The 115,343-nt window shown below is 35.9% G+C and carries 97 protein-coding genes, 1 tRNA gene and 13 pseudogenes (1 of these 111 running past the window's edge); 56 read left to right on the forward strand and 55 right to left on the reverse strand.

Features of this window, described 5'->3' with window-relative positions:
- Positions 1–119: 119 nt before the first annotated feature.
- From PR683_RS17875 to PR683_RS17885, 3 genes and pseudogenes are all read right to left on the reverse strand, one after another.
- A complete protein-coding gene (locus tag PR683_RS17875) occupies positions 120–296 on the reverse strand; it encodes a hypothetical protein (RefSeq protein ID WP_272526671.1) in 177 nt (58 codons plus the stop codon).
- A 289-nt stretch (positions 297–585) separates the two neighbouring features.
- Positions 586–859: pseudogene (locus tag PR683_RS17880) on the reverse strand (arylsulfatase regulator).
- A pseudogene (locus PR683_RS17885) lies at positions 856–1,140 on the reverse strand (helix-turn-helix domain-containing protein); the annotation flags it as partial. The pseudogenes PR683_RS17885 and PR683_RS17880, both read right to left, overlap by 4 nt.
- A 611-nt stretch (positions 1,141–1,751) precedes the next feature.
- Here PR683_RS17885 and cspE point away from each other — a divergent pair.
- The 3 genes from cspE (at position 1,752) to PR683_RS17900 (ending at position 2,483) form a co-directional block, all read left to right on the forward strand.
- Positions 1,752–1,964 (forward strand): transcription antiterminator/RNA stability regulator CspE, encoded by a 213-nt coding sequence (cspE, locus tag PR683_RS17890; protein ID WP_110592971.1) that lies wholly within the window; start codon positions 1,752–1,754, stop codon positions 1,962–1,964.
- 12 nt (positions 1,965–1,976) lie between these two features.
- Entirely contained in the window at positions 1,977–2,093 is a 117-nt protein-coding gene (ymcF, locus tag PR683_RS17895; protein ID WP_232799088.1) for a cold shock small protein YmcF, read from the forward strand.
- A 312-nt stretch (positions 2,094–2,405) separates the two neighbouring features.
- Positions 2,406–2,483: transfer RNA gene (locus tag PR683_RS17900), tRNA-OTHER, on the forward strand.
- Between the two features lie 349 nt (positions 2,484–2,832).
- On the opposite strand, the gene PR683_RS17905 is transcribed toward PR683_RS17900, so the two are convergent.
- Positions 2,833–3,012, reverse strand: a complete 180-nt coding sequence (locus tag PR683_RS17905; RefSeq protein ID WP_228367785.1) for a hypothetical protein — start codon at positions 3,010–3,012, stop codon at positions 2,833–2,835.
- Positions 3,013–3,531: 519 nt separating this feature from the next.
- Complete coding sequence (lpxL, locus tag PR683_RS17910) at positions 3,532–4,458, reverse strand: LpxL/LpxP family Kdo(2)-lipid IV(A) lauroyl/palmitoleoyl acyltransferase (protein ID WP_228367786.1); 927 nt, start codon at positions 4,456–4,458, stop codon at positions 3,532–3,534.
- Positions 4,459–4,652: 194 nt separating this feature from the next.
- Here lpxL and PR683_RS17915 point away from each other — a divergent pair.
- Positions 4,653–5,228 (forward strand): annotated as a pseudogene (locus PR683_RS17915) (IS6 family transposase); the annotation flags it as partial.
- Here PR683_RS17915 and PR683_RS17920 read toward each other — a convergent pair.
- From PR683_RS17920 to PR683_RS17945, 6 genes and pseudogenes are all read right to left on the reverse strand, one after another.
- Positions 5,224–5,342: pseudogene (locus PR683_RS17920) on the reverse strand (IS6 family transposase); the annotation flags it as partial. The pseudogenes PR683_RS17915 and PR683_RS17920 overlap by 5 nt on opposite strands.
- A gap of 122 nt (positions 5,343–5,464) precedes the next feature.
- Positions 5,465–5,776 (reverse strand): hypothetical protein, encoded by a 312-nt coding sequence (locus PR683_RS17925; RefSeq protein WP_228367787.1) that lies wholly within the window; start codon positions 5,774–5,776, stop codon positions 5,465–5,467.
- A gap of 522 nt (positions 5,777–6,298) precedes the next feature.
- The gene (locus PR683_RS17930) at positions 6,299–7,624 is read right to left on the reverse strand and encodes an exo-beta-N-acetylmuramidase NamZ family protein (protein WP_419181788.1); all 1,326 of its coding nucleotides are present in this window, start codon (positions 7,622–7,624) and stop codon (positions 6,299–6,301) included.
- 51 nt (positions 7,625–7,675) lie between these two features.
- Entirely contained in the window at positions 7,676–8,764 is a 1,089-nt protein-coding gene (locus tag PR683_RS17935; protein WP_228367789.1) for a hypothetical protein, read from the reverse strand.
- Between the two features lie 31 nt (positions 8,765–8,795).
- Positions 8,796–10,664 carry a glycoside hydrolase family 3 protein gene (locus PR683_RS17940; protein WP_228367790.1) on the reverse strand — a complete coding sequence of 623 codons (1,869 nt, stop codon included), beginning with the start codon at positions 10,662–10,664 and terminating at the stop codon, positions 8,796–8,798.
- 457 nt (positions 10,665–11,121) lie between these two features.
- Positions 11,122–12,283 (reverse strand): annotated as a pseudogene (locus tag PR683_RS17945) (DDE-type integrase/transposase/recombinase).
- A gap of 1,565 nt (positions 12,284–13,848) precedes the next feature.
- On the opposite strand from PR683_RS17945, the gene PR683_RS17950 reads away from it, so the two are divergent.
- Positions 13,849–14,226: a helix-turn-helix domain-containing protein gene (locus PR683_RS17950; RefSeq protein ID WP_228367791.1), complete on the forward strand. Its 378-nt coding sequence runs from the start codon at positions 13,849–13,851 to the stop codon at positions 14,224–14,226.
- 414 nt (positions 14,227–14,640) lie between these two features.
- Here PR683_RS17950 and PR683_RS17955 read toward each other — a convergent pair whose 3' ends face one another.
- Positions 14,641–14,943, reverse strand: coding sequence for a helix-turn-helix domain-containing protein (locus tag PR683_RS17955; protein ID WP_110592978.1), 303 nt, complete (start codon positions 14,941–14,943; stop codon positions 14,641–14,643).
- A 1,484-nt stretch (positions 14,944–16,427) separates the two neighbouring features.
- Between PR683_RS17955 and PR683_RS17960 the strand changes: the two genes are divergently transcribed.
- From PR683_RS17960 to PR683_RS18015, 12 genes are all read left to right on the forward strand, one after another.
- Entirely contained in the window at positions 16,428–16,769 is a 342-nt protein-coding gene (locus tag PR683_RS17960) for a helix-turn-helix domain-containing protein (RefSeq protein ID WP_228367792.1), read from the forward strand.
- A gap of 72 nt (positions 16,770–16,841) precedes the next feature.
- Positions 16,842–17,372 carry a fimbrial protein gene (locus PR683_RS17965; protein ID WP_228367793.1) on the forward strand — a complete coding sequence of 177 codons (531 nt, stop codon included), beginning with the start codon at positions 16,842–16,844 and terminating at the stop codon, positions 17,370–17,372.
- Between the two features lie 76 nt (positions 17,373–17,448).
- A complete protein-coding gene (locus PR683_RS17970) occupies positions 17,449–17,985 on the forward strand; it encodes a fimbrial protein (RefSeq protein WP_110592981.1) in 537 nt (178 codons plus the stop codon).
- A 100-nt stretch (positions 17,986–18,085) separates the two neighbouring features.
- The gene (locus tag PR683_RS17975; RefSeq protein ID WP_272518412.1) at positions 18,086–20,755 is read left to right on the forward strand and encodes an outer membrane usher protein; all 2,670 of its coding nucleotides are present in this window, start codon (positions 18,086–18,088) and stop codon (positions 20,753–20,755) included.
- Positions 20,756–20,807: 52 nt separating this feature from the next.
- Positions 20,808–21,584 (forward strand): fimbria/pilus periplasmic chaperone, encoded by a 777-nt coding sequence (locus tag PR683_RS17980; RefSeq protein ID WP_198634036.1) that lies wholly within the window; start codon positions 20,808–20,810, stop codon positions 21,582–21,584.
- Positions 21,585–21,631: 47 nt separating this feature from the next.
- Positions 21,632–22,240 carry a fimbrial protein gene (locus PR683_RS17985; RefSeq protein WP_228367794.1) on the forward strand — a complete coding sequence of 203 codons (609 nt, stop codon included), beginning with the start codon at positions 21,632–21,634 and terminating at the stop codon, positions 22,238–22,240.
- Between the two features lie 9 nt (positions 22,241–22,249).
- Complete coding sequence (locus PR683_RS17990) at positions 22,250–22,786, forward strand: fimbrial protein (RefSeq protein ID WP_228367795.1); 537 nt, start codon at positions 22,250–22,252, stop codon at positions 22,784–22,786.
- A gap of 15 nt (positions 22,787–22,801) precedes the next feature.
- Positions 22,802–23,299 carry a fimbrial protein gene (locus PR683_RS17995; protein ID WP_166685613.1) on the forward strand — a complete coding sequence of 166 codons (498 nt, stop codon included), beginning with the start codon at positions 22,802–22,804 and terminating at the stop codon, positions 23,297–23,299.
- A gap of 10 nt (positions 23,300–23,309) precedes the next feature.
- Positions 23,310–23,807, forward strand: a complete 498-nt coding sequence (locus PR683_RS18000; RefSeq protein ID WP_228367796.1) for a fimbrial protein — start codon at positions 23,310–23,312, stop codon at positions 23,805–23,807.
- On the forward strand, positions 23,804–24,328 hold the full coding sequence (locus PR683_RS18005; RefSeq protein WP_198642029.1) for a fimbrial protein: 525 nt from the start codon (positions 23,804–23,806) through the stop codon (positions 24,326–24,328). Before PR683_RS18000 ends, PR683_RS18005 begins: the two co-directional genes overlap by 4 nt.
- A gap of 23 nt (positions 24,329–24,351) precedes the next feature.
- A complete protein-coding gene (locus PR683_RS18010) occupies positions 24,352–24,894 on the forward strand; it encodes a fimbrial protein (protein ID WP_228367797.1) in 543 nt (180 codons plus the stop codon).
- Between the two features lie 439 nt (positions 24,895–25,333).
- Positions 25,334–26,167 carry a hypothetical protein gene (locus tag PR683_RS18015; RefSeq protein WP_228367798.1) on the forward strand — a complete coding sequence of 278 codons (834 nt, stop codon included), beginning with the start codon at positions 25,334–25,336 and terminating at the stop codon, positions 26,165–26,167.
- 837 nt (positions 26,168–27,004) lie between these two features.
- Here PR683_RS18015 and PR683_RS18020 read toward each other — a convergent pair.
- The 3 genes from PR683_RS18020 to PR683_RS18025 form a co-directional block, all read right to left on the reverse strand.
- Positions 27,005–27,304 carry a hypothetical protein gene (locus PR683_RS18020; RefSeq protein ID WP_228367799.1) on the reverse strand — a complete coding sequence of 100 codons (300 nt, stop codon included), beginning with the start codon at positions 27,302–27,304 and terminating at the stop codon, positions 27,005–27,007.
- A gap of 45 nt (positions 27,305–27,349) precedes the next feature.
- Positions 27,350–27,544, reverse strand: coding sequence for a fimbria/pilus periplasmic chaperone (locus PR683_RS20440; protein ID WP_369127920.1), 195 nt, complete (start codon positions 27,542–27,544; stop codon positions 27,350–27,352).
- A gap of 125 nt (positions 27,545–27,669) precedes the next feature.
- Positions 27,670–28,239, reverse strand: a complete 570-nt coding sequence (locus PR683_RS18025) for a fimbrial protein (protein WP_228367822.1) — start codon at positions 28,237–28,239, stop codon at positions 27,670–27,672.
- Between the two features lie 884 nt (positions 28,240–29,123).
- Between PR683_RS18025 and PR683_RS18030 the strand changes: the two genes are divergently transcribed.
- Entirely contained in the window at positions 29,124–29,411 is a 288-nt protein-coding gene (locus PR683_RS18030; RefSeq protein ID WP_198642025.1) for a helix-turn-helix domain-containing protein, read from the forward strand.
- Between the two features lie 347 nt (positions 29,412–29,758).
- On the opposite strand, the gene PR683_RS18035 is transcribed toward PR683_RS18030, so the two are convergent.
- Complete coding sequence (locus tag PR683_RS18035; protein WP_228367800.1) at positions 29,759–32,968, reverse strand: hybrid sensor histidine kinase/response regulator; 3,210 nt, start codon at positions 32,966–32,968, stop codon at positions 29,759–29,761.
- A gap of 463 nt (positions 32,969–33,431) precedes the next feature.
- Between PR683_RS18035 and PR683_RS18040 the strand changes: the two genes are divergently transcribed.
- Positions 33,432–34,418 carry a YbgA family protein gene (locus tag PR683_RS18040; RefSeq protein WP_228367801.1) on the forward strand — a complete coding sequence of 329 codons (987 nt, stop codon included), beginning with the start codon at positions 33,432–33,434 and terminating at the stop codon, positions 34,416–34,418.
- A 430-nt stretch (positions 34,419–34,848) separates the two neighbouring features.
- Here the strand turns inward: PR683_RS18040 and PR683_RS18045 are convergent, their stop codons facing one another.
- The 6 genes from PR683_RS18045 to PR683_RS18070 form a co-directional block, all read right to left on the reverse strand.
- A complete protein-coding gene (locus tag PR683_RS18045; RefSeq protein ID WP_228367802.1) occupies positions 34,849–35,238 on the reverse strand; it encodes a DUF1090 domain-containing protein in 390 nt (129 codons plus the stop codon).
- A 587-nt stretch (positions 35,239–35,825) separates the two neighbouring features.
- Positions 35,826–36,539 (reverse strand): fimbrial biogenesis chaperone, encoded by a 714-nt coding sequence (locus PR683_RS18050; RefSeq protein ID WP_228367803.1) that lies wholly within the window; start codon positions 36,537–36,539, stop codon positions 35,826–35,828.
- Complete coding sequence (locus PR683_RS18055; protein WP_228367804.1) at positions 36,536–37,852, reverse strand: fimbrial protein; 1,317 nt, start codon at positions 37,850–37,852, stop codon at positions 36,536–36,538. The genes PR683_RS18050 and PR683_RS18055 overlap by 4 nt, the downstream gene beginning before the upstream one ends.
- A gap of 12 nt (positions 37,853–37,864) precedes the next feature.
- Entirely contained in the window at positions 37,865–40,360 is a 2,496-nt protein-coding gene (locus tag PR683_RS18060; protein ID WP_228367805.1) for a fimbria/pilus outer membrane usher protein, read from the reverse strand.
- 11 nt (positions 40,361–40,371) lie between these two features.
- Positions 40,372–41,010, reverse strand: coding sequence for a fimbrial biogenesis chaperone (locus tag PR683_RS18065; RefSeq protein WP_267081384.1), 639 nt, complete (start codon positions 41,008–41,010; stop codon positions 40,372–40,374).
- Between the two features lie 140 nt (positions 41,011–41,150).
- Positions 41,151–41,687: a fimbrial protein gene (locus PR683_RS18070; RefSeq protein ID WP_228367806.1), complete on the reverse strand. Its 537-nt coding sequence runs from the start codon at positions 41,685–41,687 to the stop codon at positions 41,151–41,153.
- Between the two features lie 878 nt (positions 41,688–42,565).
- Here PR683_RS18070 and PR683_RS18075 point away from each other — a divergent pair.
- Positions 42,566–42,862, forward strand: coding sequence for a helix-turn-helix domain-containing protein (locus PR683_RS18075; protein WP_228367807.1), 297 nt, complete (start codon positions 42,566–42,568; stop codon positions 42,860–42,862).
- A gap of 505 nt (positions 42,863–43,367) precedes the next feature.
- Here the strand turns inward: PR683_RS18075 and PR683_RS18080 are convergent.
- A pseudogene (locus PR683_RS18080) lies at positions 43,368–43,523 on the reverse strand (RNA-guided endonuclease InsQ/TnpB family protein); the annotation flags it as partial.
- 50 nt (positions 43,524–43,573) lie between these two features.
- On the opposite strand from PR683_RS18080, the pseudogene PR683_RS18085 reads away from it, so the two are divergent.
- Positions 43,574–43,693, forward strand: a pseudogene (locus tag PR683_RS18085) (transposase); the annotation flags it as partial.
- A gap of 173 nt (positions 43,694–43,866) precedes the next feature.
- Here the strand turns inward: PR683_RS18085 and PR683_RS18090 are convergent.
- Both PR683_RS18090 and PR683_RS18095 read right to left on the reverse strand, forming a co-directional pair.
- Positions 43,867–44,352, reverse strand: a complete 486-nt coding sequence (locus PR683_RS18090) for a hypothetical protein (RefSeq protein ID WP_228367809.1) — start codon at positions 44,350–44,352, stop codon at positions 43,867–43,869.
- A 27-nt stretch (positions 44,353–44,379) separates the two neighbouring features.
- Positions 44,380–45,152, reverse strand: a pseudogene (locus PR683_RS18095) (IS4 family transposase); the annotation flags it as partial.
- Between the two features lie 376 nt (positions 45,153–45,528).
- Here PR683_RS18095 and fdnG point away from each other — a divergent pair.
- The 5 genes from fdnG to PR683_RS18120 all read left to right on the forward strand — a co-directional run bounded on the left by fdnG (position 45,529) and on the right by PR683_RS18120 (position 53,724).
- Positions 45,529–48,576 (forward strand): formate dehydrogenase-N subunit alpha, encoded by a 3,048-nt coding sequence (gene fdnG / locus PR683_RS18100; RefSeq protein ID WP_228367810.1) that lies wholly within the window; start codon positions 45,529–45,531, stop codon positions 48,574–48,576.
- Between the two features lie 9 nt (positions 48,577–48,585).
- Positions 48,586–49,524 (forward strand): formate dehydrogenase subunit beta, encoded by a 939-nt coding sequence (fdxH, locus tag PR683_RS18105; protein WP_228367811.1) that lies wholly within the window; start codon positions 48,586–48,588, stop codon positions 49,522–49,524.
- Positions 49,521–50,162: a formate dehydrogenase cytochrome b556 subunit gene (gene fdoI, locus PR683_RS18110; RefSeq protein ID WP_228367824.1), complete on the forward strand. Its 642-nt coding sequence runs from the start codon at positions 49,521–49,523 to the stop codon at positions 50,160–50,162. Before fdxH ends, fdoI begins: the two co-directional genes overlap by 4 nt.
- Before the next feature lie 512 nt (positions 50,163–50,674).
- Positions 50,675–51,844, forward strand: a complete 1,170-nt coding sequence (locus PR683_RS18115; protein ID WP_228367812.1) for a 5-methyltetrahydropteroyltriglutamate--homocysteine S-methyltransferase — start codon at positions 50,675–50,677, stop codon at positions 51,842–51,844.
- Positions 51,845–52,077: 233 nt separating this feature from the next.
- Complete coding sequence (locus tag PR683_RS18120; RefSeq protein WP_228367813.1) at positions 52,078–53,724, forward strand: alkaline phosphatase; 1,647 nt, start codon at positions 52,078–52,080, stop codon at positions 53,722–53,724.
- Positions 53,725–54,119: 395 nt separating this feature from the next.
- Here PR683_RS18120 and PR683_RS18125 read toward each other — a convergent pair whose 3' ends face one another.
- The 8 genes from PR683_RS18125 to PR683_RS18160 form a co-directional block, all read right to left on the reverse strand.
- Complete coding sequence (locus PR683_RS18125; RefSeq protein WP_198642021.1) at positions 54,120–54,656, reverse strand: fimbrial protein; 537 nt, start codon at positions 54,654–54,656, stop codon at positions 54,120–54,122.
- 13 nt (positions 54,657–54,669) lie between these two features.
- Positions 54,670–55,218: a fimbrial protein gene (locus PR683_RS18130; RefSeq protein ID WP_228367814.1), complete on the reverse strand. Its 549-nt coding sequence runs from the start codon at positions 55,216–55,218 to the stop codon at positions 54,670–54,672.
- A gap of 10 nt (positions 55,219–55,228) precedes the next feature.
- Positions 55,229–55,762 (reverse strand): spore coat protein U domain-containing protein, encoded by a 534-nt coding sequence (locus tag PR683_RS18135; RefSeq protein ID WP_228367815.1) that lies wholly within the window; start codon positions 55,760–55,762, stop codon positions 55,229–55,231.
- A 12-nt stretch (positions 55,763–55,774) separates the two neighbouring features.
- Positions 55,775–56,785, reverse strand: a complete 1,011-nt coding sequence (locus tag PR683_RS18140) for a spore coat protein U domain-containing protein (RefSeq protein WP_198642018.1) — start codon at positions 56,783–56,785, stop codon at positions 55,775–55,777.
- 10 nt (positions 56,786–56,795) lie between these two features.
- A complete protein-coding gene (locus PR683_RS18145) occupies positions 56,796–57,464 on the reverse strand; it encodes a fimbrial chaperone (RefSeq protein ID WP_228367817.1) in 669 nt (222 codons plus the stop codon).
- Positions 57,457–59,832, reverse strand: a complete 2,376-nt coding sequence (gene pefC / locus PR683_RS18150) for a PefC/AfrB family outer membrane usher protein (protein ID WP_228367818.1) — start codon at positions 59,830–59,832, stop codon at positions 57,457–57,459. Before pefC ends, PR683_RS18145 begins: the two co-directional genes overlap by 8 nt.
- 197 nt (positions 59,833–60,029) lie before the next feature.
- A complete protein-coding gene (locus PR683_RS18155) occupies positions 60,030–60,548 on the reverse strand; it encodes a fimbrial protein (protein ID WP_198642016.1) in 519 nt (172 codons plus the stop codon).
- Between the two features lie 72 nt (positions 60,549–60,620).
- A complete protein-coding gene (locus PR683_RS18160) occupies positions 60,621–60,881 on the reverse strand; it encodes a helix-turn-helix domain-containing protein (RefSeq protein ID WP_198642015.1) in 261 nt (86 codons plus the stop codon).
- Between the two features lie 1,296 nt (positions 60,882–62,177).
- Between PR683_RS18160 and PR683_RS18165 the strand changes: the two genes are divergently transcribed.
- The 7 genes and pseudogenes from PR683_RS18165 to PR683_RS18200 all read left to right on the forward strand — a co-directional run.
- A complete protein-coding gene (locus PR683_RS18165) occupies positions 62,178–62,324 on the forward strand; it encodes a hypothetical protein (protein ID WP_181420530.1) in 147 nt (48 codons plus the stop codon).
- On the forward strand, positions 62,314–62,907 hold the full coding sequence (locus tag PR683_RS18170; RefSeq protein WP_198642014.1) for a Fic/DOC family protein: 594 nt from the start codon (positions 62,314–62,316) through the stop codon (positions 62,905–62,907). The genes PR683_RS18165 and PR683_RS18170 overlap by 11 nt, the downstream gene beginning before the upstream one ends.
- Positions 62,908–63,471: 564 nt before the next feature.
- Positions 63,472–64,197 (forward strand): tyrosine-type recombinase/integrase, encoded by a 726-nt coding sequence (locus tag PR683_RS18175; protein WP_110592995.1) that lies wholly within the window; start codon positions 63,472–63,474, stop codon positions 64,195–64,197.
- A 432-nt stretch (positions 64,198–64,629) separates the two neighbouring features.
- Complete coding sequence (locus PR683_RS18180) at positions 64,630–65,847, forward strand: AAA family ATPase (protein ID WP_110592996.1); 1,218 nt, start codon at positions 64,630–64,632, stop codon at positions 65,845–65,847.
- Entirely contained in the window at positions 65,837–66,820 is a 984-nt protein-coding gene (locus PR683_RS18185) for a ParB family protein (RefSeq protein ID WP_123382871.1), read from the forward strand. The genes PR683_RS18180 and PR683_RS18185 overlap by 11 nt, the downstream gene beginning before the upstream one ends.
- 241 nt (positions 66,821–67,061) lie before the next feature.
- Positions 67,062–68,000 carry a RepA family replication protein gene (locus PR683_RS18190; RefSeq protein WP_272520441.1) on the forward strand — a complete coding sequence of 313 codons (939 nt, stop codon included), beginning with the start codon at positions 67,062–67,064 and terminating at the stop codon, positions 67,998–68,000.
- Between the two features lie 1,661 nt (positions 68,001–69,661).
- Positions 69,662–69,994 (forward strand): annotated as a pseudogene (locus PR683_RS18200) (zinc ribbon domain-containing protein); the annotation flags it as partial.
- 55 nt (positions 69,995–70,049) lie between these two features.
- Here PR683_RS18200 and PR683_RS18205 read toward each other — a convergent pair.
- The 5 genes from PR683_RS18205 to PR683_RS18225 all read right to left on the reverse strand — a co-directional run bounded on the left by PR683_RS18205 (position 70,050) and on the right by PR683_RS18225 (position 77,449).
- Entirely contained in the window at positions 70,050–71,075 is a 1,026-nt protein-coding gene (locus PR683_RS18205; RefSeq protein WP_272526670.1) for a FomA family porin-like outer membrane protein, read from the reverse strand.
- A 128-nt stretch (positions 71,076–71,203) separates the two neighbouring features.
- Positions 71,204–72,709 (reverse strand): basic amino acid/polyamine antiporter, encoded by a 1,506-nt coding sequence (locus PR683_RS18210; protein WP_272526669.1) that lies wholly within the window; start codon positions 72,707–72,709, stop codon positions 71,204–71,206.
- 70 nt (positions 72,710–72,779) lie between these two features.
- Positions 72,780–75,146: an Orn/Lys/Arg decarboxylase N-terminal domain-containing protein gene (locus tag PR683_RS18215; RefSeq protein WP_272526668.1), complete on the reverse strand. Its 2,367-nt coding sequence runs from the start codon at positions 75,144–75,146 to the stop codon at positions 72,780–72,782.
- 71 nt (positions 75,147–75,217) lie between these two features.
- Complete coding sequence (locus PR683_RS18220) at positions 75,218–76,678, reverse strand: basic amino acid/polyamine antiporter (RefSeq protein WP_272526667.1); 1,461 nt, start codon at positions 76,676–76,678, stop codon at positions 75,218–75,220.
- Between the two features lie 636 nt (positions 76,679–77,314).
- A complete protein-coding gene (locus PR683_RS18225; RefSeq protein ID WP_272526905.1) occupies positions 77,315–77,449 on the reverse strand; it encodes a hypothetical protein in 135 nt (44 codons plus the stop codon).
- Between the two features lie 1,030 nt (positions 77,450–78,479).
- Here PR683_RS18225 and PR683_RS18230 point away from each other — a divergent pair.
- The 10 genes and pseudogenes from PR683_RS18230 to PR683_RS18275 form a co-directional block, all read left to right on the forward strand.
- Positions 78,480–79,004, forward strand: a complete 525-nt coding sequence (locus PR683_RS18230) for a fimbrial protein (protein ID WP_272526666.1) — start codon at positions 78,480–78,482, stop codon at positions 79,002–79,004.
- 65 nt (positions 79,005–79,069) lie between these two features.
- A complete protein-coding gene (locus PR683_RS18235; protein WP_272526665.1) occupies positions 79,070–79,801 on the forward strand; it encodes a fimbrial biogenesis chaperone in 732 nt (243 codons plus the stop codon).
- Positions 79,802–79,833: 32 nt separating this feature from the next.
- Positions 79,834–80,427, forward strand: a complete 594-nt coding sequence (locus tag PR683_RS18240) for a fimbrial protein (protein WP_228367715.1) — start codon at positions 79,834–79,836, stop codon at positions 80,425–80,427.
- Positions 80,428–80,445: 18 nt separating this feature from the next.
- The gene (locus PR683_RS18245; protein WP_228367716.1) at positions 80,446–81,039 is read left to right on the forward strand and encodes a fimbrial protein; all 594 of its coding nucleotides are present in this window, start codon (positions 80,446–80,448) and stop codon (positions 81,037–81,039) included.
- Between the two features lie 14 nt (positions 81,040–81,053).
- Positions 81,054–81,800: a fimbrial biogenesis chaperone gene (locus PR683_RS18250; RefSeq protein ID WP_272526664.1), complete on the forward strand. Its 747-nt coding sequence runs from the start codon at positions 81,054–81,056 to the stop codon at positions 81,798–81,800.
- On the forward strand, positions 81,793–82,542 hold the full coding sequence (locus tag PR683_RS18255; protein WP_272526663.1) for a fimbrial biogenesis chaperone: 750 nt from the start codon (positions 81,793–81,795) through the stop codon (positions 82,540–82,542). Before PR683_RS18250 ends, PR683_RS18255 begins: the two co-directional genes overlap by 8 nt.
- Positions 82,543–82,598: 56 nt before the next feature.
- Complete coding sequence (locus PR683_RS18260; protein ID WP_272526662.1) at positions 82,599–85,193, forward strand: fimbria/pilus outer membrane usher protein; 2,595 nt, start codon at positions 82,599–82,601, stop codon at positions 85,191–85,193.
- A 47-nt stretch (positions 85,194–85,240) separates the two neighbouring features.
- Positions 85,241–86,311, forward strand: a complete 1,071-nt coding sequence (locus PR683_RS18265; RefSeq protein WP_272526661.1) for a hypothetical protein — start codon at positions 85,241–85,243, stop codon at positions 86,309–86,311.
- Positions 86,312–86,864: 553 nt separating this feature from the next.
- Positions 86,865–87,446, forward strand: a complete 582-nt coding sequence (locus PR683_RS18270) for a histidine phosphatase family protein (RefSeq protein WP_228367721.1) — start codon at positions 86,865–86,867, stop codon at positions 87,444–87,446.
- A gap of 27 nt (positions 87,447–87,473) precedes the next feature.
- A pseudogene (locus PR683_RS18275) lies at positions 87,474–87,644 on the forward strand (IS6 family transposase); the annotation flags it as partial.
- A 199-nt stretch (positions 87,645–87,843) separates the two neighbouring features.
- Here PR683_RS18275 and PR683_RS18280 read toward each other — a convergent pair.
- The 7 genes and pseudogenes from PR683_RS18280 to PR683_RS20445 form a co-directional block, all read right to left on the reverse strand.
- Positions 87,844–88,521 (reverse strand): fimbrial protein, encoded by a 678-nt coding sequence (locus PR683_RS18280; protein WP_272518386.1) that lies wholly within the window; start codon positions 88,519–88,521, stop codon positions 87,844–87,846.
- A gap of 65 nt (positions 88,522–88,586) precedes the next feature.
- Positions 88,587–90,140, reverse strand: a complete 1,554-nt coding sequence (locus PR683_RS18285; protein WP_306804327.1) for a fimbrial protein — start codon at positions 90,138–90,140, stop codon at positions 88,587–88,589.
- A gap of 66 nt (positions 90,141–90,206) precedes the next feature.
- Entirely contained in the window at positions 90,207–92,702 is a 2,496-nt protein-coding gene (locus tag PR683_RS18290) for a TcfC E-set like domain-containing protein (RefSeq protein ID WP_272526660.1), read from the reverse strand.
- Positions 92,703–92,721: 19 nt separating this feature from the next.
- Entirely contained in the window at positions 92,722–93,405 is a 684-nt protein-coding gene (locus PR683_RS18295; RefSeq protein ID WP_198634005.1) for a hypothetical protein, read from the reverse strand.
- Between the two features lie 87 nt (positions 93,406–93,492).
- Positions 93,493–94,107, reverse strand: a complete 615-nt coding sequence (ecpA, locus tag PR683_RS18300; RefSeq protein WP_228367726.1) for a common pilus major fimbrillin subunit EcpA — start codon at positions 94,105–94,107, stop codon at positions 93,493–93,495.
- A gap of 123 nt (positions 94,108–94,230) precedes the next feature.
- Entirely contained in the window at positions 94,231–94,485 is a 255-nt protein-coding gene (locus PR683_RS18305; protein WP_222960784.1) for a helix-turn-helix domain-containing protein, read from the reverse strand.
- Positions 94,486–95,257: 772 nt separating this feature from the next.
- Positions 95,258–95,975: pseudogene (locus tag PR683_RS20445) on the reverse strand (hypothetical protein).
- 318 nt (positions 95,976–96,293) lie between these two features.
- Here PR683_RS20445 and PR683_RS18310 point away from each other — a divergent pair.
- Positions 96,294–96,608: a helix-turn-helix domain-containing protein gene (locus PR683_RS18310; RefSeq protein WP_228367727.1), complete on the forward strand. Its 315-nt coding sequence runs from the start codon at positions 96,294–96,296 to the stop codon at positions 96,606–96,608.
- Between the two features lie 586 nt (positions 96,609–97,194).
- Complete coding sequence (locus PR683_RS18315; RefSeq protein WP_228367728.1) at positions 97,195–97,620, forward strand: hypothetical protein; 426 nt, start codon at positions 97,195–97,197, stop codon at positions 97,618–97,620.
- 348 nt (positions 97,621–97,968) lie between these two features.
- On the opposite strand, the gene PR683_RS18320 is transcribed toward PR683_RS18315, so the two are convergent.
- The 5 genes and pseudogenes from PR683_RS18320 to PR683_RS18340 form a co-directional block, all read right to left on the reverse strand.
- Entirely contained in the window at positions 97,969–98,121 is a 153-nt protein-coding gene (locus tag PR683_RS18320) for a hypothetical protein (protein WP_228367729.1), read from the reverse strand.
- A 78-nt stretch (positions 98,122–98,199) separates the two neighbouring features.
- The gene (locus tag PR683_RS18325; protein ID WP_442958727.1) at positions 98,200–98,475 is read right to left on the reverse strand and encodes a helix-turn-helix domain-containing protein; all 276 of its coding nucleotides are present in this window, start codon (positions 98,473–98,475) and stop codon (positions 98,200–98,202) included.
- Positions 98,476–98,543: 68 nt separating this feature from the next.
- Positions 98,544–99,269: pseudogene (locus PR683_RS18330) on the reverse strand (IS6 family transposase).
- A gap of 503 nt (positions 99,270–99,772) precedes the next feature.
- On the reverse strand, positions 99,773–100,795 hold the full coding sequence (locus PR683_RS18335; RefSeq protein ID WP_272526659.1) for a ParB family protein: 1,023 nt from the start codon (positions 100,793–100,795) through the stop codon (positions 99,773–99,775).
- Between the two features lie 5 nt (positions 100,796–100,800).
- A complete protein-coding gene (locus PR683_RS18340; protein ID WP_228367731.1) occupies positions 100,801–102,045 on the reverse strand; it encodes a ParA family protein in 1,245 nt (414 codons plus the stop codon).
- A gap of 738 nt (positions 102,046–102,783) precedes the next feature.
- Here PR683_RS18340 and PR683_RS18345 point away from each other — a divergent pair.
- Complete coding sequence (locus PR683_RS18345; protein ID WP_272526658.1) at positions 102,784–102,939, forward strand: DUF4113 domain-containing protein; 156 nt, start codon at positions 102,784–102,786, stop codon at positions 102,937–102,939.
- 136 nt (positions 102,940–103,075) lie between these two features.
- On the opposite strand, the gene arsC is transcribed toward PR683_RS18345, so the two are convergent.
- From arsC to PR683_RS18360, 3 genes are read right to left on the reverse strand one after another with little or no spacing between them, the layout of a single operon-like run.
- Positions 103,076–103,501 (reverse strand): glutaredoxin-dependent arsenate reductase, encoded by a 426-nt coding sequence (gene arsC / locus PR683_RS18350; RefSeq protein ID WP_228367732.1) that lies wholly within the window; start codon positions 103,499–103,501, stop codon positions 103,076–103,078.
- Positions 103,502–103,513: 12 nt separating this feature from the next.
- The gene (locus PR683_RS18355) at positions 103,514–104,803 is read right to left on the reverse strand and encodes an arsenic transporter (RefSeq protein WP_272526657.1); all 1,290 of its coding nucleotides are present in this window, start codon (positions 104,801–104,803) and stop codon (positions 103,514–103,516) included.
- A 44-nt stretch (positions 104,804–104,847) separates the two neighbouring features.
- A complete protein-coding gene (locus PR683_RS18360) occupies positions 104,848–105,168 on the reverse strand; it encodes a transcriptional regulator (protein WP_004911727.1) in 321 nt (106 codons plus the stop codon).
- 85 nt (positions 105,169–105,253) lie between these two features.
- Between PR683_RS18360 and arsH the strand changes: the two are divergent.
- The 3 genes and pseudogenes from arsH to PR683_RS18375 all read left to right on the forward strand — a co-directional run bounded on the left by arsH (position 105,254) and on the right by PR683_RS18375 (position 107,560).
- Positions 105,254–105,947: pseudogene (arsH, locus tag PR683_RS18365) on the forward strand (arsenical resistance protein ArsH).
- Between the two features lie 1,105 nt (positions 105,948–107,052).
- Positions 107,053–107,277, forward strand: a complete 225-nt coding sequence (gene relB, locus PR683_RS18370; protein WP_196719254.1) for a type II toxin-antitoxin system RelB family antitoxin — start codon at positions 107,053–107,055, stop codon at positions 107,275–107,277.
- Positions 107,278–107,284: 7 nt separating this feature from the next.
- Positions 107,285–107,560, forward strand: coding sequence for a type II toxin-antitoxin system RelE family toxin (locus PR683_RS18375; RefSeq protein ID WP_196719255.1), 276 nt, complete (start codon positions 107,285–107,287; stop codon positions 107,558–107,560).
- Positions 107,561–108,606: 1,046 nt separating this feature from the next.
- On the opposite strand, the gene PR683_RS18380 is transcribed toward PR683_RS18375, so the two are convergent.
- Entirely contained in the window at positions 108,607–109,260 is a 654-nt protein-coding gene (locus PR683_RS18380; protein WP_272526656.1) for a nitroreductase family protein, read from the reverse strand.
- Between the two features lie 450 nt (positions 109,261–109,710).
- Complete coding sequence (locus PR683_RS18385) at positions 109,711–109,833, reverse strand: hypothetical protein (protein ID WP_267081383.1); 123 nt, start codon at positions 109,831–109,833, stop codon at positions 109,711–109,713.
- A gap of 590 nt (positions 109,834–110,423) precedes the next feature.
- On the opposite strand from PR683_RS18385, the gene PR683_RS18390 reads away from it, so the two are divergent.
- The 7 genes from PR683_RS18390 to PR683_RS18420 form a co-directional block, all read left to right on the forward strand.
- The gene (locus tag PR683_RS18390) at positions 110,424–110,714 is read left to right on the forward strand and encodes a hypothetical protein (protein WP_272526655.1); all 291 of its coding nucleotides are present in this window, start codon (positions 110,424–110,426) and stop codon (positions 110,712–110,714) included.
- 62 nt (positions 110,715–110,776) lie between these two features.
- Complete coding sequence (locus PR683_RS18395; RefSeq protein WP_272526654.1) at positions 110,777–112,777, forward strand: ParB/RepB/Spo0J family partition protein; 2,001 nt, start codon at positions 110,777–110,779, stop codon at positions 112,775–112,777.
- A gap of 43 nt (positions 112,778–112,820) precedes the next feature.
- A complete protein-coding gene (locus tag PR683_RS18400; protein ID WP_272526653.1) occupies positions 112,821–113,543 on the forward strand; it encodes a plasmid SOS inhibition protein A in 723 nt (240 codons plus the stop codon).
- A 13-nt stretch (positions 113,544–113,556) separates the two neighbouring features.
- The gene (locus tag PR683_RS18405) at positions 113,557–113,823 is read left to right on the forward strand and encodes a hypothetical protein (RefSeq protein ID WP_094962792.1); all 267 of its coding nucleotides are present in this window, start codon (positions 113,557–113,559) and stop codon (positions 113,821–113,823) included.
- 73 nt (positions 113,824–113,896) lie between these two features.
- Positions 113,897–114,052 carry a hypothetical protein gene (locus PR683_RS18410; protein ID WP_272526652.1) on the forward strand — a complete coding sequence of 52 codons (156 nt, stop codon included), beginning with the start codon at positions 113,897–113,899 and terminating at the stop codon, positions 114,050–114,052.
- A gap of 743 nt (positions 114,053–114,795) precedes the next feature.
- Positions 114,796–115,047 (forward strand): hypothetical protein, encoded by a 252-nt coding sequence (locus PR683_RS18415; RefSeq protein ID WP_272526651.1) that lies wholly within the window; start codon positions 114,796–114,798, stop codon positions 115,045–115,047.
- 96 nt (positions 115,048–115,143) lie between these two features.
- Positions 115,144–115,343 carry the 5' portion of a hypothetical protein gene (locus PR683_RS18420; protein WP_228367741.1) on the forward strand. The gene runs 139 nt beyond the window's last position, so only the first 200 of its 339 coding nucleotides appear in the window; the start codon lies at positions 115,144–115,146; its stop codon lies off the right edge, out of view.

A 115,343-nucleotide genomic window follows, 5' to 3' on the forward strand; every position in this document is an offset into this window, starting at 1 on the left:
TCATCAGCGTCAACTGGATATGGCGCGTAACTTGCTTAAAAATGGGGTTAGCCTTGACCTAATTGTTGAAAGTACCGGTTTAAGCCGTGAAGAACTCATCTCCCTACAGTAGTCTAGCCCTATTTCGTTTTCATTTTTGTGCTTAACGCAAACGTCGCTAGCTCAATGAGTTTAGCGATGTTTTGCACTTTTTCATAACGTTTATAGCTTCGCACGCTTACCCCCAGTTCCTCAGCCGCGCGTTCCTGACCACAATTCATTCCTCGTCGCCATAGTTTCAATTCAAACCCAGTCATGAGTATTATTTTTCATGTTAAAAGTGTCATTATGTCACTTTTAACTGGTTTATATTGAGTTGTAAAGTGAGGGGTTTAGATCGCCATTTCGACCTTATTCATTTAGGGAAGATGGCATATAATCATCCAAATAATCATTTTATGGCGGTGTAAGGAAACTCAAATGAAAGACATTAACTTAATCTCACTCACGCAAGCAGCAAATACATTAAGTGAAGCCTATTTTACGCGTTATTATAAATATTAGGGGTTCTACGCCGGAACCGCCGAAATTTCCGAAATCTGTTTTTCAATGATCTTTAGGGACTTCAATAACACCATCAGCAAATCCTCTGTGCGAGTCGCTCCATCCATTTTGCAAAGCGATAATATCCTGGATATTGTTGGCATAGGTAATCCATCTGGACTTTTGATGTGCTATCCATTACCTGTTTAAATGCTTCCATATAGTTATAACATCCCTGTAAGAGTTCAGCATCTGCGCTTTCTGTTAGCGGAAATTGGCAGGTATAATCATGAACTATCTTAGCTAGCTGTCGTTGCTTTATGGTCAAGTCGATCATTTTTTTCCTCGTGAAAGAGTACGGTAAACTGTTGGTCGAGAGACCGAAAATAACTCAGCCAAATCACTAATCGAATATTGCCCAGTTTCATGTATCCGAAACAGCTCTTTTTGTTGTTTATCAGACAACTTCGGTTATTTCCCTCTAAGTTTTCATTTTGCTTGGGTAATCGCCATCCCTTCTCGGGTTCGTAGACGTATTAAATCACCTTCAAATTCGGCAAAGGTCGCTAGCACATTGAAGAACATTTTTCCCATCGGGTCTGCTGGATCGTAAATGCTATTAGGGGGCACGCCCATTTCATCGAAAAGTCCAATGTTTGCTCGTAACCCTGTAATACCAAGGTGTTAAGAGGATAATTGTTTTATAGATAAGTCATTTATTTCGCTGATTTCATCTATTTTGATATCTTTGAAATCGTATGTTTTGAGCAACCTATCAGGTTTTCTATCTGGCTATAACTTTTTCTCTCCCTCAGCAGGCCTTTAATTTTTTGGTGTAATATTTTGTTGATCGGACGACCTTTATATTTTCCTACTTGTTTGGCTTTTTGCGCCCCCTTGCACTTGACGACGACGTCTATCTACATAATCCTTCCTAGCGACAGGTGCCAGCATGTCTAACATAAACATAAGACTTACTGTTACGTTTAAGAGCCCGATTTTAAATAAAACGGGAATAAGGTTTGCTATCCTATAAATTGTGTGGCTTAATGAACCTATTGGTTTGGAAGTACAGGCCTATTTATGTTAGTCAGTTTAAAGTTGTTCTCCATTTAGCGTTATCTAAGATACCTCTTCATTGCGAATTCCTTCTAATTAATTCCCATAAGTAAAAATAAAAATCAAACCTCATCTATGCCTTATGGCAATCAAAAATTAAAGGAAATTCTATGTCTAATACAATGACTGGTTTAGTAAAATGGTTTAACGAATCGAAAGGTTTTGGTTTCATTTCCCCACAAGATGGAAGCAAAGATGTATTTGTTCACTTCTCTGCAATCCAAAGTGATGATTTCAAAACATTATATGATGGGCAAAAAGTTAGCTTCTCATTAGAGAATGGCGCAAAAGGTCCAGCAGCAGCCAATGTGGTGGCGCTTTAAGGCAATATTAATATGAGATGTCCTTGTTGTAAGGGATCTCAGTATAGACGCTATCACTTTGATGTCTCAAAAAGTAATCCATATGGCGCTAAATGTATTTTCTGTAAATCTAATATGACGTCAGCTTAAATAACATATAGCTCATGAAACCTCGTAAATACGGGTTTTTTTATTTTATATATCATTATAATCCGCTTGTGAGTGAGTTATGTGTTATAATAGGTGAGTCATCATACCTCATTGCTATAAAAAGCAAATCTTGCCGTTGCGAGTTTTTATTTTAAAAATAGATGTGGTATCCAAAGGATTTATTTCCTAAGGGATTACCTATGAACTTACCTACCTTTTATCAACGAATCTTATCACTTACGCAAAATGCATTAACTATTTTAGGGTTGCTTTTAGCGACACTCGCATTGGTCTACTGGATGTAAATGTATTCCGGCATTAACTCAATTGGAAGAGTATTTAGTCTTAGCAAAACTAAGAGTCGAGGTTCGATGCCTCGATGGCGGTCCATAAGTTATAAATCTTTTGTGAAATGTCAATGTGGAGATGTATGAACTATTATATTCAGACGACGATGGAACCCGAAGGTAATTACAAAATACACAAAATTGGGTGCAAACAAATGCCGATAACTTCAAATCGTTTCTGTCTAGGTAACCTACTTAATGCTATACGGGCAATAGAAGTCGCTAAAGCTTCAGGGTATAGCCTCATTAAGGTATGCTCATGTTGCATCAGTGGAAGTGCAAAGTAATAAGTTGAAAATAAAAATATACTGCCTAGTACAGCTAGTTTTTTGTTTTCTATAACGACAAGATATAATTCACTTTGAGAGAGAAAGCTCAACTGCATTTATTTATTAGCAACAGTGCCCTTTGAGGGTATCTGGAGGAATTCTTTTTTCACGATATTTTTCGGCGATTTTTCTGAGTCCGTCATAAGTCCCAACTATTCCCTCGCAAATAATAAGTTGTTGCGCTTTTATCGCCTCATCTGAAGTAACCCCTAAATTATCGAGAGCGTGATTGAGCGACTGCATAAGAAAATCACCTGTTAATTTTATATTTTCCATACGATTAATTGAAATCAGATATTCTTATATAAAGTAAAAGCCCTAACATTAAATAAAAACTGTCAGGGCTTTTACGGTACTGCATATTTTACATTTAACATTAATGACTACTAACGTAATATTACTTTGATACTGCATTAAAAACGTACTTGCTTGTTACAATATGGTTTTTCTGAGTGACTTATTTCCTACAAACTTCGTTAAAATTAAATTTCTCTATAAAAACTAAACAGGTACATTTCTCCCTACGCGATATAGACTCTTGTTCCGTAGCTTTACTTCAGTTACTAACCATTGCAGTTGTAACCCACTAGAAAATCGTAGCCTGACATCATCGCGTTAATTAGCTATTCCGTAATTATTGTACTAACAGCTTACATTTTGCTGTTGCGATAAATTTATCAAAAAAAATTTGAAGTCAATACTGTTTTTGCTTACATATCTGACAAAATAAACAGCATTAACAATATATCATCCACTTTAATATTAACCGAGATATAAGGACCTTTCTTCTGCAGGTCTAGTTTTAAATCGTCGGTGTGCCCATAGGTACTGTTCTGGTGCTCTCATTATTTCTTTTTCTAGCACATGATTAATTGTCGTTGCATCTTGCTGTGCATCACCTGTAGGATAATTTTCTATTATTTTCCCCAGTACCAAATCATAGAGAATGCCATGACTATTGCGAATTAATGTGGCTGTAAGCGTTGGAGAATGAGATAACTGGGCTAATGTTGAGGGTCCTTTAGATGTTGACGTATTTTTAACAGAAAAAAATGGGGCAAAAACGGTACCTTTTCGACCAAAATCTTGATCTGGAGCAAACCAGATAGCTTGTCCTTTTTTTAATTCTTGTACCATAAATCTTAAATTTTTACGGTTAATCATTCCTTTCCCTGATCTACAACGTCCTTTTGTTTGAATGTATTCCATAGCCTTATTATTATGTGGCCTATACATCGCATTAACTGGAGAGCAAAGCCCCATTACCCTCCCTCCTAATTCTAATGACATAAAGTGAACGCCGATGATAATGACCCCTTTATTTTTGGCATAGGCTTCTTGATAGTTAGATATCCCTTTGACTTGAAAAAGTTTTTTGATTTTTTTATCACTCCAAAACCACGCTATTCCTGTTTCAAATAATGCGACACCAAGCGCTCTTAAGTTTTGTATAACTAGAGCGTCAATTTCTTTGGCATTTTTATTTGGAAAACATAATTCTAAGTTTCTCTTTATTATTGAAACTCTTCTTTTAATAAAATACTTGGAATTTTCACCCAGAAATCCACCAAGTTTAATTTGCCATTTGTAAGGAAGTTGAACCAATAAATATAAAGTTATAATCCCTAGCCATGTAGTGGCATATTTGGGATGGAGTAACTTTAAAGAAAAAGGGTTTTTAGCATACATCAGATTTCTCAACATACAGTGATAATAATATAAGTTCTGACGATAGATAATACTGATATTGTCGGCAGATATCACGGGGCTTATTGCAAAAATTACCTAAGTGAGAAACACTCACGGCGATTGCTCATCGCCTTAGGATAAACTTATGCCAGCAAATGAGTTATTTTGCTTACACGATTATCCTTTGATGCTGACGTAGGTACGGTTCCACACCGTTAAGCTATACGAACGTCGGTGATATCCTAGTTGAAAGTGGGATTTCGGTTCACCGTTTAACGATTTATCGTTGGTTTATTGAATATGCCCCCATTCTCCGTCAAAAACTCAAAAAAATATTAATTCATTCGGGCTATTTTCTCTTGGCTGCTCGATGAAACCTACGCCAAAGTGAACGGAAAATGATTTTACCTTTACCGTGTGATAGATAAATACGGAGATACACTGGGTGTTTACTTTTTACTCAAACGTAACCGTTATGCTGCCTATGAATTTCTAAAACGCGTATTAAAACCTTATTGCTCCGAGCAGCAACCAAAAGCCTTAAACACCGATAAGCATAGTGCTTATGGTCACTCCATAACTCGTTGAATCAAAGAAGGGAAACTTCTGGCTGACGTGCAACAACGGCAAATCAAAACCCTTAACAATCGGACTGAATCCAACCACACGCCAATAGAAAAACTCATTTTTGCTACGGCGGTTTTAAATCAGCTAAACGTGCTTGGCGTAAAATTCAAGGGTTTGATACTTTGCGTAAACTGAATAAAGGTCCGTCGGGTTACACCAATACCACGTAATCGCTTTTCTATTTCTGGCGTATAACGTTGAACCCAGCGATAGATTGTCGTGTGATTAACTCCACGCTCAGCTAGCATTTTCGATAGCGGATATTGCGGATCAAAGCAAGAGGTTATCGAAATCAAAAACGATTCAAAACAGCGGTAATGTTTTACTATGGTAATTTAGATATGGAGTTTTAAGCAGCCGTAAGACGACTGCTTTTATATCAAAGAGGGCATATAACTTGAACTTCATGCTGGAAAACGTATGGATCAGATAATAAACAGAATTTATCATCTTCAAGGTACGTCACTGCAATATGATAATCATCACCAGCAAAAGCTTTAATTGATTCAATGTCAGCCCAATAAGTTGCTAAGAAGAAATGCTCCCAGTTTCCTTGACGTTCCCGTTTTACAAACGCCCCAAGATTTCCTTTAATACTTTGAGAATGTTTAACGCCGGTTATCTGGAGGTGATCAGCAAAACCATCTGCATACTCTGAAGGTACGCAACCATGCCATGTCCTTACAATCATTTTTAGTCGCCCCTAATAAGTTGGATACTCACAATAACATAATGGATTAATTAGAGAAAGGTAGGGAGTTGAAGCCCTCCATAATAAGGGCAGAGCCTTATGCATACAGTATTGGGTGTAGGTACTAGAAGTTCAAAATAATTTCTTTGTGCACGAAAATGTTCGGTTTTGTGCTGATGTAATAAGTGATGTACGAAACCAAGCTTAATTAAATTCGTATATACGTTATTATTCGATATCTATTTCGGATGGATAATGTGGTTATGTCACCAGTTTTTGCTTATTGCTGAGTTTTGACTCTGGAACAAAACACAGCAAACCAAAGAAGATAAATCGAAGTGGCCGGTTTTAAAGTTGGGCTCTATCGAATTATTGAAGAGCATATTTGAGGAGCGGTTGCAGCAAGTGATCGACCGGTTTTTCACGTCAACTGGATAAAGCCATAATATACATTGCGGTCTAATTTACTATTTTCAGCAAGCCTATTCAAAACCGCCTACCCAAATTCCTAATCATCGACTATTAATATAGTTTGTATTTATCACGTAATTTTAAATAAGCTTGATTTTCTTCACACCAGCTCTGTTCAATCCATATAATAGTCTGCTCCTGAGTAAGCTTTTTTTCGATTGCTTCATTCAGCATTGTTAAAAGCTTTTGGTTACCAACTAATTTAGCTAACCAGAGAGGGCGAATAACAAAATACTCATCCTGATGGGTTAAGTACTGAGCTTCTTTGTCAGCGTCAATGGCAAGAGGATAACCTTTTTCTTTAAATTTAAACCACCATTTAACAAAATAACTGACAGTAGGTTTAATATTCTCCTTATCGAGATGAACCAATGACTCTCCATAAACCTGTTTACCAGCTTGTGGCCATCCATACTGTTTTTGGTTTATATCAACAGTATATCGTGCAGTTTCGTAAAATTTTTCTGATGAAAAGCCCAATAGTTCAAATGGATGATCAGAGCCACGTCCCATATTAACACTCGTAGCTTCAAATAATGCTAATGAAGGATAGAGCTTTATCGATAAATCTGTTCTCAAATTTGGAGATGGAATCCTAGGTAGATGATATGGCATATCGTGACGATAATTATCCATCGGGATCACATGAAGTTTATCCGCAGGAAATTGATATTGGGCTTGGCCATGGGCTTTCCAATTAGTATCTTCACCACCCGTTAACCACCCCTCATTCACTATCATTAATGCAAACTCACCCGAGGTTAAGCCATGAACCATAGGAATGGGATGCATACCAATACCTGAAATGAATTGTTCTTCAAGTAGGGGGCCATAAACGATATCTCCCAGTGGGTTTGGTCTATCAAACACCATAAATTCTTTATGATGTTTTTGGAGGCTTTCGAGTAGATGATGCATAGAAATCGTATAGGTGAAAAAACGAACACCCACATCCTGTAGATCATAAACAACTATATCAACATCTTGTAACTGTTCTTCTGTTGGGTGTGCTCGTGAACGCCCCTTATCATCTCGCCCATACAGGGAAACGATAGGTAACCCACTTTGGCTATCAATATGGTCACTATCACCAAAACCAGCATCTTCGTTTCCTCGAATGCCGTGTTCAACAGAAAATAATTTAGTTACTTTAAAAGTGTATTTTTCTTGTTCCGATAACAACTTATCTATGGTATGCCTTTCATCTTTGTTAACAGAACTCTGATTGACCATTAAAGCGACTTTTTTACCTTTCAGGAGTGGGCCATAAATGGCCTCTCTATCTACTCCAAGTACAATATCTTTACTTAGCTCATTATTTGCTAACGCAAATACACTATATGCACTTGTCAGGAAAAAAGTTAAAAAATAAAAAATTTTTTTCATAATAAAACTCGCTATATCCAATAATCAACGGTTCGTGACATACTAAAAAGTATGGCGTAATTCGATTGCCCAGAACCAAAAATTATTATTTTCTTTAGTTCCTTTTGTCCATGTAACCTCGGGGCGATAGTACGTATCCCAGAATATGGATGTTCCATTTGTGATAGGATAGAGCAATTGAAAGCCATAGCGGCTTCTGTCTTTTTCTTTAAAAAGAAATTCCTGATTATTAGAATCACGGAAACTTTGTTTTCCTTTTGTTAGTGCATAACGAGTATAAGGCATAATCATGAGTCCATTATCAAATCGATAACGATATACTGCCCATAGAAAATGCTCATTATTATGTAATGTATTAATTAGATTTTCATCAATATAGAGGTAATTCACCCACAAAGAATTTTTCTTATTAAAGGTATACGTACCGCCAATAAAATGCTCATCAATTGAGCTCCAATTGCGCTTATAAACACCGTATTCACCTTTTGCACGTGCATAGTCGAGTTTTCGGTCAATAAAGCGAAATGATAAGCTTCCATTAAAACTAATATTATCTGAATATTTGTAATTGAATTGAGGCCTCACCCATATTTCATGGCGTTCTTCACCTTTTCGAATATCCCCTTTATATTGAGGCGCGGCTAATGCTGGATTACTGATGGATGCGTAATGCCAATTATCATTACGATAACCAAGACGTAATTTAAAGTTTCCAGGCTTATCATGAAACGTAAATGGAAAAGTTCGAGTAGCACCAACTTGCCAGCGAGTCCTATCATACTCAGAATTATTATCTAAATACGTTTTTAAAACCTGAATATCATACATCCAAAGTGAGTTATTTTGATAAATAAAAGCGCCAAAATAAGGAGATGTCGCTACACTCCCTTTAAGAAACTTCCAATTATCATCACTATCAATTTCTTGCTCAGTGCCAAGGTAAGATTCTACGTTCCATATTTTCTCTTTATTTTTTTTCTCTAAATCACTTTTCTTTTTTTCTAATTCATTAATTCTTTGGTTCAATTTTATAATTTGTTGGTCATAATCTATTTCAAACTCATCGGCTATTGACTGTGAGGAAGTAAAGATCATCATTAGTCCAATATATAAATAGCTTTTTTTAAACATAACGCATCTCCATTCAAATTAAGGACTAATCTTAATAAGATAAACCATGGCCATAAGGGTAAAGAATATCAGTGTCCTCAGGTGATTTTATATTGACAGGTAACTTACCTTTTGGAGTATTGATAACACCTTGCGTTGGTGTTGAAAGTAAGGAATTTAAACCACCACGAATATTAGTCTCTAAACTATTTCTCACATTATTTGTGACATCGAAGCCAGTGATACCATAAATGGCAATATTTGCATTTACGTTTTCTAGATACGCAATATCATAAGGATTTCGCGTTGAAATAACGACAAGTGGAACATTATTTTTATTAGCAATATTAATTATTTTTTGTGCATTTTTAGGTTGTAATGCAAGGTTATACGTCGCTAGGAGAACGAAATCCTGCCCCTTAATTATCTTTTCTATTTCATTTTCACTAAGGTCATCCGCCATCATTTTCACGACATGATCTTGGGTGGTAATTTTGATATCAGACTGGTTAGCAATATTCGCAAGATGTTTTTTAATTAATTCATTTCTTGGTTTTTCATCTGAAAAAATAATGAGGTTGTTATCACCCTTAAGTGAGTACGGTAAAACCCCTTCGTTCTTAATTAAAGTAATCGCATTTTCAGTCACCATATCTTCAATATTTTTATTGAAAGGCGAGGCTACTATTTTTTTAGCCTGCGCTATATCTTTCTCATCTGCACTAATTTTATTTTTTAATTTCGTCAAAACGACACGTTTTGCTGATTCATTAATACGCTTTTCCAGCTCTTTATTTGTTTGTGCTTCTTTCTTTAAATAGTCATAAAGTCCATCAAGTTTTGTTATATGTTCAGGGTTAGAAAGCTCTAATGGCATTAAGATAATATCATTACCCGCTAAGATGGCTTGTTTGACAGCCCAATTGCCATCAAAATTTTTAGAAATTGCCCCCATATCCATGGCATCCGTCATAATTAGCCCATTAAAGCTCAATTCATCACGTAAAATATCCGTTAAGATCGCTTTAGATAAAGTGGCTGGAGTTCCAATTTCCTCTCCATTCAATGCCGTTATTGTATTATTGTCTAAGGAAGGAACAATAATATGCGCGGTCATTACTGCATCACTGTGGTTGATTGTATTTTTAAATGGGACTAACTCAACACTTCGCCAAGTTGCTGCATCAATAGGAATGATAGGGAGTGAAAAATGGGTATCTGATGAGACATTACCATGACCTGGAAAGTGTTTTATCGCCGTAAGAACAGGATATTTGTGTATCCCCATTATATAACTATTAGCGAGTTCAGTTACCAATTGAGGGTTGTCTGAATATGAGCGCACGCCAATTACAGGATTATTTTGATTATTATTAACATCAACAACAGGACCAAAATTAAAATTAAAACCTAAATGAGATAATTCATATCCGTGGATCATCCCTGTTAGTTCAGCTAAGCCTTGAGAACGCGTCGCCCCTAATGCCATATTTCCCGGCATCTCTGTACCTTCGCGCAAACGAGTAACATATCCACCTTCTTGGTCAGTACTAATAAATAGTGGAAGATTACTTCTGGATTTTTGTAGCGCATTAATCAAATTAACTGTTTGAGGCGTATCAATTAAATTTTCTCTAAATAGGATGATTGAGCCTAAATGATATCTCTTAATGATATTTTCAATTTGTTCATTTGATTGAATAAATGGTTTTTTATTTCCCTTATTATCAACGCCCCAATATCGAAAATCTGGCATCAATAGCTGTCCAATTTGTTCTTCTAGGGTCATTGAATCCACAATAGTATTTGTGGAAACCTCAGGGTCACTCCAATATGTCTTTAATTTTTCATCAGAAATAATTTCAGCATAGGATAGGGATGTAGAAATTACCAACGATAACGAAACCAATACTTTTTTCATTTAATGTACCTATTTATTATTTATTTTTACTTATAAAATAAGTTTTTTGATTAATATATCTGTGACATCACTCTCAATTAGAACTATTCCACTTTGCAATAAGAAGGGAATAATTAAATCAAAAAATAATATTTCACAATGAGATAACTTACAAATAGATGAGCTCACTCAGGAATATAAAAAAACAGAAAGGAATAAATCAATTGTAAGTATATGTTACAAGATAATATAAAATATAATTCTCTAACCAGATCCATCGGGGGATTCGAACAAAAAAGTACGGTTCTACTTTTGGTGATTTATTTAAATCATAAATTTTTTCATGTCTGTGCAATCTAAGAATACTTTAATACCTGTAGCCAACGATATAATGTTGGTATTTTAGCGACATATGGAATATCTTATTTCTGAGTTGGTAGATAGCTATTAAAAAGGGCTGTAAACGGTTTATTTGACCCTATATTTCCAGAAACTTTTTATCACTTATTTCATTATGAATTCGACACTGCATGTACTTTAGCTGAGAACGATGACTCAGAGAACTGTGAGAATACCATTCATTCTAATGCTTGAAGGCTGCTGTAAGATTCTTTACTGTAGTTAATCTATTAGGCTTTGGCATTAAACTTATGTAATCTCTCTTCATGATTTTTATAAAGCTTTCTGTAATACCGTTACTTTGGAGACTATCTACCGCTGTATGCCTAGCGGATAAACCAACTCGTTTAGGGAACCACCGCGCTTCATGGGCTCGATATGTTGAAATATTATCTACAACCACTCTACTGGCTTTGTCGGTAACCCGTTACCGAAGCGATGCTCCACTGCGCCTATCATGATATCTTACAAGGTTTCACTGTCAAAGCCTCTCGTACTAGCTGCCCAATGCACTGTTTTTCGAACACAACAGTCTAAAGCGAACGTGACGCACTGTTTTATACCATTATCACATTGGAATTCAAAATTATCTGAACACCAACGTTGGTTGCTTTCATTCACCGCCACTTTTGTTGTATGAACTTGTTTCTAGACAGAGATTGCGGGTTTACGTTCCAACAATAATGCTGACTACTTCATGATACTGTAAACATGTTTGTCATTAATTAGAGCGATATTTTCATTCTCACATCGCCGACGTCACATCGGTCTGACCCGGCGATAGCCATACGTAAGCAGCTTACCAATAACATTATGTATACGAGCAAGCGCATCGCTACCATCTTGAGGTCGTGTCTTTCCAATCACTTTTTCGTTTTACTAAAACGTATAACTGCACTCGTGACACACATAAGGTTCGGTCACTAGGCTTCTTTTCCATCCTCGATTAATAAGGGGACGGGCACTATCAAATTTTTTTCTCGGCCATACCTGGTTGCTTCTTTAAGAAGTTAATTCTCCATTGTTTTTTTGCTGAGCAACTGTTGTAGTTCTTTAATTTGCTTTATAGCTGAGTCTAGCTAAGAGGCACTAACAGCCTGCTCACTTGCTGTCACCGCGGTCAGACTTCGTTCTTGATACTGTTTATGTCAAAGGAAAAGCTGACTTGCCATCACACCATGTTGTCGATCAACCATGGAAACACTCATACCTGACTTAAAACTTTGCTGAGTAATGGCCATTTTTTCTTGTGGGGAACGTCATTTTCTGCATTTAGGACCTAATATCTCGAATATGTTATCTTCAAGAACTAGTCTAAAAGCTAGTATTAAGATTATCACTAATTTAAGTGATACGAACTCCCTGGAGACCTAAGGGATCAGTCAAACGTATTTATTTTAAGATCAATAATTTTCTCCCATTAACTAGTGTGTATGTAGAACACTTGTTGCCAATCAAGTTATGAGATAGAGCTTTTTTACTCAAAACTGGCTACACAACATAAATATGCTATTTATTAGGCGTTCTTTATCTAGCGATTGAACATAGTAAAAATACTTAATTTGATGATAAATTTCGACTTTATCCGTATTAATGACTCAAGTAATTTGCCGTTCTTAGCTATGATCTAGTGTATTTGAAATATAAAAATCCCAATTTGATTTCTCAGTATTGGTTTCGATATGACTTTCTTTAAAGTGCATTTAATTCAGAATGTTACCGACTAATTATGAATAATACAGCCTAGCAAACATCGATGGTTATAACTAATTAATATTAGTGTATGAAAAATAGAGTCTATATGGGGTATTTTTTTCTCTCATATTAATGTGCCAGCTTTAACTCACTAAAAGGGAGCTATCGTTAGTTAAAGAGACATGAGTTAGCTAAGTATCAAATGAGATAAATGGCTGAATTAATACAGTTACAATTTACTCTATGTGTGAGTATTTGTGGCGCTTTATAGAACAATACAATTTTTAGTTATCGAATGTAACATATTATCTAAATAGAATTGGATAATAAAAAAGGTGATAGAACAAGTAAAGAGAAAACACATAAACTAAAATATGAGTTCATATGTATCCAGTATGAAGTATTTTATTGATTTTAATTAATTATTTTATGTCATTCTTCGATATTTTTATGTGTAATCTTTAGGTGTAACGATAAAACGTCCATTAAATGGCATATCAAGTTTTATGATTATTTAGCCTCTAAATATACGGGAAGTATAGCGGGTTATTTTTTTAATGATATTACATTTTCTGAATGTGAATATTTATTATATATAGCTGGTTATAAATAGTACTAAAAATCTTGACTCAATAGAAGCTTTGTTAATTTTCTTTAGTTAAAATCCAGTAAAATCAATATGTAATGATTTATTCTATGCTTTGCTTGAAATGTGTAATTGAGCTATGAGCATTAGAAATTGATGTATTTGAATAAGTTTTATTATGTCTAATTATGAAAAAATATTACATACAGATGTTTATTCTTTATTTTTTCTTTATTTTGATTGTTTTTGGGTTAATATTCTTTGTTATTTGTTTGTTTTATATTGTTTTTTAGTTAATGAGTTACTTTAGTTACTGTCTTATTTGGTTTTTTTGAAGTTAAGAATGGTACTGTTAATATATTAATGTTGTATGAGTGGTTTTTTTTGAAGTTTGATTTTGATTTTGATGGATACTATAGTTGTTTATCTTGATTTGTGTCTTCTATGTATATTATGTATAAAAAGTCACTAATAAGTACATCTGTTTATATGAGTCTTTAATTCAACTTCTTTATGAGTTAAATCATGGATAGTGCCGAAGAAAAAAAATTTGTTAATATTAGTTATCCTATATCAGAATTTGCCTATGAAATTGGAAGAGAGATCTATAGATTACGTAAGGCAAAAGGGATTACAGGAAAAGAGCTTGCCAAAATGCTAAAGGTGTCTCAGCAGCAAATTTCTCGTTATGAAAGAGGTGTTTGCTATATGAACTTTGACACTTTTTTGTTATCTCTCTTTTATTTAGATGAAAATTTTGATGGTTTTTTCTTCAAAGTATGGGGGAATCTTAGTAAGAAAAACACAACGAAATATAGAAAATATGGGGCTGTTTTTAACTCATTAAAAATTATTAACGAGTTTAGCGAGCATTTTTCTGAATCTTTTTGTAAGAGTAAATGAAATTATCTTTTTATAAAGATTATGAATAGATTTTTTAATAGTTTTTAAATAATGTTGAATTGAAATTTTTGATACATAAGGTTAAATTTAATTACTTTAGTACGTTAACTTTATATCTTCACGCTTACTCATATTTTTTATTTGTTCGTAATTTATTTTTGAATGTCTATTTTGGTAAGTAAACAATTATTTTTATTCTTTATCTTTAATTATTTTGTAAATTAATTAAAGATAAGAATGTAGCCAATTTAATAATTTTCTAGTTCTTTAGAGTAAATTTATTTTAAAATGATAATAATTATTGCTAGGAGGTGCGGGGATATCTTTATACATGAGACTATATCATGGAGCTGTCATTTATCAGTTAATGATAACAGCTCCATGATCATAAACTAAAATTTATCTAGTTATTTTTCAGTGAGATAATTCTACTTGAAAGAAATCATTAACATAGCATTCATTTCTCTCACTTTGATTTTTCATCCTCTTAATTTCTGAATTTAATTCAGAAAAGAAATGATTAATATCTACTTGTAATACCTCTAAGTAATTAATTATAGTATCTAAATCAATTTTATTTACACCTTTTTCATATCTAAATAGTTGCTGATCACTTTTATTTAATTTAATAGCCATGTCGTGAATTTTATATCCATGTGATACTCTTAGTTCTTTAAGTTTACTTGCAGCTAAATCTGATATTAATAACTTTTTCATTATTTATCTCCTTTGTTTTTTTCGTCTTTATAATACTAGTTTACTGATGATTATAAAGTGAAATTTATTTATTGTTTAAGAATTATTTAAATTGTACATTAATGATTTAATTGTAAATGCTAATCATTAATAAATGGAATTTGTATTTTAATCTTTTGTTTCAACTAGTTTTTTTATTAATGCTCCTTCTTGGATATATTAACAACTAAATATAATTATTTATTTGGGTTGATAATAATTCACTTGCATTCAGAGTGAATAGTATAGAGATCTAGAAAAATTCAATTGTTATGATGTTAATTGGTGGTTAAAGAATAGCTAATTTAATTTTATATGATATTTATAGGTGACTATTAATATTGAAATTCTTATGATGAGTTAAGTTTTAAAATGATATTTTATATGTTGATTTTTAATAAAAAAAAGACATAACTAAGTAATTGCGGACATCATGCCAATCACCTTTAAATAAGTTGTTAAGTATAATAATTGTTAATAATATTATTATAAACGTTACTAAAAATTTGCTTGATTTTTTTATCATTAAATATTCATAAGTTATTTGATTTGTTTTTCTATAAATATATCACATTGAGAATGAATGTAAAATTCAATTAAACATACTAACCTAGTAAATTATCACTTTAGTTATTAGTGTATTGAGCTTTGATACGTTCCTTTATAGTAAAGATTGAAGGGAGGGGGAGCGCAATTTTTAAGTTAAATATTAATATGATGAGGTTACATTTAACGTATATTATTTTTTTAGTTGTGACAGATTAAATAATTACAAAAAAATTCATACATATCACTCATTATATACCCACTATCATTAAAGCATAGATAATACATATTATTATGTGTATATACCCATGAACTATAGTGATAATTTAAGTTTTTATTCTGTGATGGTTGGGGATTAATAGTATGATGTGTGGTCATTTTATGATGTAAAAATTGGTGAGTGTAAGATAAAAAGCAACTCACATATAAAATATGTTAGATAATATTTCATTTTACTCGCTTGAAGAGTTGTTAGTAATGGCTTGATAATTAATAATTATTTTTTTTATTTTTCAGATTTTTGCTTTTTTGTCAACACTTAAAAGGCGTAAATCATGATTGTTTTTCATTTATTTATTACATATTAATATAAAGTATTAATAAATATTAATTTCAGGTTAAAATTTTGTTTTTTGTTTGCTTGCTGAATTATAACACTATGGTCATGTTATCAAATTGTGATTGTTTAAAATTTAAACAAATGGGTTTTATTTTTTAATTGCATGATATTTAAGTGAATTTTTTGATTATTAAAAACTGTAACATTTAAATATTTAAGTAAATGTGCGAGGAGTGGGAGTTTGCTTTTAAAAGTTCACTCTTTATAATTGTACCCGTTCAGCTAAGTCCGTTTCGGATATTATATTTAATTACTAATTTTAAATTGGTAATTATTTTCATTTATTGGAAAGATTACTAATATGAATTTTGAAGAGAGTAGAATTAATAGCCAGTGCGACAATCAGGATAATCAAGTTTCAACTTACTGTGGAGTTGTTATTAAACAGATAAGAAGAGAGTGTGGAATGACTGGCGCTGAACTGGCAAAGAAACTAAATGTTTCACAGCAACAGATGTCTCGATATGAACGAGGTATTAATAAAATCTCAGTAGATATGTTATTTAATTTATCAATAGCATTAAATGTTCCATTTGAGAAAGTAATTAAATATGTTTTACTTGAGATGGAAAAATCAAATTCTGATGACGCATTAATGTTGAAAAAATTGATAGCGGCTTCTGATACTGTCTACTTTTATTAATTATAGTAGAAGAAATATTTTGTAGTAATAGAAATAAATCAAGTTGTTTATTTATAATTCATTGAGGAATATATGAAAAAATTATTTTTATTAGCATTAGTTTCTAGTGCTATGAGCACTTCTGTACTTGCTGCAGATATGGGGCACGGAAAAGTGAATTTTAAAGGCTCTATTATTGATGCACCATGCTCTATTTCACCAGATTCAATTGATCAAACTGTTGAGTTGGGGCAAATATCAAATATGGCGTTAGTGGATGGTGGTAAATCTAGTCCACGTAGTTTTGATATTGCTTTAGAAAATTGTGATGTAACAGCATTAACAAAAGGCGTTCAATTAACATTTAGTGGTGCAGCAGCTTCATTTGATAATACGAATAAAACGTTAGGTATCGTTGGTACTGGTTCAGGTGCTGGCGTACAAATTACGAATGGTAGAGGCAATATTATTACTTTAGGTACACCAACACCATTCCAAAATATTCAAGATGGCAATAATACTCTGCGTTTTTCTGCGTATTTAATGGGTAATGGCGGTGATATTAAAACGATTACCGCAGGTGAATTTAGCTCCGTAGCTGACTTTACACTGTCATACGAATAATTGTTGTTTAGTAGCCAGCAAAAAAGGACATTTTGCTGGTTTATTTTAAAGGGAAGCCTGCGTAGAAGAGGAAGCAATGAAATATTTAACGCTCAGTAAACTGCTTTCATTGAGTCTCAGTATCTGTGCCCTCATCGATATTTCCCCTGCCACTGCGTTAGGCTCAGTAAAGATGAATGGCAGTATCATTGAAACGGCCTGCGCTATTGATGTAGGGAGTCGTGACCAGACTATTAATATGGGCAGCCTCTCTCTCAGTGATATCCGTCGAGATGGACAAGGACCTACACATCCGTTTGTTATTAAGTTAGTTAATTGCGTTCTTGAACGTCAAAACCCAAATAAACCTAATTGGCAATACTTTAGAGTCACCTTTGATGGTGCACATCAACGCGGATTATTTAGTGTGAATGGACAAGCCAAAGGTGTCGGATTGCAAATTCAGCGCAATGACGACGGAGCAATTATTGTTCCAGGACAGGCTCTGTCTCCTCAAACATTAACACAGGGCTCCCATGATTTAGCTTATGAATTAAAGTTGGTGGCTAATCATGCTCCATTAGTTTCAGGACAGTATTACAGCCAATTACGCTTTAAATTGGATTATGAATAATCCATTAATTGATTTTAGATGCCGAAATCCACACTTGGTTTTGCATCAAAATTAAAAGCTAAATGATTTTATTAATAAAAAAAGAAATAAGAAGGTCGAGATGATGGCCCTAGGTTATATTCATATGCCGTTGTTACGGATAAGCCGTCCTCGGTTGACAGCAATGCTTGTTGCTGTGTCCTTAAGTTGTAACAGCTATGCTGAGCAGATTGAATTTAATACGGATATTTTGGATGTTAATGACCGCGCAAATATTGATTTAGCCCAGTTTTCACGTCCAGGCTTTTTAATGCCGGGTGAATATCGTTTTTCTATTTTTATAAATAAACATCAATTACCGGAACAAACCGTATTTTATTACGTCCCCGACGGCCAGCCAGATGAGAGCGTTGCCTGTTTAAGCCCTGTGTTAGTTGAGCAACTGGCGCTTAAACCTGATTTATTGCCAACATTAAAATGGTGGCATGATGGTCAGTGTTTATCACTCGATAGCTTACCGGGTACGGAAGTTAAAGGGGATTTAGCCGCTTCTGCTTTGTATATCAGTTTACCCCAAGCCTATTTGGAGTATACAGCCGAAAACTGGGATCCGCCTGCTCGCTGGGAGGATGGATTACCTGGCGCCCTTTTTGATTATAACCTCAATGCTCAGGTTGGTCAGCAAACTCGGGGCGGACAACGAACAAATGCTAATGTTAGCGGCAATGGTGTTGCGGGTGTGAATTTAGGTGTGTGGCGTATGCGTGCGGATTGGCAACTACGTTTAGACAAGCAGCAAGGTCAAGGTACTTCCCGTTCATTAGATTGGACGCGGTATTATGTCTATCGTGCAATTAAATCTCTCGGAGCAAAACTCACCTTAGGTGAAGATTATTTAGCTTCCGATATTTTTGACAGCTTTCGATTTACGGGGCTGAGTTTGATCACTGACATCAATATGTTACCGCCAAATCTACGGGGATATGCTCCCGAAATAACGGGGGTAGCCAAAAGTAATGCTACTGTTATCGTGAGTCAGCAAGGCCGTATTATTTATCAAACGCAAGTTGCTGCAGGTCCTTTTCGTATTCAAGACTTAAATGATGCGCTATCCGGTGAGATTAATGTTGAAGTTAAAGAACAAGATGGAACTATTCAAACGTTTACAGTGAATACAGCCAGTGTTCCTTACCTCACTCGCCCTGGGCAATTGCGTTATAAGCTTGCCGCTGGACGCCCAACTGATTGGCGCCACCAAGTGAATGGTGAAACATTTGCGAGCGGCGAGTTTTCGTGGGGAGTCAATAACGGCTGGTCATTGTATGGTGGCGGTGTTGCTGCAGAGAATTACGCTTCTGCAGCGGTCGGTATCGGTCGAGATTTAATGATGTTTGGCGCTCTGTCTTTTGATATCACCCATGCGCGTTCACGGTTAAAAGGGTTAAGTGAAGTCGGTGATAAAACGTATCACGGTAATTCATATCGTTTGAGCTATTCAAAACGATTTGATGCCTACAATAGCCAAGTGACATTTGCGGGATATCGCTTTGCTGAACAAGGTTTTATGAGTATGTCTGAGTACTTAAATGCACAGTCTACGGGTGTCCGCCAGTATAGCAGTAAGGAAATGTATACGGTTTCCTATAACCAACAATTTCCGGAGTTGGGGCTCAGTGCTTATATAAATTATTACCATCAAACCTACTGGGATCAGCCTGATAATGACCGTTATAGTCTGTCTTTAGCGCGCTATTTTGATATCGGTAAATGGAAAAATTTAAGTGTTAACTTGACGGCTTATCGAAATCGGTATCGGCAGACTAATGATGATGGCGCCTACCTTTCCCTTTCATTGCCTTGGGGGGAGAGTGGTTCGCTTAGCATGAACAGCAGTTGGGATGAGCGTGATAATTCTCAACGAGTTAGTTATTACGACCGATTTGATGAACGGACTAATTACCAATTAAGTACCGGATGGTCTCGTTCTGGTGGGTTAGTGAGTGGTTATTACACGCATCAAGCTGATTTGGCTCAAATCAATGCAAATGCCACTTATCAGCAAGATAGATATCGTTCTGCTGGCTTATCACTTCAAGGTGGTTTTACGGCGATTAAGCAAGGTGTGGTGATGCATCGTGGTAATCAGCTTGGGGGGACTCGAATTTTTGTTGATACGGATGGTGTTCCTGATATTCCATTACGAGGTTATGGCTCAACCATACGAACAAACTATTTTGGTCAGGCTGTATTAACAGACGTGAACAGTTATTACCGTAATCAAGTCAGTGTCGATTTAAATACATTACCTGAAGATGCTCAGGTATCACAATCCATTAAGCAAGGTACTTTAACAGAAGGTGCTATTGGCTACCGCCAGTTCGATGTTGTGGCTGGGCACAGTGCAATGGCCTTATTGCGTTTATCTGATAATAGTGTTCCCCCATTTGGGGCACAAGTTTTCAATGTGAAAGGCCAACAAGTGGGAATGGTAGGGGATGATGGGAGTACGTATTTAACGGGGCTCAACCCTAACGATAAGTTACAAGTTCGTTGGGATGATAAAGCACAATGTGAAATCACCTTACCTAAAATATTGCCGAAGAGCGACACATTGTTAACGAATTGGTTATTACCGTGCCATGCGACTGACATCTTACCTCTTGAGCAGACTGAGACGGTTGTTGAATCGGATGCGGTAAGTTTACCGTCATTCTCTACGCCTCATTCATTAACTTCTGGGGCATCGGATAAGCCAAATTTGGTCAGCTCAAAGAGCTGGTTAAGAAAATAAAAATGACATGATTGAAGAGGTTTATCTCTTCTTCATACTAAGGTAAAAGAATATGTTACAGAGCAATAAAATCAATAAAAGAAATCATCATCCTATTGCCACTTTTTTGGTTGGAGCGATGTTGATATCTACGACACTGTCTTCCGCACAAGCAGCAGTCGCTTTAGATCGCACTCGTGCAATTATGACGGGTGAAGATAAATCCATTAGCTTAAATATCAGTAATGAAAATAAGCAATTACCTTATTTAGCACAAGGTTGGATTGAAAATGCCCAAGGTGAAAAAATCACGGAGCCCTTTACGGTATTACCTCCCGTTCAGCGTGTTGAGCCTGGCGCTAAAAGCCAAGTAAAAATTCAAGCACTGCCGAGTGTAGCGTCACTGCCGCAAGACAGGGAGTCCGTTTATTATTTCAATTTACGTGAAATCCCACCTAAGAGTGATAAACCCAACACACTTCAGTTGGCGTTACAAACGCGAATTAAGTTGTTTTATCGCCCAAAAGCGATTATTCCAACTCGCCAACAGATGGAAAATCCATGGCAAGAAAAAATCACACTTACTCGTCAAGGTGATCAATACAGTGTAGAGAATCCAACGCCATATTTTGTAACGCTTGTTGATGCCGCTTCAGTGAAAGACGGAAAAACGGTCTCGGGATTTGAACCGTTGATGGTTGCACCTAAAAGCAGTTTGCTGATGGGGGGGAGTGCAAAAGCCTTAGGAAGTCAGCCTGTGCTTACTTATATCAATGACTACGGTGGGCGACCAACGTTGACGTTTACTTGTCAAGATAATCGCTGTCATGTGGTATCAGATAAACAGTAACTTCAAACAAGATGACGTTAAAGCAGATTTCAACGCAGGAGAGCATCATGAAAGAAGCCAATAAGATACCTCATTATATGATGGCGTACGGTTTAGGATTGTGCTTATTCAGTAGCACAGCCCTCAGTACTGAACTTGACAAAGTGGATAACTGGGATGTCGATGGGGCTAATGGCACATTGTATGTACATGGGGCTTTAACGGAAAGTGCTTGCCGATTAGCGATGTCCTCCGCATATCAAACGATTGAACTCGGGACATTAGGCACGGCGCAATTACAGAAAGTCGGTCAAACAGGTACCCCTGTCGCGGTACAACTGCGTTTAGAAGATTGTTTAAGTGGTGAAAGTCGTAATCGTAATAAACTCGGCAACTTATTGTGGAGTCCTGATATGCCTGCGATGAAAATTCGTTTTTTGGCTGCGGCAGACAATCAAAACCCACAATTAGCGGCCGTTACGGGGGCGAAAGGAATTGCATTACAATTGAGTAATGCTTCTTATCATCCTCTTGCAATAGGGCAATACAGTACTCCTGAGCTTGTTTCTCCGGGACAGAATCAATTGACTTATTATGTTACCCCGATCCGCACTACAGCAGGTTTAAGTTCGGGAGCTTATCAGGCAATTATTCGCTTTCAGGTAAGTTATGATTAGGAGTCAACGATGTTATTGATACAGCAAGTGACCGTAGGAATTAAAGGCCTTATTGTGTTCAGCATTCTTTTTTTTAGCACGCTATTGTTTGGAAGTTTATTCTATGTCGTACATGCCGATACCGCAAATCTGAATTTAACGTTGACCATTACGATGCCCCCACAGTGCACGTTTAGTAGTGGTAGTTCAATACAAATTGTGCGTTTTGAAGAGGTACAACAAGGATTAATTGATGGGGTGAGTTATAAGCGAACCCCCATTGATACGGGATTATCTTGCAGTGCATTAGAAAAAAATGCGTTGAATATGGCGTTGTCATGGGATCCAGTAACCTTCAATGGTGTTTCTGCTATCAGCACAAACCGAACAAATTTGGGTATTGCCATTTATCGGGATTCGACTCGCTTAAGTAACGGAGCGTCAATTAACTTTACTTACGGTAATCCGCCGAACTTGTATGCGGTACCGATAAAACCTAGCGGTATGATGCTCAGTGATGCGGGATCTTTCACTGGCACAATGACCGTGACGTTAAATTATCAATAAACGCGGGACTATTTCATGAATAATACTCTCTTTGTTAGGTATTTTATCGGCCTACTTTGTTTATTGAGTCCGGTATTATCACGAGCATTGGATGTCTATTTTACAGGAACGCTGGTTGTCACGCCGCCAGAATGTACCGTGAATAGTGGTACGGTGGCAGATGTCAATTTTGGCGATATCCATGAAACACTAATTGACAATAGCAGTTATAAACGCACACGTATTGATTACACCTTAAATTGTACGAATGTCTATAGCAATGCATTAAAAATGACGGTCAGTTGGAGCCCGATTACGCTCAATGGACAAAATGTCATTCGTACTGGTCGGACGAATCTGGGGATAGCGGTTTATCAGGATTCGACTCGATTAAGTAATGGTGATGTTGTGAATTTTACTTATGGTAGCAATCAGCCTGCACTTTATGCGGTGCCAGTAAAACCTTCGGGAACGGTATTAACTGATGGTGGAAATTTTAATGGGACATTAACTTTTGTGGTTGATTACCGTTAAGGAGAACAAGATGAAATTTATTCACCGACAACAAGTGGCACTCTGCTTTTTTTGTGTAATAAGCTCTCCATTTGCATTGGGGTTAGGGGCAAATCTTTATGGTAATTTAATCGTGACGCCACCTGAATGTATTCTAAATAACAATAATCAAGTGGCGATTCATTTTGGTGATATTTTATTAACGCGCATTGACGGTAATAACTACTTACAAACATTGCCATTGAGTCTATCGTGTACAGGATTAGCAAAAAATAATCTGACATTGACCTTAGAAGGCGACCCTACATTGTTTAATAGCAATGGAGCATTAAAAACAAGCAATGATAAATTAGGCGTTATTTTTTATGTGAACAATATCCGGCAAGCAATTAATCAGCCGGTGAATATTAATTATACCTCTTTGCCTTCTTTAAAAGCCGCGCCGATTAAAAATATGACGGCAGGCTTTAATGATACAGATGGTGGTAGTTTTACTGCGTTGGCAACATTAAAGGTGAACTATCAATGAAAAAATTACTGATAAGCACAAGTCAACGTTATTGCTATTTATGCAGTTTAGGGGGGGTCTTCATGATGATGTCCTCAGCGGTGGAAGCCAATTGGGTTTTTGATGGTACGCTAGTACTGCCTCCCGCCTGTGAATTAGGACAAACAAATCCTATACGCGTTTCTTTTGGAAAAGTGGGGGTGCGTAAAGTGGATGGGAATCTATTTAAACAAGACATTCCGTATCAATTGAATTGTCAAGGTGACTTAAATCAACCGTGGAATGTGACATTGACGTTCAGTGGAACACTGGCGGGTACGGGATTTGATAATGCGACATTACGGACCAGCAGCCCGATGAATAACGGAAAATTAGGCATTCAAATTCAAAAGGACGGGATACCGTTAGAGCTGAACAAAGCGTTTGCCATTGATAGTTCAAATCCACCCAGATTATCTGCGGTTCCAGTTAAGCGTGCTGGAATGGAACTGGTTGGTGATAATTTTTCTGCGACCGGGACATTGACCATCGATTTTCAATGACACGATAAAAGGAAATGAAAAAAATGCAAATACCATTACATCAATTATGGCCTTTAGTCTTGTCACTGAGTTTAGTGGCTGTGCCGCTTTGTGCGCAGTCGGAAACTGTACAGTTTGATGGAACGTTGGTTGAGGACGCCTGCGAAGTATATCCTGGCGATGAAAATATCGAATTGGATTTTGGCACGATTGTAGATAAATATTTGTATTTGAATACACGAACACACAGTCAGCCATTTACAATTCGGTTAATTAATTGTGATTTAGTGTTAGGGAAAGAAGTTCAAGTAACCTTCATGGGGACTGAAAGCTTGGCATTACCGGGATTATTAGCGCTTAATGGTGGGAGTCAAGCGAGAGGAATTGCCATAGGATTAGAAGCTGAAAATGGGACACCAATTTTATTGAATAAAGCAAAAAACTATATTCAGCAATTACATATGGGGAATGGTAATAATCTTAATCTGAAAGCGTATGTACAGGGTGAACCTACTCCCTTATTGACTAAAACGATAGGACGAGGATCCTTCGAGGCAACGACAACATTTATATTGGAGTATGAATAAAATAGAAATTACTCTCATTTATAAACTGTCGAATTTATGAAGTTTAATGTATTTGAATTATATTGTTTAAAGAATGCTAATTAGCGATTAACTTCTTGTATGAAAGCTTTAAATTCTTTTTATTTATAATCTAATTGATATGGTAACATTATTTTTAACGATGCTTTATCTTTGATTTCTTAACCCTTTGGATAATTACTTTTATATAAATAATTAAGTTTCTATATCTTGGTTGTTAAATGTCTAAAGATATATATCTTAGAGCTATCTAAATATAAAGTGAAAAAGTACTGTTAAGTTATTATTTATTTTAATTTAAAATCTGTGAGGTTTTATTATGACTTTAAAGAAAATAAAAAATCAATATGTTTTTAAAGCTATTGGTGCTTTTTTATTTTTAACTTCCTTTTCTTCATTCTCTTGGATAGAGTTTAGACCATTGTATACTTCTAATTATAAAACTCTGGTTGCTAGCGGGAGCATTTCTGTTAGTGATATACAATGGAATACGTGGAACCCAGTTCATGATACTGCCAGTTGGGGAGGAAGAACGATGACTGCATTAGCAACTACTTTGGGGTCTATACAATCTAATTTCTATATGGGAACCTCGACAACTCAATGGTGTCCGACTGGTACTCATTTCACATGCTTAGATTCTTTCAATTCAACCTGCAGTGAGAGTGAGATTAATACAGCCAGAAATCAGGCCGCGGAATGGGTGAATTCTATATTATCGCAAAATCCTAGGCTAACCTGGTCTTCATTATATGGCATGGGCACGGAACCATCTGTTCCTGCGGGGTTATCTCAAGTATTTCAGACTCACTTCCAATGCCGTGACAGAACGGCTCCACAAAAGTGGATCACTATCTCGTCACATATACCATATGCTGTTATTCCCAATCCTCCAGATGATGAATCTGTTTGTTCGTTGTTATCTGATATCAATGTTAAATTTACGTCTACAGAACTAAACGTAAATGGTTTGTCTTCAACGCAAGCACTTTCTATCAACTGTACCAGTGGCAGTGCTCAAAACTATCAATTGAAATTAACAGGTAATGACGTAACAAATGGACGATTAAATTTTAATAATGGTGTTTCAGGACAAGTTTTTTTTAACGGAACACAAGTACAAGCTAACGGCACAGGAATTCAATTAAACAACTTGACTAGTAGTACTATCTCTGTAGGTGTAACGCTATATGGAACAGCATCAGTTTCAGGTATTTCAAATGCAGTAGGCATATTGGTATTGGATGCACTATAAAAATAGTTTAATATAAATAAGCATTACTATAAAATTAGGTCAAACTAAAAATAGATAGAATAAGTTGATTTTTTTAAAAAATGCCGTCATCTTGTGATGTTTATTTTTAGCTTGACCTATTTTTATTAATTAGATAGTAATTATCAGGATGTGAAATATCAAGCGCTATAATTTAATTAGTAGCTTATAATAAATTAATTTATTATTTTAGGTGTTAAGATGGAAGGGTTTGTTTTATGTGTTTCATTGGCTGGTTTTGTATAAGAAATATAACTTTAGAGGTTCCTTAATAGAATTTCAAGCTTGTGAATAAGGTATTTTAAATGAAATGATTACCTATTAAGTATCTTATTTATAGATGGGTAATGTTTATATTTGTGTGTTGTGAATATGAACCCTGTTATAGAATGTAAAAGCACTATTAAAAATCATGATGTTGATAAATTCACTTACATGGCTATATTGCTGAAAATCACCTAATAAACAATATTAAGATACTATTAAAAATTCTTTGACAGATAGTTGAGTGGAATTCCGGATTAACTAATATTTCTAGTGTCTCTATTTTCTTAACATAGTTACATTATTTCTATAATAATTTAACACTATGGTAATCGATATTTTAATTTATTACATTGTTTATACCGATTCCGAACTGATTAATTCAAGAATAATTTTATTTATACCTTGAGATTTAATTTTGAATTAACTTTATTACTTAAGTATTAAGTGAAAATTTATATACATTTATTTTTTATAGATAATAAATGCATAAGATTTCCTTATAAAATTATTCTGTTATGCTTGATTTTTTTATTATCCCGCCACTATCATTAATCAATAATTAACGACATTAAGATTATTTTTTGATATGTTATCACCGAGAGTATAATTCCTAGTCTGATTAGGTTTTAACATCATATCCATTTCCTGCTTAACAGAATTAATACAATCTTTATTTTCTTTTGATGAAAAACATATTTCAGCGAATGAAATATGAAAATTAGATAAATTTTTTACTTGTAGTATAGACTGTCCATCTTCTTGTATAATTTTATATGTGAGATGTTTTTCAATATCAGATGGAAAGGACCCTAGATGGGAAGGTCTAATAAATATTTTATGTTGGGTATTCATTGCTAAATCAACCTTTGGAATATGGCTATTCGCAATATTTATATCTTAAGGGGGGATTTCATAAAGGTTTAGCCAGTAAACTAATTCTGATTTGATATTTTGCTCATTTAGATTAAATAATTTTAATACTTGGGTTTGTTTAGACTCCAATCTAAACGTAGATGGGGTGATGATGACTGGCACAACACTAAGAGGACTACTATTACCGTTCCCATGTTTGTACAACAATAGGATATTCATTTGTATTTACGATAAGTAGGGTTTGTGGCTCTTGGTTAGAATCAAAAATAATACGGCTCTTATTCGCGAATATACCTGCATACGAATAAATATTAAATAAAACAAAAAAACAACAATTAGATATCTTATTGTACTTTCACCATCACATAAGCAGTAGCATATACCTTACCTGGAGTAACTGTTTCACCAGGTATTTTACTTAGTACAGCGGTATATTGCTGTTGATAATAACGGTAACCTGCGACTGATGCTCCGATGGGTTGTGCAACATCTAGAACGAGATACCAACCACTATTTGTTCCACTTGCCCATGGGGTAGATGATGAATAATCGGGCTGACCTAAGAATACAAGTTTACTTTTCGTTGCTGTATTAGATAAATTAATACCAACCCTTTTAGCTAAACAAGGGGCTGTTTCATAATTATCAGAAACTAGCATATTAACACCACCATTCGAATTTATTAGCCCAAGTGTACTTGCGGCTTTATATGCACCGAGAGAGACTTGTGTTCCTATGGCGGTTTGACCTCCGGATATCCCCGATTGCGCGGAGTCACTACACTCGATTTGAACAGAAAATAAAGCTTCACGTGTTTGCCCATCATTGAGCGCCTGAGTTGTGACTGTCGGAAATAGAATATAAGGTGTTGCATTTCTTGCAACACAAGTCGCATTATTGCTTAATATGGTGATTTGCCGTTCGCTTCTCTCGCTGCAAGTCGGGTGCTGCCATTTTCATCGCCTGTGTTGTTAACCGTTCGTTGTGCCCCACCGCTTGGCCTAAAAAATAGCCTCACCTCGTCATACAGCAAGGGTTAAGTGAACGACACCAAAATTATTGCCGCTCCGCTTTCCTATAATTTTGTCTCGGCCCTTGCTTTCTTCTTTGTCTCAGTTTTGTGCGGCCTTTACAGTGGAGGAACTCAACGAAAGAATTGGAAAAGACGAAATCATGATCATCGCTATTGAGGTGACTATATCGCAAGTCCGTTTGGATTTTTTATACTCTAAATTACGGGGTAAATGTATTGCATTTCAAAATGCAATTTTTAATTGAGTGGATAGGGGCGCGCTAGCGTATAAGGATGGCTACCTTTTAATAAACTTGAGTATTGCGTATGTGAGTGATTTTCATTTATTTGTTGATTAAAATGTTAATTAATTGTGTTTATATGGTTATGTGTGATTTTTTATGTCAAAAAATAGATTAACTTTACATGAAATAAACATAACCGATTGAATTTAATTGGTTTTTTTATTGGTTGGAATATGACTGTTATTTGTGTTAAATGATATTAAAATTTATGAATATGTGTAAATATAAAATAAAATATATATTTTTTCAAGAATAATTGGTGAATTATTCTTAATGCAAGTTACTTTCAAGGTGTTTATTACTAAAAAAGAATTCTATCATATTGTTTTTTATTAATTAATTTAGTGAACATTAAGTTTCAGCCTAAAGTATTCATATTAAGACTACCATTTGATTTTTATTTCAAAATTACTACATTAAGGCGTAAATACATTCAATCACTCTAATTTTACGGTTGGTAATATTTCTTAATGGAGTCACTATGATAACTTTAAATGATAACGTTAACATTATTATGAAAAATAATTTCTCTAAAGCGGTTGCATCAGAAATTGCATTTTTAAGGAAAAAAAATGGTTTTACAGGTAAGGAGTTAGCACAATGTGTCGGAGTCTCGCAGCAGCAGATATCTCGTTATGAATCAGGAGTGAGCAATATAAATGTGGATACTCTAGCCATAATTTTAAGCACTTTGGATTGTTCTCTTGAGAAATTTTTTAGGAAAGTAGATATTCGTATGAAAAAAGAAATGCATCCATTATTAAGTTAATACATTGATTTATAGTTGAATTCTTTTTAATAAAAGAATTTAAGGACTTACGGTATTTATTACTGTAACACTTAATAGAACGACGTTATAAGAGAGCAAAGGCACGGTAAAATCATATTATCCGTGCCTCTTGTTCAACTAATTCTATAGTGTGATGAAAAGTCACTAATTCATATAGGTAGAATATGGAGTCTGCAATCAAGTAACTCATAGTTAAACTTGAATTTGATTACTATTTGCAAATGAACAATTAACGGTAGATATTATGTTTAGTGGCTCATCTGCGAGCTCCAGATAGTAATTTGCTTGATTCTCATACTAGCTAATCACTTTTGTCTTTTGTATTACTAATCATTTGGCTGGCTTAATAAGGTTAGCCATCGTTCTAAAATGTCACATATATTTTTCCATTCATCTAAGTATATTTCATCATTTTGCTGCTCCGCCTGTTTTATTTCTAATTTTTGTAATTGAGCTGAAATATCTTTTCTGTTTACAATGGATAAAGCACCTCTTAAGCGATGTGCTATTTGTTTAATATCATTAGTATTTTTCTGCTCAATGGCGTTTCTAAGTAATGTAAGATCATTCTGTAAATACTTTATTGTTTTTTTCCTATCTTTTGTCTCAAGAGGATTAATTAGGTTGATGGGTAAATGTTCGTCCGTGATCAATTTAGAAATAAAGTACTGCTCTAATAATTGAGATAATCTTTTTAATTCAAGAGGTTTAACAAGCCAATCATTCATGCCAGAGCTAAGACACCGTTCTTCTTCATCTTTTAATCCATTTGCCGTAACTCCTATTATTGGGCATATGGCACCTTCATCTCGTAAAGTTTGAGTCAATTTATAGCCGTCCATATAGGGCATATTTACATCAGTAAGGATAAGATTAATTTCACCATTATGACTATCCCATATTGCTAAAGCCTCTTCTCCATCATTAGCTAATAAAATATTACAACCAAATAATTTTAATTGCTCTCTTAAAACAGCTTGATTTATTGGGTTATCTTCTGCAATTAAAACTGTACAGTCATATTGCTGGATGTGTACATCTGTACTTGTCTGAGATAAATCGTCATTGTTATGTATGCTTGAAAGTTGTTTTGATAGGATATTAATATTGATATTTAAATCATGAACAATAATCTGCTCTTTATGAAGATCCATAGATTTTTTTATATTATCCATACCGATATATAATCTAGTTGGATTTATATTATTTTCTTGCGGTTCGATTTCACCAGTCCAGGTATTTGCTTTCCAGTGAGTGAGCCAAGATGCGATATTCTTAGTTATTTCCTGATGAGGTGTTTGCAACCAAACAAGCATGCCACTTAAGTTTGGCCACTCTTTTTGATTTGGTGAGGCAGGAAAAGGAATTTTAATTGTAAACTGACTACCTTTGTTAATTTCGCTTTCAACATTGATAGTTCCGCCCATTAATGTGACTAAGTGTTTGCAAATAAATAAACCAAGACCAGTTCCACCATATGTATGCTGTTCGTTATGTGCTTGGAAAAATGGGACAAATAATTTTTCTTTTTGGTGTAATGATAACCCTATACCTGTATCAACGACAGAGATGTGTATCTGATTATTTTTTGATGATACGTAGACTTTAATAGAGCCAACATCCGTAAACTTAATTGCATTGCTCAATAAATTGCCTAAGATTTGTTGAAGTCGGTATGCATCACCTAATCTTTCGGGGGCTATATTGCAATCTATACAACTGAAAAGTAGCAGGCCTTTTTTACTAGCTAAATGGGTATAGGTTTCAATAAGTGAATGGATTATATCTAGCATATCAAAAGGCTGATTATGTAAATTCAATTGATTTGCTTCAATTTTATTCACATCCAGTATGTCACTAATTAAGCGCATAAGTAGCTGCGATACCGTTGATATACGATTTAAATATTGTTCTTGTTGTTCTGATAGTTCCGTTGTAGAAAGTAGTTCGAGTGTGCCAATTAAACCATACAGTGGCGTTCTTATTTCATGGCTCATTGTTGATAGAAAGTTTGATTTTGCTCGACTAGCATCTTCAGCAGCTATTCTAGCCTTATCAAGCTGTTGCTCAATCTCTATTTGTTTAGTGATATCTGTAAATGCACATAAAATGACCTCTTGTTGCCTGTAATATGTATATGTATAAGCGATATATAGTGTAAATTCACCAGAGGTAAAAGATGAAATATTACCGTAACTATTTTCTATCGATAGGGATGATATAAATCGTCGATATTCACGAGAATAAAAAGGATTATCATTTTTGGGTAATCTTAGCCACATTTCAGCTAATGGGTTTGCAAAAATAATTTTTTGATCAGCTTTTGAGATAACACAGATCCCAATCGGTGTCGTATCAATAAGTGTTCTATTAAATGATTCACTTTCAAGTAGCTGATTTTGAAAAGTAATGGCGGGTTCAAGTACGACGCGGTTATACCATAGGTGGTATAACCATCCACAAAGAAGACTAAAAAATATAGCGCCGATTAGGCTAAGCGGCAACCATAAGTTATCATCAAAAAAAGAATTATATTTAACTTGATAATATCCTATCCATTCACCAGTTTTATTGTGTAACTTCAGAAACAAACCATCTTTAGTATAATTTAAGCCATCAGTAAGACCTTCAGGAAGTACGGAAGAGCCCAGTAGCTGTCCATATTGATGATGTATCAACCAAAAATTATGATCTAGTGTAGGATTGAGAATTCTCTCTAGAACACTTATCCTCTTTGGATTAAAAAGTGTCACCGCGTAGATATCTTTTGGTGATAGTTGTGCTCCTTGCCATAAATTAAAATCAAATCCAGCTGGAATAATACCCACTAAATCATTTCCTAGTTCAGGACTGTGTATCCAAATAACTTTATGCTCACGGGTATGTTTAGCTAGTTGATCTTGTTCATTTGAATAGTGAATGAGTTTTTTTCTAACATCAGGGATTGAGTAACGTACTGTTTCTGTTACAGTTTTAAAAAGCTCAGGATCGATGGTTTCATTACCAGTAAGTGTATTTACAGCGGGTACACTGATACTAATATTGTCATGTTCATTAACAAAGAAAACAGCCGCTGCTGGGAAATAAGATGCTCCCCAAAATGTAGAGTAATAATCAGCTAAATATGCGCCTAATGAAAATAATATACTGGGAAGCTGTGTACACTCTAAGTTATTATCGCAAGCTAGAGTGAATGGCATACCAACGAGTGATTCTTTTCCTTCTAGTAAACTTAAAGGCCATTCTTCGGGTGTTTTTTGGTATTTTAAAGAATAACTTCTACTTTCTATTATTTCAGAGAGGTGGTTGTTTTCTTTAGCTAACTCGAGTAAAAATGTTTCTTGTTCTCTCAAATACCCAATATACGATGAGAAATCGACTTCAAGACGTCGTTTTTCTTGTTCAATAATTCTTTCGGTGCTCCAAAACAAGGCTGCAAGTAGCACTAGAAGAAGGGGAAGGGCAACAAAAATCAAGCTATTAAGTTGATTTGATGTACGTGTAATGCGAGAAAACGGAGATGGATATTTTTTCATAAAAATTCATAATCGCTATACCATGGCAATTAATAAGATAGGATTATTTTTATGGGCTGTCGATTTTTTTCTTAACAATTTGCCATATTGATAAATTGGGTACCTCTAAGTTATATTTTTGATATAATTTTACTCTAGTATAGAGCACTTAATTTTCAGGAGTGCGATTTTTTAGATTCTTAATAATAAAAACATCGAAATTGGAATGAATTACTGATTTTGTATTATATTTAGAAGTCTTGGAGATACTTTATGTCTATTATTTTCTATCACATACTTCTTATTTGAAAATGATTACATAAACTAAAATACTAAATCAGTTCAGTTGGTTAGTTCTTTATTGATTTTAATATTAGCCTATATGCTTATAAAAATAATTACATAGTAAAAGAATACGGGTTTTTTTACTATAAAAAAGTAACCCAATGATTTATATGGTATATGTGTAACCTGAGGTGTTGATATGTCGTTATCATTTGCTAGTAATGAAGAATATAATTCTAATAATAAAATAACTGTTGGTATTAGCTTATGCTTGTTAGGCCAGAAGGTTAGATTCGATGGTGGGCACAAGCGATTATCCTTCGCTGTTGATGAATTATCTGATTATTTTGAGTATCAATCTGTTTGTCCAGAAATGGAAATAGGACTGCCAACACCTAGGCCAGCATTAAGGTTAGTTAAAGAAGATGAGATTAAGTTAAAGTTTAGTGATGGTCGTGAAGGTGATTTAACCGAGAAAATGTTACATTTTTCTACTGAATATTTAGAAAGATTACGTAATTTAAGTGGTTATATTGTATGCAAAAATTCACCTAGCTGTGGCCTAGAGAGAGTCCGAGTATATGATCCTGTTGGAAATGGTAATAAAAAGGCAGGAACCGGAATTTTTACAAGCCAATTGTTAAAAAATATGCCTTGGTTGCCTATTGAAGAGGACGGTCGATTAAGTGATCCTCTCATTAGAGAAAATTTTATTGCTAGGGTTTTTGCATTAAATGAACTTAATCAGTTAAAAGTAAAAAATTTTACCCGTCAATCATTAATAGATTTTCATACTAGATATAAGTTAGTTTTATTAGCTCATTCACAGTCATTATTCCGAGAGTTAGGACGTTTTGTGGCCACAAATAGAGACTGGACTTCATTAGACATGCTTTTTAGTGAGTATCGTAATAGATTTATGGCTATATTACAGCAACAAGCAACGAGGCGTAATCATACAAATGTCTTAATGCACATACAAGGCTACTTTAAAAATAGCTTGAACTCTAAACAGCGTAAAGCATTGAGTCAGCTAATTTTAGATTATAGACATGGATTTCAGCCGTTATTAGCGCCATTAACGCTGTTAAATCACTATTTATCGGAATATCCAGATAACTATCTTAAAAAGCAAAAATATTTTTATCCATATCCACAATCATTAAGACTTCGTTATGGATTATAAATTAAATAAACGTTAAATAGCTTTAAACAATGACGCTATGCGTAATTTAATGCGTCAAAAAATAGCTGATTAAAGTGAGAAAAGGATTTCGCTTGCAATCTAATACTAATCATATAAATAGATATAAGTTGCTATTTTGATTTAGGAAGAATGTTATCACGGAGTACACGTCAGGATAACCTAATTATATAATCTGGTTACAGTGGTTTACGCTAAATATTGGAAGGTTTCAATTTAAGTTAGCTCAGATAACTTAATTATTGATTGAGTATTTTAGCTATTCACCATTAGATATGTGGTATTAGCGCTGCATGAATACGAAGTGAAATTAACTAGATTAATCTACGAAGGTAAGTGTTAAAAATTGACGGAGATCTGCCATCTATCATGCGGTTTATGCCCTCATTACATTGAGGGCAATTAAAAAATATTATTTATTTAACATGCTCTTAGCTTCATTAAGTTCATCTTGAGCATCTTCAAGTTTTCGTTGTTTTTTCTGGATTTTATCCGCACGACCATCAATTTGAGCCTCAGCTAGCTCTTGGCGGCTCTTTTCAACTTTTAGTTCTTTTTTTCTCACATCCGATTTCCGTTCAGCAAGTAAGCCTTCATTAGTACAATTAGCATTAAGTTCAGAAAGCGCTTTTTCTAGACCAGATAAGCGATGGTTATTACCTTGTGTTCGAGCATAATCTATTTCTTGTTCAATATCTTGGCGTTTGGCTTCACAGCCCGTTGCAACCTCAGAGGTAGCTAGTGCTGGAAAAACAGGAGCAAGTACCAGAAGGCCAGCTAACATTGTTTGAATATATCTCATCAAATCTTCCTCGTTTATTTTATCATCCCTAGTAAATTGAAATTAATACTACAGAAAAATTCTTAACAATTTCTTAAATCAATGGTTAAAATTAATATACAGGGGATATTAATCTTAACAATAACTTTTGTTAGGCCAAATTAGTATGTATTAATATCATGAAAAACAATGGGATGGGATATTTATATTATCAATATATACCTGATTTTGTCGTATCAGAGAGGGGATGAGCAGTAACGTATTCTTAAACAAGACCGAAAGTTATGAGGGGGTCTTATGTCACGGAGATAGTTAACGTTACATAAGATGGGGTTATCAAAAAGAGATACGCTAAAAAGAGATTGAAGTGGGTTCACTATATGTCATTGCATCGTATATGGTACATAAGATAAGTATGTATATTTGAATTAGATTGACACTTTTTTGTTTTTGCATCTGAAATTATAGAATACCTATAAATAGTGATAAGTTTTAGTTTTGTGGCTGCATACTGAATAATAAAAAGTATTAAACATGCGACGCAACTAATTTAGTTGTTTTGAAAATAAAAGCATTACTAACAAAAAAGTAATGCTTTAAAGAATACATTAATGTAAGTCAGCTGTTTTTTCCACAACACTACCGCCGTCATTAATGTATTGATAAATAAGGATGTTATAAGATGGTGTCGTGGTTTCTTCTAATTGATACTCTTTGGAGCTACTGGGTTTTAACATCATATCCATTTCGGGTATAGCGCAGTTTTTATCATTTTTATTAGATAGACACAATTGTGTAAATGAAACGTGAAAGTTAGATGTATTTGTTACACGAAGTAAAGATTGATTATTTTTATCTATAACTGTAAATGTAAGATATTGTTCTATTTGGGCTGGAAATGAACCTAGCTGAGAGGGGCGAATGAATATTTTGTGCTGAGTGTTCATAGTCAGATCGACTCTAGGGATATTACTACTAGCCATTTTTGTATCTTTTGGTGGAATTTCATAAAGGTTTAGCCAATACACTAATTCTGAATTCCCTTTTAGTTCGTTAATATTAAATATTTTCAATGCTTGTACTTGTTTTGGCTCTAATCTAAATGTAGATGGAGTAACAACTACAGGTACAACACTTAAAGGATTGCCATTACCATTATCGACCCATGTTTGTACAACAATAGGGTAATTATTTGTGTTTGCGATGAGTAGTGTTTGAACATTATTTGTTGAATCGAAAATGATACGACTCTGATTTGCTAATACTCCTGCATATGAATTGGATGTAATTAGAAGAAAAATACTTAAATAAATAGATTTCATTGTACTTTCACCATGACATAGGCAGTTGCATATACTTTCCCTGGCGTAACTGTCACCCCAGGAATTTTACCTAAAGCAGCAGTATATTGTTGCTGATAATAACTATAGCCAGCGATAGAAGCCCCCATAGGTTGAGCTCCTTGTAAAACAGGGTACCAACCACTGTTTGTACCACTCGCCCAAGGAGTCGAAGAGGAGTAATCCGGTTGTCCTAAGAAGACAAGCTTTGTCTGCGTGGTCGTATTGTATAAAGTAATTCCAACACCTTTAGCCAAATTTGAATCTGTTCCATAATTGTCAGAGACTAGCATATTTACACCGCCATTCGTGTTTATTAGCCCAAGTGTCCCTGCAGCTTTATATGCCCCGGGGGAAACTTGTATACCTATAGCAGTTTGTCCCCCAGATAATCCCGATTGAACAGAATCACTACATTCAATTTGAACTGAAAAAGAAGCTTCTCGTGTCTGACCATCATTAAGTGCTTGAACTGTAATAGTTGGGAAAAGAACATAAGGAGTGGCATTTCTCGCAACGCAAGTCGCATTGTTACTTAATACGGTATATTGCATTCGATAGCCAAATCCGTTATCTACACCCCAAAAAGCAAATTTATAAGCACTGTCATCCCCAATATTGTCATGAGTTAAATTAGGTCCGACTAGTTGAATATAAGCATTAGGTTGATTACAGCTATAAACAGTTCCTGATGAACTAGCCTCAAATAAGCCTCCCCCGCAATAGTTACTTGCAGCGCCAGACGAGGGGGTTAACGAACTTACCCGAATTAATTCAGCTTGTAACGGAGGAACATCGGAAAGTTTTATCTGTATCTTTCCATTTGATGTTTCTGTATATGTTTGAACGGGAACTTTTTGCCAATAACGGCTTAATACAGTCCCCGACATTGTTTGTCTCAATCCGACGTAAGCAAATTTAGTCGCATAAACATCTTGTAATCCATCATTCTGACCTATTTGAAAAAAACCGCCAACTCGGTCATCACCATTTGTTGCCACTAAAAAATAAATGCTAGAAAGATCAGATTTGTCACACTCCCATAAAACGGTAGATGCGGTTGCTCCTCCGTATTTATATGCAGTTGAAGGAACTACAATGCTAGATAATATCGACCCAACAGGTTGAAAATAAGTATCGGTCATATTAACACGACCAAATGATAACAATGCAGCACGATCATCTTCAGTTTGAGATGCTCCTGTTGAGGTACAACGAGCATGAGCTGAATATGGAAATGCAAGTATGCATAATAGACTTAAAAAAAGTGGCATTATCACTTTGTTTATAAACATATTAACTCCACCTTACTGGCAACTTACTGTTATTTGAGTAATGACATTTGATATATTATAAAAGGGAGTAGCATCATAGTTGAAAGTACAGCTATCAGAAGGTGTAGTTCCCCAAGATAAATGTATTTTATCTTTTAGCTTTTCAGCTCGAAGGTATATTTGGTTGTTCTGGCCAATCATTCCAACAACAACATCATTACTGTTTTTTACTTCAGTGCCTAATGGGATCGTTATATGGTTAGGCATATTGATTTTGATTAATAAGGGATACCCAAATCTGGTTGAAAAGGAAACTTTAACAGCTGAACCTGCATATGGTGCAACTCTTTTTTCATTTTCTAGCAGCTCAATTGTATTATTTGTATCTTTAGGATCAATCAAGATACTATTATATTGATAAGGCGTTAATGTCGGAACTAACGCAAATCCATTACTGTCAATTGTTGTATCCTGAGCATTTAAAATATGAGCTCCTTCAGCACCTTTAGCCTCTACCAGCGCGAATGTATCACTTAAATAAGGACCCAGTGTGATACCTTCAGAATGTAATGCGACAGCACCTTGAATATTCGCGCCAGCCTGCCAGTATTGATTACCCTTAGATGCATTTACACCGACATTTGCTTTTGAAAAGTTTTTTTGTAAGCTTCCACTAACTGCACGTGTATCACTATCATTAAGATTATTGAGGCCCAAAGCATAGTTTATATTATTTTGTTGACCTGTTAGGGAGGCTTGAGTTTGGCTCCCCATGTCCTTACTGTAGCTATAGTTCATACCCAATGATGCATTATAGTCACTTAAGGATCCTATAGGCATGGATAGTGATACGGATGTAACAGTCTCATTGGTACCTTTACTGTTGTGAGAATTACTAACCCTTTGTTTAGCTACAGAAATATTTAAACTCATATTGTTATCAAAAACTTTGCTATAACCCATTTGAAGTTGGTTATTTACAGGGCGATTATCTCGATAATCTTGTCGTGACGCTGTAACGAAAAGATTACCAAAATTATTAATTTTTTGGCTTAATGTGATATCAAAGCGATTTTTTTGAAGATAGGAACTCGAATTTTGCACAGATTCTTTTTCATTTTTATCTCGTAGGGAGAGAACGTCAGGAAGGTCTCTATAACCAGATGTTGCGTAGTGATAGCTGGCCAATGAAATCGTGGTATCTGTTGATTGTATGGTTTTACTGTATGAAAGAGATGTCCTTAGCCCTGTAAGTCTATCTGAATCATAATTACTAATGCGAGTATTTGTGTAAATGGTTTGGACACCAAAAGCCCCTAATGAGTTTGTTAGAACTCCCCCTGAGCCTATAGCAATATAGTCATCAGCGACTCGAGTTCCTAAGTTTAATGTAATGCTATTTGACACACCAACCTGATAAATTAAGTCAGAAAAAATAGATTTACTTGCAGTATCTCTTGTTTTACCAATGGCAACATTATATTTTGATTGGCCTTGGCGCAATGACTGTGATACAGCCGAAAATGGGACTGTAAAGCGCTTTATCGTGCCATTTGCTTCTTTGACTTCAACGTCTAAGTCACCGTTGTAACTTGTAGGATTTAGATCATCAATAACAAATTGTCCGGATGGAACTGTTACTTGGTAAATTTGATACCCATTCTGCGTTACAGTTACGGTTGCTGTTGTTTCTGCAACTCCGGTGATTGTAGGTGCATAGCCTCTTTGTGAGAGGGGATAGGTTCTTTCATCTGTATCAAAGCTTAAGCCGGTATAATTGAGTCCAGAAAAAAACTGCCCAGATGTGATCAACTGGCCCAACTTTGTAATACCATGAAACTCTGGAAGTGGTTTTTGTATATAACTTCGAATATTTTGCCAATCCGTTCCATTACTATTTGCGTAATTTATTGTTGACTGTTGTCTATATTGCCAAGTGCCTAGATTTACCCCGCCATTTAAAAAAACATACGTACTATCCTGATTGTTAGACCTACTATTGTCTACATGATAATAATTTGCTAGATAATTAATAAATGCAATTGAGCTGCCTGAATCCAAGTCTTTTAGCGGAATATAGCCGGCAGGGGTATTGACTAAATCTGCTTGAGGTATAGTGATATCAAGTCGGAGACTACTTAAATTAACTTTAGTATAGGCTGATGTTATTAACTCATTCAGAAAATAACAGCTTTGAGTATGTCCTGATGACAGATTAGTCGACTTTATTTTAAGTTCACTGATGAAGTCAAGAGTAAAACAAGGCTGTACTGAGCCTTTTTGATCCTTAAAATTGATAAGTCTATTCGTAATGAATTGGTTGTTTAAATAAATATCTAGCTTATAGTCTCCCGAGATAATAGTGTCTCCATTGTTCAGCTTATCAATTAGTTCATTACTGATATTCTTATCTTTAAATAATTGAGGGTCGAAGTAAATTTTCTGACTATTATCTGCATAAACAATCTGCGAAATAAATGTAGCTTCAATTAGCATCACTGCTAAAGTCAGTTTGATTTTTATTCGCATGACTAATCCCTTTAATTAATTTTTTTTGTATAAAGTTGACTCGAGCCATAGTCGTTTATTACATCAAGCTCGATTTTTTCTTCTGAATTATTTGTTATTTTTGATTTATTATCCCAAAGCTGAATGGATTTTGGGGGGATCATTACTGATTTAACGAGAGTTGTTTTATTACTACCCGAAACTAAATTAGCCTCTTTTATAACGATATGAAATGGACTTTGATTCTCAACCTTAATTTTATTGTTCTCTTTAGAAAGAATTAATTCATTGAGTGAAAAAGTCTGATTCTCAATTGATTTTGGTCTATAGAAAATTTTAACTTGAGAGTTAAATAATAATGTTAATTGATTTTGAGAAGACTGTTCTTCGGTTGTACCTGGGATCTGACTGAAGTTGAAATAAAAAACAGATTCTACATCTTTAGGTAGATTATCTGTCATTTTTACCAGTTTTATTATCTGTCCTGCTTGAGGATCTATTTTAAAAATAGGGGGAATAGCGATAAATTTTTCATTTTTATTCTGCTCAATTTTAGAGTTTTTCTCTTCTGAAATTGAAATATCAACAACATAGGGTTTATCACCTACGTTAGTGAACTGGACGGTTTTTTCCTTATTGCTCTCATTATAGATAACTCTTGTTCCTGTCATGACTACAGCCGAATGACCCATGAAAGGAATAAATATACAAAGTAAAAGAAGTGACTTGCTAAATGATAATACCTTGGAAAACATGCAGCAACCTTAATTAAATAGGAAGAGCCTTAATAGTAGGTTAAGGCTCAAAAAAACTATAAATAGCTAACAGTATATTCAACAATTCCTTTCACTTTCCCAGGTGTTGCACCACCTTCTTCGGAAATATATTGCACTGCAAATTTATAATCAGTAGAAGTCGCTCCTTGCTTTAAAACTAGGCCAGGAACTGATGTTGGACCACTTAAAACAACAGGTGTTGTGCCCGCTTCGGAATTTAACAGTTGTAGTCCGACTTTCGTCGCTGGAGTGGTTTCCGCTATGTTTCCTAAATTTCCTTTTGTGGTCACATTATGACCTAAAAATACTGTGTTGATATTAAGATCTGAATCGGTAGGAGCAGTACAATTTGTTAAGCTAATTGTAAAAGGGGTTAAACCTGCCTGAGCGCCAACGGCTGTCAGTTCACTACTACGAACTGTTGGTAATAAAACTACACTGTCAGTTTCACCATTAATTTGTGGTTGACAAGTCTGAGCGGTTACTTCTCCCATAAATGTTACTTGTGGCGCAGCAATGGATAAGCTGGATATGCCAATACTCATTCCAACTAAAACAGGAATTATTCTCATATATAAATACCTTCGCTAATTTAAAAAAAAACATAATTTATAACATTTAGAAATATACTACATGTAATTACTCCAATGAAGTGTTAATTCAGGTTTTAGCAATGTAAATTGTTACAATAAGTAAACATGCGTGTTGTATATCAGATTAATGAACAAATCAAAGTCAAATTAATTATATTTCATCTTTAAAGTGATATAGCGCAAATTGGGCGATATTCAGAGCATTATATTGCTTGTTTGAAAGAACGTTTTCCCTCGCATGAAAAATGAAAATTTCTCTTTTAGCTTGTAGAAGTGTCAAATTGCATGTTAATGAAATGTTAATATTGATATTTGTCTTTTTTATTATCTTTTTATGAGAATCTTATTTATAAAAATAATGTATCTATATAAAACAATCTATTAGGTTGAATTAATGTTTTATGAATGAATTAAAATGTAAATAATATGTTTGTTATAGGTTAAATGTAATAATGTATTTCTAATATTTAAATTTATTTAATTTCAAAAGTTGATAATATATTGATTTTTTAAAATAAATTAAATTTTTCAGAAAGTGAGTATTGATTGTGTAATTAAGTAATTCAATTTATTAAATTATATTAATTTTAGTTTATTCGGTTGTTTTTTATTTATCTTTTGGGTTTTTATTTGCAACTATACTTATTAATTAGTAGTTTATTTCTTTTGTGTGATGGGTAAATAGTTGTTTTTTTTAAAAAAAATTAAAGGCAAATAATTTAAGATGTTAAATTATTTCTACGTACACATTTTTTGAATACGATTTGATTTTATTTTTTAAATTACTACATTACCGAGTAACAAATTGAACAACTCTGAAGTATGAGTTTTATGAGCTATATTTAATTGAGGTTATTATGGTAACTTTAGATGGTAACGTTAACATTTCGTTAAAAAACCAATTTGAAAAAGCTGTTGCTTCTGAAATTGTGCATTTAAGGAAGAAAAATGGATTTACTGGTAAGGAGTTAGCTGAGTATGTTGGGGTTTCACAGCAGCAAATATCGAGATATGAATCAGGTATTAGCAACATCAATGTCGGAACATTAGCAATTATTTTAAATACCTTTGGTTGTACATCCGAAGAATTTTTTAAAAAAGTTAGTACACGCATGAGAAAAAATGAAGAGAAATTTTTAAAATCAAACAGATAGTCATTCATTGAATTATAATTATTAATTTAAACCCTAATCACTGGAATGCTGAAACCAGTAGTTTGTTTAGCTGAGAAAGGTTATGGCAAGGTTATTTTAAAATGTGAAGTCATAAGTACTCTTTGCTCAATTAATCCTGATTCTATAGAGTTAGAACGAACTAGCTAATTCAAAATAGACAAAAGATAGAGTTGGGAACCAATACAATTTATAGTTTATCTCGATTATTGCAGATCAACCACAAATGACCAATCAACGGCTTAGATTAGTTCGGCTTAATAGTAAATTGATTGGTGTTGAAAGTATTTATATGAATAATTGGTTTATTTAAAATAAAATCAATTAATTAGCATTAAATTCGTTTTCGGTTCCTAACTAAAAGGCCTTACAAATAAGAAGAAAGATGCAACTCAGGTTTTTTAAACCGCACTCTCTAAAGAATTGACATCCTCTCCGCCCTAAAGAACGAGGATCCCTACAGCGTTCAGGTCGAAGCCTGACTTGCCTAGATGGGTTCCTGATTTAGCGGGCGACCTGACTGCACCATCCCTCCACAGGTAAGCACTGCATGTCCTGCCGCTAATATGCTACGTGCGCCGTTTACATCGGCGTTCTCCGTGTAGCCGCATACTTGATACACGAATTTGCTTTGCGTCTGACGTTTTTCATTTCGCCAATGACTTTACGGCTATTGCGGTAGCCGTTTCCCTGATGCATGTTCACTTGGTGTTTGTCACAAAATATCGACGAAAGATATTTGATCTGGATGCTATCGAAAAGCTACGCAGCCACTTTGCCAGCAGTTGCGGCAGAGCGCCAATATCGATCATTTGACAATACATCGAGCAGCAGCAAAAACCAAGTTAGTCGGAAAACCGCGTCTTATATCCCCGCCCTGAAGGACGCGGTTTTACGGCGCATCTGATAAGTTTTATTCAAGAGGAAGGCTATGACGGCATCTTGAAAAAAAATGTGTTTCCGTAAATTATTTACTGGGTTTTGTACTAGATAATTAAAAATTCGGCTTTAATTTTTTCAATTGCTTCTTTTACTGGAATGCTTTGAGTTATTGGAGGATGCTCTTTTTCACAAAACTCTCTCCATATAAAAAAGGTAAGCTCAGCACCGTCAGTTAAGTGTTTCAGCTGCGGATCTCCAAAATTACTTAGCTCTCTATATCTATTATCGTTCCAAAATAAATCAACAATCCATTGATAGACAGGAATAAAATGAAAATGAAAAGGGGTGTTTGGTGTATGTCCGTATTTGCTAATATAGATATATTGAGGATTAAATAAATTTTTTATTATACTTTCAGTATGTGCCATGACACTGCCCATTTCATTTAAAGCTTCAATTGATAAACTACTAAAATTTATTGAGCTGTTAACAGGCTGCATAATTAAATAACCAGAAATTTTAGAATCTTTTCGGTGATTAACTATCCAATATTGAGTTTTAAACACAATGTGGTCATCAGATATTCGCATGTTTAACCTATTTATTATTATGCCAATTTAAATGGACTGAGCAAGATGGTAGCCCTCAAGAAGGACTTGAAGTTTGATCCAACCTTCCCATAGCCTTTGCCAACCGATTATCCCTGTGCCTTTACTGTCATTCCAACCACCAAGGTTCCCTAATTTTAAATAGGCCCAATGTAAGCTGGGCCCTTTTGCAGGGAGTGTCTTTGTTTCCGTCTTCAGCCATAATAATTTCCATGCTATTGGGCTCAGTAGGATTTCACATATCAGCTTTTTGGCTTGTTCTGTTTGTAAACTAAGATACCTCAACTGTTGGATACGAGCAGCAATAAAAGTCAACACAACGTAGATTCGTTATAGTTTGTCTTTACTTTGCATACGAAGTTCTTAGACTTGAATTCCGCCTGTTTTCCATGATTTATAAAATGTTCAATTAATCAACGATTTTTATAATACTCAAGGATTTTTTGAGCTTGCTTAGCTGTCGTGACAGACTCACTAGTTAAAAGGTGCGAACATAATCCTTTGTTATCACCTTGTTCCTGACAGACAACATAAAAAAGTGAAATAGGAACACCTGTATTATTTGAAAGTATTTTTATCGGAACAGGTGCAAACCGAATATCACAGATGGCATATCTCGATTTACGGCCACCTTTTTGTTGGATATGTACGATCCTTTCCCCTGCGCTACATAATGATGAACTAAATGGATGAAGCCTGTCATCGGTTTGTTCAATACATCGGCTTTGCATGGAGCGAACAACAATCCGTTGTTGATGTTCAATTTTATATTGTAAATATTCTCTTTGTTCGACTTATGTTTATTATGATTACCTCCTATATCTACTGTTAGTAACGAGTTGTATTTTAACAATTAACTTTAATAGATTTAATTGCTATAAATTGACTTTCTTTATTTTATAATAGTAAAAATTTACGCTAAGTGGTCAAATTATAATAATGCTATTATTCATATAAAATAACATTGTTATTACTATGGAATTATAATTTTTTACAACTATAATTAGCCCCCATCATTTTATGTAGTAGTTCATTACATTGAGTTCGAATATGATGCTCAGGTCTGTCTTGAATGATTGAAAAATGAAATTCGCTGCGGATAGGTTGTTTTTAACGACCTATCCTTGAGCTTTTTTATCAATTAACAAGGAGACGCTGATGCAAGTCAGTCGACGGTCTTTTTTCAAGATCTGTGCCGGTGGTATGGCAGGAACTTCCGCTGCACTACTAGGTTTTGCCCCAAATGTATCTTTCGCAAACTCTCGCCAATATAAGCTCTTACGTTCTGTCGAAACACGTAATAACTGTACCTATTGTTCCGTCGGTTGCGGTATTTTGATGTACAGCCTAGGTGATGGCGCAAAAAACGCAGAAAAAAATATCTATCACATCGAAGGTGACCCTGACCACCCCGTTAGCCGAGGCTCATTATGCCCAAAAGGGGCGGGGCTTATTGACTATATCCACAGTGAAAATCGGCTAAAATACCCAGAATATCGTAAACCAGGCTCCGATAAATGGGAACGAATTTCATGGGATGAAGCGATAGACAAAATTGCGCGTTTAATGAAAAAAGACCGCGATGAAAATTTCGTTACGCACAATGAAAAAGGCCAAGAAGTTAACCGCTGGCTGACAACGGGCATGTTATGTTCATCTGCTGCGAGCAATGAAACAGGGATTCTCGATAATAAATTCTCCCGCTCATTAGGTATGCTCGCTATCGACTGCCAAGCTCGACTCTGCCATGCCCCAACCGTTTCCGCTCTTGCCCCAACATTTGGTCGCGGCGCAATGACCAACAACTGGGTTGATATTAAAAATGCCAACGTCATTTTAATTATGGGGGGAAACCCAGCAGAAGCGCATCCCGTTGGTTTCAAATGGGTTATCGAAGCGAAGATCAAAAATAATGCCAAAGTCATTGTTATTGACCCACGCTTTAACCGCAGCGCATCCGTAGCAGACATGTATTCACCAATTCGTGCGGGTTCAGACACTGCATTTTTACTCGGTGTTATCCGCTATCTTATTGAGAATGATAAAATTCAATATGAGTATGTCAAAGCCTATACTAATGCGCCATTAATCGTTCGTGAAGATTATCATTTTGATGATGGACTTTTTAGCGGCTTTGATGATAATAAACAGCAATATGACCGCAGCTCTTGGCATTATGAAACCGATGCAAATGGCCATGCGCTCAAGGATGAAACACTTCAACATCCTCGTTGTGTTTGGAATCTCTTAAAGCAACACGTTTCCCGCTATACACCTGTAGTCGTTACGACCTTATGTGGTACACCTCTGGAAGATTTTATTTATATTTGTGAACAACTTGCTTCTACTTCTGGCAAAGACAGAACGTCGACCATTTTGTATGCTTTAGGGTGGACGCACCACACAGGCGGGGCACAAACGATTCGTACCGCAGGTATGATCCAGCTATTGCTGGGTAACGTTGGTATGCCGGGTGGCGGTGTCAATGCGCTACGTGGTCATTCCAATATTCAAGGCTATAGCGATTTAGGGCTACTCTCTTTAAATCTACCGGGTTATATGCCGTTACCCAACGAGAAACAGACTTCGCTGCAAACCTATCTATCGCAAATCACACCAAGCTCAATTGTGCCTGACCAAGTGAACTACTGGAAAAGAACGCCCGATTTTTTCATTAGCTTAATGAAAAGCTTTTGGGGTGATAATGCCACCGCAGCCAATGAGTGGGGCTATCACTGGCTACCTAAATGGGATAAGAGCTATGACATCATGGCACAAACCCAAATGATGGTTGATGGCAAAATGAATGGCTATATCGTTCAAGGCTTTAACCCATTAGCCGCATTCCCCGATAAAAACAAATGTAGCGTAGCACTCTCGAAGCTCAAATATCTGGTCATTATTGATCCATTGGTTACCGAATCATCAAATTTCTGGCAAAACCATGGTGATATGAATGATGTCAATACAGCAGATATACAAACCGAAGTCTTTCGGCTTCCATCCTCTTGTTTTGCTGAAGAAAATGGTTCGATTGCAAACTCTGGTCGTTGGTTACAATGGCATTGGGCTGGCGCTCGACCACCCGCTCAAGCATGGCATGACGGTAAAATTCTGGGCCATTTATTGATGCGCCTCCGTCAGTTATACCAAGAAGAAGGCGGTGTATGCTCTGAGCCATTAATGAATCTCTCTTGGAATTATGCTGACCCATATGACCCACAACCTGAAGAAGTGGCAAGGGAAGCGAATGGCCAAGCCATGCAGGATATTTATGATGAAGCAGGCAAGCTATTATTCAAGAAAGGACAACAACTGGATGGGTTCCATCAATTAAAATCTGATGGCTCAACGGCCAGTTTTTGCTGGGTCTATTCTGGTTGCTGGACAGAAAAAGGTAACCAGATGGCGAACCGCGATAATGCCGATCCATCTGGCTTAGGCTGTACGCCAGGTTGGGCATTCGCATGGCCACAAAATCGCCGCGTTCTCTATAACCGAGCATCAGTAGATCCAAGTGGAAAACCTTGGGATGAAAAGCGTCAACTCATTAAGTGGGATGGTACTCAATGGGGCGGTTTTGATGTACCAGATTTTGGTAATGCCCCGCCAAACAGCGGTGTCGGACCCTTTATTATGCAGCCTGAGGGTGTCGGTCGCTTATTCGCCGTGGATAAAATGGCTGACGGCCCATTCCCCGAATTCTACGAACCGTTTGAATCCCCTGTAGAACATAATATTTTGCATCCAAAAGTGTCGCGTAATCCCGTAGCCCGTTTATATAGCTATGATAAGGATCACTTAGGAAATGCAAAAGATTTCCCTTATGTGGCAACTACCTATTCCATTACTGAGCTATTCCGTCATTGGACGAAGCATTCACTATTAAATGCCATTGCACAGCCTGACCAATTTATCGAAATTGGTGAACAATTAGCCACACAAAAAGGCATAAAACAAGGTGATGAAGTCAAAGTCAGTGCAAAACGAGGCTTTATTAAAGCCAAAGCAGTGGTCACCAAACGCATTCGCCCATTAACCATCAATGGTAATGTGGTCGAAACCATTGGGATCCCTTGTCACTGGGGCTTTGAGGGAGCAACACAAAAAGGTTTCCTTGCCAATACATTGACTCCATCAGTTGGTGATGCAAATGCATTTACGCCTGAATATAAAGCATTTTTAGTCAATGTTGAAAAGGCGTAAGGAGAAATTATGTCACTACAATCTCAAAATATTATTCGCCGTTCGGCAACCAATAGTCTTACACCAACACCACAAGTGCGCAACCATCAAGAAGAAGTTGCGAAACTGATTGACGTTACGATCTGTATTGGCTGCAAAGCCTGCCAAGTGGCCTGTTCAGAGTGGAACGATATTCGTGATCAAGTGAGCACCAATGTTGGTGTTTATGATAATCCTATCGACTTAACAGCAAAATCTTGGACGGTTATGCGCTTTTCTGAAGTTGAAGAAAATGGCAAATTGGAATGGCTAATCCGTAAAGATGGTTGTATGCACTGCGCTGACCCAGGCTGCTTAAAAGCCTGCCCAGCGGAAGGTGCTATTGTTCAATATGCTAACGGTATTGTTGATTTCCAATCTGAGCACTGTATCGGCTGTGGTTACTGTATCGCAGGTTGTCCATTTGATGTCCCTCGTATTAATAAAGAGGATAACCGTGCTTATAAATGTACATTGTGTGTCGATCGTGTCGAAGTGGGTCAAGAACCTGCATGTGTAAAAACCTGTCCAACAGGTGCTATTCATTTTGGTAGCAAAGAAGACATGAAAAATCTTGCTCAAGAGCGAGTTTCTGAACTGAATACCCGTGGCTATCAAAATGCAGGGCTTTATGACCCCCAAGGCGTCGGCGGAACCCACGTGATGTACGTTCTTCATCATGCAGATAAACCCAATCTTTATCACGGACTCCCTGACAACCCAGAAATCAGTGAAACGGTAAAATTCTGGAAAGGAATTTGGAAACCGCTTGCTGCTGTCGGCTTTGCGGCAACTTTTGCTGGCGCAATGTTCCACTATTTTGGCATCGGGCCAAACCACACCACAGAAGAAGATGAGGAAGAAGCGCGAAAAGATAAAGAAGCAGCTTCTCAAACTGCACAATCAGAGCATAACGAGGAGCAACACTGATGAAAAAAAACAGCGACACAATTTTACGCCATAATGCATCTGAGCGTATTAATCACTGGTTAGTTGTCATTGCCTTTGTCTTTACGGCATTCAGTGGGTTAGGTTTCTTTTTTCCCTCATTAAACTGGTTTATGAGTATTTTAGGGACGCCCCAGTTATCTCGAATATTGCATCCCTTTGTCGGTAGCCTCATGGCATTTTTATTTATCTTTATGTTTTTTAGATACTTAAAATATAATTTTGTGGATAAACAAGACCTCATTTGGGCTAAAAATATCCACAAGGTATTACGTAATGAGGAGGCTGGCGATATCGGCCATTATAACCTTGGTCAAAAAGGGATTTATTGGGTTCTCAGCCTATGCCTTATCGTCCTCACAATCAGTGGGATTATTATTTGGCGTCCTTATTTCTCGGATTATTTCTCGATTTCAATAATCCGCGCGGCATTACTGGCGCATTCACTGTCTGCAATAGTCTTGATTATTACGGTTGTTGTTCATGCTTATGCGGCCTTTTGGGTAAAAGGTTCTATTCGTAGCATGGTTGAAGGGTGGGTGACACGAGGATGGGCAAGGAAACACCATCCTCGTTGGTATCGCGAAGTGTTAAAGGAAGAAAAAGAGAAAAAAAAATAATCGTAAATTAAAACCGACAAACAGCATCATTTATGATGCTGTTTGTCAAATTTCTACCTGTAAATATTATTTTTAGCCAATCACACACAGTGCTCAATATTTTAGACAAACTATAATAATAAGGATGTTAAATGGCTAATATTAGGCATATGAATTTTAGCTCGTTCTCTCCCATGAATGGACACAAGTTATTTGCAAATACGGCAGCTAACATCTCAACAATCCGCCCAGCTGAAACCGCTTTTCTCTCATATTGAAAGATAGCCGGCAATTATATTTAGATAATACGATAGAGAAAATAGCTACGGATGGAGTGCTTTTATGTTACAGCGTCCCCAGAAGAGTCGATACCATTAGGTAAGGTATTGTTACTGTCACACTATTTTATTAATTAATAATTTTATTAACGAATTGAATTATTTTCATTTTTGAATGAATTTTATTCCTCATGTCACGACTATGTTAATGATATCTTAGGTAACTTAATTGAAATAGAGAGGGAAGATAATAATATGTCAACTTTCAAACCCCCATTTAGAGCTGATGTGGTTGGAAGCTACCTGCGCCCTGAATATTTGCATTCAGCTCGCCGTGATTTTGCTAAAGGTAATATCTCTAAAGATGAATTTGAGTTAATTGAAAATAAAGCCATTATTGAATTAATTGAAAAACAAAAATCCGCTGGACTTTCTGTTATTACTGATGGTGAATTTCGTCGCAGTTGGTGGCATTTAGATTTCATGTGGGGTCTAAATGGAGTTGAAAAATCGATTTTGTCAAAAGGGTATACCTTTGATGGAATTGAAACACGACCTGAAACAGCGCGTCTAACAGGTAAAATTAGTGGTGAAAACCATCCTTTTATTCAGCATTTTAAATTTTTACTACCTTTTGCGGAAGACAATATTGTCCCTCGTCTAACTATTCCAGCGCCAGCCCAATTCTTTAAAGAACTGTATCGCCCTGAAAACAGAGAGAGCACACAGCAATTTTATCCTGAACAAGAAGCATTGATGAATGATATTGCTAAGGCATACCAGACTTTTATTATTGAATTATATCAAGCTGGCTGCCGTAATCTTCAACTGGATGATTGTACGTGGGGAATGATGGTTGATTCTCGCTACCACAATTCCGGTATTGCAGAAAAACACCAACATTCAAGCTGTGATTGCCATCCGAACCAAACTGTCATTAGCGACAATGTAAAAGCATTAGCGGAAACATTGCTCACATTGAATAACCAAGCTGTATTCGATGCACCAAGTGATCTTGTCCTGACAACACATGTCTGCCGTGGAAATTATCGTTCAACATGGGCGGCGAGTGGAGGCTATGAGCCCATTGCTGAAGTTCTTTTTGGGCGAGAAAATGTCTCCGCTTACTACCTAGAATTTGATACTGATCGCGCCGGTGATTTTTCACCTTTAGCACTCGTGACTCAAGGAAAAAAAGTTGTTCTAGGGCTAATTTCATCAAAAACAGGGGAACTGGAGAATAAAGAAAAAGTTATCGCTCGTATTTATGAAGCTGCCAAATATCTCCCATTAGAGCAATTGTGTTTAAGTACACAATGCGGTTTTGCATCCACAGAAGAAGGAAATGCATTATCAGAACAACAGCAGTGGGATAAAATAGCTTTAGTGTGTGAGATAGCCAAAGAAGTATGGCCAGCTAAATAAGCGTAACAGAACCATATAAATAGACGTGATTAAGGTAATAACTTGCTATTGATTGTTACGCAAAGTATCAGTAAATAGCGGTTATATACCTTAAGAAATATATTAATGTTTTACTCTCATTATGGGAATAATATTGTTCTTCATTTTTTTAGTCATCTTAATAATACTGAAATATCTATTCTCTATTCTCCAAGCTCACAAAATTTATTATTTCGACGGGGAATAAATTATTTATGCGTTTTCTAAAGTCACTTACTTATAGTGCTATTTCGATTTCACTGATTTTTCCACTAGTATCCGCCGCTGCGGATGCCAATGAAAAACCACAAATCGTCAAGAATGTGATTGTCATGATCCCTGATGGAATGAGTGTCACTGGCACGACACTTGCTCGATTATATAAAGGGGAGCCCCTTGCTCTTGATCCGTTAGCGAGTGGCTTAATGACAACTTGGAATGGCGATGGGACGATAGCAGATTCCGCTCCCGCAGGCTCTGCAATTTCTTCAGGCTGGAAATCCCAAAGCGGCAATATTGCAAGTACAGGTAAGAAATATGATTGGCCTGGTGCCAAAACACCAAGTCAAGGAGAGGAGCTTCGCCCAGTGGCTACATTATTAGAAGCATCTCGTCTGAGTGGCCGTGCCGTGGGAATAATCAGCACAAGCGAATTTATGCATGCAACCCCTGCTGACTTTAGTGCTCACGACCCTTCACGCAAAAACTATGATAATTTAACTGAGCAAATTGTCTACAATAATCTGGATGTTATTTTAGGTGGTGGCGCTAAATATCTCAAACCCGAAAACCGTGCAGATAAAGAAGATATGGCAAAAATACTTTTATCCCGAGGGTACAGCATTGTCTATACACCTAAGCACTTAGATACGTTTTCAGGTAAGAAACTAGTCGGTGTATTCGGTAAAACCGATAAACATACCGCACTTTCCTATGATTTAGATCGTGATGCCGAGCTTGAACCTTCGCTGGCACAAATGACTCAGAAAGCCATTGACGTGCTATCTCAAAACCCAGATGGATTCTTCCTTATGGTTGAAGGCTCTAAAGTTGACTGGGCTGCTCATGCCAATGACCCCGTTGGTATTATTAGTGACGTATTGGCCTTTGATAATGCTGTTGCTAAAGCGGTAGATTTTGCTAGAAAAGATGGGAATACCTTAATAGTTGCAATGACCGATCACGGTAACTCAGGCATTTCAATTGGTGACCGTTCTACCTCGGAGAACTACGATAAAACTCATTGGAGCCGTTTCATTAATCCACTGAAGAAGGCAAAAGTCACAGGGGAAGGTTTTGAAGCTATTCTCGAAAGACAGTCAGCCAAACAAGATACCTTAAAAATCCGTTCATTAGCAAAGCAATGGTTGGGTATTGATGATTTAACTAATGAAGAAGTTAATAGCATCATGGGGGCTAAAACTGGCGCACTTAATTATGTTATTGGCCCTATTCTTGCCCAAAGAGCTAAAATTGGTTTCACGACAAATGGTCACACAGGTGAAGATGTAGTGTTGTATAGCTATGACCCTCGAGGTCGTTTGCTCGGAGGGCTAATGGATAACACTGAGGTCGCTCATTTCATAGCATCAGCACTCAATGTCAATTTGCAAAAGGTAACTGAGCAATTGTTTCTTGATGCAAAAACGGAGTTCAGTGCTAAAGGTGCCGAAGTCAGTGAAGACTTGTCTGATGCAGAAAACCCTGTATTAGTAGTGATAAAAGGTGATCAAACTCTGCGGATCCCTCGTAACAAAAGCATTGCTTGGTTAAACGATAACGAAGTTATCTCAGATGGCGTCAATGTCTATAATGGCTCACGCTGGTTTGTATCAAAATCACTTATTGACCAAATCAAATAACCCCATGTATTAGTCAGTAAAACGCTTACTACCGGCGCTTTACTGACTTTCTTAGCTTCATAAAATTCTTCAGAATAATCTAACTATAATAGAAAAAATTAGTGGTACTTATTTATACGTTGGATTTTTTTCTGCTGTACATACAGAAAATATCTAAGTGAGAAAAATTCACATTGTTGATTATCTATTTAGGTAAATTCATACTACAGAATGAGTTTAAATGGAAATATTATACGCCAACTGTTAAAATATAATATGAAATATAAATTTATAATAGATTATCATTTCGATTTTAATGTGTTGGGTTATTGTTTATTAAATATTTAAGTTATTTAAAATCGAATGCTGAAGCCTAAAATTTTTCGCATAAATACCGATGCATGCAGTAAGTCTTATTATTTATATAATATATTGATAATTACACTGCTTTTCATTGAACCCTTTTCAACGGTTTGTCCTTGTGCATAAGGTCTAGCCCAAAAACTAACATCAAATTGACTATTCTGATTGGCATTAAAACGTTTATTTACGCCCGATAAGTCGATTGGAGTAGCATCTAACCAAAATAAATGTATGCCGACACCTGATAAATTTGTTTTAAGTTCGCCTCCAAGACCATTATGCAATGCGCCTTGGCTACCGGGAGTCACCTTGATATCAATATAATTAGGTTTAAATCCACTTTTCTGACAGTCTATAATAAATTGTGTTTTTACCGCGGGTTGCTTTCCGGACAGTAAATCATTTTCATTAATAACGTCAAAATCCACTATTTTATTAAATCCCTTTCCATCATTAATATTACAAGTGACCGTAACTACATCCAGAGAGATTGCCAATACAATCTCAGGGAGAGCTTCATCTGACAGCGAGAGTGGTGAATAAAAATTTAAGCAAGAGGCTATAAAATAGGCATATATTTTTTTTTTCATACAAAGACTCGCATCAGATATATTTTATTTTAATGGTGATATGAGTGTTCCCACTGCCTAAGCTAATGGACTGACTGCCCAAGGGAAGCACAACTGGCTTTATTTGCAATTTAACTTTCATCAGTGATGCTTCCGGTTTTTTTAAAAACAGCTCTTTTCCCATGGGGACACCTTCGTTAATTGAACCTATTTGCTCATCCTCCCAAGACACCAAATAGCCCAGAGTAGTATTTTTAGAGCCAATATAACCGGATGTTCCCATGGTTAAGTGGGGATTAGCAGGTTCAAAGCGTATTGAAATCCGCTGGGGTTGAATGGCACCAGAGCAATCCAATGAGAGGGTTGAGTGTCCTTCAATTTCACCCGATACAATAGTGGCTGTATCTACAGGGCCAAAAGACACATTATCTACCGTGGCTGGTAAACAAGTGGCAATTTTGACATTCATACTAAATTGCGATTGAACAGCACCGCCAACGATGGATGCCGGTTTTAGCTCAGAGCCATAGCCTCTCGTTGTACTGAATATTAACAGGCTGATAAGCAACATAGATTTGAACATAGGTCCCCAATTAATTGAATGTCAGTTTAATGTTTAATGCGGTATTGGCTGCACCTGGAGATACAACTTCACCGAGCGCAACAGGTTTAACTTTAATTGGGATCGTAAAACTTGCCGCAGAGGGTTTATTAGTTGGTGTCACGGCGGTACCGTTAACAGTGATAGCGGTATCCAGGGGCTTTACCGTCGAATCTCCCCATCGCAGTTGATAACCCACAGTCGAATTGAGCTTGGTATTAATAATGCCGTTCGCCAGATCTTTAACACCATCAGCAGCCGTAAATGTGAGAGTGTAATTAGTCATTTTTGTATCGCAAGCAATCGCCAGTGACATTACTTTATCGGCGACTATTCCTTTTTTAATGTCTCCGGCCGCTTGGTCACCAAAGGCAACATCTGCTACGGAAGCACTGCAAGATGCCTTGACCGTCATGCTTATATTTGAGGTCACGGTACCCCCAGTAACATTTGAGGCAAAGCTAGTGGCGCCAGCATAAAAGGGAAATGAAATTCCGGCGAGAATGAACAGTAGTTTCGTTATCATAGTTAGCTCCATTTAATTTAATTTCACATTTATCGTTAATGCGGTATTCGCGAGTCCAGGAATGGCTTGTGCCGACAATGCAACTGGCTTAACAATCACTGGAACCGTAAAGTTATTGGTTGTTGGTTTTGTATTGGGAGTGATGGCTATGCCATTTGTGACAACAGCACTATTCGCTGGCTTAATGGTGCCATTTCCCCAGGTCAATTGGTAACCTACTGAGCTATTATCTTTTACAGAAATAATGCCACTATTTGGAGAACCACCATCCCGACCGCTAAAACTAATTGTGTAAGCTGGTAATACAGTATTACAGGTAAAATTAATATTAATTGTTTTACTTGCGATGGTGTTTGATTGCACATTTGTTGCTGTTTGGTCACCAAACGCGACATCATTAACAGAAACCGCACAAGAGGCATTATTGACTAATGTCATCGATGTTGGGGCACTAAATGAAACTGTTTCTTTTTGCTCTGTAGTGCTGTATTGGCCTATGCGTGAATAGAAATTTCTCGTTAGCATATAAGTTGGATTTACTACTGTTTTGCCTGCCGGTGGTTTTTTTTGTAAGTAAACAATTCCAGAATCGGTGCCTCCTCCTGCTCCTACTAAATTAGTATAACCTGACCCAGCGATTTTATAATCGAGCACTAATAACCAAGACGAATTGTTACAACTTCCTGTTGAACGATATCTTAAAATACCATCCGATGAGGTTTTGTCGATCGTTCCACCATTTGGGCAAACACTGGGACCAGCTCCAAATTTATCAATAATATAGATATAGTTTCCGTTAGTATTTCCTGCTCCGCTCGTTGCTCGCATACATTGCCCTGCAATAACAAGGGGAACTCCTGGTTGTCCAAATGTATAGAGTTGGTCACCTACTTTTTTATTTGTAATATCGATTTGAGCCGGAAAATTATATTTCAATGATAAATTCCTACATCTGGCTGATGATGCATCGAAAGACATCAGCAGTATCCATAATGTCATAAAGTAAAAGGCGCTCTTTGGCATTTCAATGTCCTCACGGCAGCTCAATAATACGTCGGGCACCATAATCATCAATGGCTTCAACGGTCACTTTACCCGATAACGAGCGCTGTAAATTGACCTCACTGAAAGGAGGAAATAAGCTAATGGATTGTTCAATCTCTTTGGATAAAGGCAATGGAGTGTTATTCACCGACACCTGGGTTAAGGCAAAATAATACGGGGTGGGGTTCTTTAAAATTGAACCGTTGTACGTTAGGCCTTTTTCGGCATCTTCTCTGCTCTCTGCCAAAACTTTAGGCCGATAAATCAGTTTAACTTGGGTATTTAATGCAACAGCTAGGACATTACCTTCATCAGCAGAGGCAACGGGGGGAATTTCCTGCACATTAAGCCAAAATAAGGATTCTCGGTCTTTGGGTAAAATATCATTCACATACAATAAACGGATTAATTGTTTTTCTTCGCCCCTGATTTTAAATAAATTCGGAGCAGGGACAAAAAACACATCATTACCCTTAAGATTATCAACCCAAACTTGACCCCCGTATGTTTTATCGCTGTTATTTTTGATTTCAATGGCGATATTCTTTCGGCCTTCATCATAAATAAAACGGGTGCCATTAAGTGTAAATGCAGAGTATGCATTAAAGCAGGTTAATGACGATATCATTAAAATAAAAATGGATACCAGTTTACTCATTGCATTCAATCTCCGTGATTTTATTATCATTTGATTCAAGTTTTTCTAAATTCAAGGTGCACTGTTCCCCTTTTGGGGATAAGACAAAGATTGTCTTAGGCTTATTTAATAAATTTAATAATAGGACACCACTGTTCGAAACGTATCCCACGTATTCATTATTTTCTGTTCTCACCGAGCTCCCCGCAGAAATAAACTCGCCATTTTTCTTTTTCAGTCGCAAAATATAGCGATGAATTGTTGAATATTTAAATTCACGATAAATAATGGCTTTATCTGTCGGAACAAATTGTTGAACAGAGTCCAGTAATTCAATATTATTAGGAACTTCTTCGGTGTTAATTTTTAAATTATTCTCAATATAGGGGGAGATACCAATAACCGTATTTCCCTTTCCATCAGTAGGTGGGGAATCATTAAATGTAACATTTTGAATGTCTCTAATTTTTGCAATTGCGACGGTATCACGTCTCACATTACTGAATAACAATCCGGTTTCTTGGGTTGCCAATAAGCTTCCCGATGCATTAACTGACCCAGTTGTTTGGTGCGCATTTTGAGATACCGCAAAACCGGTATTTATCAGGCGCTGGTCAACACCAAAATAAGCGGAATTTGACCAGCTATCCCGATCTTTATTGGTATTTATACTGTAGTTAACTTTTTCGTTAATACTGCCAGAAATACCAGAGTTAAAACTGGCTTTGTTCCGTCGGTCATAGTTGACGGAATTCGTCCAAAAGTGATTTTTATCAAAGACACTAAAAGGGATATTTACACCGACAGAAAAAACATAATTATCGTGGTTATAATCATTTAATTTTTGATAATCTGCCGAAAACGATAAATCGATACCTTTTAACGCGGTATTATAAGTAATGTTGGCACCCACCTCGTTGCTGATAGCATTGCGATAGGTTTGGATCCAGCCAGATACGCTCAAAAAGCTTCCATCAAAATTTTGCGATAGGATAGTTTCATAGCGTTCTTTACGATTGCTTCGGTGGTATAAGGCATTCGGGTTAAAATCATTAAAATCAACGTAATCTTTGCCGGTGTATCGGTAAGCCAATAATTGTAGGTTCGTATTGTCTGTTAATGAATTTGCGTATTGAAGCATATAGCTGATACCAGATTGTCGAGCTTCTGGCATCGTTGGTGTTTGCTTTTGAAACGTACTCACAGCCGTATTGACGTTAAACGAGATTGCCCCAAATTGTCCCAAATCTTTACTTGCCCCTAAGGCAGCACTTTTATAATCGTTATGTAAGATACCGGCAGTATGAAACGTAAAATGGGTTAACCCATAGTCAAATGCACCCAAAAAGAACAGGCGATTTTCTCTTTTTCCTGCGATCTCTCGCTCACCAATGGCGACATTGTAATTAATTTCATTCGCTCGCAATAAAGATGAAAGTGTCGCGACAGGATAGTAACGAACAGTTTTCGTTCCATCATTTTCTTCCACGGTGACGGTGATATTTCCGTTACTGACGGGAGCAATGTTTTTTAATTGGTAAGCCCCTGCAGGTACCACTTGAGAGCTTAAAATATAGCCATTTTGAGATATCGTAATTTTGGCATTGGAATTCACGACGCCAGAAATCACTGGGGCATAGCCACGCATTTCCCAGGGGCGCATATCCCGCTCGGAGCGTAATGCCATGCCATAAAAAACAAAATTGGGTAATATTGATAAAGCGGTTAATGTTTTACCGGCAATAAAACTTCCTTGTATTGGTTTTATTGCTGTTGATATTGTAGCTTCTGATGTTTCTGTGCCGGAATCTTTTAGGTAACTGCTTCGAACAAAAGCAACCCAGCGACCCATATTAGAATATAAGTCAAAATCGCCGTACATTTGTGTTTTTGACGAACTGGTTTTAGATACATAGCCAGAATAGTTAATTTTAACGCCAGTAATACCATAATCCCAATCCTGTTGATTTGTAGATTCATCCAATGCGATTTGAGGAATGCTCAAAGATAATGTTTGTTTGGTATTATCAAAAGTCACTTGGGCGCCAGGATAACGGCTAATGTCATAGCATTGTCTTTCGGGATTAAAATAAGCCGAAAATAAATTTAAATTGATCGGTAAGGATAATTCCGTTATCCAGTCTTTATTTAGGCATAACGTTTCTTTATCTTCAGGTAAAATAATTAGCTCTTTTTTATTCATCGAGCGACGATTGAAAATCACCTCAACAATATAATGCCCGGAGGGGTATTTTATATTATCATCAAAGACACTTTCAGCTTGTGGTTGAACGCCTCCATGCAAGAAGTCCATATTTAAATCGGCACAGACATAAAATGGCGTGGCTAACAGGGATAACATAAAGGCATTAATTGGTTTTAAACGCATTGATATTATTCATCCCTATCGGTGATTAAAAATAAGGGTCATAGACCCTTTAAATATTCAGTTTTTATATTTGAATTATTCCTAGGGTGCTTATTAGATATTAAAAAATCCGACTGATATTTATTTTTTTATTTTATTAGAATAAAAAATAAATAAACAAATATTGGAAATAAAGACTAAGCACTGAAGAATAAATATTATTTATAGGCTACCGCATAGGTTGCACTTGAAATAACAGTACCCTCTTTTAAGGTTTGTCCTGTGGTTGCCGCCATTCTGGCTTTAAATTTCATATTACCAATAGCATCCGTGCCGTTACCGAAATCAACACTTTGGCTGTTATAAGTTACGTCTTGGTTAGGGATTGTTGAATTAACAGCGGTTAATTGAATGGAAACACCGTTAGCGGTTCCTTTCATATTTGCCAAACCTGTATTTGTGAAGCCAGCACTCTGCCAACCCACTTGCCCGCTGGTTTTTTTCAAGCATTCATCTGTACGTGGGACTAACTCAAAATCCACATAGTCACCATGCGTATCTGCCGTCGTCATTTTGCCTAAATCAATCGTAGACTTAACTAAACCCCCAATTTCAGTATCTATATCACAAGTTTCTGACGTCACTGCACCAATAAATTGAACCTCCCCCGTATTTGCGGAAGCATATCCTCCTAATAATGTGACACCGATGATTGCTGGCAATAATAGTTTTTTCATTGAATAGATCTCCACTTTAATATAATTGAACATGAAAAATATTGATTTAATCACGCTATAAGATATGAAGGATTAATATCTATCACTTAATTCATTGTATAATAAGAATTCATCCCACGATGTTTCTAATATGATTAATATGTCATTAAGCAATGTAACAGTAATCTTTGTAATACCATTTTCATACCGGGAAATTTGCTGTTGACTGACATTTAGCATTATCCCTAAATCTTTACCGGTTATATCTAATTTCTTTCTTTTGTTTTTAATAAAACATCCTATTTTTTTATTAAAAACATCCAGTTTAATAAGATCAGAATGGTAATCTTTCACGTTTATAACCCTCTTAGATTATTAAATTAAAATGTCTGATATAAATAGGATGGTGAGAAATATATAATCACAATGTATCGGAGTAAAAACGTTTATATCGATCAATAATTCAATTATAATAGGTTTTGACTATCATAAATTTAATATTGATCGATATGTCCGATCTTAACGGTTGGCTATTTTCATTTAACATGTTGATTTATAATGGTTATTGGTATTGTTGGTTTTTTAATAAATATGTGTTTGTTATATTATTATTACACTTTTTAACATCAGTTTGATGGTATTTAATTAAAACGATATTAATACTGAAATATTAAATTACATTTGGTTACATTTTTGCCCTTATTAGTGGTATGAAAATAAAGATTTTCTTATTATAAATAAAGGAATAATGAAAAATAAAAGATTGAATTAAGGTAGTAACGTGTTTTAATTAAAATAAAATATCATCGAGATATCAACAATACAGAATATTCTTAGCTTCTTTATTACATTGTAATGAAGCAACGTAGATTACTTGATGTTGATAGCGTAAGGAAAATACGTCATTAACTTAAAATTATTAGATTTCTATCTTCTAACATCAAAAATCACTTAACTATTTATTTAACTTTCTAGTTATAATAAAATACAGTGTATTTAAGTTATTATTACTAGCAGTTTTACATGTATTGTAAGAACTGATTCTTCGATAACAGATAAATTATTTATATTCTAAACTAAACATAATAGTGAAACTAAAAATGAATTATTAATTGATATTAATTAATAAAATAAGTTATGGCATACAGTATGCATGCAATATTAAATGGAAAAACAAATAGGATATTTTTTAAGTATGCTTATTTTATTAATCACAATCACATTTGCTTATCTACTACAGTTTCAATAGTGATATAACTCGATGGATTGATAAAGAGGGGAGGAGGGCTTAATAGCAAAGAGGCGGTAGAATATTATTTTATGAAAGGTAATGTCAATGATTAGCTCATTACTAAAAATAGTGTTATAAAAATAATTATACAGTAATATTTTCATATAAACCATAATTTATGATTCATTGAGAATAAAATTGATTAAATTACATTAGTTACTTAATAGAAAGCAAGAATGTTTTTTCTAAATATCAGTGTATGTTTTTTTAGTTTTTATTTGTTCATTCTTAAAAATATTAAAATTAAGGCTAAATAAAGCTATAACTATTAATAATATTTACAATTAAAAAATTTTCTATCTTGTGTTATACTTGGTACTATACCAGAACATTTAAATGTTATTTTGAAGAGGGAAACTATGAGAACACCTGTATTAGTGACTAAAGAAAAATTTGTTACATCTTTGGATAACTACAAAACAAGTCTTTCTTATGAAGGTTTGTCTTTGAAAAATAAAGAAAAAAAACTGTCTATTCCAGAGCTAAAACGTAAATATGCGCGATAAATATGGTATCAATCAGGATATATACTGTTATTCAGGCACTGACGTTCTTATTAATTTGCTTAACATACGCGATATAGAAGTTCTTGAAGAGGCCGAAATAGCCTTTACAACAGAGAGATATCTTTCATATCAAAGTGATAAATCTGATATTTCTCAATTTAATTTTTCTCATTTAAAATTTTTACATCTTTATCTTTTTCAAGATGTTTATGAGTGGGCAGGTAAGATTAGGAAAGTGGATATTTCAAAAGGTAATACCCGCTTTTGTACTTTTTCAAGGATCGAACCTGAAGCAATAAAGCTTTTTAATAACATCCCACAACTTGCAGATCATACTCATCTTACTGATTTAGTTAAATATTTGGCAAATTTATTCTGTGAACTTAATCTACTCCATCCTTTTAGAGAAGGAAATGGACGTACATTACGATTCTTTTTTGAAGAGATGCTTTTTGTACTAGGCTATGAAATAACGTGGCCCGCAATCTCTCAGAATGATTGGATAGATGCGAATATTGCTGGTGTTTATCTAGATCTTGAACCACTAATTGCCATTTTTACATCAGCTGTACAGCCTAGATAGTAATTATTATTTATCTTCACACCGTGGTGTCTTAAAAAGCTTGTTATTAACTTAAATCCTTGTTGGTTGTAAATCCTACCTTATTTTTCGTCAAAAAGCCTTAATATAGCTAAATCTCTCTATAATCAATTTTAAGCCATTTTTATCATTATTTAATGAATCACATTAGAAGTGGTTTGAAATCCTCTCCTAATAGGTTTTGTGAAGCCTATTTTTTGACCAATCCTTCTTATTTTTTATTATTGCGCTTTATCGTCATTCTCCGCAAATGATGTATTTCGCTTATTTTCCCTTATTTAGTGTGATCGTTATGAGGATCTTCACTATATCTTGTTTTTTTGAATGATTAATATTATCCGTGTTATGTAACTTATTGCGGTTTAAGGGAAAAAACGCAATAATACCTAAATTCAGCAGAGTTAAAAATCGGCTCTAAAAGGTGAAAGGATCCGATGATCGTCATGCGCGTGTGCGCGATTTTTCTGTTACCGCGTCACTTTTAATTTCAATAGACGATAATATTAAAGGTAACTATAAGCATAGTGATTATTAAGGTAATGTATTATGTCTGCTTTTTTTCCGGTCAAACCTGAAAGTGGTAAATCAATTTTACAGCGACAATCTCAAGCCCTTTTACAAAATGGTTATCTAGAGCGTGCGCGACAATTACGAAATTTGGCCATTGCAGCAGAGTTAGATTGTCCAAAATATTTATTGGCCCCAGAAGTGAATCAACTTTTACAATTTATTCCCGATCTGCATCAGCGTACGTTGATTGATACGTTATGGAATACGGGCGCTCGTATCCATGAAGCGTTGGCATTAACGAAAGGGGATTTTTACTTAGATGAAGAAACTCCTTTTGTGGTGTTAAGGACACTCAAGCAGCGGGAAAGGCAAACAAGCGTTGGTCAAACCAAGGTTAAATCTCGGCCTAAACGGATTGTTGCACTCTTTGATCCTCAATATGTGCAATTGATGAAAAGTTACTTTGCGACGATGCGATTGAAGAATCAAAGCCAGATTTGGCCAATCCAAAGTGATAACACGGTCCGAAATTGGCTACGTTCTGCGGTTGAACAAGCGGAAGTGAATGGTGCTTCATATGTTGTTAATCCGATCACCTGCAAAACATTTCGGCACAGTTTTGCGATGCACCTCATTTTTAATGGTGTCCCGATGAAGGTCATCCAAGCATATTTAGGACATAAAAAGTCAAGTTCTACAGATATATATACGAAAATCTTCACTCTAGATACGATGTTGCATTTTGATATTTCTTTTAGATAACTATATTGGAAATTATATTTTCAATATCATGGTGATTTCAGAGTGAAATATTCAGTTGAAATTTAACAATTTCATTAAAAATCAATTTATTACAACAAATCAAATGATGGGAGAATAATTTTTAAAAAATATTATTGATACGTAAATTAATTATTAAAATAATAAATATTTACTTATTTAATTTTAATATTAGTAATCTTTTTTACTAAATATAAAATATCTTCTTAATTTTAATTATCCTAAGATCTATTAATATTGGCGATTTCAGACTGAAATATATTCCCGTTTTTATAATTAATTGCATATTTATCAAAGCGTTATCATTTACTTCTTGATGTGGGTAAAATAATTCTGAAAAGGTTGTTTACAATGTCTAACTTATGTAGGATTATTCTTTCTAGTTAAGAATGCTGCATACGGAGATTATCTAGCATGGTTAGGGTAAATAATCAGTTCAACAAAATTGCAAGCCGTTCTGTAAGATTATTACAGTCATTGACATCTCAAGTTCAATCGCAAAAAGAAGAACTCAATGAAACGACTTATTATCAAGTTTACTCTAAAGCTGCGGTCGCTAAATTGCCTAAACTTACTCGAGCTAGTGTCGATTATGCCGTCAATGAAATGGAGAATGATGGATACTTGTTTGAGAAAAGACAAGCCGGGACAGCATCAAAATATGCGATGACGATCCAAAATATTATCGATATTTATCATCACCGTGGTGTACCAAAATACCGTGATCGTTATTCTGAAGCGTTTACTTTTTTTGTTGGTAATTTAAAGGGAGGGGTATCAAAAACCGTCAGTACAGTATCATTAGCGCATGCATTACGTACGCACCCTCATCTTATATATGAGGATCTTAGGATCTTAGTGATAGATCTTGACCCTCAGGCATCTGCAACGATGTTTTTGGATCATATGCAATCTATTGGAACTGTTGATACAACAGCCGCTCAGGCAATGTTACAGAATGTTAGCCGTGAGGAATTATTTAACGAGTTTATTTTACCTTCTGTTGTACAAGGCGTAGATGTTATCCCAGCGTCTATTGAAGATGCATTTATTGCATCTCAATGGGAGTTGTTGTGTGCGGAACATTTACCTGGGCATAATATTTATACTGTTTTACGTGAGAATATTATCAATAAAATTAAGCAAGATTATGATTTTATTTTTATTGATAGTGGTCCTCATCTTGATGCTTTTTTATCTAATGCAATCGCAGCAGCAGATATCTTAATGACGCCGGTACCACCTGCACAAGTTGATTTTCACTCAACATTAAAATATTTAACTCGCTTACCCGAGCTCATTGACTTGATAGAATCAACGGGGGTAAGCGTTAACTTGATCAGTAACATTGGGTTTATGTCTAAATTAGTCAATAAAACAGATCATAAATTATGCCATAGTTTAGCAAAGGAAATTTTTGGTGGAGATATGTTAGATGTTGCCTTGCCAAGACTCGATGGGTTTGAACGTTGCGGCGAATCATTTGACACGGTTGTTTCTGCTAATCCAGCCACATACATTGGCAGTGCTGAAGCGTTAAAAAGTGCAAAAATTGCTGCGGAAGACTTCTCTAAAGCTGTTTTTGATCGGGTGGAATTTCTTCGCATGAATAGAGGTTATTATGCAAACTAAAAGAAAAACTATCGGAAGAACGTTGAGTGCCTCAACGTTAACGCATTTAGCAACAGATCAAAAGCACTCACAACGTTTTATGCTTAAATCAGGTAAGTCAGCTATTTTTTATTTGACTGACATTCCTGCCGATGAATTAGCAGAGAAAACTTTTGTAAGGTTCTTAGTTAATGGTCGAGATCAAAACGCATTAACGCCAGAGTCACTTGCGGATATTACAAGAACCATTAAGTTACAACAATTTTTTCCTGCTATTGGTCACAAAATAAATGGAAAAATCGAAATTTTAGATGGCTCAAGACGACGTGCCGCTGCTTTATTATGTCATGTTGGATTATCTGTTTTAGTCACTGATTCAGAAATCAGTAATGATGATGCTAGGCAATTGGCTCTCGATATTCAAACTTCAAAAGAACATAACTTAAGAGAAGTTGGACTGCGGCTTTTAAAGTTACGAGAGAAGGGGATGTCACAAAAAGAGATTGCTCTTTTTGAGAATTTATCAGCGGCAAAGGTTACGCGAGCAATTCAAGCAGCTTCGGTAACAGATGACATTATTGCATTATTCCCTGTTCAATCTGAATTGGCTTATAGCGATTATAAATTACTGCTTACTATAGACCAACTCATTGATTCAAAAAAGCTTATTAAGAAAGACATCATTAATGACGTTAATGAAAGAATTGAAAGACTAATAGACATAAACAAAATAGCACCTGATGAGTTAAAGAAAACAATTTTAACTACATTAAAAAATATTACAGATCAGTTAGTCTCTAAAAATAAAAAAAATGAAGTGACAGTAAAACAACTTTGGGGTTTTGAAGATAAGAATACTTATGCCAGAAAACGAGTAAAGGATCGAGGATTTAGTTACGAATTTAATCGGATGCCAAAACAATTACAGGAAAAACTAGATGAAACAATTCAAACTGTAATGCAGACGTATTTTGATAATATAAATAAAGAATAAAAGAAATTAAGCCTAAAGTGACCACGCTATAAGGTGGCAAGACATGGGATGTAACACACGAAATGTGCTGGGAACCCACAAATAGAAAACCCCTGTAATCTTCTCTATCTTGGCGGACTGAAAGATTATCAGGGGTCATCAGAACAATTCTGTTAGGGGTAATGTTGAACTCCTAATGGGGAGTATAGAATTATGCGCAAAAAAATTCAACTCCTTCCGTACAACATAAGTGCGGAGATGCATGTCTAATGAGACCTCAATTTCTGTAATTCCTTGTTCTGTCGGTAAAATTCATCGACATTACACACCAAAATTTTTAGGCGAATTACCTAAACTGGTGCCCGTACGTCGTTTTGCCGCGGCGTTAAAACGGCATGACTGGAATCGCAACCCGCATATTTACCAACTGCGTTATAGCCGAAAGCAGCGGATATCGGTGCGCTCAGAGCGTAGAGAAACCTTTGGTGCGTTAGCGATGGCAATGATTGCCTATGCGGATTACAACCCAGAAAGTGATGCATTATTCGAAGTGATGTGCTCAGTGGAGAAGTTGGCAGAGTTGTGTGGTCAACTGTATCGCTATGATAGTGGGCGTAAAAGTTACGACCCGATATTGCATGCACTGCGTGATTGGGAGCAAGCCAAACTCATTGTGATTGACCGCGATTTTGATATCGAAGCCAAGCAATACAAAGCGATGCGGATTTGGATACGTCCGGAGTTTTTTCATGGACTCGGTTTTTCACCGTTGGAGCTGCGGGGTGTGGTATCCAGCTTTAGTCGCTGGATGGAAAAGAAGGGATTAAAAGAGAGCTACCAAAAACGGTATGCGCAGCATGTGTTACGGCTCGCCCGTGCAAATGTGGCATCCCTCGATAATAAGCACAAGCTTCGCAACTTACTTAACAAGCTCAAAACACTTGTGATTGGGGAAGATAATGCACTCAAACAAGAGAAAAAACATTTAGCGAAGGCGTTGAAGGAAAAGAAAGCTTTAGCGCAAAGTACCCGCGCGCCAGAAAGTCCGGAGCATGCGGCATGGCGGCGTTTTGAAGCGTGGCGAGTGACACAACCGATAGCCGCGGTTATGGCATTTGAGCGTGAAATGAAAGCGTTATACCCGAGTATTCAAGGCCAGGCGATTTATCTTTACTATCTAGCGCATTTACCTGACGCCTAATCCTTCTTTTTAAATTACCGTCTTGATTGGCGGGGGTTCTGTTCATCCTAAATTTGGTTCTCTTATTTTTTAAGCGAAATTCTTGTCACTTTATGCTTCTCATTCATCCCGATAATGAAGGCACCAACACATTCGTTCTTTATTTATCCCATTAACTTAGAATGGTGTTTTTTTCTCCAATTACCTTCGAAGGGCATTGGTCTTTTATAGTTAAATTCGTTTTTAGGTTCTGAACTAAACGACCTTATAAATAAGGAGTTGCGGCTCTGCTTTTTCAAGCCGCACACTCTAAAGAGATAAAACCAATAAAGCCTTCGCTTACAAGCCATAAATGGCTGTCGCTCAGAATACGGTGTCAGCATAGTGCCATTGCCCCCGTAAAGCTGGCCTCAGGCCACCTTAACGCGCAGCTACAGCCGTTCATCGAGGCTACGCCTCTCGCTCGTCTCACTGCGTTTTTCAAAGGGGCAAGGAAATCAATTTATGGTTTTAATTTCATTAGGTTTAACCAGGGCAGGGGATGGATAGGGGGATTTAAACAGCCAGATACCGCTTACGCGGGTCTCGACGGCCCTGACCTCATACTGTTCTCTGAAACACTTTTTGCCGTCTACCGCCCTTCGGGCATTGCAACAACCCCGGTTGATTTGATGGTGGCCATATCACACAACGATTGGATCAGTCGCCGTGATACAAAAGAAAGCAGGCGGATAAAGAGGGTCATGATAAAGTGATTTACTACCGAAAAACGAAAGAGCTCAGCATTCGTGAAACCGGCGATGCTACAAGCTATAGTTGTTCACAAACCTGTCAAATTCAACTACGTTATCAACAAAAATAATCCGTACTCTATTAAGAGAGGAAAAACGTATGACGATATCAACAGAACAACTCCTCGGATTATTACGTAGAAGATATGCAATCTCCACATTTTATTGTTTATCTGCAAAGGCCGCCTTTCAATCCTCGGTTCACATACCTCAAGGTTATCTTTAGCTATCACAAAATGGGGAAGAAGAAGGCGTTTTAACATATATCGAATTCCAATCGATTAAACACTTACTCACCGAACACAATATATAGGAAGAAATCATTGGCTCAACACTGATGGCGGAAGTCGTTGGTCTTTAAAAATAATAGAAGGTTAATCTGTTATTAATTAATGTGATGCATCACGCTCGTTGTAAGCATTTAGCGGCTGTAATAGCAATAAAGCTTATCCGCTATGTTATACCACATTCAGGTCAAATCACGTTCTCTTCTAGCTAAACGAGGGAGCGAGCTTGCTATTCCTAATTCAACAAAGCTCACGACTGATTTGCAATCGTGCCCCAATAAGTTGATAAATATTCTTAATATGTCTTGCTAAAGGTAAGATAGATATTGCCGTTAAAGTAGGGTATCTCTATGCGCAAGCGATGGAAGAAAGCAGTAAAAAATTAACGAAATTCGCCACGATTTCAGATGGAACGATATATCAGCCCGCCAGAAGTTTTAAAAGTTGCGGCTTGCCATGGTATCAATGGCGACCAGAGACAAAATTGAGAGCATTATGTCTAGAGTTGGAGATCAAGGCACTTATCCCCTGACGGACAATTTAATAGCTGATGGAATAAAGTTACTTAAGAAAGGATAATTTGGATTGTTGGAAAATATGGGATTCCGGCGTAGAAACTCCGATACTGGATCAGGGCTGGTATGATATGCGTCATCAGCTTGAATACAAGCAGTTCTGACGAGGAGGTCAGGTGCCGGCGATACCTCCGGCATACACCAGCCAGAGGTGTGCCTGTTGTGGTCATACGGCGAAAAAAAATCGTCAGACGCAAAGTAAATTCGTGTGTCAGGTATGAGGCTACACGGAGAACACCGATGTAAACGGTGCACGTAGCATATTAGCGGAAGGACATGCCGTGCCTGCCCGTGGAGGGATGGTGCAGTCAGGCCGCCCGTTGAATCAGGAACTCACCGAGGCGAGTCAGGCTTCGGTCTGAGCGCTGTAGGGATCCCCGTCCTTTAGGCCGGGGAGGATATCAAGGAATGGTTTTACTAGAAAGCATAATGAATTCCTACACCACCTTGCGGTTGTAATTCCCAGTCTTTTTCAGTTGAGCCCCAGACTTGATTTGAGTACTTTGCTTGTACAAATATTGATAAATTTAATGCCTTGTTATACTGATAATTTAAACTAAGCTGAGGCAATGCAAATAAAGTGTAGGTACTTTTGTAGTTACCCTCCATAACTGTTGGGGATAACCATTCAGAAATTTGATTTCCTGCAAGAAAAGGGTCCCACGACGCTTTTTTATTTGAAGCTATATAAGGGTCTAATCCTCCAATAAAATTAAATGATAGATCTGTATTATCACTAAATTTATATAGTGAATTAGAGTAATTCAGCCATGCTAAAAACATATAGTAATTTGCATTACTATATGATTGTGTTTCATTCGTTATAGACATATTCCCGTCATACCATTCTCTAAATGCATAAGCATTTAACGTAATCGAGAAATTTGCTGGAAGCTGCCAATTCGTTAATAGACTTAAAATCCCTGTATTAACATGTCCAGAAGGTCCTTGAGTACTCCAGCCGTAAATATACATGGGTGAAAAGGCAAACTGAGTTGCTTGTATATAATTACTTTTAGGTACATACCCTGAAAAATCAAATGCGGTTTGTATCAATCCGTAAGTTTGGTTGGTTCCATCGAAATTGTCTTCATTCTCAATCATTAATGAAGAGTTTAATTTAACTTTGGTATTATCTATTAGCCCATAATTATAGGTTAATGTACCTTTAGGACCACTAAACCGATTATCTTGTTGTTTTTTGCTTCCATTATAATGATACATATTCCATGTTCTATCCCACTGTAACGCCATACTCCACTTAGGATAAAAATTGTAGTTAAAAAATAAAGATGGATGGGATGTTGCTGTTTGATAGCTACCCGCATTACCATAAAATGTTTGAGTTAATCCAATAGAACCACTAGGTATAAACTCTTCAGCTTGAGTAAAAAATGCTACCATAACTAAAGCCATTCCTGTCGATTGAATTAATATCTTCATTATTTTTACCTTATTAACTAAATAGAAGTTAATTAAAATCATTAATAAATAATTTTAATTTATTAAAAGACTTTATTTAAAAAAAAGGTCACTCTTAATATAGAGTAACCTTTTAAATGGTTTTAAATTTAAATAGAGATAATACCTTTATAAAGTAATAACAAAACTAAAAAATCTAAAACTAATAATACCGCTAAAACCAGTAATTCAAATTTATTAAAAATAGGTAGGATATCTTTTTTCTCTTTACGAGACCAAATAAAAATAGGTAATCCGCAAGTTAATAGAATAGGAATAAGTGCAACATATTGTATTTGACTTGCATACAGTATAAATAAACAAAATAGTGCACCTATTACGCCACTTGTAATCGCTAGTTTGAATCCTTTGTTCGAATATTGATAATACTGTTTATTTAAACAAATCTTTACCATATACAGTGTTGTCGTAATATATGCAGGTATGACCATCAATGCACTAATATTATACATCGTATTCCAAGCATTACTTGAAAAATATACAAGTAACATCGCCGCTTGCATAACTCCACTGCTCACCCACAAAGATACGGAAGCGGCTTGCTTATTATTCGTTCTTGCAAATGCTCGAGGAAATGCACCTTTTTGTCCTGCAACCATCGGAATTTCTGCACATAACATAGTCCAAGCTAACCATCCTGCAAGTACAGAAATAATTAACCCGACGTTCATCATCCAATCTCCCCAAGAACCGACAATTTTGCCTAATACTCCCGCGGTAGATGGATTACTCAATTGAGATAGTTGAGACTGGTCCAGCGCTCCAAAAGGTAAAATTGACAACAACATATAGGTAATCAATGCAATCAGGAATCCAAGTAATGTCGCTTTACCCACATCCTTTTTATTTTTTGCACGGCCTGATAATACAACAGCTCCTTCGACACCAATAAATGCCCATAAAGTGACTGTCATAGGTGCAAAAATCTGCGCAATCAATGATACAGGTTCTTTCTGTTGATTAACTTCAGTGACTATCTGCGGCGATGTACCCCAAAAATTATGAAATAACTGAGAATAATCAATCAGAACACCTAAAATAATAACAAACAAAACCAGAGGAACTAATTTTGCAATGGTTCCGATGGTATTAATGAAACCTGCAACTTTAGTTCCCGATAATACAAGGAAATTATATCCCCATATTAAAACTGAACCACAGATAATCGAATTAAGGTTATTACCATCAGTAAATACACCTGGAAAAAATTGGTCAAACGCATCCATTAAAATAACAGCGAAGGCAACGTTACCAAATGCTGTCATTAACCAATATCCCCAGGCAACGTTAAAGCCAATAAAGGAACCAAAACCTTCTTGTGCATACATATAGACACCAGCTTGAAGGTCCGGCCTTAAATCAGACAATATTCGAAACGAATTAGCAATAAAATAAATACCTATACCTGCAATAATCCATGCGATAATAATCGGTCCTACAGCCGACATCTCTGCAGTATTTTGCGGAAGACTAAATACCCCGCCACCAAGCATAGAACCAACAACAATCGCAGTAAGGGCGATCAATCCTAATTTACTTTCTGTTGTCGACGCTGATGTACTACTATCCGTTGAATTGGATGATTGATTTGCCATAAAATACCCTTTTAAATCAAAAGATAGTGCCTAATAAAACTAGGCACTATCACTAAACACCATTAAAGAATTATTGGCGACCTTTCTTGGCTGTTGCAGACACTTTGCGCTTAAAAGTTACGTGTTCTGGTAGTTCCACTGCTTTACGCTCATCTTCGATAATCGTTCTAACCCAGAAATCACCATTACCATCAACATTGATACCTTGGATTTCATGCTCAAAACCAGGATATTGCTTATCAAATGACTGTAATGCCCTCAAATAACCCATAATACCTTGATTACCTTTAGGTAAACGCTCACCCGGCATTAAAACAGGGATCCCTGGGGGATAAGGGACTAACATACTCGCAGCTATCCGTCCGGAAAAATCATCCAATCGAACATGTTCAGCTTTATAGCGTAAAACCTTTTGATATGTCTCTGCAGGTGTTAAGACAGGCTCGGGATCTGTATTTACAGCATCATTGATATGTTGCATTAATCCAAGGTTATTCATTGTTTCATGCATTTGCTGACATAATTGTTTTAATGTCAATTTATCGTAATAAGGAGAATGCTGCTTGAGTGATGGAATTACATCTACTGCCAACGCATCTGAATCATAAAGTTTTTTAAATGTAAGTAGGCTTTCTATTAATGTTCCCCATTTACCTTTTGTGATCCCAACAGAAAATAGGATCAACAATGTATAATCCCCTGTGCGAGCAATTTCAATACGTCTATCATCCAAAAACTTCGTCATGATATAACCCGGTATACCCATTTTTTGGTATTTACCATCTGCAGAAATTCCAGGACAAGTAATTGTAACTTTTACAGGATCAAGCATACTATCCGTTTCTGCTAAATCCTCATCACTAAAGCCGTGCCAAGCATCGCCCGCTTTTAACATCCAGCAATTCGGGTTCTGGCTCAGTAACTCCATTGGGGCATATTCAAATTCATAACATTCCCCTGTTTCTGGGTTTTTAACTGTTAATGGCTGTAATACATCAAAGAACCATGTATTTTCTTGCTCTTTTAATTGTCTTTTAACTGAAATGACAGACTTACGAAATGCTATCGCCTCTTCAATAGATTCTTGAACAAGGGAGGTGCCTGATTTTCCTTGCATCATACTGACTGCAACATCAATCGAAGCAATAATAGGGTAGTAAGGAGATGTCGTACCATGCATCATAAAAGCATCATTAAAATCATCAAAATCTAACGGTGCTCTATCACTTTTTTTCACATGGATCATCGATGCCATTGATAGTGAAGGCAACATTTTATGCGTTGATTGAACTGCAAAAATAGTTGGCTGCTCAGGTATATTCTCAATATCCATCGCAAAGCGGTTTTTATAGAGAGGATGAAAGCGCGCATATGCATACCAAGCTTCATCGAAATGCAGTCTCGGAGCACTTTGGGCAAGATGTTTAGCAACATCACTTACGTTGTAACAAAAACCATCATAAGTACAGTTAGTAATCACTGCATAAGACGCATTTTTCTCCACTGCTTTTTGAGCTAGAGTACTCTTGGAAATTAAAGATTCAATACTCGCCCTTTTTAGTCGTTTTGTAGGTATCGGCCCTATCAATCCATAACCATTGCGCGTTGGTTTCAAGTAAACAGGACGTGCTTGAGCTAATGTTAATCCATGATTTAGTGATTTATGGCAATTTCGGTCCACAATCGCAATTTCATCTGCGGCACAAGCACCTTGTGCAACGATTCGATTGGAACCTGATGAACCAGAAACGCCATAGAATGTCCAATCTGAACCAAATAATTCCGCAGCAATTTCTTCTGATTTTTTTGACGGCCCTGCATGAATTAAATAGTCTCCCATTTCAGAGGTAGCGACACCAATATCAGCTCGCATCATATTTTCACCAAAGAAATTGATGAACTCAATCCCAACTGGATGTTTTAAATAAGCCATTCCCCCCATATGCCCAGGACAATCCCAGTAATAATCACCATCTTCAGTAAAATTTTTCAATGTTTTAAAATAAGGCGGTAACAAATTTTTAGCGTAACGATGGACCAGAGTATAAATACGGTTTGCTGTAAACTCAGGAGTTTCAGAAAATAAATAAATATATTCAGTAACCTCCTTTAAAATTGTTAATGGGATATTATCTGATATATTATTTTCAGTTAATAGAATAAGAGGAGTTGAGTTATTTCTTTGGCGAAAGACATGAATAAAATCAATACACTCATCATTCATATTAGGATTGCTCTCATCCCAATAAATACCTATAGAACTGTATTTAGGTGTTTCATTTACTAGAGTTGAACCATCATCAATATTCTTTGCAATATGAACTTGAAATCCACGCTTTATTAATTCTCGCTCTAAATTAAACAAAGATGCTTTCGCAGGACTATCATCATTTAACTTATGAGAGGAAATAAATAAAATATTATGATTAAATTTCATAATTATTCTCCACTGAAGGCTAGTTAAAATAGAGTAATACTATTAATATTAGATATAACTCATTATCAAAATTAAAAACTTATTACCCCATTTAAAAGTAAAAATACAATAAAAATATCTAACATTATTAAAACTATAAAAATTTTCTTTTCATAATTTAAAAAAATTATATCACTTGTTTTATCTTGAGCTCGAGATAGAATAAACAATGGCAAGCCAATTGTTAACAAGATAGGGACCATTACTAAATATTTAATTTCACTTGCATAAAACATAAATAAACAAAAAGCGACACCAATTAATGCAGTAATCAATGCTGGTGCAGGATGATTTCTTGTATATTTATTATATTCACCTGTAATGCATAGTTTTAATAGGTATCCCGTTGACATTAAATATGCAGGTAAAACTGTTAGTGCAGAAATCGCTAGCATTGCTAGCCATGCATGGTTTGAAAAATAGACTAATAATATAATCAGCTGCATAAAACCACTACTAACCCATAGAGAGACAGATGCAGCACCATTTCTATTCTTTTTAGCAAATTCTTGAGGAAAAGTTTTATTTTCAGCAGCTACCATTGGAATTTCTGCACAAATCATGGTCCAGGCTAGCCAACTGGTCAATACAGAGACCAGAACACCAATATTTATTACGTATTCTCCCCAATCTCCTGTAAGAATCTTTAATATTCCTGATGTTGATGGAGTTGGTATAACACTGAGCTTTTCTTGAGATAAAACACCAAAAGGTAATATCGATACCAAAATACAAATACATAAGGAAATAATAAATCCCAAAAATGTGGCTTTACCGACATCCTTTTTATTTTTTGCTCTCCCTGATAATGCAATTGCTCCTTCCACACCGATAAAGCACCATAATGCAATATCTAAAGGTGCAAGTGTCTGACTAGCTATAGAACCTAGATCTTGTTTAGGAGATAGTGGGCTAATTCCCCAAAAGTTACTCAAGAGTTGTTCATAATTCAAAAAGTAAATAACAACAAAAACAAAAACAACCAATGGGATCATTTTAGCAAAAGTACCAATAATATTAACCACACCCACTAAGCGTGTTCCAGATAATACAAGAAAGTTAAATCCCCAGACTAGAATGGAAGCACCTATAATTGAAGGAATATTATTGCCACCTCTGAAATCACCAGGAACAAAATAGTTTAAGGTATCCATGATCATGATAGCAAAAGCAACATTGCTAAAAATGGTCATTAACCAGTATCCCCAAGCAACAATAAATGCAATAAAAGCACCAAAACCTTCACGAGCATACATATAAATACCAGCTTGGAGATCAGGACGAATATCAGACAATACGATAAATGTTCGTGAAATAAAAAACATACCAAAACCACAAATTAACCATGCTATAATAACAGGTCCGACAGCCGAACTTTCAGCCATATTCTGTGGCAATCCATCAACACCGCTTCCTATCATTGAGCTAACAACAATAGCAACTAAAGCTAACAAACCTAATTTTTGTTTTTTTTCTGACTTATTCAAAGACATAATTATAATTAGCTCTTTTAGTCTATTAGTTGTGATAATCAAATTAAGATAATAACTAATGTTTAATACTTATTTTTAAAATAGCACTATGAATTGGTTTGTCAAAAGTTAATTATTAAATTCTAAATTTAATTTAAAATCAATCCATTAAAGAGCATCCAATTAATAATAATTGTTACATATTTTTAATTTTCACTAATTTTAGAATAAATCAGTTTAACTTCATTAACTTTATCCAACTAATAAAGACTATCTGTAATACTATAATTAGAGTATCAAATTAAGATAATTAACAAATAATTTTTCTAATGCTTGATAGGGGGCTGTAAATTAATTACTCACGTTACTTTTTCTTACTAAATCAATTCTTGAATAATCTTACATAAAATACCAATGAAAATAGAGCTAATGAAAATTATAAGCTTATAGCAAAGAGAATTTGTTACTCCGTCGGAGTAAGAAGATTCCTTATCGTCGGCTTTTCAGTAAGCTCTTCTACAGGCAAAAGGTAGAAATAGTTCAGGTATCGAAGTGATGCTGAATCTATAGTTTTAGCTTTTCATGCAAACACTCTCGAAGCTAATCAATATAACCATTGTCTGTTATTAACAGCATAAGATAATACAAACCTTATCATTACTCATCATTAAAAATATTGAACCAAACTATAGGGTCTTCGACATATTGCAATGCCCATCCAGTAATAAAAGCAATCATAACCATTATTATTAATAGCCCATATTTATAAAAAAATTTGAGAATATTTTTCATTAAAACTCCCCATTAGAAATTAAAACATTATAACAACCTACAGATACTAAAATGAATCTTCTAATCGCTGATACCTGAATATTTTAACGATACTCTGACGTTTTCTCGTTAATGGGTATTATATGATGTTAAATTTTTGAGGTTCTATGCATTATTTATAACATTAACATACATATTTTATTAAAAAATTCAAATATTTAATTTATTATTTACTCTCTTAGTAACAGGCACGCACTCTAATTTGTACTTTAGTCAATCCTCATACCTAAATCTTAATGCGCGATGAATACTTACGCTTATCTCCATTGAATATTACTATCAATTAGAAACGTTATACTTTTTAGCGAATAACAGGCTAATGTCTCCCTATCGGATATCTAAAGCTGTTACTAATTTTACAACACTAATAGTTCCATGCTAAATAATAACTAAGGAAACAAATTTGTATAAATAGAATGACTATTTATACAAACAGACGTTCTTCGATATATAACAGACCAGAAAAGTTAAAACTTCATTAAATATCATACGGTTAATCACAACCTATCGAATGAAAAAGACAAGTTTCACATATCAATCAAACTCCAAAAAGGAGTTTTATAGAGTATTTCTGACTATCTTTGTTACATAATGCGTATATATATGAATTATTATTAATTATAGTTATATCTTTTGTTTTTTACTATTAATGCAGAGCATAAGTTCAAACATGAATATCAATTATTGAAGGGGATAAAATACACACTAGCGGTGTTTTTATGTAGGATGTTGTTTTTTAATGATATTAATTCAGTGTAACAATTGTAACAATTGCGCTTTTGATAATTAACTACATTTTTTAAAATTTGCATTAAAATAAAATAACTCTTTATAATTGTAACCAAGCTAAACAAATAAAAAATCGTAATTAAAATTATTAAAAATAAATCTTACAAAGGAAAAATAATTTCTTTGTAAGCTTTATATTTTTTAATGATATAAAGTGAATACTCAATAAAATTTATATTTATACATCAATAGGAATTATTTAATGTCATTTAAAAAAAAATTATTAGGTTTAGCGTTATTTTCTGCAGCTTCGATTATTAGTGTAAATGCTAATGCCGATGCTTCTGCTGAAGTTACCTTACAAGGAATTATTACTAACACAACATGTGATGTAACTATCAATGGTGGTAAATCTGTTTTAAATGTTGGCGTATTTAAATCAAGTGAATTTACTGCAAATAATAAAGTTGGTTCAGTAGATATGCCGGTTACATTAACAAATTGTACTCCTGAAGAAACTGGAGAATTAATTGTTCAAGGTTTAACTACAGTTGCCAATAATGATCAAAATATTTTTGTAGGGAATGATGCAGACACAGTAGGTTTTATGGTCGCACAAGCAGATAACACCACTATTTTAAAAAATGGTCAAGGCGCACAAGTTACAATTGCTGAAGATGAAACTAGTGCATCATATACTTTTAAAGTAGGTATGGCATCTACCTCACTAAGCCCAAAAGCCGGTGCTTACAGCGCTCCTATTTTAGTTGCATATGTAGTTAATTAGTCGTTAGTTGTAAAATTGGTTCAGTAAAGAAGGTATACTGAACCAATTTAATTAAAGGAATTTATATGTACGTTTATCGTTTATTAGGTATTCTTATAGCTAGCTTATTAACAATATCTACTTATACATTTGCTGGAATATCATTAGACAATACACGAATTATCTTTACAAGCTCCAATGAACAACGTGGGCAATCTATTGGTGTAACTAGTAGTTCAAATTCTAATGAACCATATTTAGTAAAGGCTCAAATATTAGAAGATATTTCTGGAAATAATTTAGAAACTCCATTTACAGTAACACCTTCAATTTTCCGATTAGAGCCAGGTAGTACAAATCAATTAAGAATATTAAAAACAGGAAATAAAATATTAGACCAAAACAAAGAATCAATTTTCTATTTAAGAGTAATTGCTATACCTGCCGGAAAGAGTAATGACTCTCAGAGAAACGCTGAATTAGGAGGTAATATAAAAATATCTACAGGTAGTATAATAAAATTAATATACAGACCTGATGGATTAAAACCATCCTTAACGGAGTCAATGGGGGGATTACAGATAACTAAAATAGGAAATACTCTAAAAATAAAAAACCCAAGTCCATATTTTATTACATTAGCATCACTATCTGTTGGCAATAAAAATATACCTATTAGTGTCATAAAACAAAACACTACGATTTTACCATTTGGAGAAATGATTTATAACAATGTAAATTTCGACAGTAAAAAAATATCATGGCAAACTATCAATGACTATGGTGGATTAGAGAAATTTAATAAAGAAATAAAATAACAACATTAAAAAATAATTTTAGAGAAAATATAATGACCTTAAAAACATCGTTTAGAACGAATTTAATAATGTTTTCAGTATTTGTTACAATTAATTTTTTATTGTTATCTAAATCTTTTGGCTCAACAGTTTCTTTTAAAGCATTAATTTCAAATAGCGTAGGATTAGGATGCAAAGTTATTATACCTAATAATGTATTATCATTTACGCCATTAAAATCTAATATAGTGGTAGGTAATATTAAAACATTTCAAATAAACCCATTAGTTATAAGATTGTCATGTGTTGATGAAACGGAAGAATTATTACCTTTACTAACTATAAGTGGAGTAACACCTTATCAAGATGATACAACTAAATCTATTTTTTTAGATGGAAACACTAATGGTGTTGGATTTATGATTCGCCAATCAATTGATAATCAACAAATTTCACTAAATGATTTCTATAAACCAACGGAAGCAATACAAAATAATGGTACCCCTAAACAGTTAAGTAAATTAAATTCAATTAATGCCTATCAATCTGAAACATTGTTATGGGTTGGTTTGGTCGGTCCATTACGCACTGTAGTGACTCCTGGTAATTTTAGTGCCACATTAACTGTCAATGTAGCTTTTCAATAACTATAAGGTATAAATAACATGAAATATTATTTCATAAATTTTTTATCTAAAGTGATTGGTATATTTTTTTTTACTGTAATTAATAATAATTTAGCTTTTGCAGTTGCGGGAAGTGCAAATAGTAATATTTATTTCAAAGCAACATTTGTTGGTGGGGCTTGTGAAATAACAGCACCATCCGTCATTCAATTTAATGGCGGAGAAATGATAATGCCTACAGAGATTAGACAAAAATTATCAAAAACTATTGAAAATTTTAATTTAATCCTATCTAATTGTTCCGGTTTAGGTTTAATACCAACAATAACAGTTAGTGGAGAGTCGACAACTGACTTGGGTATTGCTGTTTTTCGTAATATCCCTAGCCAAACAGATGCAGATGGATATGGTATCTTATTAAGTACTATAGGTAATAATTCTTTTGCTGCCAATAATAATTTAGCTGTAGAGAATATAATTCATTCTAAAGATTGGAATTCTAATAACTTATTAAGTTCAATTGATAAAATACTCCCCATAAAAGCTGTATTAACTTGTGGAGATTGTAATTCAAAAACACAACGTGGTGGGGATTTTAATGCAACTATTACCTTTAATTTTTTATATGAATAAGTAGAGTCAATAGCATGATAAAACCAGATAATATATTTAAAATTTTAATATTATTTCTATCTACATTATTCTCAAGTATGTCCTACTCAAGTGGGGGTATTAGTTTAAGTCAAACTAGGGTAGTTTTCGACTCAAATATGAAAAGTGCAAAGTTATCAATAAATAATCAAAGTGAGCGAGTTTATTTGATAAATAGTAGAATTTACGATAATAATAGCTTAGAAGATAATAAAAAAAATAATATTACGGATAGTTTTTTGATTACTCCACCAATATTTAGACTAGAAAATAATGCTCAAAATACATTAATGATAACACCAAATGATTTATCTGCATTACCTTTAGATAGAGAATCAGTTTTTTATATAAGTATTTTAGCTATACCATCTGCAAAAAAGTCTGATGAACAACAAGAAAATTTATTATCAAGTAAAGTTTCTGTTGGAATACGTATGTGGATTAAATTATTTTATCGTCCAGACAACTTAAAATCATCACTTAATAATGAATCTGAGAACTTATTATTTTCAAATGAAAATAATAAGTTGATAATTAAAAACCCAACATCTTACTATATAACAATTGCTATGCTAAACATAAATGACAAACCAATAAACATCAGAGATCAGGGGGCAATGATTGCTCCATTCTCAAGCAATAATTACGTTTATAGCGAAAAGATCAACAAAGTTTCGTGGTCAGCCATAAATGAACATGGAGGTTTAACTAAAACATATAAAAAAGAATACAATAATGACTAATTTTTATAAGAAAAAATATTTTTTTTATTGCTTATTTTTAATGAGCTATTTTTCTTACTCTATGGATAGTGGCTTTCTTTTAGAAGGAACTCGTGTAATTTATTCTGAAAATGCAAAGAATGGCGTTACTTTTAATATAACAAACAATACGGATAAAATATTTTTATTACAATCAAGAATATCAGAGTGGGATAAAATTAAATCCACTGATGAAGTAAAAGGTAATATTTCAAAAAAGAATAATATACATGAATTGCCATTCATCGTTGTTCCTCCTCTTTCTCGTTTTGAACCGGAACAAAAAATGACACTTCACATACAAATGATTAAGGATACTTTACCAAAAGATCGTGAGTCTATTTTTTCTTTATCATTAAAGACGATCCCTAATCAAGAAAAATTAGATAAAAAAAATAAACTGATAATTGCACTGCAAAACAATATAAAACTATTTTATCGCCCAGCTAATTTAATAGAAATGGATTTAAATTCAAAGTTAGATAGCATTCAATTTCATATTAGTGAGAAAAAATTAATAGTAAAAAATACAACACCTTATTACTTAACTTTAAGCAAATTAAGTTCAAATAAGATAAATTTATTGAGTAATGGAGATAACATGATAGCTCCTTTTGGCGAAGTTAATTATTTATCAGATAAAGAGTTAAATAATATTATTCACTGGCAAATTTTAGATGATGATGGTCGGATGTCAAGAATTGCTGAAAGAATTATTAACTAATTAAAAAAATAACTAAATCGACTATAAAAATTGACATGTTAAATTGAGAATTAACTATGATATTTCTAACAACGATTATAAAAAAACAACCAAAAATTATTTATAGATTAACATTTTCTTATTTGTTCGTTATATCTAGTTTTGTTAGTGCAGAAGATTATTTTGATCCTAGCTTTTTAACTTTAAGTGGTGAAAGTAATAATATTGACTTATCTATTTTTTCTAATAAAAATTCAGTTGCTGAAGGTGAATATACTCTAACAGTATTTTTAAATAATCAAGATGTAGGTCAATATTCTCTTACTTTCTTAAAAAACAGGAAAGACATAGTCACTCCAGAGCTTACAACTAAACTACTAAAAAGTTGGGGGGTTGATGTAAATAATATATCTTCTTTAAGTTCTTTACCTAATGATAAAGCTATTAATGAATTAGATAGTTATATTCCACATGCAACAATCAAACTGGATTTGGCAAGATTACGCTTAGATATAAGTATTCCTCAAGTAGCTATGGACCCGAGTTTTGATAAAAATTCAGACCCTAACTTGTGGGACAATGGTATACCTGCAATATTGATGAATTATAATATAAGTGCAGGGCATTCAGATAACGATAACTCTGTAAAAAATGATAATTTATATGCATCTATTCGTTCTGGTGTAAACATTTCTGCGTGGAGATTACGTAGCACAATGACTTATACTCGCTCGAAAACAAGTGAGTCTAATAACCAGCTAAATAGCTTGCAACAGCAAACTCAGTTTTCTGATACGTATATAGCAAGAGATATTAATAATATTCGTTCGTCATTACTAGTTGGTGAATCAACTACAGGTAGTGATGTTTTTGATAGTATACCATTTAAAGGTATTAAATTAGCTTCTAATGAACAAATGCTACCTAGTCAATTAAGAGGATACGCGCCATCAATTACTGGGATTGCAAATACTAATGCGAGAATAACTGTTCGCCAAAATGGCAATGTAGTATATGAAACCTATGTTGCACCTGGTCCATTTAATATTAATGATATCCAACAAGCTGGCTTATCTGGTGATTACGACGTAACAGTCACAGAATCTGATGGCTCTGAACGTCGTTTCATTATTCCTTATTCCGCTTTACCCATGATGTTACGTCCAAAGGGATCGAAATATGAATTAACTATGGGCCGTTATAATGGTTCATTAACTCAAGGCTCTCGAGAATCTGATTTTATTTTAGGTACTGCGGCTTATGGATTACCTAGCGGAATTACTGTCTATGGGGGAACAATCCTCTCAAAAAATTATCAGTCTTATAATTTAGGTACTGGAGTTTCTTTAGGACAGGTAGGAGCACTATCTGGCGATATAACTCATTCTTCTACTAAGTTGATAAACAATAACTCAGAGTCTAATTCAAAGGTTGGCCAATCTTATAGAGTACGATATTCAAAAAGTTTAGACACTACTGGTACTTCAGTAGATTTAACTGCACTGCGGTACTCAACTGAAAATTTTTATAATTTTAATGAATTTAATAGTCAAGGTTATCAGTTAGGAAATGGCGTCAACCCTTGGATTTTGCAACATCGCCGTAGTAGTTTTCAAACTCAACTTAGCCAACAATTAGCTGAATATGGATCATTACGATTTAGGGCAAGTAAAGATGACTTTTGGGGAAGCAATAAAACATTAACGGGGCTATCATTAGGCTACAGTGGAACGGCAAAAGGGGTTAGTTTTGGTTTAAATTATAGTATTGATAGAGTCAAAGATACAAATGGGCATTGGCCAGAAAATAGACAGGTTAGTGCAAACATCAGTATCCCATTTAGAAATTTTTCTTTCTCACAGAATACTTCTATCTATGCAACATCGATGTATATGCAAGATAATCACGGAAAGACCCAAAACCAAGTTGGTGTTAGTGGTAGTATGCTAGATAGTTCAATTTCTTACAGCCTTTCTCAAAACTGGGGAAATCAAGGACAAGTTGCTACTAGTAATGCGAATGTTGCTTATCAAGGAAGCAAAGGTAGCATTAGCTCTGGATATAGCTATAGTAATGATTCTCGTTCAATAAATATGAATACAAATGGAGGAATATTAATTCATAGTGACGGAATTACACTTTCAACTTCAATGGGAGATTCTGTTGCATTGATTAGTGCACCAGGCGCTTACGGTGCCAGTTTAAATAATGGTGCAACTATTATTGACCAACAAGGATATGCAGTTGCTCCATATTTAACCGATTATACAAAAAATAGTATAGGAATTGATCCAACAACTTTACCAGATAATGTTGACCTAATACATTCTAATGTCAATATTTATCCTACTAAAGGAGCGGTAGTCAAAGCTAATTTAAAAACCCGAATTGGCTATCAAGCTCTAATAACGATAATTAATAAAAATCAAACCGTGATACCATTTGGTACCATAGCAAGCTTACAACGCACTAATAATGAAAGTATTACTGGTATTGTCGGAGATCAAGGGCAAGTTTATTTATCAGGACTTCCAGAAAAAGGTAGTCTGCATTTACATTGGGGAAATTCTCCTGATGAACAATGTATCGCTAACTTTAATATTAATGATTCCATAGTAAACAAATTCAACTTAATACATCAAATTAATAGCGTATGTGAGAATAAGAAATAATTTCACTGTGATAAATAAAATTGACTATACATAGATAGGTTTATTATATGAAAAGCTTTATTCATTTTTTACCATTTATAATTTTTATAAATTTTAACTCATATGCCGATATCACAACATATCCTGGTAAAGGAGATGTATTCAATACACCTTTATCAGGCTCTATTAATATTCAAGTTAGCGCTCAAGGAAACTGGGTGTGCAGTCAACCGTATACAGCAGGAATAGTGAGCACTTCCAATTCCCCTTATCCTTCTAGTAGCTATGGAACAACTTCCGATGGCGTATTCGGGCTCGTGTATAAACCTTGGCCTGCAAGCGATACCGTAGTGACATTAAATGGAACAACAACAACGAATAGAACCACTTCTGCAACTGGAGCTGGTATTGTCTCAAATTATCAAGTTAACTGGACTAATGGAAAGCCATCTGCATCATCTAACTACTCAGAATGTCTAACTTCATATCCATGGAACTTGACCCCTACATTCACTAGTGGAAGTAATAGAGGAAGTGGAAGTTCAACTGCGAATTTAGTTGCAACAGTCCATGTTGGACCAAAAGCCGTCAAAGGGGCGACCTATAACCCTACATTATCAAATTTACGTTACTATGTGCGTGATGCTACAAGTGGATTTAACACAGCTAATTTACCAAATGTTACCATTGTTAGCCCAATGACTTGTTCTATATTACCTATAGCTGAAGTTGACTTTGGTATAGTAAATGTAACAGGAAAATCAAATAACGAGCAACTTGCTACCAGTTCAACTGAACTTATAATTAATTGTAATTCTGCTGATTCTCAGACAATTACTGCGAATATAACAACTTCATTTTCAGGAAATTATGTGAATAATAGTCCAACTCAACTTGGAATTTTAAACTCAACCAATGCTGTCATGGGATATATTCGGGGGCAATACTCTACTGAAAAAACTAATTGCGTTTCTAATCCATCAAAAGATATTTATTTTAACAATACAAATAGTAAAGTATTAAATAATATTGGAGTAGGGCAAACTAAAGTACCAATATCTTGGTCACTATGTAATAATAGCACGGGCTTATTTGGTGAGGGTAATGCGCAAGCCACTGTTAATGTATCATGGGATTAATTAATAGCTTATCGTATTATATATTAGATTTAATTTACACTGATTGAAATTCGAGCACAGATATATTACATATGCTGTGCTTGAATTGTATCTTAATAAATTAGAATGTGAGCCCAAGCCGCTTGTTGTGCTCGATAGCGTCCTGGTCGATTTCCTAAAGAGGATCATAGGTAGAGTAGGGGAGAACATAAGCACGCCGTTGTCCTGAGCATCACGGCAAAGCAGCTCCATTATAGGTAACTACTCTCTGTCGAAAAGATCTAGCGCAGTGCGGTCATTCAATTACTTAGCGATAGTTATACCCAAATTCATCTTCCAGACTCGGGTTTATTAGGGATTATCTACGTCACCTTTTTACCTGATTATTCCCACTTTCATCCTTTGGTACTTACGTTGGTATGGTTCGACACCATCGAGCTATACCAATATCACCGATCGCAGCATTCGGTGCTCCTCTCCACGATTTATCTCGATTTTATAAAGAGATAATAGTAGACTTAATCCCGAGATAATTAGAAAATTATCTCGATTATTTTAAATAAAGGTGTAATTTATGCATCACAAATTGGTATTTTTAAGTGTGCTATTTTTTGTATTTAGCTCTATAGCACATTCAACGCAAACAATTGTATTTATTCGACATGCTGAGAAGCCAAATAATGATAGTGGACAGTTAACTTGTAAGGGGTTAAATCGCGCATTAGCCCTGCCTGATGTGCTTATTTCTCAGTTTGGTAAACCAGATGCACTATTTGCCTCTGCACCGAAACAGAATAAGTTAGGTAGCTCATTACGGGCGGTTCAAACAATTACTCCAATGGCGATAAAATTATCATTACCAATTAGTCTGAATTACCACGCTAAGGAAACTAAAAAGTTACAAGACACTTTATTGAGTCGCGAATACGAAAACTCAGTCATTTTTATCGCATGGGAGCATGACAACTTAGTCAAAGCTGCTAGAGATATAATGAAAAATGAAGGTGGAAATCCTGGCGAGATCCCAAAATGGCAAAGTAATGATTTTGATAGTATCTATGTGTTACGAATTAATCACGATAACAGTTCAAAAATTATCACTTTTGAACGCACACAACAAGGTCTAGATAATGTATCAGAACAATGCCCTGAATAAGGGATAATGATAGTAAGTGGAATACTTATAATAAATCCCACATTAGGGCTTAAATCCCTAAAAACTGCGTATTTAACGATTAAGGAAATTGAAGTGATGCGTGCACTACGAAAAGATCTGGGTAAGCAATTTTATTACGAGTATTCCTTAAGAGAGGTGCGTGAAGTGAACAGAGTTTTTGTCTGTAATTCATTTTGAACCGAAAGTTTCAACTTGATTGCTTTTTTGCAGCAGTGTCGATATTTTTGAATATATAGAAATGTTCTCATGACCAACGACGAATATCTTAACTTAGTGAAGAGCGGATATTACAATATTGATTCGCACAATCTATCTTATGTTAAATTGACAATTAAGAAAGCGATATCTTGTTAGTTTTTAAGATGTACTTACGCAATTAATCGCAATTGTCTATAGAGTAATACTTATTGAAAATAACTATATACTTACGACTTTTATTCTTTAGAAGCTCATTTCGGAATTCTTGTTTAGGTAGTAGATAAAGAACTAAAGGCACTTCATTTTCATCAACCTCGCAACTTTTATGGATAAGAACTCGAAAGTAGGTATTACCTGTGTTTCTGATGCTACCACTCTGTTTTTCAAACTCATATGTAAATTTCGGGTTTAATGGCCGGACTACAAAGTATGTTTCTAAACTGACTGTTGGATAAAATAATGGTTTTTTATTCTTATTATCATCATCTGTAATTTCTAAAGATGTTTCACTAATAGTGATTTTATAATATCGTTCAGTATCATCTTTATTTCCCCTATAAAAAATTTTAAAGAACTCTTGTTCTCCCGGTAGTAAAATTTTTTTAAGGGGTGTAAATATTATTTCACCATTTTGAATTGGCTGCCCATGTTCACTACTACCAGGCTTATCTATTTTATATGCAGAAAATGCATATAAGTTTGTTTTTTTTGTATCATTTATATATGGCTTAGAAAAAAACTCCTCTCCTGAATCCATAGAGGATATATCTGAATTTATATATAATGCATACACACTTTTACTAAAAAGCAAAATCAAAGATATTATTGTAATTTTATAATATAATTTTTTTTTCATAGCTAATGGTCTGAACCTATATAAAAAAGTAGGCTACTTAAACGTTATGTAGCCCAAGATAGAGATTATTGAATGTCAGGACCTGTCCAAATAGCCTTAACAGTTACGTTCCCAGTAGCAGAGACTGTTCCTAACCAATCAATTCCATCTAAAGTGAAAAAAGAATTTGATTCATTCATTGGGAAGGACAAATCTAAATTTGTTCTATAAAAGGAACCTAAATCTTGATTCGGCTTATCCCACGGTGTCTCAGCCCATAACGCATTTTTTAGAGAGATTTCATTACTATCACAACTAGCCCTAAATTTTGCATTAGTACCATCACTATTTTTAAACGAAAGGTAAGCAGAAAAAGGGACTTTAAGCTTATCATCATTTGAACTAAATAAACAATATGGCTGGCCTTTAAGGGTTGTCATCGGCCCTTCTACTTTAGCCGTTATAGCATCCGCTTGCCGAGGTCCACTCGTGGTAACAATATAATTAAATTCAATAGGTGGCTCATCGTTACCTACTTTTCCAGTTTTAGACTGATTAGGGTTAAAATCAGCAGGAATAATACTAATACCATAATCTCTCGGCTTTATAATCAATGTATTTGATGGTGTAAATTCATAGTAACCAGATTGCGGAACAGCAGTATTTGTAAATGAAAAAGTAAAAAACTCTTGACTATTAGTGAAGTCAACACCTGATGTAATTAATTGTTTTAAAAAAGTATTAGATAAAAATATTGATACATTTTTATTGTTACTTTTAAAATAATAGTTTGCGGGGTATGTCGTATTATAGTAATACCAACTATTAGTTCCATCATCAGGCCCAATTAATATAGTATTTGCACCTGGAGCAAAAGGTATAAGTGTTCTATTTATAGTCAAAGCTAGTCTAATATTTGCAAATATATCACCTGTTGTTTCGTGATCAATTACTCTACAGATAATACCATTTTGATTTGATATAATACCTATACGACAAAACTGTGATCCAAGACCTATATTAGGATTACCATTACTATCAATAAAAATTTCTTGTAGCGCGCCAGTCGATGTTAACTTTATATGCCCAGACTTTGTTATATTAAATTCATGTGAGGCTATAATATTACCACCAACACTTTGACAAGACTCCCCCTTACTTGGATCATAATCATTATTAGTCATACAAGCTCTGTAGCTATAGTTTTCAACTGAACCTACAGGTAATTGAAGAAAGTACTGATAGGCTGAATCGCTAAATATACCTCGTGCATAGTAAGATTCACCATTTATATTACTTTGTACTATTTTATAAGCTCCATTTTTTCCAATGTATTGAGCAGGCCAGTAACCACTGTTATCTGAACAATAGCCTCTCATGCATCGATTTCCAGTAAATGGCTTATCTATCTGTGAGTTTTCTAACCAAATATCAACATTTCTATTAGCTTGAATTGATGTATTAACATATCCCATGTAACCGAGACTAAGCTGAGAAGTTCCCGCATATTTAGTATATTTATTCGATCCTGAAAAACGAGGGTCCGTTGTTCTTGGAGTAATAAAATATTCGTTATCTACATTATTTTCAACAAAAACATAGCTATTAGTTACATTTGCTCCGTGAGCACTAAACATCATAAAATAATTAACAATAACGCATGTAGTTAATGTTAATTTAAGAATTATTCTCATGAAAAAGCCCTATTACCTTTTTGCTAAGCTAGACTGAGGTTCACAAGTTACCTCTCCGACCCATAATGCTCCCCGAGCTCCCTGAAGATTCAAATCTGCTTCACAAATAGTTTGCTGGTCATCTTGCAATAACGATATAACAGGATATCTAACATCAACATCCATAGAAAATTCACCATTTCCATCAGTTTTTGTGTGACCTATATGATTTCTAATTGAAGCAAATTTAATATATTCGCCATCAGGCGATTTTAGGCGTCCAAAAACAGTTATAAGCTGCCTAACTTCTGGTTGATAAAGAGCAATATTGCCTGGATATAATGTTACAAATTTACTTCTACCAGATACAATATCAAAGCTATCTTTGGATTTACCGTCATTCATTAGTTGTATGTCATAATCCGAATAAGGAGATAATGGAATGAAAGTATTTTTTCCACTGATAGGATAGTTTTGTCCATTGACTTTAGCCATCATACTTCCATTACCTTTTATATCTGAGTTAATAATGACCCCTGATTTACCTTGTTGTCCACTTGGTGTTATTACCCCATCACTATATGCCAAAGATCCACGTGATGTTAAATTCCCATTAATACGATTATTATCAGGTCGGTTAATTGTAACTGTACCTGAATTATATTTCATATCATAGGATGCATAACCTAATGTTGAAAAATCAGATTCGCCGTTATCTTTATCACGGACTAATTTAGAAACAGAAAGCCCTGCATTCGTAATAATAGAATCTTCAAAGTTCTTATTAGCATATATATTTGCTTTAATATTTCCATTTGTGGATGATACCCCTGTACTTAGCCACGTAGAAAGAGGTAATGAAAAGTCAAGATTAATATATTTTTCATTCGTACTATTCTGATTATCATAATGATAGCGTTGAACCCCTGCCCTTAATCCAACAGTCCCATAGCGGCCAGAAAATAAAGTATTAGCGTATTCATAGTTAATTGAATCACTTCCTATGCGGCGATCTTTAGTATTACTAATAGTAAATGAGCCGGTTCTATCAATAATTTTGTCGAAATTAATTGTCCCGCCATAGGAATAACTATCAGCATCATATAGAGGTAAATCACCTTTAATTGTCGTTTTTTCTTTCGACGCCCATAAAGATCCATACCCCTCAGGGATATTAATGGATATAGTCGCAATATTTCGATGACTACCGTGATTTTCTAGCATGCCCTGCCAAGATACTGAAATATAATTATTTAAAGATGCATTCACACTTGTTTCTTGAACAACAAACTTATCGAATCCATAGTTTGACATCTGAAAACGAATTCCAGATAAGACAGGAAAGTTGTAACCAAATGAAGCGCCGGCTAAATAGCTTTTTTCAGGTGACTGACTATGAGTGCCCTCCCCTCTTACATAATTTCGCTTATCAAAGTCAACATATCCACCATAAATTTCCCAATTTAATTTATCAAAATTACCGGTTATTGCACCGAATGACTTGTTAATGGTTTGGTGTTGAGTTGTCACAACCTTACCATCAACAACTGTTTCAATTGTTACTTCATATATCCCATAAGGTAGTACACTAGTATCAATTTCAAAATTACCCATTGGAAAATTTTGAATGTTTAAGAGCTTACCTTGGCGATAAATACGTACTTCACCAGGACTATTTAAAAATGCATAAATTGGAGTTAAGGATTGCTGTTTATTATTAACTAAGCTAGATGAGTTATTCCCAATAGATGCTGCATATATTTTACTGCTACTTAATGCAGTTAAACTAGCAATTGATTGTAAATTCCATGTACTCATTAGGCCTAACGCAAAACGAAATCCATTAAAATCACGCTCATACATTGCACGATAAAGTTCAACGCTCGAATTAGATTTTCCGATACTGTAGGCTGAAGCATTGACATTAAAATGATGCTCTGCTGCTGCAAATATGGTATCTAAGTTAAAATAACTGCTAGATGAATCTTTCGAATCTTTAACTCGGCTTTGGAATACACCTAAATCATAATTAGCAACTGCTGATAATGAATTAACGGAAGAATCACCTAATACTGATTGCCTATCGCGTACTTTGGGTGCAAAAGCCGCTTTGTCAACATCTAATGATAAATTAAAGGTAGAAATATTTAATTGAAGAATAGCATTATTTTCAACTACTATATTATTCTTATCATTGAAAATTACGTTTTGCTGATTTTCAAGTTTCTCTGTTAGTAAAGTATTAAGCTTTGCGCCTTGTTCATTTTCGATAAGGTGAATGCTAGCTAATTTTATTTTATCTTTTTCAATAACAATGACAGCATCAGCAATTTTGCTTTCACTTTGATTTTTTTTAGTATCATCACTTAATCGTAAAAAAACAGGTACGGACATTCCTTCCTCTAGTGCGCTTACAAATGCAGGAGGAATAATATAGCCACCAATTTTTATACTTTTAATTCCGTTAGCATTAATTGAATTCGAAAAAATAATACTCAATATTGATAAAGCAATAGCACTCTTACGCATAATTTAAGTCCATTCTTAATTATTTGACAACAATGAACTCTCCTTTGTGCCAAATACCAACGCTTGATTTTTTATTTTTGATATCCACAAACTGTAATTTAACGGCTAAATGTGGCATGAGGTAATAACGTTCGCGACAAATACCGTCTACTCCGTACTTTTGTTTTTCTGTTAAACAAGGACCCGAAGCTACTACACGGAATGAACTATTGCCAATATTGGATACTTGTGAACTGTTAAATTTATAATTAAAATTTTCAATTCGTGGTGCAACAACAAGAATTGTACTAATAGTAGCTGATGTTGTTGCTGACGCTGACTTTGAACTTTGTGTCACCCCACTCTCACCAATAGGATCATCTTTCCAATTTAATCGATAATAACGTTCTTTATCATCCCTTGGGCCTTGATAAATAATCTTAAATACATCCTTCGCCTTACCAGGAAGGATTAAGTTAGCCGGTGTTGATAAAATTTCATTAGGGTCCTTTACAGAAATAACTTTTCCATCTTCAAGAGGAGAGTCAATTTTTTCGATTGTTAAATTAACTAGTCTTGCCGTATCAACCGTATTTTCAATTTCTTTTGCTAGTGTATCTTCATCGGATGATATTATTTCAGTAATATTACCTACATTAACAGCAAAGCTGTTTTTCAATGGAATAATTGCTAATAAAATTAATGCAAATATTATTTTTTTCATAATCAAAAACTTCTATTTATAGAAGATAAAGATATTATTTCCCTATAATATCTTTATCTTATTGTCAATTATATAATATAGGGATAATTAAGGAGCTGGAGCTGGAGTAAAAGTACCATCCCAAGTTGCAGTAAATTGAACTTTAACATCACCATCCCATGTACCGTCTGTGAGAGAGTTAAAGTCTGTAGCTGCACCTGCAGATTCTGCATTTGCAATTACAAAAGTAAATTCACCACGGTCTGTTGCACGGTCAGAGCTATTATAGACACCATCAGCAGCTAAATTATCTAAACCAGAAGTTAGTCCTTTAGATGTATCAATTAATACAGTATCGGTATCTTTAGTTAAATCTTCCCCGTTCCATTTAACGCCAACTGTTAATTTAGAGTCATCAGTTGTTCTTGCTAATGTATTAGCGATAATTTTAGATGCTAATTTAAAGTCTGTAGCACCAGACTGGCCTTGGATAGCAATATCAAATGCACCATTTTGCTGATTGAAGCTTTTTTGACCTTCTGCATAATTAAATGTAAGACTTTTCAATGGCGTTACAACTAACATACTGGTTGTATCTTTGATTGCAGTAGCTTGCCATGTCGCAGTTGCTTGAGCAGTACGAGTTTCAGCATTAGCAACGGTAGCAAAAGAAGCAGCAATAACTGTTGATAATAAAACAGTTCCCAATTTTTTATTTAACATATTATTCTCTCTAATTTAAATGAATAACAAAAATTAATTACATAGTATAAAAAACACTTTTAACCGTGCTTTTTATAAAATATAATCAATGTGTTTTAAAAAAATAATTCAAAATATATAAATTTAAGAAATGTGCGTGTTATTTCTGATTGACTCAAACTCTATATACTTAAATAGTTCAATCCATTTTTTGTCCAATACAAACAAGTACTGATCTAACTGATCTAATGTTAGTGATGTAATTCCTGTTTCGTAACGAGATACCTGCTGTTGACTGACATTTATTAATTTAGCTATCTCTTTACCTGATAAGTTTTTATCTTTGCGAGCTTTTCTTAAAAAACATCCAACCCTACTACTTATTATATTATTTTTCATATAACACCTAACTATAAAAACTTAATTCCCGCATATTTAACTCTCGTTAATAATAAATATATTAAAATAAGAGTAAAAGCGTTATTTGCAATCAAAAGTAAAAAAATGATAGGCAAAAACAATCAATCGACGATAGAAAAGCAGAAATGCGAAAGTAAATACCAGTTTTACGCGTAATTGGAGTGTTTTTAGGTTTTATAAGCGCATGATTAGTAAATTAAATTAGATATTTCGATTTTTTTTGTATTTTTTAGGTGAAAAATTATTACTTATAATATTTGTATGCTTATAATCGCTATACATAAACATGAAATTAAATATAATATTACATTTTATTACAATTAAAACAAAAAATAATATTTTTAACTTGTATTTTAACACATTAAACGAGTTCAAGTTAAAGTAAAAAATGAAGAATTGAAATCTCAATTAGAGAACAATTTACGTATCTAGACAAAATAGCGCTAGAAAATAAGAAAAATCTTAACTTTATATATAAAAAAGTAAAGTCAAATTTTATTAAACAATATAAATACCCCACTAATTATTAAATTAATTAACAAAAATCAATGTAACTAGTAATCTTCATTTTTTAACAAGGAATTAGCAACAAGATTAAATATAAGATAAAAGCTACTAATTGACTGTTGAAATAAAATATAGAATGAGATATTAATTGGGCTCATTAACATAATTTAGATTTTCACTAAAATAGTGATGTACAAATCATAGAAAATGAGTGGCTACCGATTCAATAAACAGCAATAAATCTTTATTTGTAGTATTTTACATACTCTACAAACGACATCTGATTATTGGAGCCGTGCCTGTGTTCACGTTGTAGAGCATTCTATATACTCAAAAACACCCATTTGCACTTATTCTTGTGCTTAGTTGACCTTTTGCTTGATTCTTTCCAGTTTTTATAATGAAAAAAAATCTCTGCAACAGCGTTGTCATAGCAAATAACTCTACGACTCATGCTTGTTATCAGTTCATATAATAATCACTGGTATATAGGCTTTCTTCATCCGAGTATACAAGTACATTCTTTATAGGTGAACACAGCCATATCCCCATAAATACTGCATCTAAAACGTGGTCTTTCATCATTCTGCTTTTGATTAACCAACCGTGCGTCTAAGAAGCAAGATATCCTATCAAATGAACACTAAATATTTTACACATGCTTAGAACCGGATAACATGTTGATTGACTTTAATAAAGGTGTACTTCAGTCGAACTGGATTGGGAAGTACACTGCGACTTTCTCTTATATATCTCGCTTATTAGTGACTCTCTGTAACTATTTTTTTAGTTGGCGGATGATAAGATATAGTTTGATATTGCGACAAGTCTGAGCCATAACATTTAATCCATATATAAAGATCATGTGTTGTTGTCTCTATTCAGTTAGCAACACTGGCTACGAAGTACCTATCTTCAGTTAACTTTTTTACAGCTTCTATTTTAAATTCTTCAGATATCATTTACTGCCTATAAAGTCCTTTCTTTTGCTATGTTATCTACCTCAAAGGTGTTTATTAAATCGGTAGCTAATCAATTCGATCATTTTCAATAGATAACAACTCCATGCATTATCATACTCAATATAAAATGTATGTTCACAAACAAAATAGTGAAATATTATTTTGAAAAACATTAATTCCACGATATAAAAATAACAATTTGATTTGAAAAAAATCTTTACGCAGAATTTTATTGCGCAGCGATATAAAAAGGAGTAAATGTAATGAATAAATACAAAGTGTAAAATAATGATTCAAAATGTAACAATGGGAGGGAGTATGAAAAAAGCTGACCTCATATCAGTAACTGCAGGAGTGAAGTTAAAAAAACTTAGAATAGAGGCTGGTTATAAAGTATCTGAATTTGCAATACAAATTCAAAGAAGCGAACAACAACTTGTACGTTATGAATCAGGTATAACCAAAATTGACCTAGGAACACTGTTTTTGTACCTAAAAGCCTTAAATGCAAATGTGTGCGATTTCATGCAATCTCTATCTTTGGAATATGAAGAAGAGAAAGCTCAAAACCACTTTTGCATATATAAAGAAAAAGATAAATTCGTTAGTCTACTTGCAGATATTAATTATTAAATTTTATATAGAAGCACCTTAACATAAGGTGCTTCTATCATAATCACTAAACAGTAATTAATAGAATAAGCATTTTGGGTTCGAAATGATATAAGTAATTGAATATATTAAATAATATATACCAGCACTTTACTAGATTAAATATCATTCATCGAAAGAGACAAAACTTCTTAACTAGAAAAGCAATTATAAAGAGTTATCGAAGAGCAGGCTAATGCAACAATGTAATAATTTACTTTCAACTAAAGTACGTCTTTACTAGAATCAGCCACATACTGAGCCAATTCGTCATTCTTTCAATTTTTTTGCGTTCACCTTAGCTGCTATTATGTATAGCTCCTTACTTCTCAGACTTATTAAATGATTCTAGATAGGAGCAACTGGCTTTTATAGCTATAGAAAGATAGTGTAATCACTATTATGCAGAGTTAAACCAACAGCCCTCAGTCCAGTATGAAAATGCGTTGTAGTGGTTTTAATAGTCTTTATTCATTGTGTTCTCCTGATAACAACTAATAATATCTAATTAATGTTAGTTGTTAAATTGAACAATAACTTAGGTAACAAGCAGTAAGAGATACATCATATGAATCAGATTTATTCTTATTTAGTCATTTTTTTAGTCGCTTTAGTTTCATATATAGGGGGATTATTAACACCCGTTTCATCTCACAGTAAATTGGAGCCTGAAGCTCGAGTTAAAGAATCTGTTCTTGATTTATTATCATATCCTGCAGCAGCTAGCTTCAGAAATATGAGTTACTATAACTTTAGAAATGATAGTCATGGTCGTGAAATGGGTTTTTATTGCGGAGAAGTCTTTGGATTCAAAAATGAATTGCCTTATGGATTCAAACGTTTTTTTGTTAGGACATTAAAACATCCTGATGGTGATATAGATATATCAATCCCAATGGCTGAAAAAATTGACGATATGTTATCACAAGATGAATTTGATAGGCTTTGGGATATTCATTGTGTCAAACAAAATGATAAATTAACTATATATTGATTTGATATCAGTTATATATTTATCTAACCATCACCAAATAAGGAATGAATGTAACTCATTGATAAAATAAAAATTATTTTAGTGTGATGTGTTGATTTCATGCTGAAATCACCAAAGTAAAAGTGCTTCATTTTTATAAAACTCAATGTAAAGAGAGCTAAGCCCTATTTTCTATGCAACAGTTATGTTTATGCCTCATTAATTTTTACGTTGAAAATCACATTTACTATATATTCTTGTGAATTAGCTACTTTTGTGACGCCAGCAATTCCTGTAGCGCAAAACCTTTCTCTGCCTGGTGAGTTGCTAACTCTACTAATGTAAGCGCTCTTTTAGGATCACTTTTATTTAAACGATTAAAACGTGCTCTTGGTTCATTACATCAGCTAAGGATTGTGTTGGCGAGCGAGAATCAAGTACTAATGGCACTTTATCAGTCCCTTCACGACGAGTGTCGAGTCGGTATAATGACCAGAAACCGCTTGTGATTAATGCTTTCATCTGGTCATAACTATAAGCGAATTATAACTATGCTCTTCGTATGGCTATATGCGATGATCAGTGATGGTCCCAGTATAGTTAAAGATACATTCCAATTCTTTTGCCATTTGGTAACGTGACATCGATAGAAAGTTCACCACTTAAAGCTTTAATATCGTGCTTCAGCGTCAAAAGCTTAGGGTCGTTATCAACATTCTCAAGCTTAGTAATAGAAGGTTGTGAAACGCCCAGCGATTGAGCTAGCTCTGTTTGAGAAAGGTTAAGTTCCCCTCTAATTTTTGCCAGTGCTCCGGGGGATTGTTTCGCAAGCAGTTTATCTAAGGTTGATATATTATTTCTGATGCTCTGATAGATGTACTAAATATTCGGGCTTGTTGCAAATTATATATTTGCGAGTTTTTTACTCAGTGTTATTGAGTACTTTAAGATAAAACGGTCTCTACATTGAATAATCGATTCATAAAGGTAGATCGCTCCCCCACCCGAAATTGAGGTTCCCCACGACGTAGTCATTGATCAAATTGACCTTTATTCAGTTTTCGCAACGTTTCAATCTCTTGGAGGGTTGACTACGCACGCTTTGCTGATTTGAAATCACCAGTCGCCACAATCAATTTTTAAATCGGGGTGTGATCTGATTGTTGAGAGTTTTAATTTGGCGTTGTTTTACGACAGCCCGGAGTTTCTCTTCTTTAATTAAGCGAGCCATGGCGTAACCGTAAGCAGTATGCTTATCAGTGTTTAAGGTTTTTGGTTGCCGCTCAGCGGTGTAAGGTTTTAATTCGCGTTTGAGAAATTCATAGGCGACATACCGATAACGTTTAGGTGAAAAATAAACATCCAGTGTTTCTCCGTATTTATCATTGCACGGTAAAGGAAAAACCATTTTCCGTTCACTTTGACGTAGGTTTCATCGAGCTACCAAGAGGAAACAGCACGAATAAATTGATATTTTTTGAGTTTTTTACGGAAAATGGGGTATATTCAATAAACCAACGATAAATCGTTGAATGGTGAACTGGGATCCCTCGTTCAGCCAGAATATCATTGACGTTGGCATAACTTAACGGTGTGGAGCTATACCAACGTAAGCATCAAAGGACTATGGTTGACCCAAAATGTTTCCATTTAAACTCGTTTAGTGGCATGAGTTTATCCTAATGCGATGATCAATACCGTGAGTGTTTCTCACTTAGGTCATTTTTATAACAAGCCCGTTAAAACATCAGGTTGTCTAACAATAATCCCTTTTTTGCAATTCCAGGAGCTGTTAAAAACTCATCAAATAGTCCTCTGTAGGCCATATCGGGTATGGAGGATATCAATCGATATCTTCCCCTCCCCCGACTTCTTCTGGCAAGAGTGACTTATCACTAGCCAGCTTGACTATAATGTCTAATATTTTCTATCTGAATGCAAAGCTTAATAGCATGTTGGATAAAGTAAATACTTCGTGATTGTTTGGCGAACAAGGGGGTTGTTTTATTACGAATAAATGACTGTAAAATTATAATTCATTGTTTATATTGATTTAATTTTCATATTATTATTGGCGAAATACGGTTGGTTTCGATATGCTATTTCGCAGTATGTTGGCTGGGTAAATGGAACGCCTCGACATTTACGGCAAGGCGTAGCCACATTGTTCTATTTATTCTTTACTTTTTTCTTGAACCATTTTAGATAGCTTTAGCTTTATCAAGCGTTCAATCTCTTGAATAACGGTTTGATTAAGCCTATTAAATTCAAAACGTACTTTTCTACCGTTTCCACTGTAGCTAATACGGGCATATTGATCCTTATTATTGAATTCGACAATATCAGTGGTTTTCCATGCTGAAGCGGACTTAGTTTTGTCTGTCATCAACTCTAAAATAGTTGATAAATCGTTTAATATATTTTTTTGTGTTTCTTGGATATTTTCGATTACTAGGCCTTTACGACTATCTCTGACCTCTTTGCAGAGTACTGCTAAATCTATACCCTCTTTATTTGTATTACTTTGGATTTTAGAAAGACGTGCATAAAATGTATTAGGTATTCCTTCGCAGTCAGGAAATAAATTAACTAAACGTACATCAATTAATGCTGCCTGAATACGTTTACGAACTGATTCAGTACTTATACCAATATATTGAGCTAACTGTTCATTAGTTGTGAAGTTATTATCCTCCATTAGCTTTTGATACTGTAAGCCTACCTCGCGGTAAGATAGCTTTCGAGAGCTTTGCGCAGCACTAATGATAGAAAAAATGTCTTCATTGGATATGTCGTTTGGTAAAACCCATAATGGCAGGTCGATAGATAATTTTATGCAGCAATAGCGACGTCGACTTCCTTCAATTAAGTGGTAAATACCATTCTTTCTGATAGCAATACCTTCAGTATCCACTCCCCGTTGTTTTATTTGTTCCAGAATATCGCCCATGGAGTTCTCATCCAATGCTTCCTGGTTACGTGGATTAAGAGAATGAACAACAGTTTGTTCAGAGACTTTATCCCCTGAGACTATGATGTGTTCAGCATCAACTTTTCGCCCGTCTTTCAGTGTAAAGGTTCTTTTGGTGATATTCCCTCCTTTTAAAGAGGGGAGTCCATTTCTCTGCTCAAAACGTGTTTTCTTCGAATTTCCTAAATACATATCTTTGTTTGTGCCTCTTTCTACATCAGTCATCCGGATTACTCACTTTTTGCAGAGAAACTTTTGATTTCATTTATGAATTGTTGATACACCGAATTTACTGACATTTCGGCTATATCGAACTGTTTTGCAGGACATAAATCCTCTGATTTTTTGATATCTAGGACTGTCCTGCCCCTTTCTGCTGCAGCAACAAAAGCCTCTGAATGTTTTATATTAGTTGTCATGAATTTGTCTTGTACGGTACGTACAAGCTTGTTTAATGTTCTAACTTCATGTTGGCTTTTGTCATCGACATTAACAGCTAGTACTTTCATCCATTTGATATTTTCTCCCTTAGATGGCAGCTGCTGTAAACGAGCACCAATCGTTAGCATATAATTTGTTGTGGAAGCAAAGTCATACTCACGCGGTGTTATTGGGACGAGTAGTGCGTCAGCAGCTTCATTTGTTGACCATATGATTGGCGAGTCTTGTGGTGGGGTGTCTATAAAGATAAGGTCATAATGCTCTTTTAGAACAGGAATGACAATATCTCTAAAACGAGTGAGAAGCTTATTCCGCTCATCTTTGCTTAAGCGCCAGTATAGGTCAGTAAATCTATCATCTGTGGGAAATGCTGTAATAACATCCATATTAGGGAGATGTGTACTGAATGGAATATTAGCGATGATATCCGCCTCAGAATAACCTGCTGATATATATTGAGAATAATCACCATCAGGTTCGTATTTAGCCAGCAAAACATCAGTAATTGTCAGATAAATATCGTCATCATTAGTGGATCGGATAAGATTATTTCCGATTGATCCTTGAGGGTCTAAGTCTACGATGCAGCAGCGGGCGTTTAGGTTTAGATCTAATGCAGCCGCTGTTGCAATTGTTGCTGTAGTTGTACTTTTGCCTGTTCCACCTTTATGGTTTTCTATGACGATCACTCTTGGTTTATACATATCTGAGTAACGATGAGCACCTAGTTCTTCCATGATCACTTGAATGTCGAATCGAGTATAAAGATGGTTTTTATTTTGAAAAATAGGTTCGCCAATGATTTTCTTAGCCTGCATTTCAGTTACAATCTTTGAGAATGTATTGCGAGATTTTCCAAAAAAATCAGCCAGAGCTGTTTTGTTTAAGCAGTGGTTATATATAAGCCTGTCCAGACCATCTACTTGTTCATCAGTAACTTTAATTGTATTTACTTCAGCGATAGATTCTTTTAGTGAAATTTGTTCAGCTTTCATTCGCTGACCAATTATTAGTATTTGATCTAAAATTGACATTGATTATCCCTTGATTATTTTTTTACATTATTGATGTAAATTGAGCGCATAACAAGTAAATATTGCATTTCAGTGCACAAAATTAAAATTTACGCTTGGTTATTTGACAGTGATATCTTGGCGAACAAGGGGGTTGTTTTTACGGGGAGTAGAAAAGTTTTTTTGTAAAGCCTGTCATAACAAGGGATACGGTATAATTTTTTTTGATGTGCTCCACACCCTATAGGACGTAGATTCTTACAAAATTCAGACTTCAGTCTGACTCACCTCGCTGGTTTCCTGCTTCAACAGGTGGCTTGATTGCATCCTCCCTCCACAGGTAAGCAGGGCATATCCTATCGCTAAGATGTTACATGCTCAAATTATTTGCTCACGTTCGCTTGACCGTAAAGTGGTGGATTACGAGTTAGTTCGCCAATTGGTGTGTGTTTGCTGAACGTGCAGCAGAAAAACTGTGTGAAAAAAAACAGTATTGTCGATTAGTGACATTGTGGGTGCAGAGTATCTTTTTTCTCATCATGATTCTCACTATTATCTGCAAGAAGCCCAAGCACTCATTTATCCCACATAAGATACGCGCAATATTATTCAGGCGCAGTCACTTTGTTTGACCGACTTTGGCTTCCGAATGCGAAATATATTAAAAGTGACATATTACTCAGTGAATTTTTCCCTTCAGGGCAAGTGCAACTGAATTTATTTGAGAGTGGCCATAGTTTTAGTAAAACTGGTGAATAGATGCAGACGATTGACCAAATTAGTCGCGGAAAAGGTGCTATATGGTTTGCAGGGCAGGGTATTCAATCGCAATCCGTTTTGTGGAAAATGAACAAGCAATTTCTCTCACCTTGCTGGATAAATCGGATATCTGATATTCCCCGCGTTCGCTGCTAATTATTCCGTTGTATTAGCTCCGACTTGAGCTAACTGTTTTTACTTGCAGCACACAATCAATTTTGACAGCCTGCTTTGAGCGAAAAGCGGACGCCCACATAGCGGAACAGGCGTCCGATATTTTGAAGTGGGTAGATTACTTAACCCGCTTCCCCGTTTCGTCAATGACCTTCTCGCCATCCTCTTTGGTTAACGCTCCTTTCTGACCTTCCGGTAGAATATCCAACACTATTTCTGAAGGGCGGCAAAGACGAGTGCCAAGCGGCGTAACGACTACCGGCCGATTAATCAGGATCGGATGTTGAAGCATAAAATCAATCAACTGCTCATCACTAAATTTCTCTTCATCAAGACCCAGATGTTCATAAGGGGCAATATTCTTACGCAGTAATTCACGCACCGTAATTCCCATATCTGAAATAAGTTTAATCAGCTCATCACGGGTCGGTGGCGTATCGAGATAATAAATTATCGTTGGTTCGTTGCCGCTGTTACGGATCATCTCTAGCGTGTTGCGAGAAGTACCGCAGGCAGGGTTGTGATAGATGGTAATGTTGCTCATATCTGTATCTCATTACAAAGTGATGGAGAGCCGCAACGCCAGCGCGGCCAAAGTGACCAACAGCACCGGAAGAGTCATGATAATGCCGGTGCGGAAGTAATATCCCCAGGTAATCGTTATATTTTTCTGGGCAAGCACATGTAGCCAAAGTAGGGTTGCCAAACTGCCAATCGGGGTGATTTTCGGGCCTAAGTCGCAGCCGATCACGTTGGCATAAATCATCGCCTCTTTGACGACGCCAGTCGCCGTACTACCATCAATCGACAGCGCGCCAATCAGCACTGTCGGCATATTGTTCATCATCGACGACAGGAGCGCGGTCAGGAAACCGGTGCCAAACGTTGCTGCCCATAATCCCTTTTCTGCCAGCAGGTTTAATACACCAGACAGATACTCCGTTAACCCTGCATTGCGGAGCCCATAAACCACCAGGTACATGCCCAGCGAAAAAATAACGATCTGCCATGGCGCACCGCGCAGGACTTTTCCGGTGTTGATGGCATGACCTCTTTTCGCCACTATAAACAGTACTGCTGCGCCAGTAGTCGCTATCGCGCTGACCGGGATCCCCATAGGCTCCAAAACAAAGAAACCTACAAGCAGCAATAACAGGACAATCCAGCCCACCCTGAACGTTGCCGGATCTTTTATCACACTGGCAGGAGTCTTCAGTAGCGAAACGTCATACGTCGCCGGAATGTCCCTGCGGAAAAAGAGATGCAGCATGACCAGCGTGGCCGCAATCGCTGCCACATCTACGGGGATCATAACGGAGGCATACTGAGTAAAGCCCAGATCGAAAAAGTCCGCCGAGACGATATTCACCAGGTTAGAAACAATGAGCGGTAGGCTGGCCGTATCTGCTATAAATCCTGCGGCCATCACAAAGGCTAGTGTTGTGCTCTTGCTGAATCCCATTGCAAGCAGTATTGCAATCACAATTGGTGTCAGGATCAGCGCGGCGCCGTCATTGGCGAACAAAGCAGCGACAGCGGCACCGAGCAACACTATCCAGGTAAACAGCAGGCGACCACGCCCGTTACCCAAGCGGGAGACGTGCAGTGCGGTCCACTCAAAGAAGCCGGCCTCATCGAGCAGCAGGCTGATGATAATGACCGCAATAAATGCCGCTGTCGCGTTCCAGACAATATTCCAGACAACGGGAATATCAGTGATATGGATGACACCAGTTACCAGCGCCAGCATAGCCCCGATACTCGCACTCCAGCCAATGCTCAAGCCTCTGGGTTGCCAGATCACTAGTATCAGCGTCAGTAAAAATATACTCCCTGCCAAAAGCATCTCAGACTCCTTTATATATGATTATGTACATGTGTTTTCTTTTCTTAACAGGAGGTGCAGGCTGATTTATCCAGCCATTCACGCACATCCTCTCGCATACACTGCCAGGACGTTGTGATTGTCTCAGCGGCCCATGCCGGTATGTGGGGTGACAGACGATAGTGGATCCATTTGCCTTCACGACGATCTAGAACCAACCCAGCCTCGCGAAGAATAGCCATATGTCGCGAGACTTTGGGCTGCGATTCGGAAATGGTTGCGCAGATATCACAGACGCATAGTTCTCCCGACTCCTGGAGAATCATGACGATGGCGAGCCGGGTTTCATCCGACAGGATTTTGAAAAGCTGAACAGGTTGTAGCATTTTTCACTCCGTTTCCTTTAGAATATACATATGGTAAATCATATGTGTTAAATTTGAAATCATCTGATATCTCCGGAGTAGAAAAATGGAACATTTTCCAGCTCTAAATAGTGAATACTTTGATCAACACATCGCCGAGCGCCTGCACATGCACGAGCCGCCGCGGATTCTGATCCTATATGGCTCAGTTAGAGAGCGCTCCTGCAGCCGCTTTGCTGCGGAAGAAGCTGGTCGTCTGCTGACAGCGATGGGCGCAAAGGTAAAACTCTTTAACCCCTCAGGTTTACCCCTGCCGGATGATGCGCCAGATACGCATCCTAAAGTCACCGAGCTGCGCGGTCTGGTCAGATGGTGTGACGGGATGGTGTGGAGTTCTCCGGAACGGCACGGTGCTATGAGCGCAGTTATGAAGGGGCAGATTGACTGGATACCCTTAAGTGAAGGCGCGGTTCGTCCTTCGCAGGGCAAAACACTTGCGGTAATGCAGGTCTGCGGCGGTTCACAGTCCTTCAATGCTGTGAACCAGATGCGTATTCTGGGTCGCTGGATGCGGATGTTTACGATCCCCAACCAGTCCTCTGTAGCCAAGGCAAGAGTTCGACGATAACGGACGAATGAAACCTTCTTCATGGTATGACCGCATCGTCGATGTAGCCGAGGAGCTGTTTAAAGTCACGCTGCTGCTTAAGGGACAAACCGATTATCTTGCAGATCGTTACAGCGAGCGAAAGGAGAGCCATCAGGAGCTTTCATCCCGTGTAAATCAGGACAAAATATAACTTATGTTTTTCGTGAATCCATACTGGCTGAGCTTAATAACGTCTGCTATTGGCACTGAGCTGCCTATCAGATTAGTTTCAGAACTATATAGTACCTGTGTCAGGTTAAATCTGAACTAATACAGTCCATTGATTAACTATTAATCAATGGACTATTTTCTACCGATATCATTCACTTGTTCCAACTATTCACATCCGATTAGAAAGTTATCCACTGATTTTGTGGATACGCCTTTTTTGAGTTTTGAGGCAGCGGCTTAATTCTGGCATTGAACCAGGATCAAGCCGAACACCGGATTAACACCATTTAAACACAGTTGACGCAGGTTTCCCGTACACTTTCACTCGCGCGCTTTTTTGTAGCGCGTTCACTGGCTCGCCAAATGTGAAAAATGGGGATAACCGGCTCGAAAGGTCAACCGCTACGCCTTTTTACGTTAACGGGTGGCGCAAAGGGCAGGGGGAAAGTTCCCTTTGGGAGTAGTTCCTGATTGACAGCTTAACGTTGTTTAGTTCTAAAGCCGACTTGCTGTTCGCTTACCTCGTTGCAAGTCGGATGCTGCCATTTTCATCATTTATGCTATTAATCGCTCGTTGTGCCATATCCTTGTCCTAAAACATAGCCTCACCTCGTCATACCGCAAGGATGAAGTGAACTCCACCAAAATTCTTACCGCTACGCTTTCCAACAATTTAGCCTCCGTCCTTGCCTTCTTCCTAGTCTTGGCTCTGTACGGTCTTTGTAGCTCTAGAATCCAACGAAAGAGGGGGAAATCCTACTGACGAATGATCAGAAAGTCGATTTGTTACATTACATTGCGCCATTAACTCGACTATTGGATTTGTTCAAGGGGGATATTTCATCGGAGTTATATTATGAAGAAATCACACTGCACAGTGATACTTTCGATTCAAGCAGTATTTTTATCAGGTGCGCCGTAAAACCCCGTCCTTTAGGGCGGGGAGGATGTCAACTGGACTCCTCTTAATCTAAGCTCATATTTTTTCCATGTAGCACGAGATTAAATCAAGCAAGACCTCATTTAATATAGGTTGACAAAATAAATTGTCGTTATACAATGTATAACTAAATAAGGAGGGAACAATGAGAAAAAATTTAACAAAAGCTATAAGACTTAATAATGAAGAGCTATCTTTATTTGAGTCATATGCAAATGCCAAAGGTTTGACCTTTAGTGAACTTTGCAAAAGTGCAATTATTGAAAAAATTGAAGATGAAATTGATTTAAAACTAGCAGAAGAAGCTTACGAAGAATACCTAAACGATAGTGAGACATTAAGCCATAAAGCTATCTTTGACCCGCTTTGAGGTAACTATGCCTCATTATAGAATTGAATATACAAAACGGTTTCAGAAAGAACTAAAGAAAATAGATCGATGCCATCAGAAAATCATACAGAGTTATATTGAAAAAAATATAGATAACAGTATTAACCCTCGATTAATCGGTAAAATATTGAAGGGAGATAAGGCTGAATTTATCCGTTATCGCATAGGTGATTACCGTTTAATCGCAACCATTGAAGATGAACGATTAGTCATACTCGCATTGTCTATTGGTCATCGAAAAGATGTCTATAAACACTTTTAACTTCAGCTCTATTGTGGCCAGTCATTGACTTGCTTAAGGCTGGCCATGAAATTATCCTTTTCGATAGTCGATTTTATTATAAAAGATAACTATTCTTAGAACGGACTCATTCAATTGCTATCACATAGATATGTAAATTTAAAATATAACGTTTGCTACTGATATGCTCACAACCCCTGTATAGCCGTTTTTTCTATTATTGCACTACAATCACCAACAATATTACTCATGAGCTGGCTAATGTGAAATAGGGTGAAAAATTGCCCCATGTCCCTTCACTTAACTAAAGAGCCATAAACACCTCTCCTAAAAAGGCTATCTAAAAGTTTGAACACAAAGAGCTAACAATTTCGCAAACAAATCCAAATCAACTTTTTCATAATGCTCAATCGCCTTAAAATAAGTATTTTTAAGTCAGCGCACTGTTTTACACTGTTTTCTAATGAAATAGCTACCGTTTGAATAAAATCACGATAGTAAGAAAGTAATCGTCAGCTGAGGAGATAATCGGCCGATCAAAGCACGAAATGCCGTGCTGTTAGGTCTCGCTTGCTATCCGAAGGACAGATACGATTGCGGCTTTGTGGGACCTTGTTCGATTTACGAATGGCATTGGAGTGTAGGCGACCGCTCGAGGATACCGAGCTATCGTAGTACTCCATAAGGGGCATTTTATTTTTATGGTTAACTAATTTTGATTCAAATTTTTGGTTAGAGAATATCATCTCTTTATTTTTTGACTAAAAGTCGACATTAATTAATCGCTACCTCAGTGAATCCTATACTTTTCTAACAAAAACCACAATTTTCACACTGAAAAATTAGCTTATTATTACCGTTTTTCGAGAGATAAAAGGCTGTTCGGATTTACCCAAACAGCCCTTTATTACCCTCATTTTTCAACGTCTCTTAAAAGATGATGGCTCTGTCAAAATAGATCGTTTTAAGGAGAGTTATCCGCATTATTGTCTATTTAATAACTTGGTATCATTAATAGCTAAACGGGCGACTCCCAATGTATCAATCGCTCATTTATCGTTAAAGCGTTAAATGAAAGTAAATATCTCATCATCATTAAGCCGTGATTTTGGCCTTTTGGCATTCGAATCACTATCAGAACGATAACCAATCGTAGCCATAACTACACTCTCTAGATTCTTTTCTTTCAAATCTAGAATGTTATCAACTTCTTCCTTGTTAAAACCCTCTATCGCAGTTGTATCTATTCCTACTGCGGCAGCCGCAAACATAAATTGACCTAGTGCAAGGTATAGTTGTTTGCTTTCCCAGTTTTGAAGCTTTTCTGGGTTACTATTATTTAATTCGACAAAGTAACGGCGCCCTTTATCCATCTCTTGAGCAATATCTATATTTTCAAATCTATTATCTTTAATTTCGGTATTGGTTAAATGCTCTAAATATTCATTATCCATTGACTTTCTTATACAAAAAACAATGGTATAAGTAGAATCGGCTATTCGACTATGGTTGAAGTCTAGTACTCCCGACAATAGCAGATTGGGATTATTTTTATTGTTTATAACAAAAAAATGCCAAGGCTGAGAATTCACTGATGATGGGCTGTTTCTTAATACAGTCAATAGTTTTATTAAGTCACTTTTTGAAACTTCTTTTGAACTATCGTAGTGTTTTGTTGTGTATCTTTTTTCGGAAATACTTGCTATATCAACGTTACTCATTAAATTAACTCTTTGTTTCATATAAATAATAGATAAAAACCACCAACTTCGTATTTACTAAAAACCATAGCGGATAGAAATATTTTATTGTTATATTTCACTCTATTACACCTGATTTTCAAAACTTACACTTTAACAAAAATTATTACATTGGAGTTATCAAATATTGCCATTTACTTCAACGACTTTGACATCCTCCCCGTCCTTTAGGGCGGGGAGGATGTCAACAATACAATATCGAAGTCGAGAATATCATTGATACTAAGTCATTTTTTTATCGGCACGACTTTGATGAAAAGGCAGTGCAAGAAGTCTTTAAACAATTGAGAAAAGACTTAGGACTATTAGACGTTGATGATGATGTGATAGCACAATTATTAGATGAGTCTATTAGCGTGTGGGACAATGATTTTAATTACAGCCATTCTTATGATGATGAAGTATCCTAGACTATTCAACAATATCAAGGAATTCTAGCGCATAAACTTGGTTATGAGTGCGGAAGATCGACAGATGAGCAAGGAACCGTGTATATCGCTTATTGTGTTGGTCGACCGTTGCTCGAAGTGCCATGCGCGTAATGTTCCTTCAGCTACCTTTCTTTCACGAATCCCTTACGAATTAAGTCAGGCATTGAGCCAAACTTAATTCGAACACCCGTTACCCACTTTGACACACAATCGGTGCAGGTTCCCCGTACACTTTCGTGGGGCCAGCTTTTGAAGGCTGTCCTCACTGGTTCATCTCATGTGGACAATGTGGATAACGGGCTTAACGTCAACCACTGCGCCTTTTAACGTTTTCAACGTGGCGCAAAGGGCAGGGGTGTAGCTCCCTGCGGGAGCGTCCCTGATTCACTGCTTAGCTTTGCTAAGCGTTTATGGCGACTTGCCGTTCGCTTCTCTCGCTGCCAAGTCGGGTGCTGCCATTTTGATCGCCTGTGTAGTTAATCGTTCGTTGTGCCCCTCCGCTTGGCCTAAAACAAAACATAGCCTCACCGCGTCGTACAGCAAGGGTTAAGTGAACGCCACCAAAATTCTTGTCGCGGCGCTTTCCAACAATTTTGTCTCCGCCCTTGCTTCCTTCCTTGTCTCAGCTCTGTGCGGCCTTTGCAGCGGAGGAACTCAACGAAAGAAATCATTAATACGGTGGAGGATTCAAAAATGTCATCACATCAAAACCTTGCAGCTCCAGAATCTAACGAAAGAAGGGTTACAACCCCACTGACGCATGAGCAGAAAGCCGATTTATTGCATTACATCGCACCATTAACACGGTTATTGGATTTATTCGAGGGGGGTATTTCACCGGAGTTATACGACGAAGAAATCACGCTGCACAGTGATGCGTTCGATTCCAACAGTATTTTAATGAAAGACGGCTATCCGATTGGCTTTAGTGACAATTTAAACAACATGTTCTATCTGCGTCCTGAACTGATTCAGGCATCTTAGGTGCTAAGGGAGTTGTTCACCCTCCCTTAGCTTAGACACAATAAACTACATAGGTGATTAATATGTCTACATTAGAAACTATCATTAACCCAAAACAACGTAAAGCAAAAAAAGGCACAAAATCCGCACAGGCCGACGCAATTTATCAGGCATTAGACAGTCTGGAAGCACATGTATTGCCGTTATCGGCATTAGTACAGAGTGAACTCAATGTGCGTAAACGCCCGATGGATGAAAAAGCCTTGTCAGAACTGGCTGACAGTATTCAAGCGGTCGGGGTATTACAAAACTTGGTGGTTTACCCGATGGACAATGACGTCTACGGGGTTGCAGCGGGTCAACGTCGTTTGCTGGCGTTACAACAATTGGTGACAAAAGGGCGTTTAGCGTCGAGTTTCCCTGTGCCCGTCAAAGTGGTTTCAGAGTCCGATGCGCTGATTATTTCCCTGACGGAGAACAGCCAACGTGAAGCCATGCATCCCGCCGACCAACTTCATGCTTTTATCGAGCTACAAAAAACAGGGAAAAATGCGTCTGAAATCGGTGACTTATTAGGGTTTAGCACTCACCACGTGAAAAAATGTCTGCGTTTAGCAAATATGGCGCCCGAGCTATTAGCTGAATTGGATGCGGATAATATCACCCTTGACCAGCTGCAAGCCTTAACTGGCACCCCTGACCATGACCGCCAAGTCATGGTATGGAACAATGCCATTGGGTGGAAAAAAGAGCCACGTTACTTACGTGAAGCGGTCGAAGAAACCAAAACCCCCGTCGAAAATAATCGACTGGTGAAGTTTGTTGGGTTGGATACCTACGAGCAAGCAGGGGGAACCCTTGAAATTGACCTCTTTACCGAAGCGGGCTTCATTGAAAATGCCCCACTATTAGAAAAATTGGCACTCGATAAACTCACTGTGTGTGCGGAACTGTTAGCTGAGTTTGAGGGTTGGCAGTTCGGTATTGCCCGTTTAGAGCGTCCGAGCTTTTACGGTAATGACGGGGAAACCTTGTCTCTTAGTCATGCGCCCGAGTCGGTCATTCCCCCTGAATTTGAGGATTTACTGGCTGAATTGCGTGCTCGTGAAACAGATTTACGTCAGCAATCATGGGAAACGGATGATGAAAATGAACAAGCTGAGCTTTGCCAAGCCGTGGCAGACTGCGAAAAGCAAATCGAAGACATTAAAGATCGTACCAAAAATCAGGCGTGGACAGCCGATGGAAAAGCAACAAAAGGCGTAGTGGTCTACCTTGACCGTGATGGAGAACCGTGTGTCATCCGTGGCGTCATTGACTTAGCACAGCAAGAGCCACAGTGCAGTGAAGCAGAAAGCGAAACTGAAAGTGTGAGTGAGCAGCCAACAACTACGGTAGAAACTGTTTCTGCCTACAGCGCAGCCTTGTGCAAAAGTTTGTCCTCAGAGCGCACATTAGCGGTTCAAGCGGCACTCACTCAGCATCCGAACGTGGCACTGGCGATTTTGGTTCATGATGCATGTATTCAGGTGTTTGGTTCACTGTATACCAAAACCGCGTTTAACATTAAATTTTCACGCGCTCAGGACGAGTTACTCAAAAATGCCCCGACCGCCCAAGACAGTGAAGCCTTAATCATGTTGGAAACGCAATTTGAGTCATGGTCAGCGCGTTTACCCGACGCATGGCAAGCGGATTTTTCATGGTTGTTGTCATGGGAGCAAACGGATTTAGTTGCACTACTGGTATTTTGTTCCGCGCAAACTTTAAGTGAAGTGAATCATCATGCTCCGCACGATAACACGTTAGCCAAAGCTCTACTCCGAATTGAACAGGCGATTGCCTTTGATTTTCGCCAATGGTGGCAACCGACTAAAGCCAATTTCTTTGGGCGCATAAGTAAAGACCAAATTGTTGATTGTCTGGACGATGCAGGGGTAAAAGGTAAAGCCCTTGAAGTGGTCAAAATGAAAAAAGGGGATGCCGCTGAGTTAGCTGAAAATACCCTTAAAGATACCCATTGGTTGCCGAGCTGTTTTCTGGATGTAAACGCTGACACTCACCACACCGATAACGCTGAATAATCAACATGGAGACACTGCCCTGAAAAGGGCAGTGTGAATAATCATGGCAATCATTCCAAACCATTTAGCGCTTGTTCCCTTTAATGACCGTCAATATGCCGCTGCTAAAGCCATCCTTTTTGTCGAAGATAAAATGCAAAAAGTGCAATACCCAAAACGATTTCCCTATGCGTGTGCGTTAATTCGATTTTTCACGGGGAATAAAGGGGCAATAACCGCTAAAGATTTGCACTATACATTGGTGTTATCTTTTGATGATAAACGTGAAATGCCGTCAAAAAATCGCTATCTTGCCGCCCTTGATACGTTTATTCAGTCCCGAGGTTATATTTGTCCGTTGCCGTTGTGTGATCATCATGTGCGTGATTTTTTTCCTGAGCTGGATTACCGCGACCGTGAACGGCAGGAGCGAAAAATTCAGTCTCAAGTACAAGTTGTGAGCCGTGCCCGACAAAAAGCCCAAATTAAAGCACAGCAGCAGTACCAAAACCGATTAGCGCAAGCCGAAATTGAGTTAGCCTTCATTACCCCCAGTGAGTTTAAATCGTGGTACAACCGGTTTAATCATGATGGGATTGAAGAGTATGATTTGATTGAATTGCTTGTAAACTGGACGACGCGATTTAACAATTTAAACTTGCGAAAACACCTTGATTTTGCCCCGTTGTGGTCGGCTCTCTTGGATTTCAATGAAGATATCGATACCCGATCATACGGTGAGCAATTACTGGATAATTATACCATTCCCAATAAATTAATCGGTTAAAAGGGCGTTGACGATGAATGAATGGAATGTGGTTTTACTCGAAACTGAAGACAGTTTGGTGCTAATGATGCGCGGTGAGCACACAAAAGAAACGGTCATTAATTCAGCAATTGCCGCGAATGAAATTTCACAGAGTGACCGCGAAACGTGGTTAGCCTGTGAAGATATCAACGTGGGGTATTACAAGGCGGTGCCTAGAGAAGGGTATGCCACCTATTATTATCCTGTCAGTCAGGATGTTAAAGGGGCATTTTTGGCAACCAGTCTTGTGCTATTTTAAGGTTGAGAGCTAATTAGTGAGTTGGTGATGCAATTAAAAAGCAAACAAACACAATGTGTTCATTGTTATTACAATGGCACCTTTTTATCTGCTACATATCACTTCGGGTAAGGTGGGTGTTAATGATGCCTTTAATGGCGAGATGACGGATAACAGTACACCGTTGGGTGGTGTGCGATTAACCCCTCTGAAAACCGTCTATTGTGGGGAGTGTCATCGACCTTTATGAACCGTTGAAGAACGAAAGCAATAAAGGGCTGTTCGGGTAAACCCGAACAGCCCTTTATCTTTCTAAAAATGGGGATAACCCGCTAGTCTTTGCGTTTGAGAGCCGTGGTTTTGTTAAAAAAAGATGATATTTTACTGAGATTGCGATTACGTATAGTTGTTTTTATTTGTAAAAACAATGAGATGATGCTTTTTGAGAAAAAGTTTAAATCAAAATTCATTTATCAAAAAAATACAATAACCCCTAATGGGTTCCTACGGCAGCTCGACTTCTTCGAGCTGTCGCCTACACTCCAACGCCATTCGTTTTACGAATGGGTTTCCGCAGAGCCGCAAGCGTCTCTGTCCTTCGGATAGCAAGCGAAACCTAACTGCACGGCATTTCGTGCTTCGCACGGCCGTTAAAGACGCCACGCGTTGCGTGTCGGCCGATTGCCTCCTCACCCGACGGTTATTTTCTTACTATCAGCCCATTCGCTAGGGCTTAAACATAGCCTCAACTCGTCATCTAGCAAGCGTAAAGTGCACTCCAGCAAAATTCTTGTCGCTGCGCTTTCCAACAATTTTGCTTCCGCCCTTGCTTCCTTCCTCGTCTCAGCTATGCACGCCCTTGCCGCGACTGAACTGACAGTAAGATGAATTAACACTTTCAAAGAGAACTACGAGGCCATCGGTGAACGTCAACACCGCCACGCCAAAACCTCCAGAAAGATGAGTTAAAAGCCAAAAACAAGGAGTATCAACATGAATTACCACGTTTTTATTGCAGAAACCCATAAGCAAAATGTGACAGGGCAAGCGGATGACGTTTATCACTTCAATTCCATTGCCGAATTCTTCACTTTTCTGAAAAAAACGAAATTCGCGGAAAAAATGAACATGAATTACCACTATGCCTTAACGGATGGGACAAAAAACACCGATTTAACTTACCGCGAAATTGAAAGCGCCAATCACCTTAAACAGTTTAAAAAACAGGTTCGCCAATACCGTTAAAGCGACCTATTGAATAGCGCGAAACATTAACGCGCTATTCAATATCGAGCCAGTTCGATATTGAGCCAACTACTAAATCATAAAAGGAGAAAAAGTATGTATCACGCATTAGAGCAGTACGAAACAGACAGTCACCAAGAAACCCAAAGCGCGGAAATGATGTATTGGATAGGACGTGAACAAGCGGCTAAAACTGCCCCGACAGAAATCACCTTAATGCAATTTATGGATGCATTATCCGTTATGCCCCCGTTGGATTGGCAAGGCAATAACAATACTGAGTCCTTTAAATTGCA

Source organism: Providencia sp. PROV269 (genome assembly GCF_028477785.1).
GTDB classification, from domain to species: domain Bacteria; phylum Pseudomonadota; class Gammaproteobacteria; order Enterobacterales; family Enterobacteriaceae; genus Providencia; species Providencia rettgeri.

Excerpts from the sequence above, each read along its gene's own strand:
- PR683_RS18230 (WP_272526666.1), top strand. The coding sequence starts at position 78,480 with ATGTCATTTAAAAAAAAATTATTAGGTTTAGCGTTATTTTCTGCAGCT.
- PR683_RS18005 (WP_198642029.1), top strand. The coding sequence starts at position 23,804 with ATGAAAAAATTACTGATAAGCACAAGTCAACGTTATTGCTATTTATGC.
- PR683_RS18295 (WP_198634005.1), bottom strand. The coding sequence starts at position 93,405 with ATGAAAAAAATAATATTTGCATTAATTTTATTAGCAATTATTCCATTG.
- PR683_RS18290 (WP_272526660.1), bottom strand. The coding sequence starts at position 92,702 with ATGCGTAAGAGTGCTATTGCTTTATCAATATTGAGTATTATTTTTTCG.
- PR683_RS18225 (WP_272526905.1), bottom strand. The coding sequence starts at position 77,449 with ATGAAAAATATTCTCAAATTTTTTTATAAATATGGGCTATTAATAATA.
- PR683_RS18410 (WP_272526652.1), top strand. The coding sequence starts at position 113,897 with ATGGCACCTTTTTATCTGCTACATATCACTTCGGGTAAGGTGGGTGTT.
- PR683_RS17955 (WP_110592978.1), bottom strand. The coding sequence starts at position 14,943 with ATGAAAAAGTTATTAATATCAGATTTAGCTGCAAGTAAACTTAAAGAA.
- PR683_RS18400 (WP_272526653.1), top strand. The coding sequence starts at position 112,821 with ATGGCAATCATTCCAAACCATTTAGCGCTTGTTCCCTTTAATGACCGT.
- PR683_RS17980 (WP_198634036.1), top strand. The coding sequence starts at position 20,808 with ATGTTACAGAGCAATAAAATCAATAAAAGAAATCATCATCCTATTGCC.
- ymcF (WP_232799088.1), top strand. The coding sequence starts at position 1,977 with ATGAGATGTCCTTGTTGTAAGGGATCTCAGTATAGACGCTATCACTTT.
- PR683_RS18250 (WP_272526664.1), top strand. The coding sequence starts at position 81,054 with ATGATAAAACCAGATAATATATTTAAAATTTTAATATTATTTCTATCT.
- PR683_RS18145 (WP_228367817.1), bottom strand. The coding sequence starts at position 57,464 with ATGAGTAAACTGGTATCCATTTTTATTTTAATGATATCGTCATTAACC.
- PR683_RS18140 (WP_198642018.1), bottom strand. The coding sequence starts at position 56,785 with ATGCCAAAGAGCGCCTTTTACTTTATGACATTATGGATACTGCTGATG.
- PR683_RS18165 (WP_181420530.1), top strand. The coding sequence starts at position 62,178 with ATGAGAACACCTGTATTAGTGACTAAAGAAAAATTTGTTACATCTTTG.
- PR683_RS17995 (WP_166685613.1), top strand. The coding sequence starts at position 22,802 with ATGAATAATACTCTCTTTGTTAGGTATTTTATCGGCCTACTTTGTTTA.
- PR683_RS18135 (WP_228367815.1), bottom strand. The coding sequence starts at position 55,762 with ATGATAACGAAACTACTGTTCATTCTCGCCGGAATTTCATTTCCCTTT.
- PR683_RS18045 (WP_228367802.1), bottom strand. The coding sequence starts at position 35,238 with ATGAGATATATTCAAACAATGTTAGCTGGCCTTCTGGTACTTGCTCCT.
- PR683_RS18380 (WP_272526656.1), bottom strand. The coding sequence starts at position 109,260 with ATGAGTAACGTTGATATAGCAAGTATTTCCGAAAAAAGATACACAACA.
- PR683_RS18220 (WP_272526667.1), bottom strand. The coding sequence starts at position 76,678 with ATGTCTTTGAATAAGTCAGAAAAAAAACAAAAATTAGGTTTGTTAGCT.
- PR683_RS18030 (WP_198642025.1), top strand. The coding sequence starts at position 29,124 with ATGATAACTTTAAATGATAACGTTAACATTATTATGAAAAATAATTTC.
- PR683_RS17965 (WP_228367793.1), top strand. The coding sequence starts at position 16,842 with ATGAAAAAATTATTTTTATTAGCATTAGTTTCTAGTGCTATGAGCACT.
- PR683_RS18185 (WP_123382871.1), top strand. The coding sequence starts at position 65,837 with ATGCAAACTAAAAGAAAAACTATCGGAAGAACGTTGAGTGCCTCAACG.
- PR683_RS18360 (WP_004911727.1), bottom strand. The coding sequence starts at position 105,168 with ATGCTACAACCTGTTCAGCTTTTCAAAATCCTGTCGGATGAAACCCGG.
- PR683_RS18285 (WP_306804327.1), bottom strand. The coding sequence starts at position 90,140 with ATGATGTTTAGTGCTCACGGAGCAAATGTAACTAATAGCTATGTTTTT.
- PR683_RS17950 (WP_228367791.1), top strand. The coding sequence starts at position 13,849 with ATGGATAGTGCCGAAGAAAAAAAATTTGTTAATATTAGTTATCCTATA.
- fdxH (WP_228367811.1), top strand. The coding sequence starts at position 48,586 with ATGTCACTACAATCTCAAAATATTATTCGCCGTTCGGCAACCAATAGT.
- PR683_RS18070 (WP_228367806.1), bottom strand. The coding sequence starts at position 41,687 with ATGAGAATAATTCCTGTTTTAGTTGGAATGAGTATTGGCATATCCAGC.
- PR683_RS18155 (WP_198642016.1), bottom strand. The coding sequence starts at position 60,548 with ATGAAAAAACTATTATTGCCAGCAATCATCGGTGTCACATTATTAGGA.
- PR683_RS18000 (WP_228367796.1), top strand. The coding sequence starts at position 23,310 with ATGAAATTTATTCACCGACAACAAGTGGCACTCTGCTTTTTTTGTGTA.
- PR683_RS18125 (WP_198642021.1), bottom strand. The coding sequence starts at position 54,656 with ATGAAAAAAAAAATATATGCCTATTTTATAGCCTCTTGCTTAAATTTT.
- PR683_RS18120 (WP_228367813.1), top strand. The coding sequence starts at position 52,078 with ATGCGTTTTCTAAAGTCACTTACTTATAGTGCTATTTCGATTTCACTG.
- PR683_RS18335 (WP_272526659.1), bottom strand. The coding sequence starts at position 100,795 with ATGACTGATGTAGAAAGAGGCACAAACAAAGATATGTATTTAGGAAAT.
- PR683_RS18415 (WP_272526651.1), top strand. The coding sequence starts at position 114,796 with ATGAATTACCACGTTTTTATTGCAGAAACCCATAAGCAAAATGTGACA.
- PR683_RS20440 (WP_369127920.1), bottom strand. The coding sequence starts at position 27,544 with ATGAATATCCTATTGTTGTACAAACATGGGAACGGTAATAGTAGTCCT.
- arsC (WP_228367732.1), bottom strand. The coding sequence starts at position 103,501 with ATGAGCAACATTACCATCTATCACAACCCTGCCTGCGGTACTTCTCGC.
- PR683_RS18075 (WP_228367807.1), top strand. The coding sequence starts at position 42,566 with ATGGTAACTTTAGATGGTAACGTTAACATTTCGTTAAAAAACCAATTT.
- PR683_RS17990 (WP_228367795.1), top strand. The coding sequence starts at position 22,250 with ATGTTATTGATACAGCAAGTGACCGTAGGAATTAAAGGCCTTATTGTG.
- PR683_RS17925 (WP_228367787.1), bottom strand. The coding sequence starts at position 5,776 with ATGATTGTAAGGACATGGCATGGTTGCGTACCTTCAGAGTATGCAGAT.
- PR683_RS17985 (WP_228367794.1), top strand. The coding sequence starts at position 21,632 with ATGAAAGAAGCCAATAAGATACCTCATTATATGATGGCGTACGGTTTA.
- PR683_RS18280 (WP_272518386.1), bottom strand. The coding sequence starts at position 88,521 with ATGAAAAAAAAATTATATTATAAAATTACAATAATATCTTTGATTTTG.
- PR683_RS18375 (WP_196719255.1), top strand. The coding sequence starts at position 107,285 with ATGCCTCATTATAGAATTGAATATACAAAACGGTTTCAGAAAGAACTA.
- PR683_RS18405 (WP_094962792.1), top strand. The coding sequence starts at position 113,557 with ATGAATGAATGGAATGTGGTTTTACTCGAAACTGAAGACAGTTTGGTG.
- PR683_RS18390 (WP_272526655.1), top strand. The coding sequence starts at position 110,424 with ATGTCATCACATCAAAACCTTGCAGCTCCAGAATCTAACGAAAGAAGG.
- PR683_RS17875 (WP_272526671.1), bottom strand. The coding sequence starts at position 296 with ATGACTGGGTTTGAATTGAAACTATGGCGACGAGGAATGAATTGTGGT.
- PR683_RS18270 (WP_228367721.1), top strand. The coding sequence starts at position 86,865 with ATGCATCACAAATTGGTATTTTTAAGTGTGCTATTTTTTGTATTTAGC.
- PR683_RS18090 (WP_228367809.1), bottom strand. The coding sequence starts at position 44,352 with ATGCGAATATCTGATGACCACATTGTGTTTAAAACTCAATATTGGATA.
- PR683_RS18255 (WP_272526663.1), top strand. The coding sequence starts at position 81,793 with ATGACTAATTTTTATAAGAAAAAATATTTTTTTTATTGCTTATTTTTA.
- PR683_RS18040 (WP_228367801.1), top strand. The coding sequence starts at position 33,432 with ATGTCGTTATCATTTGCTAGTAATGAAGAATATAATTCTAATAATAAA.
- PR683_RS18175 (WP_110592995.1), top strand. The coding sequence starts at position 63,472 with ATGTCTGCTTTTTTTCCGGTCAAACCTGAAAGTGGTAAATCAATTTTA.
- PR683_RS17940 (WP_228367790.1), bottom strand. The coding sequence starts at position 10,664 with ATGAAAAAAGTATTGGTTTCGTTATCGTTGGTAATTTCTACATCCCTA.
- PR683_RS18235 (WP_272526665.1), top strand. The coding sequence starts at position 79,070 with ATGTACGTTTATCGTTTATTAGGTATTCTTATAGCTAGCTTATTAACA.
- PR683_RS18035 (WP_228367800.1), bottom strand. The coding sequence starts at position 32,968 with ATGAAAAAATATCCATCTCCGTTTTCTCGCATTACACGTACATCAAAT.
- PR683_RS18060 (WP_228367805.1), bottom strand. The coding sequence starts at position 40,360 with ATGCGAATAAAAATCAAACTGACTTTAGCAGTGATGCTAATTGAAGCT.
- PR683_RS17960 (WP_228367792.1), top strand. The coding sequence starts at position 16,428 with ATGAATTTTGAAGAGAGTAGAATTAATAGCCAGTGCGACAATCAGGAT.
- relB (WP_196719254.1), top strand. The coding sequence starts at position 107,053 with ATGAGAAAAAATTTAACAAAAGCTATAAGACTTAATAATGAAGAGCTA.
- cspE (WP_110592971.1), top strand. The coding sequence starts at position 1,752 with ATGTCTAATACAATGACTGGTTTAGTAAAATGGTTTAACGAATCGAAA.
- PR683_RS18055 (WP_228367804.1), bottom strand. The coding sequence starts at position 37,852 with ATGTTTATAAACAAAGTGATAATGCCACTTTTTTTAAGTCTATTATGC.
- PR683_RS18315 (WP_228367728.1), top strand. The coding sequence starts at position 97,195 with ATGAATCAGATTTATTCTTATTTAGTCATTTTTTTAGTCGCTTTAGTT.
- ecpA (WP_228367726.1), bottom strand. The coding sequence starts at position 94,107 with ATGTTAAATAAAAAATTGGGAACTGTTTTATTATCAACAGTTATTGCT.
- lpxL (WP_228367786.1), bottom strand. The coding sequence starts at position 4,458 with ATGTATGCTAAAAACCCTTTTTCTTTAAAGTTACTCCATCCCAAATAT.
- PR683_RS17970 (WP_110592981.1), top strand. The coding sequence starts at position 17,449 with ATGAAATATTTAACGCTCAGTAAACTGCTTTCATTGAGTCTCAGTATC.
- PR683_RS17905 (WP_228367785.1), bottom strand. The coding sequence starts at position 3,012 with ATGCAGTCGCTCAATCACGCTCTCGATAATTTAGGGGTTACTTCAGAT.
- PR683_RS18210 (WP_272526669.1), bottom strand. The coding sequence starts at position 72,709 with ATGGCAAATCAATCATCCAATTCAACGGATAGTAGTACATCAGCGTCG.
- PR683_RS18050 (WP_228367803.1), bottom strand. The coding sequence starts at position 36,539 with ATGAAATCTATTTATTTAAGTATTTTTCTTCTAATTACATCCAATTCA.
- PR683_RS17975 (WP_272518412.1), top strand. The coding sequence starts at position 18,086 with ATGATGGCCCTAGGTTATATTCATATGCCGTTGTTACGGATAAGCCGT.
- PR683_RS18205 (WP_272526670.1), bottom strand. The coding sequence starts at position 71,075 with ATGAAGATATTAATTCAATCGACAGGAATGGCTTTAGTTATGGTAGCA.
- PR683_RS18320 (WP_228367729.1), bottom strand. The coding sequence starts at position 98,121 with ATGAAAGCATTAATCACAAGCGGTTTCTGGTCATTATACCGACTCGAC.
- PR683_RS18395 (WP_272526654.1), top strand. The coding sequence starts at position 110,777 with ATGTCTACATTAGAAACTATCATTAACCCAAAACAACGTAAAGCAAAA.
- PR683_RS18190 (WP_272520441.1), top strand. The coding sequence starts at position 67,062 with ATGTCTAATGAGACCTCAATTTCTGTAATTCCTTGTTCTGTCGGTAAA.
- PR683_RS18130 (WP_228367814.1), bottom strand. The coding sequence starts at position 55,218 with ATGTTCAAATCTATGTTGCTTATCAGCCTGTTAATATTCAGTACAACG.
- pefC (WP_228367818.1), bottom strand. The coding sequence starts at position 59,832 with ATGCGTTTAAAACCAATTAATGCCTTTATGTTATCCCTGTTAGCCACG.
- PR683_RS18355 (WP_272526657.1), bottom strand. The coding sequence starts at position 104,803 with ATGCTTTTGGCAGGGAGTATATTTTTACTGACGCTGATACTAGTGATC.
- PR683_RS18240 (WP_228367715.1), top strand. The coding sequence starts at position 79,834 with ATGACCTTAAAAACATCGTTTAGAACGAATTTAATAATGTTTTCAGTA.
- PR683_RS18245 (WP_228367716.1), top strand. The coding sequence starts at position 80,446 with ATGAAATATTATTTCATAAATTTTTTATCTAAAGTGATTGGTATATTT.
- PR683_RS18265 (WP_272526661.1), top strand. The coding sequence starts at position 85,241 with ATGAAAAGCTTTATTCATTTTTTACCATTTATAATTTTTATAAATTTT.
- PR683_RS18305 (WP_222960784.1), bottom strand. The coding sequence starts at position 94,485 with ATGAAAAATAATATAATAAGTAGTAGGGTTGGATGTTTTTTAAGAAAA.
- PR683_RS18180 (WP_110592996.1), top strand. The coding sequence starts at position 64,630 with ATGGTTAGGGTAAATAATCAGTTCAACAAAATTGCAAGCCGTTCTGTA.
- PR683_RS18115 (WP_228367812.1), top strand. The coding sequence starts at position 50,675 with ATGTCAACTTTCAAACCCCCATTTAGAGCTGATGTGGTTGGAAGCTAC.
- PR683_RS18260 (WP_272526662.1), top strand. The coding sequence starts at position 82,599 with ATGATATTTCTAACAACGATTATAAAAAAACAACCAAAAATTATTTAT.
- PR683_RS18170 (WP_198642014.1), top strand. The coding sequence starts at position 62,314 with ATGCGCGATAAATATGGTATCAATCAGGATATATACTGTTATTCAGGC.
- PR683_RS18340 (WP_228367731.1), bottom strand. The coding sequence starts at position 102,045 with ATGTCAATTTTAGATCAAATACTAATAATTGGTCAGCGAATGAAAGCT.
- fdnG (WP_228367810.1), top strand. The coding sequence starts at position 45,529 with ATGCAAGTCAGTCGACGGTCTTTTTTCAAGATCTGTGCCGGTGGTATG.
- PR683_RS18020 (WP_228367799.1), bottom strand. The coding sequence starts at position 27,304 with ATGAATACCCAACATAAAATATTTATTAGACCTTCCCATCTAGGGTCC.
- PR683_RS18385 (WP_267081383.1), bottom strand. The coding sequence starts at position 109,833 with ATGGCACTTCGAGCAACGGTCGACCAACACAATAAGCGATATACACGG.
- PR683_RS18345 (WP_272526658.1), top strand. The coding sequence starts at position 102,784 with ATGCAGACGATTGACCAAATTAGTCGCGGAAAAGGTGCTATATGGTTT.
- PR683_RS17935 (WP_228367789.1), bottom strand. The coding sequence starts at position 8,764 with ATGTTTAAAAAAAGCTATTTATATATTGGACTAATGATGATCTTTACT.
- PR683_RS18215 (WP_272526668.1), bottom strand. The coding sequence starts at position 75,146 with ATGAAATTTAATCATAATATTTTATTTATTTCCTCTCATAAGTTAAAT.
- PR683_RS18310 (WP_228367727.1), top strand. The coding sequence starts at position 96,294 with ATGAAAAAAGCTGACCTCATATCAGTAACTGCAGGAGTGAAGTTAAAA.
- PR683_RS18010 (WP_228367797.1), top strand. The coding sequence starts at position 24,352 with ATGCAAATACCATTACATCAATTATGGCCTTTAGTCTTGTCACTGAGT.
- PR683_RS18065 (WP_267081384.1), bottom strand. The coding sequence starts at position 41,010 with ATGACAGGAACAAGAGTTATCTATAATGAGAGCAATAAGGAAAAAACC.